The sequence below is a fragment of the Paenibacillus macquariensis genome, assembly GCF_900156375.1.
Lineage (GTDB): Bacteria > Bacillota > Bacilli > Paenibacillales > Paenibacillaceae > Paenibacillus_AQ > Paenibacillus_AQ macquariensis.
Map to the genome: position 1 here is coordinate 173,015 of NZ_FTNK01000009.1, position 100,320 is coordinate 273,334.

The following is a 100,320-nucleotide window of genomic DNA, read 5'->3' on the forward strand; positions in this document are numbered from 1 at the left end:
CATCCACTTGCCATTATTTATTGAACTTTACTTGAGCGCGATCAATCAAATTTATGATCCATTGTCCAATTTGAAAGATGATATGACGATGAGGGATATTCTTCAATCGGTGGTAGATATTCTGTTATACGGTATTACCACACAACAACACATTAGAGGGTGAGGATTCGTATGCATTGGTTATATTTATGTTTGGCGATTGTATTTGAGGTGGGTGGAACGCTGAGTATGAAGTTGTCGGAAGGATTCACCAAATGGCAACCTAGCGTCCTACTTGTGGTCTTCTATATTTGTAGTTTTGTATTTCTAACATTGACGTTGAAGGAGCTTGAAGTGTCTACTGTATATGCGATTTGGTCCGGTGTGGGGATTGTAGCTATTACAATCATTGGATTTGTATATTTTGGAGAGCGTGTTAATGTGACTAAGGTAATTTCTATTGCACTGATCGTCATAGGGGTCATCACATTGAATCTTAGTTCAGAGAAGACTTCTGATCCGGTTCCAACGGTAAGCAAGTCCATCGAGTAGGAATTTGAAGATAAGCGACACTATCATTTTTATATACGTTGGAGGTTAAGGATGAGATGATTAAAGCCGCCCTTTTTCCTCATGACAGACATCGGATTTATTGTGTATTGGATTGTCACTTATTTTCACATCATTCCGACAAGTTGGGCATTTAAAGATTATGATAATCCGATCATCATAGCTTGGAACTGGTCGTTCTTTCCATTAGATATTATGATCTCGTTCACGGGTCTCTACAGCTTGTATTTATATCGTAAACAGCGCTCACCATGGCAGGGATTTGCGTTCATATCGCTCGTATTGACATTCTGCTCGGGATTGGTATCTCAGGGATATTATATAGCTCGTCGTTTAAAATAACACAAAGCGACTCGCTATCACTCTTCTCATTGGAATAAATAGAAAAAGAGGTTAGCTCGGGATACATCACGGGCTAGCCTCTTTTTGGTAATTTACTATTTAGCGATTTCTTTTGTTGATGCTACTTCATACGTAATAATTTCATTACTAATAATAGGTGATTCTTTGGGAGCAGCATCTGGACTTGGTTCTGGACGTTTGTGAGATGCTTTGAAAGCATCACTGTTTCTCCATGCCGTAAAGTCATCCTGCGTATCCCAATACGTATTTACGCTCAATTCATCATAATCAGGCAGGTTTTGTGTAAGCAAGACCTCTACCTTTATCATACCTTTTGTAGAATCCAAGGGACCTGGTGCTGTAAATCTTGGCGCCATGGCTGCACCCATACCTTTTTTTACTTTCATTCTGTTCGTTACAATAATCACGATACATCGCTCCCTTTATCAAATTTCAACGGGTTTAACCCGTTGTGTAATATTGGAACTATCTTCTTAATTTTAATCCTTTAAATAGCAAAAGCAAATGGAGCCACTTTTAAGTAATCCCTTAACGAATGAAATAAGTTAATAAGTGCACAATAAAGCAAGATGTAGCTTTGAGTTAATTTATGTTAAGGGAGCAGGTACATATATGAAAAGCAAGTTTTTGAAATTAACGATGTTATGTGTGATCTTTATTACGAGTGTAGCACCATTAAGTGTCCAAGCTATGGAATATGAGCAAACCCATGCTGCGCATAAAGATTGTCTGAGCCCTGCCAAGGTGAAGCTTAAAGAGGACTTGAGGAGGTCATGGATCGACCATGTCGTATGGACCAGAAGCTACATCGTAAGTGCCCTCGAAGGGTTGGCGGATCAACAGAAAGTACTTGAAAGACTTCTACGAAATCAGCAGGATATTGGGAATCTGATTAAGCCATATTATGGCGAAGAAGTTGGGAATAAGTTCGCTGAACTACTGCGAGAGCATATTCTACTTGCGGGAAAAGTATTAGATGCAGCTAAAGCTGGAAATCAGGCGAATCTAGAAAAGTACAATAAAGAATGGCACAGAAATGCAGATGATATCGCTAAATTTCTTAGTAGTGTGAATCCGTATTGGTCGGAAAAAGTGATCAAGGACATGATGTATGAACACTTGCAACTAATCATAGACGATGTCACAGCAAGACTTAAGAAGGATTGGGATGCTGAGACGATTGCTTTTGATAAAGGCGTGGATCATATGGTCGAATTTGCAGATATTCTTACAGAAGGGATTGTTAAGCAATTCCCTGATCGGTTTAAATGAAAGATATGAGGCCTGACTTTTAGTTCAATCTATTTAACGGTTCTCTTTGGAGTGTGGAATTTCCGCTAAGCAATCGAACGAGAAAGTATGCGTTTATGGATATAGAATACAGAATCCTGAGCACTCAGAATGGAATGGAACAACACTGAATATTTATTAAAAAAGCAATAAGCGCAGTTACGCTTATTGCTTTTTTAGCTATATATCTATGAAGTATTCGTAGAAAAGTTTGAAAAAGCTACATCCTCCAATGAGCGACCATTTTTCTGGGTTTCATTTAAAGTGAACTGTTGTAAGCATGCTCTATGGTACGCAAAAACGCAGCATTCCCGAAGGGGTTGCTGCGTTTTTTAAGTTCTATCACACGCTTGTTGTGAAGCGTTAGTTACACGATTTGTCGTCCTTGTACCCACACATTACGAAGGCTCAACTCAGCATCTAACAGAAGAATATCAGCGTGTTTACCAGCTTCAAGTGATCCGATGTATTGGTCTAATCCAAGCGAAATCGCAGGATTTAGACTGGCAGCTTCGGAAGCTTCTTCAAGAGTAAGACCTACGTCTGCGATTAGATTACGGAAACCACGGATCATCGTTAATGTACTTCCAGCAAGCGCGCCATCGTTATTCTTAAGTGTCGCAATGCCTCCAGATACATTTACGGGTTGATCACCTAATGTGTACTCGCCGTCGCCAAGTCCAGCTGCAGACATCGCATCGGTGATGAGTATTAGATTAGATTCTGTTTTCATACGTGCCAGGATAGACATCACAGCAGGATGGACATGGATACCATCAGCGATTAGTTCTGCGGCAATCCGTTGATCGCCGAGTACAGCTCCCGCAGTACCAGGTTTACGATGATGTAAAGGAGTCATAGCATTAAATGCATGAACCGCCTGAGAGAGTCCTGCCTCAACTGCGGCAATGACTTGATCATACGTGGCATCGGTATGTCCAAGTGCTGGTGTAATACCCTTATCACGCAACCATGAGATGACCTCAAGAGCACCATCACGCTCAGGTGCAAGTGTAACTTGGCGAATAAGATTAGGGTATTGTTGTTCCCATGCTTCCAACCAGCTAACATTCGGAAGCACGATATGTTCAGGGTTCTGAGCACCAGGCCATTGCGGACTGATGAACGGTCCTTCGAGATGTACCCCCGCTAATTGAGCGAATGGCATATCTTCTGAACGGTAAGCATTCACTTCGCGTAGCACATTATCAATGTCTGCTTTGGGTGCAGTCATGGTCGTTGCAAGCATCGTAGTTGTTCCTTGGGAACTATGGAAGCGAGTAATCGCATCCAAGGTTTCACGATCGCTGTCCATGAAATCATGTCCATCCCCACCGTGTACGTGAACATCTACGAACCCGGGGATAAGTAGGCCATTCTCTTCTGTAGGAACGGTTAACCACTCTGCATAATCGCTCGGGAGATCTTTACGCTCGCCAACATATGAAATGGTCGTTCCTGATACGGCGATTACGCCATTTTCAATAAGACCAAGGGGTGTCAGCACTTTTCCGTAAAAAAGTTGTCCTGTTGTGCTACTCATTATAGTAAACTTCCTGCTTCTTCATCTAGAAGAACGATGACATTTGGGTGACACTGTAGTAAGGAAGCAGGGCATTGTGTCGTAATTGGCCCTTGAAGAGCAGCTTTTACAGCCTCAGCTTTCCCAGCACCACGTGCAAGTAGGATAATCTGGCGGGCTTTCATAATGCTAGCTACACCCATTGTGATTGCTTGCTTAGGTACTTCATCAAGTGAAGCGAAGAAGCGAGCATTAGCTTCTAGTGTTTCTTCCATTAGATCAATCACATGCGTACCGCCGTAAAGATGATCATCAGGTTCATTGAAGCCGATATGGCCATTGGAACCAATACCTAGAATTTGAATATCAACAGGTCCATTTTGCTCAAGCGCAAGGTCATAAGCTTTACATTCAGCTTCAAGATCTTCTGCATTGGCGTTCGGGATATGTGTGTTTTGTAGATCGATATCGATATGGTTAAAGAGGTTTTCCTTCATAAAAGTTTTGTAACTTTGTGAGTGATCGCCAGATATCCCAACATACTCATCAAGGTTATATGCAGATACTTGGGAGAAGCTTACAAGTCCCTTTTTATTCATTTCAGCTAGACGTGTATAGATACCAATTGGAGAGCTACCTGTAGCAAGTCCAAGAATGGCATTTGGTTTGCTTTGTACTAGACTAGCGATTAGATTGGCTCCGGTTTGCACGAAATCTTCTTCTGTTTTAAAAGTGAATATATTCATATGGCTCAATGGCCTCCTCGTTTATTACGATATTGTTGAACATTAATATAGGATTGCTCTAGCTTGGGAACAAAGTCCCCAAATTGCTTGCTAACCATCCCTGTGAAGAGAATGTCGATAATATGAAGTTGCGCAATACGTGATGCCATATCTCCACGCCGCATGCCTTGTTCTAAAGAAGAAGAGAACAGTGGAAGATCAGCTAGCGACGCCAAAGTATTACTTCCATAAGAAGTCAGGGAAATCGTAGTTGCTCCGTTGTTGCGTGCACAAGTGAGTGCATCGATGGTCTCTGGTGTTTCTCCAGAATAAGATACGGCAAACGCGACATCATCAGGACCTAAAGTCGATGCGGATGTAATTTGCATGTGAGAATCGGCGAACGAAGTACAATTCACACCGATACGAATCAATTTTTGATAAAAGTCTTGGGCTACAATAGAGGAAGTTGCCATCCCGTATAGGTCAATCCTACGTGCACCACACAGCCAATCCACTACTTTTGTTAGTTTGGTTAGATCCAGTAAGGAGGTTGTATCCCTAATCGATGCTAGATGATTAGCTTGTATGGCCTCTACGATGAGAGATAAAGGATTACCTGCGACAATATCTTGGTATGCAGAAGAATAAGATTCTTCTTCTGGTCCCCCTTGTGTTATTTCAGATGCTAGATGTACCTTGAAATCGGGAAATCCTTTGAAATGAAACACTTTGCAAAAACGTGTGATCGTAGCTGGGCTGACAGCAGATTGTTCTGCTAATTCCGTAATGCCCATATGAACAACTTCGCTTGGAGCCGCAAGAATACGTTCCGCTAATTTACGCTCTAAAGGGGATAACTTAGATAATTGACGCTGGATGGTGTGAAGGATAGTCGCTATAAATGCACCTCCAATTTTTAGTATTTGCTAAGAAGTGTTTTAAAATTATTTCAGTAAATATGTACATAAACAAGAAAACTATTTTCACCCTAATCATAATATAACTGCTGTATGGATGCAACTTGTTTTCGATGGAAAAGATGTGTATTTACAACAAGCGCTACATATGAATAGAGCACGTAGACATACACAAATTAAGCCAGTGACAAACCAAGATCGTATACAGGAGATGGCAGTGGGCTTCCTCTTGTTTTAGTAATCAAAATTTGAGACAATCATAGACATATGGTTAGCTTTGGCTACTTAGAAGAATAGGACGAATTTTATCGTTTGAAAAGAGGATATAGTAATGAATAAACCATCCATTTATGGATTAACATTAGAACAATTGACAGCATGGCTGTCGGAATATGGTCATAAGAAATTTCGAGCAACTCAAGTCTGGGACTATCTGTATCGTAAGCGGGTAACAGACTTCTCAGTAATGGATGATGTGAATAAAGATTGTATCCAGTTACTTTCTGATCACTTTGTCATTCAGACCTTGACGGAACACGTGAAGCAAGAATCAACGGATGGAACCGTTAAATTCCTCTTCAAATTATACGATGGCAATCTCATTGAGACAGTTATGATGAGACAAAAATACGGTATAGCCGTGTGTGTTACGACCCAAGTGGGCTGTAATATTGGCTGTAGCTTCTGCGCGAGTGGTCTAATAAAGAAGAGTCGTGACTTAACTGCTGGTGAAATTGTAGAACAGATTATCAAAGTTCAGCAACTTCTAGATCAAGCTCAGTTAGATGAAAAAGTAAGTCATATTGTTGTGATGGGGATTGGCGAACCTTTCGACAACTTCAATAATCTGGTTGATTTCTTACAGGTGGTTAAGGATCACAAAGGGTTAGCTATTGGTGCGAAACGTATCACAGTATCCACTAGTGGTCTGCCGGACAAAATCATTCAATTCACCGATGCTGATCTTCAAGTAAACCTAGCCATCTCTTTACATGCGCCGAATGATGAGCTTCGGACGAAGATTATGGTTATCAATCGTGCCTTCCCGATAGCGAAGTTAATGCACGCCGTGGAGTACTATTTGGAGAAGACCAATCGGAGAATTATGTTCGAATACATTCTGTTAAAAGATGTAAATGATCGTAAGGAGCATGCACTCGAACTTGCGGAACTCATTAAAGACAAGAAGAATCTCGCAAGCGTCAACTTAATTCCATACAATCCAGTGGATGAACATAGTCAATATCAGAGAAGTGATCAAGAAGCCATTCTAGCGTTCTATGATACATTGAAGAAGAACGATATCAACTGTACAGTCCGCCTTGAACATGGCGCAGATATCGATGCCGCGTGCGGACAGTTAAGAAGTAAAAAGATGAAAGAATCGGAAGATGATATATCCGATCAAGATCGATTCGCATTGGGTTGATTGCATAGGCTTCAAGAAATGGCTGTGCCGTTCCTTAACAAGGACAGCACAGCCATTTTTGTTATTCGTACAAGTCGGGAATCGATCTGCAATAATATACTATAAGCATTCAAGCTATGAAGTATATATTGATGGGACTACTTTTACAGGGGGTCACCATGAATATAACGTCCTTTTTAATTTATTGTGTTGTAGCTACATTTACACCTGGGCCTGCTAATATTGTTATTCTATCTACAGTGCAACATTTTGGAGCTAAAAAGGCGATGGAGTATGTATGTGGAGCCACGATGGGTTTTGGACTGCTACTTGTTGTCTCTACCATGTTGAACCGTATTCTTGCTGATGTCTTCCCAAATATTCTGAGCATTATGCAGATCATAGGCAGTCTATATATGCTCTACCTTGCTTATCAAGTCTATAAGATGGGTGCAACGGAAGCCAAGGATATCCAGACTACAAGCTTTGTCTCAGGCTTACTCATGCAATTTGTAAATCCTAAAGTTGTCCTATTTACACTAACCGTTATTCCGACCTTTGTTATGCCTTACTATACGTCATCACTTGCATTGTTCTTGTTTGTTATCATCATAACCCTGATCGGATTTTTAGCATTTACGACATGGGTTGTTTTTGGAAGAATATTCAGAAGATTCTTGCACAATCATCAAAAAGTTCTCAATACCCTGATGGCACTTTTTTTAGTGTACTCTGCAATCATGGTATCAGGGATCCTATAGCGTGTTGGAGGTAAAGGCGTGGAGAAATTTAACTATAAAAGATCGGTAGATATCTTGGCGCTATCAGCAAGCATTACTGAGTTTACCTATAAAAAACATTGCCACGAGGAATACGCACTCGGTGTAACCCTACGTGGCATCCAGCAATATAACCTAGACGGCAGTTTGCAATCATCCCATAAGAATGGCGTCATGCTGTTTAATCCAGAGCAATCGCATGACGGCAGTTCTTATGATAAAGCAGGCATTGATTATGTCATGCTCTATATCAAGCCGTCTCTAATTTTAGAGATATTGGGAAAGAAAGAACTCCGCTTCACCGCTCCTGTCCTATACGACGATAAGTTGGCGCAATGCATATTAGCGCTTAGCCATGCTATCCAGAATGGTAAAGAAGAATCATTGTGCCATGAGTTGCTGTTAACACTCGTCGAGCTAGTCTCCAATACCCAAATAGATACAGTCGCCAGAATCAATAATGAACTTGTTAATAGAGCGAAGGAACGGATGTACTGCAGTATAGAGAATGTCCTTAAACTGGACGATCTTTCAGAAGAGTTTGAAATGTCAAAATATCAGTTTATCCGGGCGTTTAAGAAACATACAGGAATATCCCCCTATCAATTTTTTTTGAATTGCAAGGTAGAACATGCCAAACAATCGATAGAAAGAACCAAGGATGTATATTCGGCTGTAGCGGAATATGGATTCGCGGATCTGACTCATCTGAATAGGCACTTTAAAGGTGTGTTTGGAATAACCGCATATGAATATATGTCACAGCTCCATTGATCGGGTGTGCTATTTCTATCCAGCGATCTGTTTCGGCAGCGCGATCTTGAACACTTCATGCTCTCAGAGTAAGCAATGAATACGCCAATCCAACGTATGTAGCAAGGTTTAATAATTGCTGTTTATACCCGAGCCGTTGTTAAAGGAGAGGCGTGTTGGTACTTACACCAGACCAAAGGTGAAATTAAAAGTGGCTATGTTGGCTCTTCGCCATATTAGTGTTTGCGCAAACAGAATGATCGAGGCAGACATAGCGAAGGGGACGGAATTGTCTTGTAGAAGCGAAGCGTTCGCCTTTGTCTTCCAATTTCAACCGCTATAGGCGGTATATAATCAAGAAATTGGAGGACAACAGCGATCGAAAGACAATCCGTCACCTTAGCCGCTCACCCACACAGTCCTTTTTAAAACTTCTTCGCAGATAACTTTTAATTTTCACCTTACACCCTTCATATACCCCTGTATCCTCCCCGAAACCATAAACAGCACAACACTAAGCACGATAGCTACTCCCCCAATCACACCAAAGTAAAGCATCTCAGTTGCAGGACTATAGAATTTAACAATCTGTGCGTTAATTGCTTGGGCAGCTGCATTGGATAAGAACCATAGACTCATGGTTTGGGCTGAGAAGGCAGCAGGTGCTAACTTCGTAGTGACGGATAGGCCTACAGGTGACAAGCATAGTTCCCCAAGGACGATAATGAAATAACTAAGAACGAGCCATAGGGGGTTAACCAGTGAATGGCTACCTCCAAAGTAAGCAGGCAATAGAATGACAAGAAAAGATAAGCCTGCAAATAATAAGCCTAGCGAGAATTTCGTAGGGACTGAGGGCTGACGAACGCCGAGTTTTACCCAGATCCATGCGAATACTGGTGCCAAAATAATAATGAACAACGGATTTAACGATTGGAACCAAGCAGGGGAAAGTTCAATTCCTGCAAAATTTAACTGTGTGCGCTTGTCCGCATAATTAGCAAGGATCGTTGATCCCTGTTCTTGAATGGCCCAGAACATCACCGAAGAGATAAATAGCGGAATATACGCAAGGAGTCTGGAGCGTTCTACTGCTTTTGTCTTCGGACTACGGTACATGACAACGAAGTACAGGGTTGGAATAAGAATTCCTAATATCCCTACAAGAGCAATGAACGTATCAAATGTTAGATAACCTAATGGGATGGAGACAGCAATCAAGACAGCCAGAACAACTACGCCGAGCGTTATGTAGGTATAGACTTTTTTCTTTTCTGAAGAAGATAAGGGATTGGCTATAATCGTACCCGCAAGACCTAGATTGTTCTTCTTAGTTAATATAAAGACCAACAATCCGATAAACATACCGATAGCAGCAATGAGGAAGCCTAAGTGAAAATTATTTTGTTTCATACCTATAGTACCGACAATGAGCGGAGCAAGGAAACTTCCAAGATTAATTCCCATATAGAATATGCTAAACCCTGCATCTCGTCGAAGGTCGTCAGGACTGTAGATTTCACCCACGACACTTGAAACGTTAGGTTTCAATAATCCTGTACCCAAGACGATGAGAACCATAGATATATAGAACATCCCTATACTTCCAGGTATGGACAAGATAATATGCCCGAACATGATTAATACGCCACCGTAAAATATAGCCTTTGAAGTTCCGAATATTCTATCGGCTAGCCAGCCTCCAATAATGCCAGACATATATACAAGCGACCCGTAGATTGACATGATCGCAAGAGCTGTTGATTCATCGAGACCTAATCCACCCTCCGAAACCTTATAATACATATAGTAAACAAGGATAGCTCTCATGCCGTAATACGAGAAACGTTCCCAAAACTCCGTGAAGAACAAAGTGAACAATCCTTTGGGGTGTCCAAAAAAACCTTTCTGTGGAACACTCTCTACAATTTTCTGTCTGTTTCTGTCGAGCATAGGATTCCCTCCTTGTTGTATTACGTTCAGTACATATAACATTACTTTACGTCAAAAAAGGAAATCTTAAACACAACGTTACTTTGATGTACACGTTATTAAATAGTAAAGGACTGACGGTACATAGCCTTCAGTCGATAAATCGATAATTCATGACTCATAAATTGTTAGAAGACGTCATTCAGATCTTATACAGCATAATTCCTAGGGGTTTTATGATATATCTAAAATTTGATTACTTATTTTCAATTGGTTACTTTTTGTGATACTGTTGTAATAAACGGTTCAGTAATACTCTAACAACCTTAGGAAATACTATGACAGTTATAGTTCATTGCAGAATTGTCGATATTATTCATTAAATCTTAGGAGGGATAAACATGGGAGTATTAAACGGTAAAGTAGCAATTGTAACAGGTGCAGGTAGTGGTATGGGACGCGAAGAGGCAATTTTGCTTGCTAAAGAAGGCGCTATCGTTGTATTAACGGATATTAACGAAGCAGCTGTTCAAGCGGTTGCGGAAGAAATTGCATCTAATGGTGGAGAAGCAACGGCTTTTGCTCATAATGTCGCTTCAGAAGAGGAATGGATCAAGGTTGTAGACGGAACGATTCAAAAATATAGTAAAATCGACGTGTTGGTCAACAATGCAGGTATCTCCTTAGCAGTTAATATGCTTGATACGACTATGGATCAATGGAATCGTGTCATGAACATTAACGTTGCAAGTGTATTCCTAGGCATGAAACACGTTGTTCCACATATGAAGGACAATAATGGTGGATCTATCGTCAACATTTCCTCTATTGCTGGTCTAACAGGCGGTAGTGGTGCAGGTGCTTATACAGCTTCTAAAGGAGCAGTTCGTATGCTTTCTAAGGCAGCAGCAATTGATTATGGTAAATTTAATGTTCGCGTGAACTCCGTTCATCCAGGATTCATTGAGACTCCGATGTCTCAAGAAATGGTTGATAACGAGAAGATGCTAGCTTGGTTCCTATCCCAAACAGCACTTCCAAGAGTTGGACAAGCTTCTGAAGTAGCTCAAGCGGTATTATTCCTTGCTTCTAGTGCTTCTTCTTATATTACAGGTATTGAACTTCCTGTTGATGGCGGCGTTACAGCTAAATAATAATTTGATGATTATTAATCTGGACGTACAAATTTATTTGTACGCCCAGTTTTTAGTTTGTAAAGTTATGTAATGGAATTGTTAAAGAAGCTGTGGTGCATAATAGCATCAGCGTCAGTGAAGGTTAATAAATAATTTCAGTGAGAAATATAAGAATTAAGTGTAAGATGGTATGTAGACTTTCTTAAATTTTTAAAAAAGATGTTTGATAATATCAGAGGTTAGTCGTATTATTAATAGGGAATTTTAAATTCCCAAATTTATTATACACTCATGAATCATAGTTATAATATAAATTCAAAGCGAATGTTGCTTATCGTAAAGGAGAATTAGATATGTCAGAATCTATCACTCAGACAACGTCTGAACAAGCTTTGTCTACAAGCAAAGACAACAATGATCTATTGGATCAGTTATTAAAACCTGAGGTTCAAGAATCTCTAACTGCTTTAATTCAGCAATTACCGAAATTGAATGAAATCGTTAATGCAATGACGAAGACATATGATTTCGCTCATTCCGTAGCTACGGATGATGTTCTGAAAAGCGACACAGTTGGCGCAATAACAGAAATTGTTGGACCTGTAGTAGGTTCCGTGAAGAATGTTGCAGCAAATGTTATTGAAGCGAAAGATCGTGCTGAGAAAAGCCAAGAAGTAATCGGCCTATTTGGTTTGATGAAAATGCTTAAAGATCCACAAGCACAAAAGATGTTCCGTTTCGTTAATGCTTATCTTCAAGTTAGTGAAGAGCAAAATAAAAAGTAGTTCGTTTACAATAAATGAGTAAGAGCGGAGGATAATACACTTATGTCAAAACATATTGTTATATTAGGTGCAGGTTATGGTGGTCTTTTAACGGCTTTGAGTCTTCGTAAATTTTTGAGTAAGGCTGAAGCACAAGTGACAGTTATCAACCAGACTCCAACACACCAAATCATTACAGAATTGCACCGTCTTGCAGCTGGTAATATTGCTGAAGATGCAATTGCTATGCCACTAGCGAAACTTTTCAAAGGGAAAGACATTGATCTAATGATCAATAAGGTTGAATCTTTCTCCGTAGACAAAAAAGAAGTTAAACTTACAGATGGATCATCTTTAACTTATGATGCACTTGTTGTCGGTTTGGGAAGCCAAACGGCTTTTTTCGGTATTCCAGGGCTAGAGCAAAACAGCATGGTGTTAAAATCTGCTGCTGATGCAAACAACATTCATAAACAAATTGAAGATCGTATTCGTGAATTTGCGAGAACAAATAACCCAGCTGATGGCACGATTGTTATCGGTGGTGGCGGTCTTTCCGGCGTAGAATTAGTTGGCGAAATTGCTGATGGTATGCCTGCACTTGCTAAGAAATATGGTGTAGATCCTAAATCAGTGAAATTGTTACTAGTAGAAGCAGGTCCTAAGATCCTTCCAGTGTTGCCAGATCATTTGATTGAACGTGCAACGAAAAGTTTGGAAGCACGTGGCGTTCAGTTCTTAACAGGTCTAGCTGTAACGAATGTAGAAGGTAATACGATTGACCTTAAAGATGGTTCCAAGATTGTTACGAACACATTTGTATGGACTGGTGGCGTACAAGGAAGCCCGCTAGTTGGAGAATCAGGTCTTGAAGTGAACCGTGGACGTGCAAGCGTTAATGAACATCTTCAATCTATTTCTCACCCAGACGTATTTGTTGTAGGAGATAGTGCAGTATTCTTCGGTCCAGAAGGACGTCCTTATCCTCCAACAGCACAGATCGCTTGGCAGATGGGTGAACTTGTTGGGTACAACCTATTCGCTAAGTTGAATAATAAATCTATGGAAGCATTCTCTCCAATTGACTCTGGAACACTTGCAAGCTTGGGTCGTAAAGACGCAGTTGCAACGATCGGAGCTAACGGAACGCCTCTTAAAGGAATGCCTGCTTCTCTTATGAAAGAAGCAAGTAATATTCGTTACTTGTCTCATATTAAAGCATTGTTCACATTGGCATACTAATAGAATATTCCATTATGAGTTAAATAATTAACAGTAAGCCGAGGGTGATGAATTCATCACCTTTAGGTTTACTGTTTTTTTGTTTATGGTAAAATTTACAATAGTAGGAATGGGGGCTAAATAAATGGTGATTGGCAATTTCGTGAAATTGACGCTTGATGTAGTCAGAAATATTATATATTTAATTATTTCCTTATTCTTTCTTGGGATGATCGAGAAACCTATTTTCGGAAATGAAGGCATTCAGAGCTTACCTACTTTAGGGTTATTGCTTATTGCCAACTTGGCTTTGATCTATGTATTCCATCGTAACTTTTTATCTTCACATACCTTTTATAAACCGCACCAGAAACCTAAATTACCTCGTAATACAAGCATATTAATAGGCATTGCATCCGTTGCAGTTATCGTGAGTGTTCCGTTCTTATAATAAAAGGGGATCAATCAATATATTTGGATGGTCCCCTTTTTACAAATTAATTAACCTGAAAAGAAAACAGAATAGAACAAGGAGCAAGTGTAGAGAATAATGTTGTAGATCGCATGCCCGAAAACAAACATACATACATAGTTCAACAAATTTTTAATATGATTTAGTATAAAATAGCCTCTATTTTACCAATGAAGTCCTTTTAGATCCAACTTTTTCGTTGTAGTTAATAACAATTTAAGTGGATATAGGTTAGAATTGAATAAGAAAGTAAAATAGGAGTTGTAAACATGGCTAAAGAAGAAGTAATTGTAACGAAAGAAGGATTGACCAAGTTAGAGGATGAACTAAGAGATCTTAAGACAGTTAAGCGCAAAGAATTAGCAGAACGTCTTAAGTTAGCTATTAGTTACGGCGATTTGAAGGAAAATAGTGAATACCACTCTGCTAAGGACGACCAGTCCTTTATGGAGACAAGAATAAAGATATTGGAAAAGATGATCACGAAAGCAACGGTTATCGATACTGTGAGTTTAGATCTCTCCGTTGTTAGTGTGGGTTCTATTGTCATTCTGAATGATATTGAATTCTCAGAGCAAATCAATTATCAAATTGTTGGACCTGCTGAGGCAGATGTATTGGATAATAAGATATCGTATGAGAGTCCATTGGGTAAAGAACTTTTAGGCAAAAAAATAGGCAGTGTTATCAATGTAGCCGCACCTATGGGAATCATTAAATATGAGTTACTTGAAATTAAGTCATTATAATAATAGAGAAAATCCGTCACCTTGTAGTAGGGGACGGATTTTTTTGCGTTCACTCATTTAACCATTTAATAATTTCTCAAGCTTAGGGAATACACGAAGTGCATTACTATAGAATACTTGCTCCCAATAGGCTTCGGGAATTAAATTCTTTACGAAGCGGATGTAGGAATCCAAAGGGACAAGTGGCCAATCCGTTCCAAATACTAATCTATCGTATCGTTCAGCGAATACGATAGCACGACGGAAATGATCTGTATAGGTTTGCTCTTGCATCATACGTTCAACCTTAGCATCGTCACCTACAATCCAACCTGATAGATCAGCATACAGATTCGGATTTTTCTCTAATAAGGCTGCTGCATCCATAACCCAAGGATCGCCCAGATGGCACATCATGAAAGTAATGTCTCGATGTTTCAGGAATGTCTCCTCCATAGAGAGTGGGTGGGAGTATTTCAGTAAGCCGCTGTCGGAGTATGTCAATCCTCCATGAATGACGATAGGTAAGTTATAAGTGGATGCTAGTTCATAGATCGGGTCATAAATCGGATCACCCACATAGTAGTGATAATAACCAGCATACAATTTGATACCCACTACATGATCCTGCTGAAGTGTATGTTCTAGCTCCTCTAGTTGATTGCCATCTCTCAGCGTTAACGGATTAATGCCGACACAAGTATATAGATTGGGTGGTAACTTCTCGCTCAGATCAAGCATCATAGGATTAGCTGCTGCATAATCAGGAAAAGCACCGGGTATCGTCTCAGTTACGCCCATGCCTACGCCTGCGATAACACCTGCCCGCTTAAATTCTTCTTGTAAGCCTGCTGCTGAATAATCGATATGTGCCAAAGTGCGGGCGGTATCATGAAAGGATTCTATGTTGGAATAATGGATATGTGCATCGATAATTTTCATGGGTTAACCCCTCTCATGATTGCGTTGTGAAACGGATATCGAACAAATCACTGTAAACATGATCAGGGACAATCTGATCTCCAATGGTATAGAACTGTGGTTTGGCAAATTGAGATTCGCCGACCTTAACAAGTAGTTCTTCAATAACGGTAGAAGACATCGCATGTGTATTCACAAATGCATAACATACCTCTAAATCTGGATGAGTGACAAGTGTCAGTCGCTCTGCATGTTCCGAAGATCCATATTGCACGATACCTGAGGTCTCGATATCATATTGGATTCGGCCAGCCTTATAGACCAGAGGATCACCTTGCATACCGTTCAGGTGAACTCGGCTATTCTTCAGATCCTCACTAGCTTTGAAGAAGCTAGAAGTAATCATTCGAATAGGCGGTAGATGAGCACCAGTGAGTTGTTCTATCATGATAACATGACATACGACGGGCGCTCCAGGCAATAGCATATAATGGTGATGGAGAATGAGTCCCCTATACTTCTCATTATTAGTAATCGTTACACTCATACGAATACCAGACCATTCATTTCCTTTATTATCTGTAAGTTGCGTAAAGGAAGTTGTTCGTGATTCTTCCATCAGACTTAGGAGAGAGCTCCAACGGAAGCTAGTAGCGATGCCCCCTAACCATGGATTCCACCAAGATTTCGGTCCAACCTGTGGGAAGGAAGAATCTAACCATTCTCGTCCTTGATGTGTGATCGAGAAAAGGGAAGGTGCAAATGCTGGACTAGCCTGAATCCGTAGCGTACCATTGTCTGCTGTGAATACCTCTAAGCCTTGTTCGATGGAAGTCTCACATTGAACCTCTGCATGTGATATAGGGAATATAATCTTTCTTCTCTTTGTCTCAAAGGGTTCGAAATTCAATTGTATGTCGACGACATCAACCTTATGATCACCGTTAACATGAAGTGGAAGAGTGACTTGGGATAGTTGCTGTTCACTTGCTACAGTGAGACTATCTGAAACAAAGCTATTCAAGTCTGATGAAACGGTTACTTGCCCATCCAGATAAATCGTTGTTCTCTCCTTCAGAGTGACTTGAAATGAGTCTTTTACAAAAGGATTTCCATCGTTAAGCGAACAAGTAAGATGCTCCGAAGTTCGTAGTTGCTTCGAATTCTGTTCCTGCATAGCGAAGGCACGGAGATCCCGCCAATCTGCGAACGTTCCCACCATAATACAAACGGGTTCCGTCTCTATGACTTGCCCTGCATGAAGCTTGCCAAGTGGATGTTCGATGGCGAAGACCCAACCGTCTTTCATCAATTGTTGGCTTGCAGGCCAACTGATGCCATGATTTGATAATCCACGATAAGCGAAGAACCAATTCTCCATAATCAATTTGAAATCCCAGTAATCCTTACTGGAAGCATCCACACCTTGCCGTAGATCGAGGTAATCTCCATCATAGGGAATCACATTGTTCATGATATCGTGCATTATTCCTTCACGGAGTATCAAATCGCAAGCCATCGATACGTCTGATGTGTTCTGTACGCGATAATGATGTTTGACGATGCCGTTACCATGAAGTTTCGTAATAGCCACCAGGAGAATGGCCTCATAAGCTGGCATAGTATAGTGTGCTTCCATAACCATAAGTTGCTGTTCTGTATATTGGGTTACATGGATGGGGCGATTCTTTACGAACTCATTCGAAAAAGGCAGACCCAATTTAGGAAAGGTCAGTTCAGTATCGTGAATCTCTTTGCCATCCTGAGCAACAGTAGTATTATTGTTCAATTTATTCAAATGGACGGAATAGCCACCATTACAAATGATCCACTCGGTTTCCGTCTCCCCTCCGAACATGGCAGTATGCCCTTGGAAGAGCGCATTTAGCTCTCTATGGACGACGATTTGTTCGTTACCTATAACTGCTAATAGCTCAATAGATTGTTTCAAAACGCCATACTCATTTAGAGTAGCAGTGATTGGAACGGTTCTACGACCTTTAGCAGGAATAGTGGTCTCGATATGACGTTGTTCGAAGGAAATCATAGATGTTGTAGGCATATCGAACGAAAAGACAGTCTCCTCATTAAATCCGTTCTCGATCGTTAAGAATAGCTCCATTTCTTGCCCAACATAAAATGCATGATTAGCAGATTCAAGTGTGAGAGTAGCGGGATATGTAGGGACAATACCGACTTTAAATACGGTCTTAAGACCGTTAATGCTTAGCTCAGCCTCCACAACGGGATGATTCTGCCAAGGGTTCTGCTCTTCTTCAATCGGGTGGACTCTAAATTGTCCTTTAATGACATCGGTTCCAGTAACTACGCGAGATTCGCTTAAATCGAACTCGATCTGCTTATTGCTTACACCATGCACTTCAACGGTTAAAGGAACGTTGTTCTTGCTAATAAGTTCGTAGACAATCTCGTAGTTTTTGCCGAAAGGAAGACTGTGATTTACTACGGTTGCGGAAATAAGATAATCATCGGTCTCAATGAGTCGAAGCCCACGGCCTGTACGTTCATACTCCATTTTCAAATATCGTCCATCTTTATTCCATTCATATGTGAAGTAGTCAAAGCCATTTTCTTTGCGACCATCTGGCTCAACAAGAAGAACACGAGTGCTAGCTGTATACCAGTCAATATCGTTGAAATAGGCTCGGACGGGCTCCGTTTGAAGAACGGATGGAATGAAATTCATGAGATGCGTCATGTCGTCACGCTTTTCCCAGAAGAATCCGGATTTCTTATAGGTAGGAACGGCTTTCGTATTTCCCGGCCACGTATGAAGATCGAGTCTCGACCAACCGAGATTTATCGTCTCCTGCAATGCACGAAGCACAAGTGTCTTACCTACTTTACGACCATGGAAATCAGGACGTACGTTTAATAACGGAATATACAGAGCACCTTCATCATCTTTATAGTGAGAGAAACTGCAATAACCAACAACCTCATCATTTACTACGGCAAGAAACACTTTAATATGGGTACTGTTGTTATGCTCAGAGAGGATGGTTTCTTCTGTTCTGACAGCATTATCTCCACCCCAGCTATCTCTGCTTCGGTTCCACATATCAGCCAGTGATGCAGCATACTTTGGTTCATATTCTACAATGGTCACTTGATCCATATTCGTATGTGTCATTTGGAACCTCCTAATATATTCTAATGAGATTATTCTAACTGAATAGTAAGTCAAAAGGGAAGCGCGTCGATGACGTTAATCATATGAATGATGTTTTATTATCCCATTTAAGTATAAAATAGCATTAATCATTCTTAAGACTATTTGGAGGTTATCATGTCATTCAAGCTCATTGTATTTCAAGGACCGAGTGCCTCGGGGAAAAGCACACTTCAAGCACTACTGGATATCCCTAAGGTCGTTACATGGACTTCTCGCGCATCTAGGGAAGGAGAGGTGAATGGGGTAGATTATCATTTTGTGACAAAGGAAATCATGTGCAAGATGTTTGAAGAAGGTAATATGCTAGAAATGACGGAGTACCAAGGTAATTATTATGGGACGTCGATGTTATCCATTAACCAAATCATGAACGGACAGCAATTGAATTCAGTGGTTATGGATGCCAAGGGAGTAAAGATACTCAAGGAGAGATTCCACGATAGAATTCTAGTGATAGGTGTTACGGCTGATAAAGAGCAATGTAGATTACGATTGTTATCGAGAAATACGGATGACAAGGACGTAACGCGTCGTCTTGCAAGTTATGAGGAAGAAGTGAGTACCCTCTCTCAATGTGATCTCGTGATATACAATACGGAGGAGAACAGGGAAAAGGCGAAACGAATGATAAGTTATATTAAGCGAGGGTTGGTGGAGAACAGTGAGCTTTTATAATCAGGAGACAATGGATTACGTTCAAGAGAGCATTCCTAAGTTGGACAAGTTGAATTTCCGCTTGCACGATATGGGAGATGACGAGCGAGGAAGAGAGGACTATTCACGCGATTATGCACGTGTGTTATATTCAGCATCCTTTCGAAGATTACAAGGGAAGATGCAACTTCTCGGCATAGATAACAATCACTTTTTTCGTAATCGATTAACACACAGTATGGAAGTTGCACAAATTGCAAGAGGACTAGCTATGGATCTTAAGCTTGATACGTTTGTTGTTGAAGCTTGTTCCCTTGCGCATGATTTAGGGAATCCACCGATCGGTCATTATGGAGAAAGAGTATTGGGAGAACTTGTCCAAGATATTGGGAGCTTTGAGGGCAATGCTCAGACCCTTAGGATACTCATGAAATTAGAGAAGAAGCATTATAGCTATCAGGGCCTAAATCTCACATTCAGGTCTCTGCTAGGGGTTGTGAAATATTTCAACCAATATAATAGTGGTGAGAATAAGAAGTTTATATATGACGATAATTATCTAGCTATACAAGAAGTTTTAGATAGGCTTAAATTAACGGCTACAGATGCATGTACTATTGATATGCAAATTATGGACTTAGCGGATGAGATTGCGTATGCTGCCCATGATTTAGAAGATTGCCTGAGTCAGAATTTATTTTCAATTGATGAACTCCTGTATGAATTTAAAGTACATGAAGCTTATCGTAGTGTTTCTAGTGTGCTAGAAGGTATTATTCAGCATTGTACAACATTTGCATCACAAGGCACTCGACTGAAATCTTCCGAGGAATATTCATTTCTGTTTAGAAAAGAATTGACCTCCAAAATCGTAAATACATTAATCAGAGACATTACATATAACGAAACGTTAGGGAGATTAAGCTTTAATCAGTATGGGGCTCTGTCTTCGGGACTAAAAAAAATGGTCTTTCATATGATATTGCGCAAACCTTCTGTCCAAATGTATGAGAAAAAAGGCGAGAAGGTATTGAGAGGTCTTTACACCGTATATAACGATGAGAGCTTTAATAAAGATCTACAACTGCTTCCTCCAGAGTACAGAGTGATTGACGAGAATACGGATAAAAGACGGAACATTATAGATTTTATATCGGGTATGATGGATAGCTTTGCCGTTCAAGAATATTCGAAATATTATGGAGAAAATGTTAGCTTGTACACGATAAAGCATGAATAGAGAAGATAGAGGGACAAAGAAATGCCCCGTCTATTTATAAAGAATGCTCAGTGGTCGATCGTTGGTGGGAACCATATATGCCTTAGATCAACCCACCCTTGACTGTTAAAGGTCACACCACGAACAGAGGGCAGATAGGCGGTCTGAACCGGCCTCTCATATAGAATATGTAGTTGATGTTCCTGAATCAGACGGTCTTCAATCTGAGCGAACCTCTGCGTTCTTACATGGGAGTCAGTCTCACGCATCACGTTGTGAAGGAGCGTATCAATATCCACTCGTGTGTGGGGTTCAACGTGTTCAGACATCGTCAAATAAAGATCTAATAGGCGAAGTTGCTCATCTTGATCGCGGAATAGGGAGAAGACAATAAGGTCAGATTCTAATCGGATGGACCCTTTGAACTCTTCAAGTGATGTGGATACGACATGGCATACATAACCGAACCTAGCCAAACGCTCAGCTATGAAATCCGCATCCAGTCTATATTGTGGGATCGTCGCTATCTGAAGCGTAAGCTTGTTCTCACTTGCGTCAACAGATTCGTGTGAATCCTCATGATTTAGAAAGTCTCCGTCCCCACGCAAACAGGATAGAACATGCGCTCGAACAACTGGATCATTTAATGGTCCGGTTTTTTTGGTGTTACAGGTTACGAATTTCCGGACAGATGCTTCGGAATGGATCTGGCTCCATGATGTTCCTTCTGCCAAGGACGGATTATGGATAATGTGAAAGGGTGATAATGGATCTGACGAGTGCTCCGCATCAGTTTTATTTGAAGGGATATCCCAAGGAACAGAAACAATTTCCACACGGTCCAAGTGTGCTCTTCCTTGAAAATAATGAGTGAATACCTCTAACACGCAAATGCTGTCATTCATCTCGGTTACCTTGAACGGTCCAGTCCCTATGGGTTTCGTACCGAAGCTAGCCTCTCCCACTTGGTCTAATTCTCTGGGGACAATAGCAGCACGACTTGTCGATAAGAAGGACAGGAACAACTCATTGGGTTCTTTCAGTTGAATGATGACCGTCGTTGGATTAAGGGCTCGGACAGATTTAATTTGTTTGAAAATAAAGCTGTATAACGTTTTCTGAGAAGTCTCGATTAATCGTTCAAACGTATATACAACATCTTGGGCCGTCATGAGTGTCCCGTTATGGAATAACACTTCCTTGCGTAGGTAGAATGTCCACTTTGTGCGATTCGAGTCGACATCCCAAGCGTGAGCTATGTTTGGAAGAATCTCATCCGTATTATTCGCTCTTCGAGTGAGGCCATCAAATACATGACTAGAAACAAATGATTCCGCTAAAAGATTCATATAAAGGGGGTCTAAGGTGTGAAGTCTTTGGCGAATAGGCAATCGAAGCGTGTCTATTTGTTTATTACTTTTAATCTCAGAATGATGTCCGAAATACGTAAGGAGCCATTCTTGCAGTCGATCCTGCATCGTAGACGATCTGGCATGGACTCGGATCTGATCAATCGCATGTTTGAGGTCTTGTCGACTGATCGCCTTCATCATGGATTGAGCGGCGATCTCTTCAGGCTGGATCAGGAATCGTAGTGTAGAACGTTTTCCACGTCCACGCTTGGGTTCCCAGTGTATCCATTCGTGTTCCACCATGTTACCTATGATGATAGAGGCATTGCGATGCGTGCAATTTAGCGTCATGGCTAACTCATCTAGTGTGATCTGAACATCTTCCGTGGTTCCATAATGTGAATAAAGACGCAGGAATTGGTTGTGTAGCTTCATATCCTTGATCCACCTCTAAAATAGGAAATTTTAAATTATTTCTTTCTATTTATCTTCTTATTTTATCATCTAGAATTAGGTTTAGAAAGTAAGAAGTGGAGGGATTACCTGTAGTGAATAATATGAAATCGAGAATAGACCGACCTCTTGTTGCTCTAATTGGTGCGTTCTTCTTAGCGATTGTTCACCAGTATTTGTTTTACGGGAACTTGTTTGGTGTTTCATATCCTATCTTTATCGGCCTGCTGTATTGGTATATGCTCTACAATGCTAAGGATCAAATTGTACAATCATCATGGTTAGGGTGGGTGCTATTTGGGTCCATCCTATTACTCTCATTAACATATGCGTTATTTCAGAACCCCTTTTTCTATGTGCTCAACTTTGTGGTGATTCCTTCACTATTCTTTGTGCATATGGCATATGTCCTCAGTGAAAAGAGACCTGTCTGGTATAAACCTCAGGTGATAGGGGTCGCATTAGAACATCTTATCATCCAAAGTTTACGACATGTTCCAACAGCGTTTCGAATCGTGAAGCCAAAAAGTTCGAGTACTGTGGGAGAACGCCATAAGACGGTGATTGGTAAAGTACTGATTGGGCTTGCGATTGCCATGCCATTATTAATGGTTGTTATCTCCTTGTTATCTTCCGCAGATGGGGTATTCGACCAATTTATTTCAAGAATCCCTAATGTGATGAGCAATTTCTCCGTGGACAAGGGAATCTTCCGTTTTGTGTGGGTATGTATTGTTTGTGTATTATTGTTCGGATATTTATGGGGATTCATTGATTCCAAGAAGTACGAGTGGGGGCATGGGAAAGAGCCGGATCGTGTAGATAAGGATGCAGCAGTGGACTCATTTAAGATCGTCCTAGACCCGATTATCACGGCTACGGTATTAATAGCTATAAATATCGTGTATGTCTTGTTTGTTATATTGCAGTTCTCCTATTTGTTTGGCGCATGGGAAGGGACTTTACCACAAGGTGCATCTTATGCGGAGTATGCAAGAAGCGGGTTCTTCGAACTTATGGTTGTAACGGCTATTAACTTTGTCCTGTTAATGGGCACGCTTGTATTTAATGCGAAAGAACAAGGGCTATTGCAACGAATCAATAATGTGATGTTGTACATATTGGTTGTATGCTCTTGTGTAATGTTGTATTCGGCCTATACGAGACTAGTATTGTACGAGGAGGCTTACGGCTATACGTATATTCGATTCCTTGTTCATGCGTTTATGATCTTTCTAGGGATACTGTTGATTGTTGCAGGACTAAGAATACATTTCGCAAGCCTACCCCTAGCTAAATTCTACATTGTTCTGGGACTGTTGTCTTATGTGATCATGAACTATACCAGTATGGATACCATCATCGCAGAGAAGAACATGGAACGTTACAAACAAAGTGGTAGCATAGATGAGTCCTATTTGAATAGTTTGTCTACGGATGCCACGCAGTCACTTATCCGCTATAGCCTTGAGGAACATGGGATCATGGATGAGTATTTGAGAGAACAATGGCAGAACTTATCCATGAGGGATCGTGATTGGCCATCATTTAATCTATCGGAATATCGAGCGGAGAGGGCGCTGGAGAAGTATTTCTTGGGAGAGAATTAATACTGGATTGAGTAGAAATGATTCGGAAGATTTAATTATGATAAAGAAGACTACCACAAGTTACGTATGCGTAGTCTTCTGAGATACCATCAAGATGAATTAGTTACCTTTGTCCATCTTTTTCGTAATAACATCCAGTTGGTCTTCGATATGACGAAGTCTAGCTTCAGAAGCCATTTGGCTTCTTTTTGTTTGGGCAGAATTTGTTAGTAATTTTCTAATAAAACGATACAATGAAACAAAGAATAAAATAATCAATCCTACAACCACGACTAATAAAAACAATCCAGGAAGCCCTACGCCGTTAAACATCATTTCATTCCCTTCAGTTCAGCTCCTCACATCATACCATTATTACCCATTAATCTAAAACAGTTCAATTATGGTTATACCCACAATATAATTCAATGGAGGTCATAGAATAGACAAGCGCCCTGTAAAATAGACCTTGTTAACGTCAAATGTTCTTGACTATCCATATGAACTCCTTCCGGGTATTATTAAATCGAAAGTGAGATGACATGATGAACATAGAACTGCATGACCAGTTCGGCAATATCGATATTTACTTATTTGATCAGTTATTGAAAGGGAATATAACCAAAGATATGAGGATATTGGATGCCGGTTGTGGATCAGGCAGAAATCTCAGATATTTATTGCAGAGTGGCTATAATGTATATGCGTTAGATCGCTCGGAGGAAGCTATACAACAAGTTCAAAGGCTGGGAGAGAAGCTTACGCTTGAATGGTCAACCGAGCATGCACGTGTAGAGTCATTGGAGTACATGAGCTTTGCTGATGCTAGCTTTGACTTTGTTATAAGTAGCGCAGTTCTACATTTTGCTGAAGATGAGAGACATTTTGACCAGATGGTTCAGGAGCTATGGCGTGTGCTGAAACCGGGAGGGAGGCTCTTTGTTCGATTGGCATCTTCCATTGGAATAGAAAACCTCGTGAAGCCATTAGGCAATCAGCGTTATATCTTACCCGACGGGAGTACGCGATTTCTTGTGGATGAAGAGCAATTAAGGGGAGTCACAACCGCATTGCAGGGGGAGCTATTTGAGCCGATCAAGACGACGATTGTAGCAGGTCAGCGCTGTATGACGACTTGGTGTGTAAGAAAACGTACATAGTGGCATATGGTATTCTGGATTTTCGTATTGTAATCCTCAGCAAATATGGTAAGTGGATGATGTGTGGTAATGGCGGTATATGGGTGCAGGGAGGATCATGCTGCGCCACTGCCATAGAAGATCGCTGATGTAGCCGAAGTTAGCTCTTATAAGCTACCTTCGGCTATTTACCATTGAATAACTAAAGTATTTTGTCGATTTCGAGTATAATAGAGAGTATGTGATAGATGATTCGTGGAAACATATGTCCATAGGTACAATAATTTTAGAATAGATGAGGTTACTTACATGAGCGATCAAAGTTTTAAGGACTATACATTAAGTGAAGAAATCGTACGAGCACTGGATAGCTTAGGCTATACCACACCAACTGAAGTGCAACGTGAAGTTATCCCGATGGCGCTAGACAGACAGGATCTTGTCGTGAAATCCCAGACGGGGAGCGGGAAGACGGCATCCTTTGGTATTCCGATTTGTGACCTAATTGATTGGAACGAGAACAAGCCACAGGCATTAGTCTTAACGCCTACACGTGAGCTTGCTGCGCAAGTGACAGAGGATATTATGAACATCGGGCGCTTTAAACGTATTAAAGCAACAGCTCTATATGGCAAGACTCCGTATGCGAAGCAAACGGCTGAGTTGAAGCAAAAGAGCCACGTGGTTGTTGGGACACCCGGACGTGTCTTAGACCACATTGAACGTGGAACATTTGCGCTAGAGCGCTTAGAGTATCTTATCATTGACGAAGCTGATGAAATGTTGAACATGGGATTCATTCAACAAGTGGCATCGATTATTGAGAAACTTCCTAAAGAACGTGTAACGATGGTATTCTCAGCAACGTTACCTCAAGATGTGGAGAAACTTTGCTACAAATATATGAGCAATCCTATGATGATTGAGATTAAAGCTAGCGGACTCACTACAGAGACAATTGAGCATTCTTTGTATGAAGTGAGAGAATCGGAGAAATTCGGCTTGCTTAAAGATATTACAGTGGTTGAGAATCCAGATAGTTGCATTATTTTCTGTCGGACGCAGGAACATGTGAATCAGGTGACTGAGCAATTAACCAATGCCAACTATACATGCTCCAAAATCCACGGGGGTATGCTCCAAGAGGATCGATTCGAAGTGATGAATGACTTCAAACGAGGTCAATTCCGTTATTTAGTTGCTACAGATGTAGCGGCAAGAGGGATTGATATTGATAACATCACACATGTCATTAACTATGATCTTCCGATGGAGAAGGAAAGTTATGTTCACCGTACAGGAAGAACGGGGCGCGCGGGTAAAACTGGGAAAGCAATCACCTTCGTAACACCTTATGAAGATAAGTTCCTAAATGAAATTGAAAGTTATATTGGGTTTGCTATCCCTAGGAAAAATGTTCCTTCTAAAGAACAAGTTGAAAGTAATCGTGATGCTTTCCAAGGGAAAATCGGGATTGAGCCGATACTTAAACAAGATAAGAACGAACAATTAAATAAAGAGATCACGAAGCTGTATTTCAACGGTGGGAAGAAGAAGAAAATTAGAGCTGTTGATTTCGTGGGTACGATTGCGAAGATTGAAGGCGTATCAGCTGATGATATTGGTATTATTACGATTCAAGATAACGTATCTTACGTCGAAATATTGAATGGTAAAGGTCAGCATGTCATTCAAGTGATGAAGACGACTACCGTTAAGGGTAAATTGTTGAAAGTGCATGTCGCGAATAAAAGATAGATACAACTAAAGAGTGTTATTGCTGGAATAAGTGAGGAATTACGATGAAAATCTATCTGTATATCGTCTTACTGGTCTCCCTCTTTATTTCAGGATGTTCTGATCCTGGGAGTCCAGTGGAACAGGATAAGGATGCATTTGTTACCCAATTGGTCAAAGACTATCCTGAGTTAAAAGATAAAGCGTATGAGATCACAACCGTAAAGCGCATCGTTGATGGGGATACGTTCGTGACGGTTTCCGATCAGAAGGTGCGATTGGTCGGAGTAAATACGCCTGAGGTGTATGGTGAAGTGCAATATTATGGTCAGGAAGCTAGTAATTTCAGCAAGGAGCGACTCAAGGGACAGACGGTTTATCTATTTAAAGATGTGAGCGAAACAGATAAGTATGATCGACTGTTACGTTTGGTCTTTATTAAGGATGATCCGATCATGTTTAACGAAATGTTGATTGCTAAGGGTTATGCAAATACGATGTCGCTTCCTCCTGACGTATTATTCACAAAGAAATTTTCACTGCTCAAGCGTGAAGCGCAGTCCAAACAAGTAGGATTATGGGCCAAAGATACGAATAAGGCTACGGCGATTCAATCTTGTAGCAATCCCAAGATCAAAGGTAATATTAATTCTCGGAACGAGATGATGTTCTGTAGCGATCAGGAAGCCGTTGCTTCCGGATTTAGAAAAGCAGCGCGTTAAGTCTAGTTATAATTTCAAGAAGGTGCCATTTCCGTGCAGCGTTTTGCAGAGGAGACGGCACCTTCTTTTATATACTTAGCTACTTACTAAATAATTAATATTTGTCGATAATATATAGTAAAATGTAAAGATTACCAGTAATACGCATTGGAGGGTACAAATGAAGGAGTTCAAGGATCGCTTATTTCACATTCAAAATAGCCAGAACCAATTGTCTAAAGAAGTTCAGACCTTAATTCATGAATATGAGTCATACGATGTCATCCATGAGAATGAGAAGCTTCAGGAGCAACATAAAGAGCAGAAGATTCGTTTAACAACGTTACAGAAGAAAGTATCACTTCTAGAAGAAGAGAACATGAAGTTACGGACTTCATTAACAGAGCAGATTATGAACGAGAAATTGAATATTATCAACGTATCACGAGAGAAATTAAATACATACTTTGCAAGTCATAGAGAAGGACAGACGAATCGACTGAGGGCTTTCGAGCTTCAGACCAAGACAGCGGTTCACCGTCTCTTCGAACGGTCATCCAACCATTTGAAAGAAGAGAAGGAGGAGATGACACTTAAGCTTGCAGAAATCTCTGATGAGTTAAATCAGAAGATCATGCTTCATCGTGATCGACTATTAGAAGATGATAGGAGACTTCATCAACAAGTAACGAGTGGGTTAGACCAATTCGCTACGGAAGAAATAACGGAAGAAGTTATGCAGAAGAGAATCAAGCAGAATCAATTTGAAATGAAAATCGGCTTGAATTGGTTGAATAAGGTTGCGATGTTGCTCATTATTTTAGCCGTAGGTGTTAGCTTTAAGTATATGTATACGGGTTGGTTCAACGGATATATGAAAGGGAGTGCCTTTTTCCTGCTAGGCATAATAATGCTTGTAGGTGGAGAATGGTTGTTTCGTAAGCAAAAGCAGACTTTTGCCTTAGGGTTATTAGGTGGCGGTATTTCGATATTGTATGGTTCGATCTTTTACAGTTATTTTTTACTCGGCATTATAGATATTTATGTGGGTTTAACCTTATCTGTTCTAGTGTCATTAACGGCAGTGCTGTTATCGCTAAGGTACCATTCGCGGAGTATCATTTCACTGGGCCTTGTAGGAGGATATCTTCCACTATTCTCATATATGGGTGCTTTTGGACTGGAAGGGAATGCGGTATATGTGGCAATGGGTTATTTGTTCCTACTGAACGCATCAATTCTACTTGTCTCATTTCAGAAGCGGTGGGTCATTGTAAATTACATCAGCTTCTTATTTAATGTGCCGTCTATGCTAGCTTTAGTGTCGTTATCTGGTAGTGATTCTATCAGTATGGTGTATGTAGGAATTACTTTTATGTTATACCTTGGCATGACGTTGGGCTATCCATTTAAGTATAAGTCTAAGTTATCATGGTGGGATTTCACGTTGCTCGCTTTGAATACGTTCACTAGCTGTGTAACGCTGTATGTCTTGTTTGATCTATCACAATTGGAGGAGTACCAAGGACTGTTGGCATTGGTGTTCTGTCTTGTGTATATTGGCCTGGGCAGATTCCTTGAGAAGTTCATGCGTCAAGAGAGGCAGACAACGCTGTTATTCTATGCCACTTCGCTTACGTTTGCGATACTGATGATTCCATTCCAATTTGGTGCAGCGTGGGTATCGATTGGATGGCTTGCCGAAGGGGTCCTCTTAACGATCTATGGAAGTCTCAATCGGTTTAAGTCGTTAGAGAAAGCGGGTTGGGGCATTCTAGCGTTGTGTTTAGGGGCATTTCTATGGGGAGATCTATTAACTAATGTACTTCTCTTTGGATATGACAATCCATACTATACTTTAAAATATAGCTTTGTCACTGTAGGCATGTTACTGGTGACATTGTATTATGCGGTTCAGCAACAGAAGCGGGTAACAGAACTATTTAGTCGCCCTTATGAAGCTCAATTGGTTACGGTATTTAAATACGCTTCGCTACTGAATGTGTGGTTTTATTTCATGTACGAGTTGGGAGAGGTCTATAGCAGATGGGTGCCAAGTGACTTTAGCCATTTCGATTTTTACAATTCTCTGCTTATGGCTAGTATAACTATTGCGCTAGCTTACGGGCTTTCCAAAGTTAAGGTGTTATATGATCGCGTGGTGAAGTACTACGGTATGTTCCTATATGGAGTCGGGTATCTTTTATGTATCATAGTTACATTAACCGCTCCAGCGCTACAGTCCGATTATACGTACAATACAGCAACTGAATATATTGCATTAGGAATACTAGTTGGATTCAATGTATTGGTATTCTTCAGTATTCGTGAAGTGTTGATTGCAGTTATACGCCAGCAGTATAAGAGTATCGAGATATATCCGGTAGCCTTAGGAGTATATTTACTTGGAATACTAACTTCTTTCCTAGTTGTTCAATTCCAACTGGAAGAGATAGGTCTGATCTTCAGTCTGTTGTATTTACTATTGGCTATCGTGTATATCGCGTTTGGATTCCGATATCGGTACGTGTACATTAGACGTTTCGGATTAGGTCTAACGCTTGCTGCCACGGGGAAATTAATATTGTATGATCTAAGTTTATTGTCAACAGGAAGTACAATTATTGCTTACTTCACTTTCGGAATTGTATTACTTGGCATTTCCTATGGTTATCAGAAAGTATCCAGCAGATTGGGGGAGACCCATGCGAACGAGGAAGTCGAAGCAGATTCGAAGGGCTAGCATGATGCTTGCGGTAATGCTGTTGGTATGTGCATTTGTAGGCAGGGACGTCATTGTCGCAGTAGAGAAAGAGCAGGCGCCAGAATGGCGGTTCTCGAAGGGGATTGATTTGCAAGGTAGCGGTCCCTATCATGCCTTGTTCCTAGATGAAGATGTGTATGCGGGGGCGGACGAAGACTTACGTGACCTGCGGATTGTGAATCAGAAAGGTCAGTATGTTCCTTACTACATCGACAGTGGTTACGGAAAGGCAAAGGAACAGGCGAAGACGTATTCCTCTTCATTGGTTCGTACAGCTTTGAAAGATGGTAATACGATATTGGATTATAAGGTTACTCCTGTGGAGGACAATGTGGATATTCAAGGGAACCTGCTATCTATTGGGCTACCAGAAGAGGCATTTCTGAAGCATATTAAGGTGTATGGGAGTTACGACGGCAATCAATGGGAATTCATCGATCAGAGTGATTTGTACCGAACAGATCAGTTGGTGAAGGATCGTATTGACCTTGGTTCAGCGTACAAATATGAATATTACCGCTTGAGTGTTCTCAACAATGTAGAGAAACTAGCATTTCCAAGCTTACAATTGATTCATAATACGCAGCAGCTACAGTGGTTAGACTACAAGAAGATTGGGAAGCCATCCTTTGAAGTGAAGCAAGAAGATGGGATTACTCGAATTATTGTAAATAATGAGAATCGACTTCAAATTACCGAATTGCAGCTATTTACGGAGAGAAATAATTATACAAGATCGTATAGGTTATATGATGATCAGGGAGTAAGTATCGATACCGTAGGTGAACAAGATATATACCAAATGGACTTCAAAGATGTACAGATTATGAATCGTACGATCACAGCGGTGAACCCGATCAGAAGTCCATTTATCACCATAGAGATAAATAATCGTGATGATCTACCGTTAGACATTGCGGGATTTGGCATAGGATATATCGTGGATAAGCTAGTATTCGAAGATAAGGGAGAGGGACCGTACAAGTTACTTTATGGTAACTCCGCGGCTACCAAGCCCCAATATGATATTGTAAACTTCAAGAGTCATATTGAACAAGAGGATGTTGCGCTTGGAAAGCTAAGTATACAAGTAAAGTCCCCCGTTGCTTCACCTACAAAAGAAGACTCTGTATGGTGGTTACAACAAAAGATATGGTTTAACGGGATCATTATTCTCGTATCGATCCTTTTGATCGGTCTGCTAGTAAAGAAGATGAAACCGAAGTCATAAATCTGGGAATCCACATGTACATTCAAGAAGTTGACCTTTATATGAGGTCAGCTTCTTTTTGTGGTTCATTCTAAACAACTGACCGGTAAGGACCCAAGGGTCTTCCACGACCCATTTGTACTACTTTGTGGGTTAATTTGGAGGTGATATATTCAATTTAGAATAAAATAAAACATTATTGTAAAAAATAATGAAATATTTCGCGTATACGTATAGCTCCATTTTTTAGTATAATACGTGGATTCACCTAGCATTAGGCTTAGGCTACAGACATCATGGGGAGGACATCATGGACAATTTTAATAAACACCAAGAAATTCAATCTTCGGGTAAGGGCGAGAGGTTCTCTTCCTCGGGATTTATATTTGCGGCGATCGGAAGTGCTGTGGGGCTAGGAAACATGTGGAAGTTCCCGTACATAACAGGACAATATGGAGGAGCGGCATTCTTTCTATTATTCGTTGCGTGTTTAGTGATTGTAGGTTTGCCTGTACTGCTAGCAGAACTTGCTATTGGTCGAGGCGGACGAGGAAGTGCATCTTCTTCCTTCGTTAAACTAAGCGGAAAGAAAGTTTGGGGCAGATTGGGTATGGTTTCGGTCATCGCTCCGTTTGTTATCCTGTCGTTTTACGCGATTGTTGCTGGATGGACGCTTCATTATGCGTTGCAAGCGTTTAGTGGCAAGCTCGTGCCAAATACAGATTTCACGCTCATGTACGATGGATTTATGGCTAGTTATACGCCAATACTTTGGCAGGTTGTCGTGTTAGTGCTTATAGGCGCAATCGTGGTAAAGGGGATTTCTGGCGGGATAGAGAAGTTCAATAAGATTCTTATTCCAGGGATGTTTCTACTCCTCGTCGTATTGATGATTCGAGCATTGACGTTACCAGGTTCAGGGGCGGGAGTATCATTCTTTCTAAACCCTGATTTCTCGAAGCTAACACCAGAGTCGACACTTGTAGCATTAGGTCATGCATTCTTTTCTCTATCCCTTGGTATGGGGACGATGATTACATATGGTTCTTATGTTGAGAAACGACAGTCACTCGGAACGGCAACACTGGCGATTGGAACAGGAGACCTTCTCTACGCACTTATCGCAGGATTGATTATTTTCCCGACTACCTTTTCCTTTGGAATCAATCCTGGACAAGGTCCTGGACTCGTATTTATCGCATTACCTGCGGCATTCTCGGCGATGCCTTTCGGTTCTTTCTTTGGAGGCTTGTTCTTCATCTTACTAGCAATAGCAGCGTTAACTTCAGCCGTATCGTTGTTAGAGGTACCTGTAAAATACACTATGGAACGCTTTGGTTGGAGTAGAACTCGGTCTGTGTGGATTATTATTATCGGGTGTTTCATAGTAGGGGTACCTGCTTCCATGTCATTAGGCGTGTCACCGGGATTAACATTAGGTGGGATGGCATTCTTCGATTGGATAGACTTTGTAGCTTCTAATGTATTGTTACCACTAGGGGGACTTATTGTAACGATATTTGCAGGATACTTCTATAAAGGTGTTGCAGATGAAGCAGGTCTGACGGCTGTGTGGTTCCGTGTATGGTTGTTCTTGCTGCGATTTGTAGCGCCGATCCTTGTCGTGTTCGTATTCTTACATTCGTCAGGGATAATTAAATTCTAAAGCTGTATCTACTTATGGTAGTCACCCCTAATTCCTTTGTTAAGGAATTAGGGGTTTTTGTTATTGAGGTTAAACGACACGTATTGTTCTCGGAATATAGGCGTATCACATGAAAAAAAAGAGGAAGGGTGGTGTAGGGTAGCGAAGTGTATATATATAATGTCGAATTTACCAATTACATAAGAGAGAGTGGTTAGTAGATAATGAATTTCATGAAACATTGTTCTCGTTACATCATTGGAATTATGGCTGCGGTACTTATGGTTCAACTGGTTGCCCCATCTATGATAGGACATACCGTAACAGCTAAAGCATCATGTGGTTCGGGTTGCAGTAGCTACGATGTTGTGGTTATCGGTAGTGAGATTCAAGGGTCATTACTTGCCAAAGAAGCACGTCGTCTTGGATTAGATGTCATTATCTTAGATCCGCGCAGTAAACCAGGAGGGCAATTCATGCAAGGCCAAATGCATGTATTAGATGAGCCTAACGATAAGAAGCGTAGAAGCCTCGTTCAAGGAGATATCAAGAAGTTATATGATGGATACAAGGCGGGTTCCATTCGGAAAGAGCCCGCCTTTGATCGATATTATCAAAGTGTCATCAAGGATATCCCCATGCGCAGTGGGATTGTGATTGAATCCGTCAATGAGGTTCCCTTGAAACAAGACAAATCTCTTAAATCCATAACCTATCGTGCTAAAGATGGTGTGAAGTATACGGTTGCGGCCCAATATTTTGTGGAGAATACGGACTTTAATGCATTGACCAGTAAGCTCGATGTTAAACGGATTCCAGGTATGGAAAGCATTTATAAAGGGACGAAGCCAGATTATATGGCAGCTACACTTGTCCTGAAATTCAAAAATGTGAATTGGAATAAGCTTCACCAAGTGGTATTGAACGATTATCCGTTGACCAATGTGGAGAAAAAGTATGGACATAACACGTATGTCGATTGGGATTATGCCACGGGCTTTAGCAATATTACATACAAATATAAACCACTTGATCCGCAATTAATGTTACGAGGCATTAACTCCACGTACCAAAAAGACGGACAGGTTATTATGAATGCACTATTGATCTTCAATGTAGATCCTGCTAATCCTAAATCGATTGAATCAGCGATGAAGAAGGCTAAGGCAGAAGCACCAGAGGTACTGAAATTTCTGCGTAAGAGTATACCTGGTTATGCGAATGCTGAATTAAATGGATTCCCAGATTATTTGTACATTCGAGATTATAATCGATTTGAGACCGAGTATATCTTAGATTATCCAGACTTAATGTCTAACAAGATGTTCTGGGACAATGTCAGCATCGCTAGTTATGCAACAGACTTACAAGGGACGGCTACAATGCGCAAAGGGTTAAGCTTTGGTAAGCCTGACCGTTATGGAATTCCTCTACGCTCCTTTGAGTTAAAGTCCTATGAGAATGTCCTCGTAGTAGGGAGCAATCTCGGAGCGACGATCAAGGCCTATGGTAGCGCACGGATTATGCCCAATACAGCTTTAGCAGGGCAGACTATAGGTATTATTCTGGGTAAAGAATTGAAGCATAAGAGGCTCAGAGAGCTTACGACAACTGATTTTGTCCGGATTGATAAGTATCTTCAGCATGATTACCGAATTAAGCTTCAAGGCTAATGCAGAATACAATGCTCGATTATGTAGGCGTCCATATGAAATGGGCGCCTTTATTATGGTTACTGACTTTCAAATATGAACATAATGATGTATATAATGGATGAAGATATAGAATGAAATTTAACAAAATAACGACGTTGAAATGATGGAATCAGCTATTGCTTTCGTTATACTGTAATCAAATCTGTGCTAAATAATGAATATAGAGGTGGTGAGTGTGGTGACGGTTATAATCATTGTTTGTATCGTTGTTGTGATCATTGGATTTGTCTATTTACTAATGACGTTCTATCCACCCTTTGGCGGGAAGACGCCACGTGAGAAATTAACGAAGCAGATTCATAGATCGAACTACTTCAACGGTAGGTTCTTTAATACCCTCCCAACATCCGTAAGTAACGGTATGGGAGTAACCATCTCTATGTTAGTTAAGTTTATCAAAGGTAACCCACAAGGAAGACCTAGTGTACCGTTACCAGTGGAGTTGGTAGATCCCCATTTTGTAAAAGAAAATCAGCAGGACTATGTCATATGGTTTGGACATTCTGCATTATTGGTAGTCATCAATGGAATAAAGTTACTCATCGATCCGATGCTAGGGAATTCCCCGTCACCATTCCCGTTCCTCGGGGGTAAACGTTACGGTAAGCTACCCATGGAGATCGAAGATATGCCAACGATAGATGCCATTATTTTGTCTCATGATCATTATGATCATCTGGATTATGGTTCTATGTTGAAATTGAAAGAGAAAGTGAAACATTTCTTTGTGCCACTTGGTGTGGGAGCTCATTTAGAGAGATGGGGGATAAGCCAAGCGCGGATTACAGAGATGGATTGGTGGGAAGAGGCCGGATTTGAAGGACTGACATTGGCGTGTACACCTGCAAGACATTTCTCAGGTAGAAAGTTCGTAGATAAAGAAGCAACATTGTGGTGTTCATGGGTTATTTGTGGTGAACAGACGAAGTTATTTTTCAGTGGGGATAGTGGTTATAGCCCTCATTTCAAGGAAATTGGTCAGAAATATGGACCCTTCGATATGACGCTAATGGAATGTGGTCAATATGATGAGCGATGGGCTGGCGTTCATATGTTTCCTGAACAGACGATTCAGGCACAGGTTGATGTACAGGGGAAGTTGATGATCCCAATCCATTGGTGCGGATTCACCTTGGCATTTCACGACTGGACCGACCCAGTAGAACGTGCACTAAAGGCTGCGAAGGAACATGATGTACACATCTCTACCCCAAGAATAGGGGAGATTGTCTGGATGGGATCATCTAACTATCCTGTTTCAACGTGGTGGAGAGAGCTAATTACACACAATAACCTGTCTGGTAAATGATCTCTTCTTAGCCACACAGCGATCAATAATGGTGAATCCGGCTTCTTGAATCATGTCATCTATCGTTTCGATGGTGATAATAACCACCTTGCTTGCGAAACGGCGCGTATGTTTGAGAAGCGAGAGTTGTTCTTCGGGTGTTGTGGAAGAGAATAGATTATAAGGCATATCGAGAATAGCTACATCGTACATCTCAGTAACGTCTGCAATGTCCCCATAAGTGACTTCACCAACGTATCCGAAGTGGGCAATGTTCGCACGTGCACCTTGGACGATTTGTGGGTTGTAGTCTCGGCCTACGATATCAATCCCCATGGACAGAGCTTCCACCAACACGGTTCCAATGCCACAACAAGGGTCGATCGCTTTCACGCCTTGTGGATTTGGGACGGCAATATTAGCGGCAGCTCTTGCGAGACGTGTACCTAGTGCAATCGAATAGTTGCGGGGTTTCTTCATATGGAGGAACCATACCGCTTCATTCAGACGATACTTCCCGAAATACCAGCGCCCGCCTAACGTTACAACGCCAAATACATGATCGGGGTTGTGAACGTCTGCTTCACCCTCGATGTGTATACCTAAGTCGCGTTCGATGATTCGGCGATCACCATAGGATATTTTATCATCTGGAGATAGGTCATTAATCTTGACGAATATGACTTTGAACGTGGAATCGTTGAGAACAATGTCCTCCACTTGTTTCAGAATATCATTCATGGTGTCGCCTTCGTACATGATTTCAATCTGTTCTTTGACAAAGGGACTTCGGCTAGGATCGATAGAAACGTCGCTCTTGATGATAAGAGATTCTGTTTCAACTCCAAATAGGGAGCGCATCTCCAAGCTGCATAAGGAACTTTCATCATCACTGCATGCTAAAGTGTATATAAATTGGCTAGTGTTATTCAATAATTTCCCATCCTTTATAACGTGTAATAGATCTTCTTCATAAACCATATCCGTAAAAGTCTAGAAAAGCAAAAAAAACACGAATTAGGTGGATGTGGCATGGTAAGATAGTTGAAAAGAATCTGTGGGATGAATCCCACATCAATAGATGATCAGAATGGAGAACAAGGATATGAGTCAAATGGATGCAACAAGAGCGGCACAGTTACTAGAGAAATGGATTTCAGTATATGATATGGACGATGCGAAGGCTTGGGAGAAGGATGAATTCCCTTTTATTAAGGAAACCTCTAAAGCCATGAAGCTTTCGATTCAAGTGTTACGAGGTAAATCGGCAGTTAAAGGAGCTCCACTCCAAGCAGCCGCGGCACAATTACTTGAATATGTCGATGAATACGGTATGGATAGCCCATCAGAGTGGGAAGCGGAGAATATTCCTTTTGTAAAAGAGGTTCTAGAAGCGGTTAACTTTACCGTTGCTTTGCTTAAGAAAAAGTAGTCCATGCATGTGAGTGTGTAGTTATACAATATGTGGTATGTAAAAAACCAGCCTTCTCATGAGAAGGCTGGTTTTTGTATGGATACAGCTATTACTTAGGCGATACCGTCTTGTCAGAAGTTACGATAACAATTTCAGCATTCGTGATGCCTGGTAATGATCTAGTCATGATTGAGGAATGGTAAGCGATGATTTTCATGCCTGCTTCCAATTTAATTCCTCCACCAATAGCTGAAATTACTTTTGTATCTTCTGTAATGTTAAGAATCACATCGTTGTTAATTGTTGTGTCAGAACCAACATTGACATACACTTGGCCTTTTGTTGCACGATCTGATGCAACGATGGTGCCTTCAATTTTATTAGTTTCCGTTGCTTTTACAACAATTTTATCAGCATGTGTCTGACCAGGATAGCTCATAGCCATCACGCCGCTGTAGTAAGCATCCACACGAACGTCTGCTTTCAGTGCTTCTAGTGTTAATGGGTTACCGTCTTGATTGACGATCTTAGTATCCTTATCAACCGCTAGGATAACATAATCCGCACCACCATTTTTCATAGGGCTACCCATGACAGTGATCTTGTTATTTGTTACATTCGTGATAATTCCATCTGTACCTGGTGCTTGTTCTTGAACGGATTCTTCAACTGTTGTATCCACTACAACATAGTTAGTTGTCGATTGAGGCGGAAGACTCATCGTAACAGCAGGACCATAGAATGCTTTAACACTCATGCCTTTTTTGATCTCATTTGCCTTGATAGATTTTCCATCTTGACCGATAATCTTAGCGTTTTTTGCAAAGTGTAATACGATCGTATCTTCGAACTGCGTATAGATATTCTTACCTGTTACAACGATGCCGGTGTCAGTAACTTCGGTTACTTTGCCGTCAACTGCAGTGAAGCTTTCATTTTGAACAACAAGTGTTAATGCGGATCCGAGTGCTGGAATACTCTTCGTAATCTTAGGTCCGTAGTATGCTTTAACAACCTTTTGCTCATCGATGATGGTTTTTAGAGCCACTTTTTTACCTTTAGAATCAATAATCTTTGTATGTTTTGTAATTAATAGCTTAATTTCACTTTGATCTGCCGTCGTAAGACCGCGACCTGTTACGGTAACGTATTTACCTGTTTTATCGTTGACGAAGTCTGTTATTTGACCCATTGTGCCAGGAACAAACTTCACTGCGTTTTGAATGATTCCTTGTCCATTATGATTGATCGCCGTTGGAACGTCATGTGCACTTACTGCCATCGGTATAGATACCATTGCTAGAATGGATGCTGTTGTTAACACTTTATACATTTTGTTCTTCATTTGTTATTCCTCCAATAGATTCATTGTTGTGTATATTTCATAGAAACCCTCGTTGCTTACATAGTCTTAGACGGAGGGTTTCATGAAAATGTTGCACAATAGTGGAAATATTGGTCTCTCTCACTTCTATTTAATGAGATTATGACTAACAAGAATATCAGAAATGACCTCTGTAGGAATCACAAATTCTACAAGCCCCATATAACCTGGAGCAACATCGTATTTATCAAAAGTAATCACAAGTTGGCCGCTATTGTTGATATAAAAACTTTGATCTTTTTTGATGTTCTTAAAATCATATAGCGGATCTTTATTTTCTTCAGTTGCTACCCAATAGACTTTATCAGGATCAGCCTTCATTTGTGCGATCATCTGGTTACTGATATTCTCACCTATGACGGTCATATATCGATCATCCTTAAATAACATAGGCAGATTCAATAATATTTGATTCTTCTTATCGATCGTGTCATATTTCATGGTTGTTGAAGATGAACCGACTGTATTCACAACGTATCTACCGATAGAAAGTATACTATCATTGTCTGTTTTGACTTCGAACCCTGTATCAACCCCTAAATGGCCATCTCCTTCTTTCTTCATCGTTTCCATCTCAGCTTGGAACTCATCAAATAGCTTTTTGTTCTCTGCAAGATATTTCTGATTCAGACCTAGCTCTAGTTCTTTATTATCTAAATTAGTAATGACAGGTACCTTAATATCTGCATTATAAGTCGGTTCGTTCACGGCAAATTCTCTAAAAGTCAGCACCTTAACGATACTATCAACCCCCGGTATGACGGAGAACGCATTGGCGACTGTTGCACTGGAGTTAATTCCAATAATGAAGACCATAGCTGCTGCACTAACCCCTGCTAACCACTTCGAACTAACCTTTCGCTTTTTCTTTGCCTTTAATGCTTTGTGTACGACAAAATCCAGTTCATCCGGAATAGGTACATTCCTATATTGTTCTTGTAGCTGTTCTAATTTGTTGTCCATGTTACTTTACCTCCTTAGAATATTCATCATTCATGGTGACTCTTAACAATTGGAGAGCCTGATATAATCGGGTTTTTATCGTATTTACATTTTCATTTAATACTTCTGCGACTTCATCAATCTTTAGATCTTCGAAATATCTCAGTACGATAACACTTCGGTATTTGTCGGGTAGATCATCCAATGTTCTTTCTAAATCAATATCTTGGTATACGTCTTCGGTTCCGGGACTGTTAGATTCGATCGTGTCTTCGTCCATGACTTGGACTTTTTTTTGTTTCCTTAAGAAATCTAACGAGGTATTCACCACGATTCGAAAGTACCAACTCTTTACGGCTTCAGGATCCTTGAGTAGATCGATGGATGAAATGGCTTTGTAGATAGAGTCCTGGACAATATCCAGAGCATCCTCTTTATTCTTCACATAGCTGTAGGATAATCGATATACATTCTCTTTGTTATCGGTTATACAACGTGTAAGTATCTTTTCTATATTCCTATTCGCCATATCGTAATATCCTTTCCAGTGTCTTATATATAAGGAAGACGTATGACCTACACTAAAAAGTTTTAAAATCGCTTAACTAATTTCATCATGAGGTTTACTCATGGTTTCTTGGTCTGAACGGCATTGGCTATAAGTGATGCGTAGAACGCTGCACCTTCACGTGTAAGATGGACACCATCTTCGGAGAAGTATGCCGCTTTACCTTTACTTGAAGAGAACCAATCGACCACGGTGACATTTGGGAAATCTGAAGCTACTTTTCGTAGTGTTGAATTTACGGTGTTTTGCCATTTTCTAGGGACACGGGTATTTATCAATATAATGTGCTGGATATCGTCCATCGACTTAAGTAACGTTCGTAACTGCTTGGCGTTGAATGCTCCATTCGTTCCGAGCTCAATGATAACTTGATTGCCAAGTTCCCCAGTTGACTTGCGTCTATCGATGACTTCCTTAGCTTGTGACATTTGTCTGCCCACCTTACCATCGATAACAATACCAGGTAGCATTTCAGCTAGAAAAGGAGCGGCGTCAAGGATAACGGAATCACCTATTGCGAATACCCCCTTACCCACGCCATTCTTCTTTGTGTGGGGCTTATCGGTCGGTTCTTTGGGTTCAGGTGTCGTGGGTTGATCGGATGGCTTATCCGTTTCTTCGATGGCTATCGAAGGGGATTCCTTTGTAGGTCCTACCCTGTCGACAGGATGCTCAACCTTATCAGTAACCGTGGTTTCTATCGTCGGTTGGACTGAGGCTGATGATTGTGTATTCAAATTGTTGTTGCAGGCTATGCAGAATAGGATAAATGAGCTTGTGATAACAAGGAATACAGCTCGAAATTTAATGCGGGGCTGAATGCTTATTTTTCCCCACAATCTTCCTAATAAACCATGACGTATAGGCTCTTCGATGTACTTAAATGATAGTGCGGCCAGAACGAAGCTAGCTCCTAACTGAAGAATGATACGCAGGCTATTGGGTTCACCGGTATCAATCGTAGGATTAGTTAGAATAATGACCGGGTAATGCCAAATATATAGGCTATAGGATCGTACGCCAATCCACCGTAATGGCCTACATCCCATCAGCTTGGTTAGTCGACTCGCTGGATGGGCAAGTACCGCAATGACCATTGCCGAAAGGACAGACAAAAGAAGCAATCCTCCATAATATAAGAAACTGCCTTGATCATTCGTTCGCCAAATCATAAGAATGATGCTGAGAAGTCCAATCGTTCCAGTCAGATCTAGGATATTACGAGCTCCGCGAGAGATTGCTTTGGTGTTCTTGTGACTTGGCCAAGCTATTGCTAGAGCGGCTCCGATCAATAGGGCAAAGATTCGAGTGTCCGTACCGTAGTACACCCGACTTGGGTCCATGCCTGGTTCGAATAGTAATGCCATGGCAAGTGCTGAGACCGTTGTACCTGAAAGAATAAGCAAAATAAGTTTGCCGCGTTGTGGTGCGATTCTTAATCCGATTAGGAGAGCCAACGGCCATATTAAGTAAAACTGTTCTTCGATAGCTAACGACCAAAGGTGACCAATAGGAGAAGGAGGACCAAAGCTGTCGAAATACGATACGTTGTGAAAAATGAGCCACCAGTTATTGAAGTACAACGCTGAGGAAACAAAATCGCCTTGTAACGATATCAATCGGGAACGATCGAAGATTAGGAGCCACGCAGCAACAAGGGCTATCATGACGAACATGGCTGGTAGTAACCGACGTGCACGTCGTATCCAGAAATTATTGAGATCAAGTCGACCATGTTGTTTCCACTGGGTGATGATCTGATCCGTAATAAGGTAACCGGAGAGAACGAAGAAAATCCCGACACCTAAGAGTCCACCAGGGACCCAAGTAAGATTGAGGTGATAGGCAATAACGGCAAGTACAGATAGTGCCCTAAGGCCATCCAACCCTGGTATGTAACGTTTGTGATGAGACGATTGTTTATGAGTAGAAACTTCTCCTGCTGTTGTTCTTCTGTTATGTTCTGAGATGTCTTTCATATGATGTTCAGTCCTTCGCCTGTTTTGTCTTACGTGGGTAAGACGCGCGAGGCATAATAAAAAGTTCTCAGTAGATACAGATTTAAGACGAGGGATTAGTTGTGCTGGCCAAAAATACAATGAAAACAAATTAAATAAAACTAAAAGCACAACATTTACATTTATTTAATTCTGTGTTTACAATTCGCATCTAACATAGAAGAAAGTAAGGAATTATTCTTACAGGAAATATGATTCGCTATTGCGTTGATAACGACAAATGATATCAAACAAGGAGGCACATCTATGATACAAGCAGTTGTTTTTGATTGGGCCGGTACGATGGTAGATTACGGTTGTTTCGCACCGTTAAATGTGTTCATGGAAGTTTTTCGTAAGAAAGATATAGCGATTACGATAGAAGAGGCGAGAGCGCCGATGGGACTACTTAAGCGGGATCACATTCGTGAGATTCTGCGGATGGAGCGGGTATCCGCATTATGGGAAGAGTGCTACGGTCAGCTTCCTGAGGAATCAGATGTTGATGTGCTTTATGCCGATTTCGAACCGATGATGTTAGCCGTTGTACATGAATATGCTGAACCGATTCCTGGTGCACTTGCCCTAGTAGATCGACTACGCGTAGAAGGAATTCGTATCGGTTCGACGACAGGTTACACCGCTGAGATGATGGCGATTGTAACGGTTGAGGCGAAGAAGCGGGGGTATGAACCAGATCATTTGGTTACGCCAAATGATGTATCAGCAGGCCGACCGTACCCGTGGATGATGTATGAGAATGCGGCAGCGTTGAACGTATATCCTATGTATAACATGATCAAAGTTGGAGACACGGTAAGCGATATCCAAGAAGGCGTGAATTCCGGCGCATGGACAGTAGGTGTCGTAAAGGGTGGAAGTGAACTGGGTATGAGTGAGGATGAAGTGAATACTTGTGATATTGATATGTTGAAGCAACGAATGGAAGCCGTAGCATCTAAATTTAGTTCCGAAGGAGCTCATTACGTTATCGATGCCATAGGAGAGTTAGATACGTTAATTCCATGGATTAATCAACGAATTCAAGAGGGAGATCGCCCATGAATATGAATGTGACTCAATTGCCGGATAACCCGTATCTATTGTTAACACCAGGTCCATTATCGACTAGTAAAAAGGTGAAGGCAGCCATGTTACGCGATTGGTGTACATGGGATCAAGATTACAACCAACTTGTTCAGTCTATTCGTAGCCGTCTTGTGAAGATGGCTTCTAGCCAACCGGATGCTTATACGACGGTTCTGATGCAGGGCAGTGGTACCTTCTCCGTAGAATCCGTCATTGGTTCTGTTATTCCAAGAGACGGTAAACTTCTCGTTCTAACCAACGGTGCCTATGGTAAAAGAATAGCTGAAATGGCTGAAGTACTCGGTATAGACTACGTCGTGATGGATGATGGGGAGACGAATCCAGTCAATGTGAAACAGCTAAAGGAAATCCTACAAGTTGACACTGCCATTACACATGTAGCTGTCGTTCATGTTGAAACAACAACGGGGATGATTAACCCGATTGCGGATGTGGCTCGAGTGGCGAAACAATATGGTAAAACCGTCATCGTGGATGCCATGAGTTCATTCGGTGGGATTCCGATGGATGTGGCTGAACTGGGCATCGATTATCTTATTAGTAGTGCGAATAAATGCATCCAAGGGGTACCTGGATTTGGATTTATTATTGCGCGGATAGAAGCACTGCTCACCTGTACAGGGCAAGCTCGCTCCTTATCCTTAGATCTTTATGATCAGTGGGAAGCGATGGAACTGGGCAATGGGAAGTGGCGCTACACATCGCCTACACATACGGTTCGTGCCTTTGATCAAGCACTGTTGGAGCTTGAAGAAGAGGGCGGCATAGCGCGTAGATATGAGCGATTTGCTCGTAACCAACAGACGTTAGTAGAAGGCATGCAAAGAATGGGCTTCCAGACTTTGCTGTCTAAGGAGCTTCAATCGCCGATCATTACATCATTCTTATACCCAGATTCTTCTGTGTTTTCTTTTGAGGAATTCTATTCACGTATTAAGGAAGTTGGATTTGTTATTTATCCTGGTAAAATAACTGCGGCATCCACTTTCCGTATTGGAAATATTGGAGATGTGCACTTGGCTGATATCGAAAGATTGCTAGAAAACATGGAGAATCAGTTGTTTTGGATCGTAAACACAAACAAATAAAAACAAATAAAACAAAAAAAACAAAAAATAAACAATATTTGACTTGTACTTAATACCCATCTAACAAATCTACTTTATAGTTTCCTTATCAGGAAGAATCACATAGAACTGATGAAAATAGAAGGAGTGGGATTAGAGAAGATGAAAAGATCTTTCGGAAGTGTAGTTACGATGTTGTCCATGGTATTCTTGTTAGCTGCATGTGGTGGTAAGGGAGCAAACAATGATGTCACTAAGGCAGATGCAACGCCGACAGTAAGTACTAACGCAGAAGCAACTGTAGACACGACGTCTAAGGAATTAACGGTTTACACAGCTCTAGAAGATGATCAGATCAAAGCTTATCTAACGACTTTTAATGCGCAATATCCTGATGTTAAAGTAAACATTGTACGTGATTCCACAGGGATTGTAACAGCTAAATTACTCGCAGAGAAAGATAATACACAAGCAGACGTGGTATGGGGTCTAGCGGCAACAAGTCTATTGGTTCTTGATCAAGATAATATGTTAGAGCCTTACTCACCAAAAGGGGTAGAACGTATTCTTCCTGATTTCAAAGACAAAAATGATGTAACACACTGGGTAGGGATTGATGCATGGGAAACAGCGTTTGTCGTGAACAAGACGGAAATGGAGAAACGCAATCTTGAGGTTCCACAATCCTATGAAGATCTACTTAAACCAGAATATAAAGGCCTCATCACGATGCCGAATCCATCTTCTTCTGGTACAGGCTTCCTGACTGTATCTGGTCTTGTGCAATTGAAAGGTAAAGATGCAGCTTGGGATTATATGAGCAAATTGGATGCTAATATCGCAATGTATGTGCATTCAGGTTCCAAACCAGCTAAATTAGCAGGTACAGGTGAATATCCAATTGGTATCTCCTTCGGTTACCGTGGTATTGAAGAGAAGAAAAACGGATCTCCTGTTGAAGTAGTATTTCCTAAAGAAGGTTCCGGTTGGGATTTAGAAGCAAATGCACTTATGAAGAAAACAGTAGTTAAGCAAGTTGCGAAAGACTTCTTGGATTGGGCAATTACAGATGATGCTATGAAAGAATATAACAAGAACTACGCTATTATCTCTCTCAAAACAGATTCAACTAAAATTCCTGAAGGTTATACCGTTGATCCTGTGAAACAGCTGATCAAGAATGACTTGAATGATGCAGCGAAGAACCGTGAAGGTGTCCTTGCTGAGTGGGACAAACGTTTCAACGCGAAGAGTGAACCAAAGAGCTAAAGAGAGACTCACCCATACAACGACTGACTGCAAATTTGCGGTCAGTTTTTTTATTTTGTGGGAGATAGATATACACGAATAGAGGGAGATAGTGACAACTAAAAACAACCAAACAAAACAAATTACACAAGGATTACATTCCCTTAATAGAGCACAAACACTGCCCGATTATACTAAGACTATCAAGACAAAGAAGACGAAGGAGGCTTTCAAAACATGTCACAAGCTTACCTGTCCATTCAAGGCGTAGATAAATCATTTGGCTCTTTCAATGCATTGAAAGAGATTAACATCGACATTCAAAAAAACGAATTCATTTGCTTGCTTGGTCCTAGTGGCTGCGGTAAAACGACGTTATTACGTATTATTGCAGGTCTAGAGAAACCATCGCATGGCCGTATTATCGTTGGAGGTAAAGATATTACCTCGCTACCACCTGCGAAGAGAAACTTCGGTATGGTATTCCAATCCTATGCGCTATTTCCGAATTTAACAGCATATCAGAATGTAGCTTACGGGCTACAAGGTAAGAAGTTCTCGAGAAAAGAAATTGATGAGAAAGTGAAAGAAGTTCTGTCGCTTGTTGACCTGATGCATCTTCATGACCGTTATCCAGCGCAACTATCTGGGGGGCAACAGCAGCGTATCGCGCTTGCTCGTGCGATTGTACTGTCTCCGGACTTCCTATTACTCGATGAGCCACTTTCCGCATTGGATGCAAAGGTTCGGGTTAAACTTCGCGAACAAATTTGTGAACTACAAGAAAAGTTAGGCATCACGACAGTCATGGTTACACATGATCAAGAAGAAGCACTCACAATGGCGGATCGCATCGTTGTAATGAAGAACGCTGAAGTCGTTCAGATCGGGACACCGGAGCAAGTATATGACGAGCCGAACTCACCATTTGTAGCTGATTTCATTGGTTCCATCAACTTTCTGGAAGATGAGGAATACGGGGGAAGCATCATTCAGAGGAATATGGCGGTTCGCCCTGAGCATATTCGCATATCTGGACCAGGTTCCGCCACAGGGATATCGGCTATTGTGAAGCATGTCGAGTTCCGGGGTGCATTCTATCGTTTGCTTCTTCAAACCGTTCTAACGGGTCAACACCTTACTGTAGATGTCTCTTCACAGATCACGCATCATCTTAAGCTTACGAAATACGCGGAGGTTTCTGTTGAATTCCCTCAGGATAAGATGATTAACTTTCCATCTGAAACGATGGTGGTGGGCGCCTAATGGAAAAGTCACCAGTCACCATGAGACCGCCCATTCGCCGCAGATGGAGAGAGTTTATCTCCATGCAAAATATGCTCATCGTCTTGCTCGTACTTACGTTAACCACAAGTACGCTCATTCCACTGATTACCCTGTTTAGCAAAGCTTTTATTAATAAAGAAGAACAATTCATTGGTCTTGCTAATTTCATTAAATACTTCTCTACACCATCGTTAGCCCAATCGTTATCGAATACGATTTGGATTTCCGTGCTATCGACATTAATAGCTGTCAGTCTGGCTTTCGTCTATGCCTACGGGATTAGTCGGACAGGAATTCGTGGTAAAAGTTACTTTCATTACATGGCCCTACTACCGCTCTTTGAGCCTACCATGATGCACGGGATTGCCTTGACGTATTTATTCGGTAACCAAGGTATCGTTACAAATGGCTTCTTCGGGCTATTGCCAGAGTTCCATATTCAAATTTATGGACCCATTGGTATCGTGATTTCCGAAGTGCTCTATTTATTTCCACAGGCGTTCCTCATCTTTATTACGGCGCTCACCATTACGGATCAACGGTTATATGATGCGGCGGAAACACTCGGCGCGGGTAAGATCAAGACGTTCTTTACCGTGACACTGCCATCCGTTAAATACGGATTAATCAGTGCTGTATTCGTCTGCTTCACAGCCAGTTTTACAGATTTCGGTGCACCACAGGCGATCGGTGGAAATTTCAATGTGCTCGCTACCGACATTTATAAGCAGGTCATTGGGCAACAGAACATGTCTATGGGAGCGACGGTCGGTATCCTACTCACGATTCCTGCTATCATTGCTTTTGCCGTAGATAGGTTCGTCGATCGGAAGCAGCGCTCCATGCTTTCCTCCAAATCGACGCCTTACAAGATACCGGATGGACGTCTTCGCGACGGATTATATCATGTATTTTGCTGGGTGATCTCGATTGCGATTCTGATCCCTTTAATTACAACATTATTTGCTTCACTGATTAAGGTGTGGCCATACAATTTACACTTCAGCTTGAAGCATTTCGATTTCTCAAATGTAGCTGGATCGGGACTTGAACCGTTCTATAACTCGCTCAAAGTATCGTTCATAACGGCGATTGTTGGGACGATTGTGACGTTTGTCTTTGCCTATCTCATTGAGAAATCAAGAACCATGAAGGGGCTTAGACAGGTCGGGTATTTTCTTTCGATCCTTCCACTTGCACTTCCAGGTATGGTGATTGGTTTAGCGTATATTTTCTTCTTTAATAACCCGAACAATCCATTGAATTGGATTTATGGCACGATGATTATCATTGTGCTTGCGAACATTACGCATTTCTACGCCGTACCGTTCATGACAGCAACGACGGCACTTAAGAAATTGGATAAAGAGTTCGAGTTGGTGTCGGAGTCCATGCGGGTTCCTTTTTACAAAACATTTCTGAAAGTAACGGTACCAATGTCTTTACCAGCCATTGTTGAGATCGCGATGTACTTCTTCGTTAACTCGATGGTTACGGTATCTGCCGTGGTATTCCTGAGATCTGCGGATTTCAACTTGGCTGCGGTCTCCTTAGTCAATATGGAAGATGCGGGTGACGTAGCTGCGGCGGCTGCGATGTCTACACTAATCGTTGTGACGAATATTATCGTGCGTGTGATATACGAACTTATTTTAAATAAAGTGAAGAAGAGAACAGCTGCTTGGCAGACGTCATCTCAGTAATAACATCTCATTATTCTTGAGTACTACTTACGAACCGGGGGTTGGCACGACATGTCGTTGATTGGTGAAGAACGTAAGGATTATATCTTGAACAAGCTGAATCTGGAAGGCAAAGTGAAGACCAATGAATTGGTAGACAATCTAAATGTTTCCTCGGAGACGATTCGTCGTTATTTGGAGGATTTAGAAGAAGAGAACAAGCTGAAACGGGTCTATGGAGGCGCTGTGAAAATAAACCTCGCCCGTGAAGAACCCTCTCAACTGAAGAGGGAAGTTCTCTATGCGGATGAGAAGCGTAGGATCGGTAGAGCTGCTGCTACGCTCGTCGAAGACAATGATGTTATTTACATTGATGACGGAACAACGACACTTCATATGATTGATTACCTGTTGAACAAGAAGAATATCAAGGTGATTACGAATTCTGTTCCAGCGCTGTACTTATTAATCGATTATATGAACAAAGAGCTATTCTCTGGAGAAATATTCTTTATCGGGGGTAGAGTAAGTTCCGTGCAATCACGAGTTGTCGGTTCACTAGCTGAGCAGATGGTAGAGAATTTCTATGCGGATAAAGCATTTATTTCGATCGACGGCATCATGATGGATAAGGGCATTACCGGATTTGATGAAGAGCGCGGACAATTAGTCAAAAAGATGATAGCTCAATCCAAGCACAATATCGTGGTAACCGACCACTCGAAATTTGGCGAAGTGCAATTTTATAAAGTTGCTGATCTCAAAGAGATTGATATCATCGTCAGTGATGTTCCAGCACCGAAAGAGTGGGAAGATTATTTGGCGAAGAAAGACGTCACTTGGATTGCTTCTAGCTAAGTGAGAGTGTATTAGCGTTGATAAGAGCGAACAGAAGATGACCCGAGGAGGATAAGAGCTTGAATACGAGAGAGCGAACAGAGATTGCTGCGGAAGTCCCAGAGGAACTTTTAGCATTATGGAAACAGTGGATAGAGACATTGGGCATGGTTGATGTTATCCATCCTGCCACTATGGGCTTAGTCATGATGAAAGCAGAGGAATCGGTCGCGAAGGAAGTGTTTCATGTTGGAGAAATTCTGACGACGGATGCCACCGTTACGGTAGATGGGGTTCTTGGTTATGGCATTGTCATGGGCAATCATCCTGATGAAGCTTACACCTTGGCTCTCCTCGATGCGATCTACCACGCTTCTGATCTTAAATGGACGAATACGAAGGAGCAAATTGATGTTGAATTGATGTATCAAGGAGAGAAGCAGAGACAGCAAAGACAGCAGGAATACAAATTCATTCAGCGGACCATGGTGGATTTCGAAGTCATGGATGCGGACTAGGGGATCTTATGAATACGAGTATACTTAACGCTAGAATTCATTATATGCAACGGTTATATCGGTCGTTGTTAGATACGATGGCGAGACCTGGGAGCATTGAGCAGCTTGAACCCTATGTTTATCAAGCTTGTCCAAGCGAGTTCCAGTATGTGATTGGTATCGCGATTACGTTACTGGATCAGGAAGTTTCCTTTTATGAGACGAGTATCTCGAAAGAATTAACGCCACACTTGCAGCTGCTGACACGTTCAACGACAAAGTCGCTTCACGAGAGTGATTATATATTAGTGCACAAAGGTACCGCTCCCGACTTAATGGAAGCGAAGCGCGGAACGGATCTGTATCCTGATCAAAGTGCGACGATCATTATTCAAGTAAGTAGAATCTCAGATGATCAAGAAGGCGAAGTTAGGTTGAAGCTTCGGGGTCCTGGGATTAAGAGTGAACAGATGCTGAGTCTGGATGGACTAAATAGGGAGTTGCTCTCGGAGTTATTGTTGAATAGCGGGCGGTTCCCCCTTGGACTCGATTGGATTCTCGTAGATGATGAGGGGCGTGTGTGTTGCCTACCAAGAAGTACGAAGATTGTGGAGGAGGCCTAGGGGATGGCATATGTAGCAGTACGAGGCGGTCAGCAAGCGATTAAAGAAGCGGAGAAATTGCTTCATTATTATCGCTTGAAAGACGGGGAACAACCCATCACCATCAATCAAATTCGCACACAGATGCGGCTTGCCGTAGATAAAGCGATGAGCGAAGGTTCACTATACGATCCTGATCTTGCTGCGCTTGCGTTGAAACAAGCTGAAGGGGATGCGATTGAAGCATCGTTCTTACTTCGGGCCTTTCGCTCGACGCTTCCACGCCAAGCGTATACGGATGCCATCGATACATCGAAGATGGAGATTGTTCGCCGTATCTCAGCGACTTTCAAAGAGGTGCCTGGAGGTCAATATCTGGGGCCGACACGTGATTATACGAAACGTTTGCTGCGCATGGAACTGATGGAGGAAACCGAGGCTGAGGCGAAAGCTACGATTAGTGAGTTCTTAGAGAATTTAAATCTGAACGCGGAAGAGGTTGAATCGGGACAAGTTCCAACATTCCCTCGCGTCATTAATTTGTTGAAAGAAGAAGGTTTGATTCATGTTCCTACTCAAGGTGAGCGTAACACAGATGGATCTGTAGATGATATCACCCGGGATGCACTTTCCTTCCCGACGTCGCGTGCCGTTCGCTTACAGGCGATGACGCGTGGTGAAACCGGGGCATTATTGGCTTTCGCTTACTCTAGCGTTAGAGGTTATGGCGACGTACATCCGACGATAGGCGAACTTCGTGTAGGTTACGTACCAGTGTATATGCCTCATCCGATTTACCCAGAGGAGACTATTGCCCTCGGCAGAATACTCGTCACCGAGGCGGAGATTGTTGTTCGACAACAAGATGAGAATGTGAGTGGAGCGGCGCAATTCGCGGTGGGATACGGGTTATGCTTCGGGCATAACGAGGATAAAGCCATCTCGATGGGCATTCTGGATCAAACGATGGTTGCCGAGAATCCTGCTTCGCCAGCACAAGATGAAGAATTCGTTCTTTATCATATTGATGGTATTGAATCTTCCGGATTTATCTCTCATTTTAAACTGCCACATTATGTGGATTTCCAAGCGGAATTGCAGCGTGTTCGCTCGATCAACCGGAAGGAGGAGAACGAAGTATGAGCATGTACAACTATGGCTTCCTCGATGAGAATACGAAACGTGAGCTTCGCCGTAAAACGCTTAAAGCTGTGGCTATTCCCGGCTACCAAGTGCCTTTCGGCTCTCGCGAAATGCCTGTAGCCCGTGGATGGGGAACAGGTGGACTACAAGTTACCTTGTCGCTTATTGGGCTTGGCGATGTCCTGAAAGTGATCGACCAAGGTAGTGATGATAGCGTGAATGCTTGTAATCTGCGCGATCTCATAAGTGAGACGAGTGAAGTGGATACAACGACGGACACGCTGGAAGCGACTGTGATCCAGACGCGTCACCGTATCCCCGAAGAGAAGATGACGGACGAACAAATTCTTGTCTTTCAGGTGCCAACACCCGAGATTCTGCGCACCGTAGAGCCCAGTGAACAGGAATCCAGACGGATGCATGCCGAGCGTGATTACAGTCGTCTGTGGGTTCACCTCTATGAGGATATCGTGGAGTGGAAAGAGATTCGTATTTCATACGATTACCCCGTTCTCGTGAACGGTCACTATATTTGCGATCCATCCCCGATTCCGCGCTTTGATGTGCCGAAGTTGCATCAGGCAGAGACGTTGTTCTTATTCGGAGCAGGTCGAGAGAAGCGTATTTATGCCATTCCCCCTCATACGGATGTCATTCCGCTTCAATTCGAGGACTATCCTTTCAATGTGGAAAGTTATGAGTCGGGTTGTGAGAAATGCGGCAGTACACATACGTACTTAGAAGAATCCTTCGATTCGAATACAGGGGAGCGGTATTTATATTGCTCAGATACGAGTTATTGCGGGAAACAACAGCTTAAAGGGCAGCATCAGCCAGTCGAAATAGGAGTGGGTTGGAATGGATAATCGCGTAAGTATTCGGAATGTCAGTAAGATCTATGGGAAAGGCTGCGACAGCTGTATCGAGCTAACGGGTCCAGAGCATGGACGTAATCGTTGTCCGAAGTGTGGAACCATCGTGGCTTGTGCAGATATTGGCTTCGACGTATATCCCGGTGAAGTGTTAGGTATTGTGGGTGAGAGTGGCTCAGGCAAAAGTACGTTGGTCAAAACACTATATTTCGACGAAGCGCCGACGACCGGTGAATTTTATTTACAAGACTTCGAAGAGGGCTTAAGCAATGTGTATGGGCTTAGTTCTCTGCAAAAGCGATACATCCGTAATCACCTGATGGGCATGGTCTATCAGAACCCACATCTGGGCTTACGCCTTGATTATTCAGCTGGGGGTAACATTGCCGAGAAGTTGTTAATGGCTGATTGGAACCATGTGGGTGACATTCGCGAACGTGCGAAGGAACTACTAACGAAGACTGAAATTCCGATTGAACGGATGGACGATAAACCGAAATACTTCAGCGGAGGTATGCAGCAACGTGTTCAAATCTCTAAGGCATTAGCGAACAATCCACCACTTCTTCTACTAGATGAAGTGACAACAGGACTCGATGTCTCTGTTCAAGCGTCCGTGCTCGATTTGATTCGCCAGATTGGACGCGAGCTTGGTATCAGCATGATCGTGGTATCTCATGATTTCTCCGTTATTCGGATGCTGACCAATCGTACGATCGTCATGAAGAACGGCCGTATCGTCGAACAAGGTTTGACTGACCAAATCATGGAGGATCCACAGCATGCCTACACACAACTGTTGATCAACTCGTTGATCTAGCGAAAGTAAAGGAGAGAAGCGATAATGACACCCCATTTGCATATCGAGAACTTAACAAAGACATTCACACTACATCAATTCGATGGTAAGCAGATTGTTGGCTGCACCGACATTAACTTAGATCTTGAACATGGTGAATTTATTGGCATTACTGGTAAAAGCGGTGCTGGAAAGTCTACCATTCTGAAATGCATCTACCGCACATATATCCCTACATCGGGCAGCATGATGTATCACTCGGATACACATGGTCTAATTGATTTGGCTAAGGCAGAAGAGCGTGACATCCTTGAGATTCGACAGAAAGAGATTGGATACGTCTCGCAATTCTTGAGAGTACTTCCGCGGGTGACAGCCCTCGACTGTGTCGTTGAAGTGCTTGTTGAGATCGGTACGGAAAAAGCCGCTGCAGTTGCAGAGGCTCGCGCGATACTAAGTCATTTTCAATTATCTGAATCACTCTGGGAGTCGTATCCCAACACGTTTAGTGGTGGGGAGAAGCTACGCCTTAATCTGGCTCGTGCGATGGTGAAACGCCCGAAATTTCTCTTGTTGGATGAACCAACGGCTTCACTAGATCAAGGTTCGAAGGCTTCCGTTCGCGATATGATTATTGAATTAAAAAGGGGCGGCACCAGCATGATCGGTATCTTTCATGATTTAGAATTTATGGAGAGCGTTGTGGACAAAGAATTTAATATGAGAAATGGCATTATGGTTGGAGGATACGCGTGATGAGATCCCGTGAGTTATTGATAACGAATGCTCATATTATTTTGCCGGATAAAGTTATAGAGGGGCATGTACACATTAAGGATGATAAGATTGCGGCTATTCTGACCGGCGAAGTGACGAGGGCTAGATTAACATCTGAAGTTCAAGTGATTGATGCAAAGGGGCTTCATTTAATGCCGGGTATCATTGAGACGCATAGTGATGCGATTGAGAAAGAGATCCAGCCCCGCCCGAACTCCATATTCCCACTAGAGATGGCGATGTATGAGTTAGAGAAGAAGATGGCTGGTGTGGGTATTACTACGCTGTATCATTCGATCAGCTCTTCGGATGGGACGTCTGTGCGTAACGATGAGGTCGTTGCTAACATCATTGCGTATGCAGCACGAAGACGCAAGGAGCCTTCTATGTTGAGACACCGCGTGCACCTACGGTATGAAATTACGAATATCGAAGGCATACCTATGGTAAGGAACATGTTGGAACAGGGTCAGATTGACCTGCTGTCTCTGATGGATCATACACCAGGACAGGGCCAATACAAGACAAAAGAATCATTACGTGATTACCTTATGGGAACGGAACATCTGAGCTTTGAGGAAGCGGGAGCTACTGTCGATGAATTGATCCAATATCAAGAGCAGGTGGATTGGGAAGAGATCAGAGAATTGATTCAACTAGCTCATTCGAAGCAAGTGCAGTTGGCTTCACATGATGACGATACATCAGAGAAAGTTCAGTTCATGCGAGGATTGGGTATCTTGATTAGTGAATTTCCAGTAAGTATGGAAGCCGCTAAAGCTGCTAAATCTTCAGGCATGTATGTAAGTGTAGGGGCGCCGAATATCGTACGAGGTTCTTCACATAATCGGAACTTGCGCGCTATGGATGCGATTGAAGCTGGTGTAGTTGATATTCTTTGTTCGGATTATCATCCGCCTTCTCTTTTGCCTGCTGTAAGTATCATTGGGAATACGGATGTTGGTCTGGCCCATGCTGTACGTATGGTGACACTGAACCCTGCCTTGGCACTCGGGATTGATCAAGATTATGGCTCCATTGAAGTTGGAAAAGTGGCAGATTTAGTTCTGCTAGAAATGAAGAATGGGTATCCGTTAGCTCGCAAAACGATGATTGGGGGACATTTCGTCTATCAATCCGACTATTATTTCCAAGGAGTTGAAGCGAGATGATCGATCTTCATTGTCACACTAATATCTCTGACAATTCGTATAGCATCGAAGAAGTTATTCAATTGGCTAAGGAGCACGGTGTCGAACATTTGGCTATTACGGATCACGATACAACGAAAGGATTACCTAGCGCAATTATGCTTGGCGCGGAGTACGGTGTAAATATTATTCCTGGCATTGAAATCTCGGCATTTGATTTCAGTCGGGGCACCCGCGCTCATATTTTGGGATATGATGTGACACCGGGACATGCGGCGATCTCTCAATTGTGTGATCCTCTCATTAAGCAGAGACATGAAGCATCTTATCATATGGTGGAACGGATTATTGAGGCAGGATATGACATTAGCTGGTATGGAGTCAGTCAGTATGCCGTTGGAGGGACGGGTGTTTACAAACAGCATATTATGCACGCTTTGTTGGATGCGGGTTATACATCAACCATTTATGGCGAGTTATACAAAAAGCTGTTTGCTCGTGGCGATGAAGATAAAGGCATTCCAAAAGGTCTTGCGTATACATCGATTACTTACATTGATATGTTCGATGCGGTGAAAGCCATCACGGAAGCAGGCGGCGTGCCTGTGCTGGCTCATCCAGGGCAAATGCATAATTTCCCGGCCATTTCCGAACTTGTCGATGCTGGACTTCAAGGGATTGAAGTATGGCATCCTTCACACGATACAGCAACAGAAGAGCGAGCTAAGGCTGCCGCTGCCGAGTTCAACCTGCTTCAAACCGGTGGTTCGGACTTTCATGGATTTTACACTGATTCCCAAAGGTTCCATTTAGGGAGCAAAAGTCCGGGACTTGAGAATCTAGAAACACTGCGTAGCCGAGCTGGTAGAAAGGTTTGACCGTACGGAATTAAAGTATTCATTAACAAAGAAGACTGCCGCGATATTATATAAGGCAGTCTTCTTTGTTGTTCCATCTATAAGAATGGAATGAGTGTCCATTTACTATTCACAAGTAAATATTCCTATATTTTTCTATTTGTAGGCCAATCAATCCAAAAAACAACATAAATAAAGAAACATTAACATAAAACAAGAAAGTTTAACCTTTATTTAATACAGCGTTAACAAAAGGGGGGTAAAGTGAAAGGAGCAATTAAACGTACATATGAGAGGGAGAATGAAATGAAAAAGTGGGTTAGTTTACTGTTGGTATCTATGATGGCGATGTCCATCACTGCAGGTTGTGGGAATAATTCAAAGGATGCGCTTAACGGTAAGGCAACAAATAGCGGAGAAAAGCAATCAGTAGAAACAAAGAATAATAAAGAAATTACGGTGTACACGGCATTGGAAGATGATCAGATACAAGCGTATCTTACATCGTATAATACGCAACACCCTGAAACGAAGGTCAATATTGTTCGTGACTCAACAGGAATTATTACAGCTAAACTGCTTGCGGAGAAAGACAACCCAGTTGCTGATGCAGTATGGGGATTGGCAGCAACATCCTTACTTGCTTTAGATAAAGAAGGTTTGCTTGAGCCATATGCTCCAGTGGGATTAGATCGCATTCAGGATAAATTCAGAGATAACGCTGAAACACCAAAATGGGTCGGAATTGACGCATGGGAAACAGCGCTTATTGTGAACACAGTCGAGTTAGAAAAGAAAAATCTACCTATTCCAACATCTTATGAGGATCTGACAAAGCCCGAATATAAAGGCATGATCGTAATGCCTAACCCTGCTTCCTCAGGCACTGGATTCTTGGATGTAGCGGGTTGGCTGCAATTGATGGGTGAAGATAAGGGTTGGGCGTTTATGGACAAGCTTCATGAGAATGTCCAAGCCTATACGCATTCCGGTTCAAAACCAGCCAAAATGGCTGCTTCAGGTGAAGCGGTAATCGGAATTTCATTCGGGTATCGTGGAATTACAGAGAAGAAAAAAGGGGCTCCAGTTGAAGTTGTGTTCCCGTCCGAAGGCTCTGGCTGGGATGTTGAAGCGAATGGCCTGATTAAGAAACCTGAAATGAAAGCAGAAGCAAAACAATTTCTAGATTGGGCAATCTCTGATGAGCCAATGAAAGAATATAACAAGAACTATGCCATTATTGCTGTTAAAGGTGAAGGTACGGTAATTCCTGAGGGCTACTCAAAGAACCCAATCGAACAATTGATTAAGTATGATTTGGTTAAATCCGCAGACAGTCGTGATGCGGTACTAGCAGAGTGGTCCAAGCGTTATGACGGGAAAAGTGAACCGAAGTCGTAATTCACACTTATTCAAAAGTAGATTCTAAATTAACGAGGAGTTTTGAAATGACATCATTGCCTTATCTATCTATACAACATGTCACGAAAACCTTCGGCTCGTTCACCGCGCTAAATGATATTACTGTTGATGTCTCCAAGGGGCAGTTCACCTGCCTCTTGGGTCCTAGTGGTTGCGGGAAAACGACGCTGATGCGTATTATTGCCGGTCTTGAACAGCCGGATCAAGGGTGCGTTAAAGTCAATGGCAACGATATTACATCGCTACCAGCGGGGGAACGAAATGTCGGCATGGTATTTCAATCCTATGCCTTATTTCCTAACATGAGTGCGTCGCAGAACATCGCTTTTGCACTGAAAGGTAAATTGTCGAAATCAGAAATTACTGAAAAGACAACCGAGATGCTAGATCTTGTCGGATTAGCTCATTTAAAGGATCGTTATCCGGTTCAACTGTCGGGAGGACAACAGCAGCGCGTTGCATTGGCAAGAGCCATTGCTTTATCTCCCGATTTTTTGTTGCTTGATGAACCGCTGTCCGCGCTGGATGCCAAAGTTCGCCATAAGCTTCGGAAGGAGCTGCGCGAATTGCAGGAAAAGTTGGGTATTACGACGATTATGGTCACGCACGACCAAGAAGAAGCCTTGACGATGGCGGACCAAATTGTAGTCATGAATGATGCAGAAATCGAACAGATCGGCTCGCCACGCGATGTGTATCAAGTTCCTGCGTCCCCTTTTGTCGCTGATTTTATCGGTTCAGTCAATCTAATTCCTCTTCAGGATGATCGGGTAATGGCCATCCGACCGGAATATATTCAGATTCAACCGTCACAAGTAGAGGGGTCCGTCCCTGCCATTGTGCAACAAGTAGAATTTCGTGGGATATACAGCAGAGTCTATTTGAAGCTTAGCAACCAAGCTTGGGTGGACAAAGAAGTGTCCGTAGATGTATTGGATCATGACGTGAGTCACCTTAATCTTGCGCGACAATCCGTTGTCCATTTATTAATGCCGGAACGTCGTCTCATTCACTTTACATAAGGATTCAGCAACTCACTGCAATACGAAAGGTTGACATTCATGATGCACAGTCGAAAAAAAACGCAATCCTACGGAGTGAACGAACGCCATCAAGTCGTATGGCTCATTGTGTTGGCGTTTCTGATGTTCGTATCCATCGTTTTCCCTTTATTCCAATTGTTTCGTAAAGCATTTATCGACAGTAAAACCCTTGAAGTGGGTTTTTCCAATTTCATCACCTATTTTCAAACCCCTTCATTATCGCATTCCATTATCAATACGTTGAACATTTCGTTGTGGACGACGGTTATTTCGGTCATTTTGGCCTTTATTTTTGCCTATGCGATGGCTAGGACAGGAATTGCAGCCAAACCATTATTTCGATATATTGCGATGCTCCCTTTATTTACGCCAACGATGATGCACGGAATCGGACTGACCTATTTATTCGGCAATCAGGGGTTATTTACGACAGGCTTCTTCGGTTGGTTACCCTTCTCATTCGATATTCACCTGTACGGTCCCGTAGGGATCATCATTTCCGAGGTAATCTACACCTTTCCTCAAGCATTTCTCATTCTATCGATTTCATTAGCCGTGACAGATTACCGTATGTATGAAGCTGCGGAAACGATGGGCGTCGGGAAAATAAGTCAGTTTTTCAACATCACGCTACCTAGTGTGAAATTCGGGATCATTAGTACCTGTTTTGTATGTTTTACACTCAGCTTTACAGATTTCGGAGCTCCGAAGGTCGTCGGAGGTCAATACAATGTGTTAGCTACAGATATTTTTAAGCAAGTGATTGGGCAACAGAATATGTCGATGGGTGCGGTAGTAGGCATGATTCTTATTGTACCGTCCATTTGCTCATTTATCGTTGATCGCATCATTTCTAGGAAACAACAAGGTACATTTACAGCGAAATCAACCGTATATGTGATTAGGAAAAGCCGGATGAGAGACTTTTGGCTTACGTTGTACTGTTCTCTCATTTCCGGTTGTATTGTGCTGTTATTTGTGGCAGTGGGCTTTGCCTCAATGGTTACAATATGGCCGTACAACTTAACACTGTCATTCGATCATTATCGTTTTTACAACGCTGCTGGGGCGGGCCTAAGTCCGTTCTTCAACAGTGTAACCATGTCATTCTATACAGCTATTATTGGCACAGCGGTCATCTTCTTTATCGCCTATATGACGGAGAAAATCAGATTGTTTGCGCCTTTACGGCAGCTACTCTACTTCTTGGCCATGATTCCGCTGGCATTACCCGGCATTGTCATCGGTTTGGCTTTCATCTTCTTCTTTAATTTGCCGAATAATCCGCTCCACTTCATGTATAACACGATGACCATTCTGGTGTTAGCTAATATCGTCCATTTCTTCTCCGTTAACTTTCTGTCGGCAACGACAGCACTTAAGCAGTTAGACAAAGAGATGGAACAAGCAGCAGATTCAATGAACGTCTCTTTTTACAGAACGTTCTTTCGCGTTACCGTTCCGATGTGTATGCCTGCGATTACAGGGATGATGGTGTATTTGTTTGTTAACTCCATGGTCACTGTATCGGCGCTGGTATTTCTGTACGGTGCGGACTTGAAACCGGCTTCCGTTGCTATTGTCAATATGGAAGATGCCGGGGATGTGGCTGAAGCAGCGGCAATGTCGATGTTGATCTTACTGGTTAATTTGGGCGTGAAGGGTGGCTATGAGGGACTGGTTGCCCTTATCACCAAACATCGTTCCAAGAGAAGTGACAAGTTGAGAATCAAGGCGAGTAGCCTGAATTCGATAAAAAAATCGGTAGGAGTGGATGCGCATGTTTAATCGAAATGTCAAAAAAGTCTTATCCTCTGTCATGGTCTTAACAATTGCGATGCAGCTTGCGATATGGCCTGCGCCGGTTTCACACGCGGCAAGCGGATGTAGTGCGCCGGTTGCCGATCTGGTCGATTTCGACTTTAACGATTCAATGACAGATGACAAGTCGCCACGAAATGTAGACGGTACAGCATTCGGAAATCCGTCAATCGTCTATGAGCCTGCGCTAGGGAAAAAAGTGCTGAGCTTAAACGGCAACGGCCAATTTATTATGATTCCAGACTCTGCTGCTTTAGATATTACAGGTCCATTTACAATGCTCATACAATTTAGCACCAGCTCGTTGACAGGTGAGAAGGGCCTATTCGGTAAAACGCAAGCCGGAGGTTACGGGCTAGAAGTTAATCCTAATAAAATTGAATCTTGGAATTATATTGGCGGTGCTTATCGTAAACTGGCTAGCCCCGCACTCGTAGCCAATAAATATTATGATGCAGCCATTGTCTATACGGGAACACAACACACTTTGTATGTCGACGGTAAAGTAGTCGCAACTGAAGCACGTACGGGTGCAGTATCAACAAATGATGTGCCATTAGCTATCGGCACAGATCCGCAGACAGCAACAACAGGGCAGCTCCATTTCACAGGGAAAATTGGTTATGCCAAGATGTTCAATAAAGGGCTGACAGCTGACGAACTGCAATGCTATTACGACACAACAGGCATAATGGCTGATCATCAAATTCCTACATGGGGGACAGGCAGTCAAGTGACAGGGGTACAAATAGACCCGACGAACTATATTCTGAACTGGACTGCTGCAGCAGACGATAAAGGGATAACCCAATATCGTGTTTATCGAAACGGATCACTAATTTCAACCGTTGCAGGAAACTTAACCAGTTATAGCTTTCGTGAAATGCTTCCCGGAGAGAAGGGGTCCTTCAAGATAGAAGCGGGTGATGCTGCTGGTAACTGGACAACGGACGGACCTTCTTTCCAGTATGACATACCAGGCACATTGTGGCCTACAAGCCAATCATTAACGCTAACACCGATGGGGCTTACGAGCCTTAAGATCGAATGGCCAGCAGCCTTCGATGAACAAGTTATCACCCAATATCGCGTGTATTTGGACGGTACGTTGTTATCTACGCATCCTTCTTCTGAACATCAGACCACGCTTCAAGCGATTCCTCCCGGAACTACGCATACGATTGAAGTTGAAGCGGGAACGGCTTCCGGCATCTGGGCGACCGGTAGGTTAACGAATACCTTGACGATGCCGGGATTCGATATTGTGGCGCCTGTGGGAATGAATCCGGATTTGCTAGATCTTTCTTTTGAACAGGCAGTCATTGAAGACAAGAGCATCCTGCACAATGATGTTTTAACGGACCAAGATCCTAATTTGTACTTTCACCCTGCTTTTAATAAAAGGGTACTGGATGTAGATGGATCCTACTATGCTCGCATTCCTCATCAGGAAGCGCTAAGTCCAATGTATTTAACATTGGCAACGTCCTTTATGCTTGATGATCTTTATCGAAATCAGACCCTTATCGGAAAAACAAATCACTCTGATTACACATTAGAATTTAATCCGATTACGAAGAAACTGGAAGCTTGGTTTTTGATTCGTAAAATCAATGGGCAAGAATCCTATGTGATCGTGGAGAGCAAAGATACAATCACGACGCAACAAGTGTATTATGCAACGGCAACATACGACGGCGCGACAGCAAAGCTATATTTAAACGGTACCCTTGTGGGTAGTAAGCCCATTACTGGTGTTGTAGCGGGTGCAAGAAAAGTTGATTTACTCATCGGTGCTAATGCAGCAGGTGACGGAGCTAAGAATTACATGGACGGAAAAATAGGTTTCGTTCACCTGTACAGCAAGGTGCTTGAGGCAGCTAGCGTTAAGGACTTATATGACCGAATGACGAGCGTAGCACCAGTTACGATTTCAGCATTACGATGGGAAGTTCCGCAAGAAATATATGTGGGCACGACAGAGCAAGCCAAGATCATTCTTGTCGCATCTGACGGATCGGAAAGGGTTGCTGAGAGCGGAATAAGCTATAAGAGTCTTACGCCGAATATCGCGACTGTAACGGAAAATGGTTTGATCACACCTCTTCAGGCAGGTTCAGCTGTGCTGAAAGCGACTTTTGAAGGGGTTAGCGCGAACGTCTCAATTACGGTAAAGAATAAAATTCCGCAATCCTTGACGATCGTAGGTCCTTCCGTGGTCCGCACAGGTGAACAAGCGGATCTCAGCTTATATGTTAACTATGATAATGGAGAATCGGAGATGCTGACTTCGGGTAATGTATACAGCTCGAATCAGCCAAGTATTGCAACCATTTCCCCTGAAGGCAAACTTACTGCTCTAAAAGAAGGTAAGGCGATCATTCATGCTGAGTCTTTGGGTATGAATGCAGACTTGAGGGTTCAAGTCGTGGGTGGTGCATCCGAGATTAAATCATTGAAATTCACGGGCCCTTTGATGTTGTACGTAGGTCAAAAGGGATCCACCGTTCTAAATGCCGTTTACTCGGACAATTCCGAAATAACGATAACGCAGGATGTGCGATATGAGAGTGATAACCCTTCAGTGGCATCCATTGATGCTGTAACGGGTGTAATCGAAGCAGTGCAAGCAGGATCAGCCTATATTTCAGCGATTTATCAAGGGTACGAAGTCGGGTACGGCGTGACCGTGCAGCAACCTAAGCTTCGTTCAGTGAGAATTACAGGAACGTTAACTACGATTCGAACTGGTGATTCCTTCGACCTCAAAGCGGAAGCGTTGTACAGTGACGATTCGGTAGTTGATATCACGAAGGCAGCAAATTGGTCGATTGCGAACGAAAGCTTAATAAAGATGAAAGAACCGGGTTCCTTTACGGCATTAATTCCAGGAAAGACGATGATTACAGCGGTTTATAACGACATGATAAGTAATTACGAAATGACGATAGAGCCTTCTTCATCGAACAACGATAACAACAATGGTAATGGCGGTAACAACAATAATGGTAGCGGTGGCAACAATAGCAATAATAGTAGTAATGGAGCTGGTTCAAGTGTTGGAGTAACCAACCCGACTACATCCAATAGGATAGTCATCACCGACGCTGATCTTAAGAATAAGAACCTATATCCAATATCAACGGATACAGCTGAGTTGGTGTTCCCGGTAAATGCCAGCAATCTCCTCGGCGATAATAGCTTTAAGCTACAGGGTAATGGTATGCAATTAAACTTACCTTCAAGCCTATTCAAAGCTGCTATGAAAGAGGGATCCAACGGAGGGTTAACTTTCTCTTGGTCTAATGCTGATGTTCCGAATGTTGAATTGAAACAATGGATGAGTCAAGCGAATATGCCAGATTCCGTAAACATGAATGTAGCATCTAAAGCCCACATCATCACGGTTAGCGTGAAAGATGGAAGCTCGCAAAGTACACCAGTCCAGTTGATGGACCCCGTACATGCAGTATTCTCATATAAGTCGGATGCTAAGAAATCATTGCTAGGTGTGTATCAAAGACTGAGCGACGGAACGATCAAGTACATCGGTGGCCAAGTAACATCCAATGGAATCGAGGCGGATGTAACGCTAAACGGGCAATATATCGTGATGACCTATGAAAAGAATTACAAGGATGTTAATGGAACACATTGGGCTTTAGATGCTATTCAAGCATTAACCGCCAAACATATTGCTGAAGGTACGAGCGAGGATTATTTCGAACCATCCCGTAGCATCACGCGAGCAGAGTTCGTTGCTTTATTGGTTAGATCTCTGAATATTCCGTTGCAAGGTTCGCAAAATTTCTCGGATGTCTCTAAAGATACATGGTATGCAACCTATGTAGGGGCAGCGGTGAAAGCAGGCTGGGTAAATGGACAACAAGGCGACAAATTCGCTCCAGAAGCACCCATTTCAAGAGAAGAAATGACGGTTCTGCTTGCCCGGGCCTATAGTTTTCTGAAGGGGAATGATGCAACGGTGAGTATGCCTAAGTATACGGATGCAACGAAATTGTCTGCTTGGTCTGTCTCCGCCGTTCAACAGATGTCTTCTATCGGCATCATAAAAGGAGCAAGTAACGGTAAGTTTGAGCCACAGCGCTCAGCTACTCGTGCAGAGTCCGTTCAAGTGATTGTGAATTTGTTGAATACATTGGGAGGTGTGACTGAGTAATGACAACTTTTCCTCGAGCAAAAAAATATGTAGGCATGTTCATGGCTCTACTGATGGCCTGTCAATTAACATTAAACGTCCAAAGTCCACAGGCTTATGCAAGCAGTTCATCGAAGATTTCAGACTGGGCGGATTCTAATCGCAACTATAGAATGAAGCTTTCTTTTGACAACATCGCATCTAATGAAAACTTACTGAATTTCTCGGTTCCCGTACGATTGGATACCTCCAAGATTGATTATGCCGTGACGGGACCTACGGACCTACAATTTTATGATGAAGATCAGTTAACAGTACTACCCTATGAGGTTGAGAAATGGGACGCGCAAGGTGAAAGCATTGTCTGGGTAAAAGTACCCCAAATTGATGGCAAATCAAGCACGGATCATATGTGGTTGTATTATGGTGGAAGTTCAAAGGCAGTCAACAATGCCAAGCAAGTATGGGATCCGAGTTATTTACTCGTCTATCATTTCGGAGAGAGAATCGAAGATTACTACACCAAGCCATCCGCAGTGAAACAATTTCAGGACTCCACCGCAAACAATAATATAGGCTTAAGACAAAGTGTAGGGGCGACTGAAAGTGGTACTTCTTACAGTTTGGAAGGGCAAGATCCCAAATATAATCGCATTGGCAAATACTACGAAAGTCATCGTGGTGGGATTCGGTCGACGAACGGGAATGTCGGAGATGGAGAGAAACAAATGACCATTGGAGGTTGGGTTCGTGCAAATGAGTACGAGTTGAAGCAAAACTACTATGTGATATCCCGGGCACGCGACGGTGACAATGCCAATGAAGCCTTCTCGATCAGGATAAACGGTGGGAAATGGAAGGCGAACGTGTATACCAATAGTGTTGACTCTGCTGTGAACGGATATGCACCCACGGGAGAGATGGATGCTGGAACGGTCGATGCGAATTGGACTTATTTATCTCTTACCTATGATAGCACCAAAGCAAGCAATAACTTAAAGTTATACAGAGATGGGGTTGAGGTAGCTTCCACAACAAGGGAGGGAGCTATTATTAAAACCTCGGGGGCGGCCTCACCTTTGACGATAGGAAAGGCCTCTGATGCAGGAATGACGGGTGGCGCATTCCATGGTGGCGTGGATGAAGTCAGAGTATCGCGTGCAGCCAGAAGTGCAGACTGGATCCAAGCTGAGTATGCGAGTATGACGGATTCGTTCCTCCTCTATGGAACGAAAGAGTCGCAAAATTCAGAATTAATTATGACCTTGTTGCAACCGAAAGACGGTGAGGTCTACTATTCCCCTGAATTAAGCTTTACGGGCATCCTCAACAAGCCTTCTAAAGTGACGTATACGTTAAACGGAGGACAGCCTGTTGAGACGGACACGGATGCATCAGGTCTGATCCAGGTTAATTTGACTGGGCTCAAGAGTGGTGTTCAACAGTTGAATGTAAAGGCTGTATCTCTTTCGGATACCAACGAGACGACAGAGAAGACGGTTAACTTCAGCATTGACGGTTCAGCGTTAAGCCCAATGGTGACGCCATCTGGACAGTCAGGTACACTCACACAGCAATCGAATGCTGTTCCGCTACAAGTGCAGGTAAACGACCCAACGGGTGACCCGGTAGACGTCGAATTTTATGAGAAGGACATTAAATTAACGAAGGATTTCTCATCCAAGATCAGCACTGATGTGGCGTATGATCGTACGAATAGTATGACAGCGCCAGCGAATACGACCATTACGAGTGAGACGCAATTGTCCTCAAAGGGTTACGATCAAATTGCCGCTGAGGATAACGAATATTTTAACAGTCGTTCTTTGAGCAACTACCCTTATCAGCGTTTTGATCTGAGCGTATCGGAAGATCTGAAGGGTATCAATAAGCTGGAGGTCGTTTGGAAAGGGCATACCAACGAGAAGATGATGATGTATGCATGGAATAACACCAACAGTCGCTGGGAGTTAATCGGATCAGGAAACGGCTCTGAAGATCAGAAAGATTTTAAGATAAAAGGAACGCTAAATACGGCAACGATGATTAACAGCACAACCAAAGTAGGTAAATTATATGTTGCCTCGACACAGCGTGATATATCTAAGCCAGCGAAAATTCCGAATCGCTCAGACTATGACTTTTCATTCGTATGGATGACGGATACGCAGTATCAGTCGGAATCTTTTCCACATATTTTCGATAAAGAAACGCAATGGATAGCTGATCATAAAGATGAGTTAGGTATTAAATATGTGGCCCATACGGGGGACATCGTTAATACGGCAACAGCACAATCCCAATGGATTAATGCAGACCACAGTATGAAAATACTTGACGATGCTAATGTGCCATATGGCGTCATTCAAGGAAATCATGATGTTAATGCCTACTACTTTGATTATTTCGGTCAATCGAGGTTTGCTAACAAGCCTTACTATGCAGGAAATACGAACAATAACAAAAACCATTATGACTTGATTTCGGCGAACGGAACCGACTTCATCATTATGTATCTGGGTTGGGGTTACACCCAGTCGGATATGGATTGGGCGAACGGAATTTTACAGCAATATAAAGATAGAAAAGCGATCTTAGCTGTCCACGAATATCTCTATTATGATTCAGGTAACTATGGAACCGACGATGTTGTGGATGCCGTGGATTTGATGAACAAAGTGGTAGCACCCAATAGCAATGTATTCATGGTGCTTTGCGGCCATCATCAAGCTGCCATATACAATGTGAAGCGCATCGGAGGAAAAGTCGTCTATGAAAATTTACACGATTATCAAGATGTAGCGCTCGGAGGTGCGGCTTCATTCCGAATGATGTATTTCAATATGAAGGATCAAGAGTTATATATGGTTCCGTATTCGGCAGTGACCAATGAGAACACGGGGTACTTTCAGTCTAAGTTCGAAGCATATACGATTCCATTAAACCCACGCCAAGGGAATATTGAGTTGGCTACGGATTATATAGGAGTTCAGGGAAGCCAGATCAACTCACTTGGCAAGGTACCGGCGGTTGATGGGAGAGCAGAGTTTGTGTGGAATAACAGACAAGCTGGACAACCCTATACTTGGTATGCGCAAGCTTCCGATTCCGTTAATACAACGAAATCGGAAGAACGCAGCTTTACAATTCAAGCATCGGTTATTGAATCTCTTCGTCTTAAAGGGCTTGCTCCTATGAGTGTGGGCGAGCAGTTGCATTCGGTCGTGGAAGCTGTATATTCGGATGGGAGCATAACATTAGACGTACCGAATATGGTATTTACAAGCAGTCAACCGGAGATCGCAGAGGTTGATACTGATGGTGTTGTGACTGCCAAACAAGATGGAGAAACGTTAATTACCGTAAATTCAGGGCGTTTATCCGCATCCTATAAACTATTAGTAACATCGGATGTGATTGCTCAACCAGATATGCAGTCCATTCGCTTGGACAACCTGAACAATGTGAAGGTAGGAGAGACGCTTCAAGCTGTAGTCACAGCGCAATATACCGATCAAACGGAGCAAACGTTGTTGGGTCCAGGGATTCCAGCGGTTGAAGGAATAACATTGTTATCGGCAGACCCTACCGTTGTTTCCGTTGATGTAGGATCTGGTGTGTTAACGGCGCTGAAAGAGGGGTCTACAGTAGTCTCCGCAACATATGGCGTATTTCAGAGTACAGTTCAGTTGATGGTGACGGCTGATGCAGGGACGGAGCAGCCTAAGCCAGTGCTTCAATCCCTACAAATTTATGGTGCCAATAAACTAAATGTAAACGATGGAACACAATTGAAATTGTCCGCACAATACAGTGACGGAAGTCAACAAATGGTTTCCGAAGATGTTCAGTATAGTAGTAGTAATGCAGCTGTAGTGACTGTCGACGCAACAGGAGTAGTTAAAGCGTTAAGTAAAGGAAAAGCGAGCATCACCGCATATTTCGGAACCTTAATGGCATCGTTTGACATTGAAGTCATCAACAGAGAAGGTAATGGTTCAAATAGCGGAGGCGGAGGGAACGGTGGGAATGGTGGGAACGGAAATTCAGGTGCTGTTGTGACACCTAATGTACCTAGCCAGAATCAAGAATCAATTCAAGTGGTTAAACCTAAGGATCTCAAACCAGGCAGTAGTCTTAAATCAGTGAGTGTTACGATTCCCGATTCTAAGACAGAAGTTCAGATCCCTTATTCGTTAGCTGATATTAGTGCAGAGCTAATTGATGTTGTGTTTCCATGGGGGACGGTTCAAGTTGCAAGGTCCGAGCTTGAAGAAGTCGGAAAGGGAATGTCCAAGGAACAACAAGCGAAGGCGCAATTAACCATATCCTATCATCCGATTACCGATGATTTAGATGCAACATTGAAATCGCAAGGTGCAGCAGCTATTCGTTTAATGTCACCTATGGTTAGCATTCTCTGGGCATCTTCTGAAGGCTCGAATCAAATCGTACAAGATCGTAAGATTCAAATTTCTGCACCCGTTAAGGAAAATATGAATGGGAAACGTATAGGACTGTATAACATTTTTGACGAGAGTAATATGAGACTTACGGATTTTGATACGATTTTAAAGGACAAACAAGGATCCTATAAGATTGTGGGCAATGGTCAATATATGATCTTGGAGTATGAAGCGAAATATGCCGATCTCAATAAGCACTGGGCCGAAACTGCTGTTGTTGATCTAAGTGCGCGAGACTTATTCCGAGATTTCATTGAAGGGTCTACGTTTAGCGAAAGTCCGCTCCAGTTCAAACCCAATGTAACCATGACACGTGCGGAGACCGCCGCTCTTCTTGCTCGTGCATCAGGATTATCGGGTAGCGCAGAGCCTTCGTTTACGGATGTGAAAAAAGGAATGTGGTACAACAACGACCTTTCTGCAGCAGCTACATCCGGGCTAGTACAAGGGGTTAACCAGAATACATTCATGCCGGATGGAAACGTCACACGGGAACAATTTGCGGTGATGCTTGTACGTGCTTGGAAGTTAACCCATAAGGAAAGCCCTGTGCTTGGTACAACGAAATATAAGGATAACAAATCGATAAGTTCTTGGGCGCAAGCTTCAATAGATCAGGCAACAGCACTTCATTTACTGAAGGGACAAACAAACGGGAATTTTGCTCCAAAAGGTTTAGTAACCCGAGCGGAAGCCGCTCAAGCGATCCACAACCTACTTGAATCTTTGTAGTAACCAGATATACTTAGTTGTATTATGTTTATTATTTACGAAGACAGGTGGTAAACGGATGTCTCTATTGGCAAAAGAACGACAAGATCTGATCATGCAATACTTAATTCAAGACGGCAAAGTCAAAGTAATTCCGCTTGCCGATGAACTTGGCGTTACGACAGAGACGATTCGACGTGATTTAGACTTTTTGGAATCCGAAGGCCATTTACGCAGAGTTCACGGCGGCGCCGTACGCTCTGCATATGAGTATGGAGAGCCTACCTTTGAGCAACGTGAGACGATTAATGTTGAAGGTAAGCAGAGAATCGGCGAGATTGCCGCTTCCTTAATTCAAGATGGTGATATGATCGCATTGGACGTAGGAACGACAATGATCGAAATGGTGAAGTCGATTCGAGGGAAAAAGAACATTACCGTGTTAACGAATTCCTTGGCTGTTGGCGTTCATTTGTCGGAAGCTTTGAGCAGAGGGCGGTTTACCGGGAAAGTTATCTTTCTAGGTGGTGAGTTGAATCCCGAACAGAACTCAATTACAGGACCGCTGTGCGAGAATATGTTGCAGGATTTCCATCTGGACAAAGCATTTCTGTCGGTAGGCGGCGTTTCGTTGAAGACAGGGATTACGGACTACGATATTAACGAATCCCATATTTCAAAAATGTTCTCAAATGCTGCAAGTCAGACGATTGTTCTAGCCGATCATTCCAAAATCGGGGTTCAGGCTTTCTCTAAAATTATGCCGTTCCATGCAGTAGATATTATCGTGTCAGATGTAAGCTGCCCAGAAGATTGGGAAGATGAGCTAATGAAAATTGACCTTCGTTGGATCAACTAATCTATATTGTGTATGGTACATGAAATGCCGCTCTTTCATCCAAGATGAAGGAGCGGCATTTTTTATTACTTTAATGTCTCAATCTTTGTTTTTGTTGTATTTCGTGTTCATCATTACAATGAAAGCAACAGGGGATGAAGCTCACTTAGCGACAATGCTTCACGTGTGGGATGTATATGGTCGGGTCTAGAGGCATTGGAACGGTTTATCCAAATACTTTGGATACCCGAACGATTAGCCCCGAGTATATCTGTGTACAGGTTATCTCCGACCATCACGGCTTCATCCGGGTTTATTTCGAGTAAATCGATGGCATGACGGAATATGGATTCTGAAGGTTTGCCTTCTCCGAAATTGCCGGAAATTACGATATGTTCAAAGAAAGAAGCCAGTTCTGGAACGCTGTCCACTTTCTCTTGCTGTAGATCGGGGGTTCCGTTGGTCAATAGGAGAAGGCGGTACTTGGAACGAAGCAGAGTAAGCGTTTCGAACATGTCATCATAAATAAATGATCTTTTTCTGCGCTCTCGGGGATAGCGTACAGCAAGAACGGAAGCTAAGTCTGGATTATATTGACCTGAGCTTTGAAGTGCCGCATTCCATGCGTTAAATCGATAGATCGGGGCTTCAATCCTCATCTTCTCTAACATCGGATGGGATCCTAAGTCGAATCGAGCCCAAAGTGCCTCTAGTGCCGTGACTTCAATCGAACTAGCGAAATCAAAGAAATTGGAAGTGGCGAATTGTAGCTCGGCTTCTCGGATGACGTCATGTTTAAGTTGATCGGGAGAAATCGCTGAAATATCACTCGATGCAAAGAGACAAGTCGCGTCTAAAGCTTCATCATTCGAGCGTTCGTCCCAATAAAGTGTATTATCCAAATCAAAAATGATTGCTTTTATCATATGGTTTTGTATCGCCTTTCTTGTTGTTTATTCTTTATTATTAATAAAAATATCTTTGTTGTCAATGGAAAAACAACATTAAAATGCATGTATTTTAAATATAGAAATATAAATCTAACCTTCTTCTAACCTTGGTGAATAATCCTCCCTGCGCCGCTGATTTATGAATACCAAAGACAATGCGATTACCGTGAGAATAATCCCAAGCACTCGAAATCCCCTGAAGCTGAACTCGCCTCCCATGACGATGCTTATCAACAAGGAAGAGAGAATAGTTCCCAAGTATCTTGATGTATTAAATAATCCGGATGCTACACCGATTATTTCTTTTGGAGAACTTTGGAACAAGGCCGCTTGCATACCTACATTGTTCAACCCGTTGCTAATACCGAATGCAGCCAACGCCAAGCACACGCTGATAACCGGTGAAGTTTGATTCAATGTCACGAGCCACACCGACCCTAATGTCATTAGGATTGCGGACACCAGCAATGCCGGCCTGGGTCCTGATTTATCGATCCATCGTCCTGCAATTGGAGAAGTGATTAGCGAGCAAAAGCCTAAGCTTAGCATGAGAATTCCTGTTTGGAACTCGCTCACATGACGTACCATTTGCAAGTAGGATGGAAGCCCGAAAAAGAGCGAGTAATAAAGTACGTTAACGAGCATGAATTCGACATTAACCCAAGTCATCGCAGGATTTTTGGCGAATGTGCGTAAAGGGATAAAGGGTGACGTCGCTTTTAACTCATGTCGTACGAAAGCCGCAAGTAGCACGAGGGCTACCAGCACGATAATGACATTACCTAATGAGAAATACCCAGATGATTTTGCTGAGAGTAATCCAAGGAGCAGGGCAACCAGCCCCACCGTGAAGAGTAGGATCCCTGACGCATCAATCAAATCAAACCATTTACGAAAGGACATGCCCAGAGCAACGGAAGTTGACGGTTCATCCTTAGGAATATGCCTCCAAGATAATAGAAAGCTCACCACCACGAATGGAATATTGACGAAAAAGATAGCAGGCCAGCCCCACCAGTGAATGATGATCCCGCCAATAAAGGGTCCAATTGCTGCTGCTCCGGATAGGAATATGGACAATACAGACAGCGCAGTCGCTTGTTTCTCTGTAATATGAATCCGCACAATGGCCATTCCAACTGCAACCATCATGCTTGTTCCGATGGCTTGCACAATGCGGAACACGATGAGCCACCCGAAGGTTGGTGATAATGGAGCTAATAATGATGCAATGAAGGCTACAATAAGCCCGGTGAGAAATATCTTCCTGCGACCGAATAAATCACTGGCCTTTCCCATGACAGGTTGAGCGATGCTACTTGCAATGTAGAAAGAAAAAATAATCCAAGAAACATCTGTAAAGTTAAGTTGGAACACATGTTGCAGCCTTGGAATAGCAACAGAAATCATCGAAGAATTTAATGGATTCAATAGTATTCCTAGACCAACTGAAATCATTAACCACCTGCTACGAACACTCATTTTTGGTCCCCCTCAATCGTATTAATGTCATTGTACTTGAAATTGATTATTCGTTCCAACGCATTAAATGTTATAATATCATTGACTTGAGGGAATGAATGGAGGCGCGAAATGGAACTTCTTCAACTGCAATATTTTCTCGCAGTAGCACGTTTGGAACATGTGACCGAAGCTGCACGAAATCTGCACGTTACACAATCGTCACTTAGTAAAACGATTCAACGCTTGGAGGAGGATCTAGGGGTCCCTCTATTCGATCGAATAGGGAGGAATCTGCGATTGAATGAGTTCGGAAGCAGCTTCCTTCGCCGTGCAGAAAGGGCCTTGTTTGAATTGGAACAGGGGAAGCGAGAGCTTAGCGATTTATCCAGTCCGGAACATAACACACTCGAATTAGCGGTGACCACCGCAAGCATGCTGCCAAATATTCTTCGAGAGTTTCGGAAAAAGCAGCCCTATATCCAATTTCATGTGCAAATGCTGACCACGCAGGAAATGGTTACGCTTCTTCATAGAGGAGAGGTCGATTTCTGCTTGTCCTCTCCTCCTATTCAAGGGGATGACATTGAATGCCAAATTGTATTCATAGACCCAATCCTTGTAGCTGTTCCGGAGGGGCATCGGTTGGCAGACCGAAGCAGCGTATCCTTGGCAGAACTAAGGGATGAATGGTTTGTAGGTGTAAAGAGAGGCTACGGTACTCGCGATTTAGTGGACTCTGTATGCAAATCGGTTGGATTTGAACCTAAATATGTGTATGAGGGAAATGAACCTGCAAGGTTAAGTACTCTTGTAGAAGCCGAAATTGGCATAGCCTTCATACCAAGCACGGCAAAGAATTCACGGGAACGTATCAAATATCTCCAAGTGGAGAATCAAGAATTGGTACGGGAGATAGCTTTATTATGGCACAGGAGTCGGTACATTTCGCGGGCTGCGCTGGAATTACGTGAGGTCGTTGTAGATTATTTTGGGGCGATATCCAAACAGACTATTTAATTTAATTACTGCAAAATAAAAGGATGTTCCTTAGCCTAATTCAAGGCTTGCAGGAACATCCTTTTATATTTTACTAACAACTAAATTCAATTAATGCGAAATCATCGTTTTTACGTCTGGCATTTCGTCATCTGCAAGCTCATCTCCTGGGTTAACACGAGGTTTGCGTAAGAATATGGTTAGCACAAGTCCTGCAACAGCGACACATGCTGTAATGAAGAATGTATCAGCAAATGCCGCAGTCGAGCTGGCTTGCATATTCCCTGCTGTCTCGGGAGCGGACATGTAATGGACGATCTGTGAAGTTAAGTACCCAGTTAATCCAGCGATAGCAAATGATGTAACGACTTGTTGTGTAGCTGAAGTGAGCGGCGTTACCCGATTTACGAGTTTACGTGGAGCTGAATTTAGGATGTGTGTATTGAGTGGCATCATCGTAAGCCCCATGCCTGCACCCATAAATACAAGTGGAAGTATAATCATAGACATAGCTGTATCAACAGTAATCTGAGAGAATAGGAATAGGGCCGTCGATACTAGTGTTAGACCTGCCAGTAGAAGTGGACGGGCGCCCCACTTATCGAACATTTTACCTCCAAATGGCATCAAGACCATGGATGCAAGAGCTTGAGCGAGCGTGGTAAACCCACTTTCAAGCGGCGTAAATCCTCTAACATTTTGTAAATATAGAGGAATCATAAGAATGGCACCGAACATAGCGACCTGTGTGATCCAAGACAAGATTACACCTCTTGTGAAGTCAGAAGAAGCAAAGACACGAAGTTCTAGTAAAGGTTCCTTCTGCTTAAGCTCTACGATAATGAATAGGATGAGGGCAACCCCACCAACGATCAATCCTGTTAATGTACTTCTGGATGTCCAGCTAGTTCCGGCTTCACTTACACCATAAGCTAACATGGCGAATGCGATCGGAGCGAGGATGATTCCAAAAATATCGAGTGAAGGTACCTTTTTACTCTCAAATGAAGGTAAGAACTTAATCCCTACAATAACAGCAACAATCCCGATCGGTACGTTAATAATGAAGATCCAATGCCATGATGCGATATCGATCAGCCAACCTGACAATATGGGTCCTGAGGCAGGAGCTAGTAACATGGGAATACCAAGCATACCCATAACGGAACCTCTCTTGTCAGGAGGAGCAAGTTTGAAGACCATAGCCATTCCGATGGGAGCGACCATACCGCCACCAAGCCCTTGAATGACTCGGAAAATGATGAGTTGTTCTGAGGTTTGAGCCAGAGAGCAAAGAATGGATCCGAATGTAAATAAGGCTATCGTGATGACGAAGATCTTCTTAGCCCCGAACTTATCTGTCATCCAGCCAGCCAGTGGGATAACGGCCGATAATGCTAGCATATATCCGGTAATCGTCCATTGAATTGTCTTTAATTCTGTCCCGAAATACGCTTGTAAGTTCGGAATAGCCACATTGATAACGGTACTATCAAGGATGACCATAATCATGCCTAGGATAACAGCCATGAGGGGTGCGATAATTGTCTTTATAGAAAACTCAGTGTTTACAGGTGCACTTGCTGCGGTTTGTAATGCCATTCAGTTATCTCTCTCCCATTCTCCATTGAATTACTTTGTGATATATATAGAATGGAATCGATGTAATCTCATCAACTCCATAGGTTTGATATCTTGACGTTAAATCACTTAGTATGTACTATTGACCGTATAGTTTTCTATAAAACTCATGGGTCAAAACATATACTAAATTTTACTCAAATTTTAAATAAAGTCAATTTATTTCTTGAAAAGAGGATGCGAATTGAGCGTAATAAAGCAGAAAATATTAGATTCAGCCATGCGATTTTTTTTGGAAAAAGGGTATCTTGCTACATCCATACAGAATATTGCAGATGACTGTGGCGTCGCCAAAGGTTCTTTGTATAACATCTTTAGCTCTAAGGAAGATTTACTAATTGAAGTCTTGATGATGCAACAACAGAAATTGACTGAACAAATTAGAAATATTCGAATAGATCAGACACTCTCCCTAGAGGAAGTGTTTATTCTTGAGACGGAATGTCAGATTGGGTTCTTTCTAGACAACAGTTTTATTATGCAGGAACTGAAGAAATTAACGTTGCCTGATGGGAAGATTGCACCTTTTTTATTTCGACTAAGGGCTAATCTTCTGAATTATAATCGAGAGAGTCTCTTGCGTGTATTTGGCGAGGGGATAGAACCTAATATATGGGATCTCGTGATGATTTATAATGGAATTATGCGAGAGTTTATTTTCTTATTCATTTTTGAGAAAAAGTCTCTTAATGCTCGGAATATGGCGGAATTTGTCGTTCAGTGTATGGAGGATATGACGACGAATATGCAAGTAAGAATAAGACCAGCCTTATTACAAGATTCAGACATGAGTGAATATATACATTATGGGCTGAAAGGGGAACAAGTTCCTGATGTTACACAAATAAGTGATCTAATTCAGCAGGTAATGTCTACGATTAAGGAACTTGCTATAACGAACTCTGAGAAGACAGAACTTCAGGAAGCTACCCAACTTCTGCAAGAGGAACTGGCATGTGAACAACCGAAAGTCGTATTGATTCGTGCGCTCATTGGATTGTTGGAGAAACAGGATGGACTTAGAGATATGATTCGGCAATTGGACAAACTCGTAATGAATAATATGAAGAAAGAAATGAAATGTAGGATGTTTGAATGCCATCCGAAGGAATAGACTTGATTGGTAACAAAAAAAGGGCGTCTCACTTACACGTAATGTATTACGATGTAACGAGTGCCCTTTTAATATTGGATGATCCATGATTATTCTACATCAATCTCCGGATATGCCCAGACAGATACGCTACCGCCATTAGATGGAAATGTTGCAAATCCGTCCTCTTCAATGGTAATACGTTCTTTTCTAGTATTGGTTAGATCGACCCAGACTTCCTCGGCATGATGTTCCCCAACACACATTCGTTTCTCACCGTTATCACCATTACAAATAACAACCGCGCAACCCGAACGCTCAATTTCTTGCACCCCTTGGCGCACCCATCCAATCGTATTCGGATGATCGAAATAGTCTTGTTGCTTACCGTAAGCCTTATGGTAACGAGCATATAACAGTGGATCAATGGCTGCTTGTTTGCCTGCTTGGGGTTCTGAGCCACCAATGCCATAATAGTCTCCGTAGAACACCACGGGATAACCGTCTTGTCTAAGCAGTATAAGGGCATACGCACTTTGTTTGAACCAATCTTTCACCCAGGATTCTAGTGCTTCATGTGGTTGGGAATCATGGTTATCGACGAATGTGACAGAATTCTGTGGGTGAGAGCCGACTAGCGTATCTTTAAAAATAGTTCTGAGATCAAAGGATTTACCAGCTTCTGAAGCCGCACGTAAGTTGTAATGAAGCGATACGTCGAACAGATCAATTTTGTAATCAATCGTATCTAGAAACTGCTGGCATTTAGATAGCTCGGGATTCCAGAACTCGCCTACGATATAGAAATCCTCTCCACGTTCTTTCATCATTTCAGTAGCGAATTCTTTAATGAAATCATGATTAATATGTTTGATAGCATCCAGGCGATAACCATTACAAGATATAGTGTTCGCAAGCCATTTGCCCCATGAGATCATTTCTTTTCTCACTTGTGGATGATTGTAGTCAATATTAGCGAACATTAAATAATCGTAGTTGCCGAATTCATTGGCTACATGCTCGTTCCAATGTTTATTCTCACCTAGAATTCGAAAAATCCCATTTCGTGAATTTCGAGCGTCAAAGTCTGTCCCATTAAAATGCTCAGCATTCCACTTGAATGAAGAGTACTTATCTCCACGTCCTGGAAATGTGAATTTCGTCCAGGCTTCAATATCAAAGGACTTTGATATCTCTTTCGTCCGGTTCTTACCATCTACCTCAATGACCTTAATCTTCTCTGTTTCATCTGCTCCAGCTTTATGGTTCATGACCAGATCTACATATACGGCAAGACCATGCTCATGGCATGCTGTGAGCGCATCGACGAGTTCCTGTTTGGTACCATACTTCGTTCGAACGGTTCCCTTTTGGTCAAATTCGCCCAGATCGTATAAATCGTAAGTACCATATCCTGTATCATTATTCGATTGACCTTTGGTGACCGGTGGAATCCACACGGTACTAATACCCTTTTGTTTCAATTCAGATGCGGAGTCTCTTAGACGATTCCAATGTGTTCCATCTGATTCAACATGCCATTCGAAAAATTGCATCATCGTATCATTGCGCTTCATGTTAGTGTAATCCCCCTAGGCATAATAGTATGAATAATATAATCTCTCATAAGAGGAATATGTCTGCTCTGTTATACAGATTACCCAAAGTGCTATAGTTGTTAAACTTACCGGTGGAGAGATCGTGTGAATTTACGAATGAAATCAGTTGTTTGAGAGTAGTAGGTTATCCTATGATGGATATAACACGGAGGTTGTCATTGTAAAAGCTTCGAGTAGAAGCTTAAAGAAAGGGGAGAACTACCTAAATGAATGGGGTAAAGGTATTACAGGTTGTGGGTTATAAAGATAGTGGGAAAACAACACTCATTGAATATTGGATTCAATTATTAGTAGCTCAACACCTTCGTGTGGCGGTCATCAAACACCATGGACATGGCGGACCACTCGACATGCCATCTTCTGAAACCGATAGTATGAAGTTCTTGGAGAGTGGGGCCGTTAGTTCTATAGTTGTCGGTGGTGGCGTGGTTCAGATGCATATGCAGTATGAAACTGAGTATGCAGGATTATTGAATATGGCTATTGTTTCTGACCCCAATCTCATATTAATAGAGGGATTTAAGCAAGCAAATGAACCGAAAGTTGTGATCGTACGAACGAAGGAAGAATGGGCAAGCTTACATACACTAACGAATATTATATTGGTAATGGCATATGAAGGGGTGGAGATGGACGAAGATTATGACGTCATCGACATCTCAGATAAGATAAAGATCAAGGACTGGATGGTACTGTTCATGAATGGCGTAAAGGATACTCGTGATTTTAGTTGAGATGTTGGTGAAAGATACAATGATCTATGACGTAGGTCAGATAGGAGGTGGGGAATGAACACGATAGGTGTTGTGCTTGCAGGTGGATTGTCGCGACGGTATGGATCTCCGAAGGCTTTTGCATCGCGGAATGGCAAGCCTTATTATGAGATTGCACATGAAGCTGTATCAACCGTAAGCGATGAAGTTATATTGGTAGCTCGCCCTGAGTTTCTAGGGGATTTCAATCAAGATATGAACGTAATCGTTGATGAGAAAGAGTTCGTGGGATGTGGGCCCCTTGTGGGCATATATTCCGTCATGGCACACTTTCCAGCAGAGCGATATGTTATTGTACCGTGTGACATGCCATACATAAATAGTGATGTAATACATTCTTTGGTTGCGTCCTATGAGGATGAAGATGTGCTGGCGGTGGAAGTAGAAGGCATATACCATCCAATTGTGGCAATCTATCACCATCGAATGAAGGACTCCATACATCAGGCTTTGGAACATGGGCAATACAGTGTAATGAAATGGTTGAACGGGGTTGGTGTACGCTGGATAGAGGGGAATGAGCTGACAATGAATGCTCAGGATGTATTCCGGAATATGAATACACCAGGAGAACATTAGAGAGGAGCGGGATACTTAACTCCGCTTGAACAGTCTTTTTATGTCCTCATCAGATGAAGTATAATAACTTTCAGCGTGTATTCAGCAGGCACTCAGGTAGGAGGCAGTTATTCCGCGTATACTTAGGTTGTTCACCATTATCATTCATAGGGGGATTATCAATGAGTATTTCATCCATATCGGGGACAAGTAGTACATCTTACACATCATCGACAAACGATACATCGAGTCTTGAGAAACAACTAGCCAAACTTCAGGCTGAACTTAAGACAGAGAATGCAAGTAAAGACGATGCAAACACTAAAGAAAAGAAAGTGGCTCAACTAGAACAACAGATTCAGCTTATTTCAGCTCAGATTACCCAAAAGAGTTCGAATACAAGCCAAAGTAGTGCAGTGGATACGACTAAGAAGGATAACAACAATACGCAAAGGGCTAGGGGCACAATCAGTGCGAGTGGTGGCATTGATATCTTGGTATAAGGTCAGTAAAGAGTTGCGAGTTACATAGATCTGAATAAGGTAGTGGTCACTTGATATTAACGGGGACTGCTATTTTTTATTTATATAAGACAGAAGTCGATATGAAATAAAGATTGACTAATACAATTAAATAAAATATCTTTAATTCAAGAGATAACAAATGAAGATAAAGAGGCGAAGAGATGAGTTGGGAATATAAGAGATAGAATTACGATTTTTTTTGAATATATATCTTAATATTAAGACAGTTTGTTATGGGTAAAGGAATAAACAAATACGATAACTGGAGGAATTAGAAATGAGTATTGCATTAGGATTGTTAATTATACGATTGGTTGTTGGGTTAAGTTTTATGGCGCATGGTGCACAGAAATTGTTCGGGTGGTTTGGTGGATATGGTCCGAAGGGAACCGGTGGTTGGATGGAATCCATGGGGATGAAACCAGGAGTTCTAATGGCTGTCATGGCCGGACTTATGGAGCTTATTGGAGGGGTATTGTTTGCATCAGGGCTATTCACTGTGATCGGTGCGGTCCTCATTGTTGCGACGATGCTTGGAGCTATCGTGAAAGTACACGGTCCAAATGGATATTGGGCTACAGCTAACGGATATGAATACAACTTATTGTTGATTGCTGTTGCTGTTGCTGTAGGGTTGGCACTCATAGGTGCTGGAGATTACTCATTAGATGCCATTCTACTGAAATAATATTTAGGGGGAACCATACATGAGCGAATTCATACCACTATTGCAGTCACGAAGATCAGCTAATAAATTCATAACAGGCGTGGAAATACCGAATAATGAATTGGATGATATCTTTAATCTTGTGAAATATAGCCCATCTGCGTTTAATTTGCAGCATGCGCATTACGTGGTCGTTAAAGAGCCTGAGTTGTTGAACAAGGTTTACTTAGCTGCGAATAAGCAATATAAAGTACAGACAGCTTCCGCTATCGTTATGGTTCTAGGCAATAAGAATGCGTACAAGGACATTGGGCGAATGAACGAGGGGTTACTTCATCTGGGCGTGATTAATCAACAGGAATATGATATGACTGTAGAATCGGTGGAATCTTTTTATGAGAGTAGAGGAGAAGCTTTCAAGATAGAAGAAGCTATTCGTAATGCGAGTCTAAGCGCTATGAATTTCATGTTAATAGCTAAAGAAAAGGGTTGGGACACCTGTCCAATGATTGGTTTCGACCCGGAGACTATACGTACAGACTTAAATATTCCTGAAGCATATGTACCAGCTCTAATGATCGCCATTGGGAAAGAGGATACCAGTAGTGGAAGACCACGTGGATATCGTAAGCCAGTAGGGGAGTTCGTGAGTTATAATCAGTTCTGATTCTTTTGTGAGAAAGGGGAATGTCCGTGATATCGATTGATCCGTCTGATCAAAGTGATCGCGACAACTATAAATTGCTCATAGGGAGCATTATTCCACGACCGGTAGCCTTCGTAACAACGCTTTCGAATATGGGAGTGCTGAACGGCGCACCGTTCAGTTATTTTAATATTGTTACGTCAGATCCTCCGTTGATTTCTATATCTGTACAGCGAAAGAATGGTGTTCAGAAGGATACGGCTAGGAATGCTATTGAAGCGGGTGCATTTGTTGTTCATATCTCTGATGAATCGTATATTCAGCAGATTAACGAGACAGCAGCAAGCTTGCCACCTGATCAGAGTGAGGTTCTTCTAGCAGGGCTTACACCTGTAGCAAGTGACAAGATAGCTGTCCCCGGCATTGCAGAAGCAAGAATCCGGATGGAGTGCTTACTTGAACATTGTATTCCACTCGGAGGAACGAAGGAATCTCTAGCTACGGATTTATTAATCGGACGAGTGGTTTGCTTTCATATAGATGAATCCGTGTATCAAGATGGATATATTGATCCCGAAGAACTGAAACCAGTAAGTCGATTAGCAGGTAATTCCTATGCGAAGTTGGGTGGAATATTTACGATAGAGCGCCCTGAGTAAATCGTATTCATGTGTTATGTACAATAACAAAAATGCCGTAAGCTATAGTGAATCATAGCTTACGGCATTTCACATATATAAGAAGGTGTTGCCTGTTATTCGGGCTCTTCTTTGGGAATCCAATCAAAAATTTGCCCGGTTTCTAATGCATCAATAAAGCGTCCTAACCATCTATAATATTGGATTGCATGGTTCATTCTGACGATATCCATGTCAACCAGGGCCACCAAGGGCTCATGATCAATGTTCTCTTCTCGAAGTTTTTTAAGCTCTGTTAACGATTTATGTAAAGAATTAATATTCATTTCCATAGATTTTCGCCATTTAATAGAGAAGTATTCGACAAAATTTTGGTGCCAATCGTCTTCTACTTCGTATAGATCTTTCCGCGAGCCTTTCCCCCATACCTTATTGATCATTTTTAGATCCACTAATGCACGCATACCCGTACTCATACTTGTTTTGCTCATACCCATTTCCTGACCCATCTCGTCGAGCGTGACGGGACCATCGTGGAAATACATATTTCCGTACAAATGACCAATGGACATCGTGACCCCATAAAGATCCATATTCTTACCAATAGAATCCATGACGCGTTGACGCGCCTTTTCGATCACTTTAGTGTGTTCTTCATTTAATCCATCAAATGTTGTCATATCGTACACTCCCTTGAATAACGCTTGCGATGAGCGGAAACAATATCCACAGCATCCATTGTAAAAAAAAGCGTTTGAAAAGTAAAGAATACGGTTATGTAGGATATGTATGTTAAACAGAGTATACAGTTAGTATAGTACGTAAAGTTAAAACTGTACGTACTATACGGACGTTTTTACATTTTGACCCTTTTTTTGGGGGAGTCTACACTATAATAAGTGCCATAAATGAGATACAGATGATTGAAAGGGGCATAAAGATGCCAATTATAGAGGTTAAATCGTTGAGTAAGGTGTTTGGTAATGATCCGAAAAGGGCATTTCCTCTACTTACGCAAGGTTGGTCTAAGGAACGTATTTTGAAAGAAACGAAATTGACAGTTGGGGTTAATCAGGTCAGTTTTTCAATTGAACCTGGTGAAATATTCGTAATTATGGGTTTGTCAGGTAGTGGGAAATCAACGGTAGTCAGACTGTTGAACCGTCTCATTGAACCAACGGCTGGACAAGTCCTTATTAATGGCAAGGACATTGTTCGAATGAATAAGGAAGAATTACGACAGGTTAGACGGAAGACCATGAGTATGATCTTTCAGAAATTTGCTTTATTTCCGCATCGTACGGTATTAGAGAATGTTGAATATGGCTTAGAGGTACAAGGAATAGGCAAAGAAGAGCGTGTAAAGAAAGCTAAGGAATCCTTGGCATTAGTTGGTTTGGCGGGGTTTGAGAATCAGAAGCCCGATCAATTAAGTGGAGGTATGCAGCAACGCGTGGGACTCGCTCGGGGTTTGGCGAACGATCCTGACATTCTGTTAATGGATGAATCCTTTAGTGCACTTGACCCGCTTATTCGTAAAGATATGCAAGATGAATTACTTGAACTACAAGAGAACATGAAGAAAACCATTATCTTCATTACACATGATCTCGATGAAGCATTACGTATCGGTGATCGCATTGCGTTGATGAAGGACGGTGCTGTAGTTCAGATTGGAACACCAGAAGAAATTCTAATGAACCCTGCCAATGATTATGTTGAGCGATTTGTCGAGAATGTAGATTTATCCAAAGTACTCACGGCAGCGCATGTCATGATTCGTGCGGAGACGATTGGAATGGATCGTGGACCAAGAGTAGCGTTACAACTGATGCGTGATCGAAGAATTTCGAATCTCTATGTTGTGGACAAATCTCGTCAGCTCTTAGGTGTCGTTACAGCTGAAGATGCATTAAATGCTATCAAGTCAGGGCAGACCCTTGGGGAGATTATTATTCGAGATACACCTATTGTTTCTCCTGATGTTCTTCTGGTTGAGTTATTTGATGTTGTGAGTAGTGCAAAAATTCCAGTTGCCGTTATTGATGAACGCAAACGCCTAGTTGGTATTGTAATCAGAGGCGCTGTTCTTGCGGCATTGACTGGCAATAATGAGGCGGAAGCAGGTGAACCTCAATGAGTGTACCTAAGATTCCAATTGGAGAATGGGTAGAGTCGCTAGAAGGTTGGTTAGAGACGAACTTTGAACCTTTTTTTGATGGGGTTAAGTTAGTTGTTGGTAGTGTCGTAGATGGGTTGGCAGATGGCTTTAATTTCTTCCCACCACTTGTAATGATTGCTATATTTACGGTCATTGCCTTCTGGCTTGGAAGATATAGATTAGGAGCGTTCACACTCCTTGGATTGTTGCTAGTACACAATTTAGGGTATTGGGAACATACGATGGATACGCTTGCGTTGGTATTAACAGCATCCTTTATTTCTATTGTAGTAGGTGTGCCAGTAGGTATTCTGTGTGCGGGAAACAAGAAAGTCCAGAGCGTGGTAACACCGCTATTGGATTTGATGCAAACGATGCCGGCATTTGTCTACTTATTGCCAGCGGTAGCTTTCTTCTCATTAGGTGTCGTACCTGGTGTCATAGCTTCGGTTATATTCTCGATTCCGCCTACGATTCGGTTAACTAGCTTGGGTATTCGTCAGGTTCCCGAGGATTTAGTAGAAGCAGCGGATGCGTTTGGTTCAACAAGAATGCAGAAGTTAATTAAGGTACAGTTACCGATTGCGATTCCTACGATTATGGCTGGTATCAATCAGACGATAATGCTGTCATTATCGATGGTTGTTATTGCTTCGATGATTGGAGCGCAAGGGGTCGGAGCTGATGTCTATAGAGCAGTGACGCAAGCGAAGACGGGTATGGGTACGGAAGCAGGTTTAGCAGTTGTCGTTCTTGCGATCATGTTGGATCGAATGACACAGAAGTTGGCTAAGAAGAATAAGAAGGTGTGATTGTACAATATGATGAACAAGAAAATGAGTGTACTATTAATAGTCGTTATGGCGATAATGTTAGGACTTACAGGTTGTTCTAGTAACAAGAACGGTACCGGAAAAATAAAGCTCGCATATGTTGCTTGGGATTCTGAAATTGCTAGCACGAATGTTGTGAAGGAAGTATTGGAGAGTAAACTAAACTACAGGGTCGAAATGATACAGGTTGATGCTGGACCCATGTACGTGGGTGTTGCAGATGGTGCTGCTGATGCTATGGTAGCGGCATGGTTACCAAGCACACATGGCGAGATCTACTATGAACCGAACAAGGATAAACTTGAAGATCTTGGAGCTAATTTAAAAGGTACGAAGCTAGGGTTGGTCGTTCCAGCCTATATGGATATAAAGTCGATAGAGGACCTGAAGAAGGAAGACGTAGGGAAATTGGTGGATTATACGATTACCGGAATTGAACCCGGTGCGGGTATCATGACTCAGGCTGAGTTAGCAGTCAAAGAATATGATCTGAATAAGTGGAATGTTCTTGCAAGCTCTTCTGCTGCGATGGTAAAAGTACTTCAAGATGCTTACGCTAAACAAGAACCTATCATTATTACAGGATGGACGCCGCATTGGATGTTCGCTGATATGGATCTGAAATATCTTGAAGATCCAAAGAAAGCATTTGGTGAAAGTGAAGAGATTCATACACTTGTGCGCTTAGGACTGAAAGAAGATCATCCTAAGGCTTATCGTTTTCTAGATCAATTCGAATGGACACCAGCAGATATGGAATCTGTAATGGGTGATATAACGGAAGGTATGCCCGAAGAGGAAGCTGCGAAGAAGTGGGTAGCAGCCAACGAAGCGAAGGTTAACAAGTGGATTGCTGGAATAGAATAATTTCGTAAACTGAAGAATGAAGAAGCAGACCCGAATTGAAAGTGGGTCTGCTTTTTGTCTCATATGATCTGCACCAGCAAGAATAAACGGATCGAATATTTATTCCCTTTCCTACCACTTTGATGGATACCTTGGTTTATTTGCATATCAATTTAATTGTAACTATAATAATTACAGTAAGTCATAATATAAATCAGACGGAGGAATTGTCATGGAAGCTAAGTATAAACCGCTTTTTGAATCGTTTGCTTTTCGTAGTGGAGTTGAAGTAGAGAATCGTGTTGTCATGGCCCCAATGACAAATTGGTCTTCAAATATAGATGGTACGGTTTCTGATGCTGAGCTTGATTACTATAGCCGTAGAGCTGGTGGCGTGGGGATGGTTATTACAGCATGCACGAACGTCTCTGTGAATGGACAAGGATTTCATGGAGAATTCGCAGCTTACAGTGATGATATGATCCCGAGCTTGGCAAGATTAGCAACAACGATTAAGGAAAAAGGGTCCAAAGCTGTACTTCAAATATTCCATGGTGGACGTTTGTGTCCGCCTGAACTCGTTAATGGTGATGTTGTCAGTGCAAGTGCAGTGCCAACAGATGACGGTACAGTAACGCCACGTGCCCTTTCAGATGAAGAAATTGTAGCGATTATTCATGATTTCGGAGAAGCGACGCGTAGAGCGATCGAAGCTGGATATGATGGTATAGAGGTTCATGGTGCCAACAATTATTTACTTCATCAATTCTTCTCTGGTCATACGAATCGCCGTGAAGACCGATGGGGTGGAAGTCTGGAGAAGCGATTGTCTTTTCCATTGGCTGTTGTTGATGCGATCAAACAAGCTGTAGCTGAGTATGCTGATCGACCTTTCTTAGTAGGATACCGGTTGTCTCCTGAAGAACCAGAGGAATTAGGTTTTACCATGGAAGACACACTTGTATTGCTTGACGCATTAGCAGAGAAGGACCTAGACTACATCCACATTTCTCTTATGGATTTCTGGTCAGAGCCAAGACGTGGTGTAGAGGATACCGGTCTTATACGGATGGAATTAATTAGAGACCGTGTTGGCGTACGAGTTCCGATCATGGGTGTAGGTTCTATTCATTCAGCGGATGATGCCTTGAAAGCACTTGAGTTAGGGATTCCACTTGTTGCATTGGGAAGAGAACTTATTATTGAACCTGATTGGGTGGAGAAGATAGAAGCGGGTAGAGAAGCGGATATAAGAACTACTTTAAGTAAAGATGAACAGGAACTGCTTGTCGTTCCGGGTCCATTATGGCATGCCATCGTAAGTAGACCTGGTTGGTTCCCTGTCGTTTAATAGATGTATTTCCCATGTATTCTTGTTATTATCAGAATAAGAACACTTGCCTGATCTAGGCGAATTGGGGAGAAGGATATGAATAAGTGGCTGAAGACAATTCTATTTCTGGTAGGTTCGGCAATCCTAACGAGATTCATACCCTTTAGTTATGTGTTTCGTACAGTAGACACCATGATTCATGAGTTCGCGCATGCGATAGTCACGTTACTGACATCGGGGCGTGTGCTGGCTATTCAATTGAATGCAGACCATAGCGGGGTTACGTATTCTACGACGACATCAACGTGGTCGTCCATGCTTGTTTCACTTGCTGGCTATACCTTGGCGTCAGTATGTGCGGCACTATTGTTCTATTGGATGAGTAAACGCCGAGAAAAGTGGGGACTGATACTACTTACTGCGATTGCAGTCGTGATGCTCATTATGTATGTGCATCAAGGGTATGGGGTGTTTTGGCTAGTAGGATTTATCGTACTGAACATCGTCATGATGTATTTACCTCCTACAATACACAATATGTATTATGGATTGCTAGCCTTCCTAACATTAGAGGAATCTGTACTAGGACCGATATATCTCGTTACGCTTTCCCTCTCAGGTAGGGGAAGGGCAGGGGACGCTTCTAATCTTGCCTCATGGACATCGATTCCTGCGGTATTCTGGGCATTATTATTTGTAGCATTTTCGCTAGTTTGTGCAAAGTTTGCTTTCTCATGGTTCTTTAACAAACGACAATCTCCGCGAGGACAAGAATCTAATCAGAAGTTTTCTTTGTAATTGAATTACAAGATTTCGCGAACTCAGTATGTTCATGCTGAGTTCGCTTTTTGGTATGAGGCGGTATATTGTGATGAGATCCAAATTTTACATTTTTATTGACAATGTTTGGATTGGGTTATAACTTGAATTCATCAATCCTACTTGAATGCTATGAATTAAATTGTGTTACCGACTGTATAGACAGAGGTATTGCGGATGTTAAGCGCAATATCTCTGTTTTTTTGAAATGACGGATTATCAAGCCAAGTTCGGCTGTTCTTGATAATCCATCAAATACAAGAAAGTACAGGTAGTTTACACATTTACATGCGTTCTCTTATATAAGACTAGTATTGCTGCTGCTATAAGGATCATACCCATAAAAGCGGGTGCGCTAGACCCGAGTGATACATAGATTTGACCTCCAATGATAGGCCCAATCATTCTTGCTAAAGCCTGAATAGATTGGCTACCCCCTTGAATCCTTCCTTGTTCACTAGAATCGACAGAATTGGAGAGCATCCCATTGAATGAAGGCCCAAAGATCGAATCACCAAAACCAAATATAAACATTCCGGCGATAAGAAGAGGATAGAATGAGAACAAAGCAGATAGCGCAATAAGACTGTAGCCTATAATCTCCGATACCATTCCAAGAATGGCTATCTGTTTATCCTTAAGTTTTTTCAGAAGCTTTGGCATGATGAAACCTTGTGAAATGATATCTTGGACGCCCATAATTGAAAACATAAGTCCGATTAGTGCAGGCTTCCAACTGAATGTATGCATTGTAAATTGTGAGAAAACGGCCTGTAAAGATCCGTTGGGTATCCAAAGTAAGAATGCTGAGACAAGTAGCCTTCTTAAGATTTTCATGGAAAGTAGGTTTGCAAGCTGCGTAAATGGATTCAGTCTTACAAAGGTAATCTCTTTCAGTCTATTATTCTTCTTAAGGCTCTCAGGCATAAAAAAGAATCCATAAACAACATTCAATAAAGTTATGATTGCACCAAAATACATGGGTACAGAATAGCCAAACTTGGCTAGCAATCCGCCTAGAGTTGGACCAATGACGGTGCCTACACCTACAACCGCACTCACCCATCCAAAGTATTTGGTTCTCTGTTCTGGAGGAATGATGTCTGCAAAATATGCGAAGATCGTGCCTATGCTCCCGCCTGTTATCCCTTCTATTATGCGCCCAGCAAATAGTACCCATAGAGCTCCTCCTATGCCAAAAACGAAGTACCCTATTGCGGAACCCAAAAGGCATACTAAGAGCAATGGACGACGGCCATATTTGTCGCTCAAAGTTCCAAGTACGGGGGCCGCAAAAAACACGCAGAATGCATAAACAGAGGTCAGCAGCGTAACAACGATAGCTTGTTCTCCCGGATTGCTTATATAAGGCTGCACTAAGAATGGGACGACAGGTGCTATGATACTGAAGCCTATTCCGCAAAGAAACACAGAAATAAGACCGAATAGTAAAGCGTGTTTATCTATGGTTTGTTCTGTGTTCTGTTCATTGTGTGATCTAAATATGGACATTTAAATATTCTCCTCAAAAGTTATAGTATTGATTCCTAGGAAACAAAACTATCGTATCGTTATTTTGTTTCCTTGTCAACAAAATAATAGAAATAAAAATGCAGCCAGTTCTCAATAGAGCCCGGCTGCATGTGGTTTCATTTTCATTATTCAAATTTATTCCGACTTAATATCTACACCCAGTTTCTTAATTTCTGCATCCAAATGCCGACTATACTTTTCCACGAAGCTAAGCACACTGTCAAATTGTTCCTCGGTTACCTGCTCAAATACGGCTTTATCCCGCTCTTGAAACTCTTTGTGCAAGTCATCATGGATTTTATAAATTACTTTCCCTTGCTCAGTAAGTCGGAAATAGATTTCTTTCTTGTTATCCGACTTTTGGTAGCTTTCGATAAGGTCTTTTTCTATGAGCTTTTTAGTTAATTTACTTATGGCACCGCGAGTCATATAAAAGGACTCCGCAAGTTTTGTCACGTTGGAATCTACATTTCTTTCAATGTATTCGATGCAATGTACTTCAGAAGACGTATAACCCTTAAGACTGTCTTCCATCTTATCTTTATTAAGCCAAACCAACTTATTATATAAGTCCCTGAAACCAATTATGACCTGTTCTTCTTTGTTCATGGCCTGTCCTCCCACCCGTGGGTACATTAACAATATTATATTAAATTTTGTTTCCATTCCAACAATATTAAATTAATTATTTTAGCTTTCAATTCCATAATGATGGATTTGAAAGTCTTTTTGCGTGGTTACAGTTGGTATGTATTGATCATAAAGTGTGATTAGGTACTTATTTATTAGGGTTAGGATCTACATATACCCGCACATTTTCGTTGTCATCAATGGTGGCTAATACACAATCGTGGATATCTATATAGGTAGGTACTATCTTTTTCTTGAGCCAGTCGGAGTCCTTTCCGATTTCTTTAAGAAGGAATAAGTCGGGTACACCTTCAACGATGATCGGCCTTGTGAGGGAGAACGGTGTAGTCTTTACCTTCATATCTGCGGGGGTAAGTGGCTGATATTGTGTATCTATGAATATGGAGATGGTTCCTCCCGGTTCCCATACTGCGAGAGATACCCTTTCAATATTCGATACCTTTTCTTTTCGAAGCTCACTGAATAAGAAATCAATAGATATTCTTGCTTTGGATAGGTTTTTGAACAAGATTTGACCATTTCTAATAAGCGTAATCGGTGCTGGATCGAGATACCTCTTAAATAACGACCATTTCAGGCTCAACCCTGTTGCAGCAACATATAAAATAATGAGAACAATGGTCGTGGTGACAGATCCTTTTAACCCCAATCTCTCATCCGAAAGTGGGTGTGCGATAATATTGCCAAGGGTTAGCGCAATAATGAAATCGAGGAGTCTTAATTGAGAGATTGATCGTTGTCCCATTAGTTTGGTTGCAAGTAACAAAAAAATAAAGCTAATGATAGCTCTGAAGATCCATTCAAGTGTTGTCAACGAATCTTGACTATTGAGAAAATCCAAGCTATTCACTCCCCAGAAATTTCATTTCGTTAGCATTTCCCTATATTTTGTGAATATTCAGGTGAACCTTCCAATTAAATCACCTAATATTTCCTTGTATACTTTAATTTACTAAAGAACAAACTGAAGTATATTCAATATGAAATGGGTTAAAAAGACTGGGAAAAAAGGTTGTGATACTATTGCGTATCATCAGTTGGTTGATTTGGATCGTAGTGCTATTAATGATTTGTTCGGGATGTTATGGGAGTGAAGTGAAGCCCAAGGAAGATGATCTTCTCCATGTAAAGTCTAAAACGGGTCATCCATCGAAAAAAGTCATTCTTATCTTGGTAGACTCTGTCATGTATCAAGCCATTGATAAAGGTATACAGCAACAAAAGCTTCCCACATTGAAATATCTGATTGATCATGGTCAGTACTATAAGGACCTCGTGAGTTCTTTCCCAACGATGTCCGTCACAATCGATAGTTCTTTAATGACGGGGACGTACCCTAACGAACATCGTGTTCCTGGGCTGATCTGGTATTCAAAGAAAGAAAACAAAGTCATTAATTATGGAACCGGCCCTATGGAGATCCTTAAACATGGTGTAGACCCCGTTCTGAGTAACGCTATGATTCATTTGAATGGGGATCATCTGAATGCACAAACCTTAACCATTTATGAGCAATTGAAAAAAGAGGGACTAAAAGCAGGCTCTATCAACGGATTGATTTATAGGGGAACTGTGGAACATACCTTATCCATCCCTGAATGGATGAGAGGACCGACTTCATTACCGGCAGAAGTAATAGTAAAAGGTCCTGATTTTTTATCATTGGGTTCGCTTTCGAACCCGCTGGAAGGTTTAAAGAAAATGCCTGACACGCTAATGAGACGGATGGGATTCAACAATGAATTTGCTGTGGAATCAGTTAAGTACTTAGTGCATAACAATAAGTTACCTGATTTTCTGTATGTATATTTACCTGATTTAGACCAAGAGCTACATAAGAAAGGCCCTTCAGTGATTGATGGTGTTATCAAAATAGATAGCCAGCTTCAATCTATATTGAATGCATTTGGATCTCCCGAAAAAGCGCTGGACGAAGCAATCATCATGATTGTTGGAGATAGTGGACAGAGTGGAATTTTACCTGATGGCAAACACCCGGTCGTTGATTTGCCGCATATATTGCATAACTATTCGATTTTACGGCCAGGTGCAGAAGCTACGAAAGCAACAGACATTGTTCTTGCCGTGAATGAAACTATGGCATATGTGTATAAGCTCAATACCAAAGATTCACTTAAGCATATTGCTAACATTTTGAAAAAAGAAACACGTATCGATTTGATTTCTTGGAAAGAAAACGGATGGATTCATGTGGTACAGTCAGGCACATCAAAGGAGTTTAAATATAAACCAAATGGAAAAATAACGGATGCTTATGGACAATCATGGACTTTAGGAAATAATCCAGAGGTACTTGATCTACACATAAATAAACATCAAAACACGCTTCAGTACAGAGAATACCCTGATGCATTAAAGAGACTCTATGGAGCCTTAAATTCACATGAGGGAAATTTCTTGGTGGTCTCTGCGAAGCAGGGATATGAACTGAGTGGTCAAAGTTCACCTACTCATAAAGGTGGGGGAGGCCACGGTTCGCTCCATCGAATGGAGTCGCTAGTTCCATTGATCATTAGCGGAACGAATGAAAAGCCTGATCATGCTCGTATCGTTGATTTGAAATCGTATATACTACGACTGCTAACGAAATCTTTGGGGAAATAGAAACAAAAAACTGAAATTGAGGAAACAGAAGAAGGACACACGTGAAAGTTTATCAAGGAACAATTTTGAGACCAGGATTAGTGAGAAGTCAATTACCTATGCTGATGAATTCAAGCGGTTGTTCATAGATCAATACATGATGGGTAAACCCCCAAGAGAGATCTTTGAATGGATTTGATGTTAACATAATCGGGATGAAGCGAGAATCAGTCTCCTCGAATCACAGGTAGAATTGTTAAAAAAGCTAGACATGAAAGAAAGGTTGCTGGTAGCCAAACCGTGAACTACTGAAGAAAAATGGACTAGGTCAGTCCATGTCCATACGTGGAAATTCCTGGGATGATGCCCTCGGGAATCGTTTTTCGGTCACACGTAGATCACCGTAGATGCAAATCCTTCAGTGAGTTACAAAGTGAAATCGACCGTTACATACATTACTACAATAACCACAGATACCAATGGGGATTAAAAAAAGATGACTCCCATTCAATACGAGGAATCATCTTTTATCGTCTGCGTAAATTTTAGTACAACTCTTTTTTTTAAAGTCTCCTTGACCTAGGATCCAGATCTCTAAATCTAGGCTCTTTTTGTTTGTTATTATTTAATTTGTTTTAAAGTATCATTAAGCTTTGTAATCTGATCTTTTAAAAGCGCTTGGTCAAGTGTATCTTGCTTTGCACCAGCTTGAATAATGCCAAGTGGACCTTCGACTTTTTCATACATATCGGGTTGGTTCTCTTTAATTCCATCTTCAAACTTCTTCCATGACTCTTCTAACTTTTCTGCGTCTTCTTTCACTTTGACGGTATCGTTTGTATCCATGTTTTTGTTCATTTCCACCAGTGTGTCCTGCATGCTCTTCACGCCGTCAACTGTGGCATTAGAATTGGAAGAACAAGCAGCAAGAATGAATACCAAAATAATAATGGATAACAGTGTTTTTGGAACTTTCATAAAATAACCTCCAAAAATTTTATTGTTGTATATTCATCTGAACTTGCAATTTTTGATCTCGGATTCTGTTCCGAATCACAACAGCAATAGCAACAAGCAGAAGAATCGATTGAGGGATAATATTTTCCCAGGTTGAATAAAAACCAAAGAAATCAATGGACGGTAATAAATCAGTATGGGTTGCACGAAGTAGGCCTGCTAGCTGTAAGCCGTGAATACCCGTGCCAAGAAACTTAAAGCATAAATAAAAGACGAGAACACTGGATACCAAGAAAAACGGTCGCATTGGAATTTTCAAACCGATTTTGAGAATTAAAAAGGCAAGTATCGCTAAAATCAATATACCAAGAACTATTCCTAACAACAGCGTTGTAAGGCTTATGGAAGATGCCATTCCAATGAAGAAAAGAACAGTTTCCGTTCCTTCCCTAAATACAGCCAGGAACGCAAGGATGGAGATGGACCATAAGTTTCCAGTAGCTAGTGCTTTTGTGCTTTGATTATTGATGTATTGCTTCCAGTTGACGACACTGGATTTACTGTGGAGCCAGTAACTCATATAAATCAACATAACTGCTGCAAAAAGTCCTGTACATCCTATAATCAAGAAGTTGTTGTTTCCAAACGTCCCAGAGGAAAATAACAGCTGGACTGCAATTCCAAGGATGATACTAACTAAAACGCCTGCACCAAGTCCATACCAAAGCCAATTCTTTTTTTCACCGTGTCCTGATTTATTTAAAAATCCAAGAAGAGCAACAATGACTAAGAGGGCTTCAAGACCTTCCCGCAGAAGAATTGTGATTACGTCTACGATGGTATAGCTAGTTTTAGAGGCAAGAGGAATTAAATAATCACGCATGTTCTTTACCGTTTGTTTAGCATCCGCTACGTTTGGCGGATTGGAGGTAAGCAGTGCAAAAGATGAAACCATGTCTCTTTCAGCATCTGCGTATACCTTTGACGATTGAGTGAGCACAAGCCCTTCGATATCTAGCCATGAATTACGGAAACTTTGTATTTGTTGTTTAGCTGCCTGAACATTATTTTGATCAAGCGCGGCTTTTGCTTCGTCTAACAATTTGACGAGATCATCAATTGTTGTGCTGCCGGTTGGGGATGGATCCTTGAAAGCGGACATATCCCCTGAAATAAATGTTTGATTGATTTCGATTAGTGCTTTCAAACTGGTGATTATGTTAACCTTCTTTGCCGGACTTTGGGCAAATGCGAATTGAACTTCTCCCATTCTTTCTTCAATAGAGCGGTATGCCCCTTTCGATTTATCTTTTATACCGCTTTCGTTTTTGTACCAGAGCGTGTTGTACTTCTCGTACTCTTCCTTAGATTGAATCAAGTTATTCTGCTCCGCCAATTGAAAAGCGTTTATAACATGATCATTTGCTTTTTGTAAATCAACAGAGGCTTGATCCGCAAAAACCCCAGCAGGAAACAAGAGGATAAAAAGCATAATTAGAGTGGTGATTTTATAACGCATGAAACACCTCATCATTAATATTGATAATCATTATCATTTCGGGATATGTGTAATCTTAAGTTGATTCAATAGTTTTGTCAAATGGAATTTTTACGTGTCATATTCTAAAAGGATATACATAAAAGAGTTTCCAATTGATAGCAACTTACCTGTTTCAACTATGCGGTAGTTGAGTGATTGAAGGGGTAGGAATGGAAAGATTAACTGGAAGCTTCGAGCAGAAGGTATTGAACCAGTTAACACTGATTTTATTATATTTGTAAGACAGTAAAACCACAAAGACCAGATGATGAAACGTTCCATCAGGTCTTTGTGGCTTTAGATAGAGGCTCAAACTTTCTTTAGTTAGTGCCTTGTTCTTCATAGAGTTTAATGATTTCAATGACAACCTGTGTCGCTTTAATCATATTATCTACAGAAATGTACTCGAATTTCCCATGGAAGTTCTCGCCCCCAGTAAATATATTTGGAGTCGGTAGTCCCATGTAAGATAATTGAGAACCATCTGTACCTCCACGAATAGGTCTAACAACCGGTTCAATATCTAGACTCTTCATGGCTTCATAAGCGATATCGACAATGTATTTGACAGGTTCAATCATTTCTTTCATGTTGTAGTACTGATCTTTCATCTCTAGAACAATACGCTCATGGCCGTATTCTTCTCTAAGTTCAGCAACAATACGTTCCATATTCGATTTTCTCGATTGAAAATTCTCTTTATCGAAGTCTCTAATAATGTAATTGAGTTTTGTCTGCTCAACATCGCCTTGAATCTCTAATAAATGATAGAAACCGTCATATCCGTCAGTGAATTCAGGAGATTCCTCTGCTGGAAGCATGCTTTGAAGTTTCATCGCTATTTTGGCAGAGTTCACCATCTTTCCTTTGGCTGTTCCAGGGTGAATATTGCTTCCTTTACAAGTAATCTTAGCGGATGCAGCATTGAAACTTTCATACTCTAGCTCACCAAGTGGACCACCATCGACTGTGTAGGCATACTTTGCGTTGAATGCAGCAACATCAAATTTCTCAGGTCCTCTACCAATTTCCTCATCAGGGGTGAAGGCTACTCTTATTGTTCCGTGTTTGATTTCGGGATGTTGAATCAAGTAGGCCATAGCCGTTATAATCTCAGTAATACCCGCTTTATTGTCTGCTCCAAGAAGAGTTGTTCCATCGGTCGTAATTAACGTATGCCCCTTATATTCTTCTAGACTAGGGAAATCGTTAAGTGACATTACGATATGTAAGGATTCATTTAATGTAATATCCCGTCCATCATAATTCTCAATTACTTGAGGATTAACGTTCGTACCTGTGAAATCTGTTGCTGTATCTAAATGGGCAAGGAATCCGATCGTATCGACTTGTTTTTCTGTATTAGAAGGGAGAGTAGCCATCACATATCCGTTGTCATCGATCGTAACATCATTCATACCAATACTCTTAAGTTCATCAACCAACATATGCGCGAGATTCAGTTGTCCGGGCGTTGTAGGACAGGTATCCTTGTCTTCATTAGATTGCGTATCAACTTTGGCATAGGAAATAAATCGTTCAATGAGTTCTTGTTTCATGTATTCAATCGCTCCTTTGATTTGTATGGTTATATTTTATCATGCATTGCGATGTGGATCGTTATTCTTTAAAGTATTTCATATAGGTGACGTTTGAGAGGAGGATGAGCGTAATGGAACAATTGAAGCAACGTTGTGGATGGGTGAATCAAGATCCCTTATATATGGCTTATCATGATCATGAATGGGGACAGCCACTTACGAATGATCAGAAGTTATTTGAATTGTTAATGTTAGAGGGAATGCAGGCTGGGTTGAGTTGGTATACGGTGTTGAAGAAGAGAGAGCATTATCGCAAAGTATTTGATGATTTCAACCCTGCAATAATAGCGACATATAATGAAGAGAAAGTTGAACAGTTACTTCAAGACCCAGGTATTATTCGCAATAAGCTGAAGGTTCGAGCGATTATCCATAATGCAAGTCTCTATCAACAAATCGAGCAGGAAGAAGGTTCATTTGCAAGTTATATGTGGCGTTTTGTAGATGGTGAGCCTATCGTCAATCAATGGACAAGCCTATCGGAGGTTCCTGCAAACACACCAATATCAGATCATATGAGTAAGATTTTGAAAAAAAGAGGCTTTAAATTCGTCGGTACTACAATCTGTTACGCATTCATGCAAGCCTCTGGTATGGTGAACGACCACACTTTAGATTGTTTCTGTCGAACACAAGCTATCTAAAGTGGAATATGAACCGAGTAGGGGAATAGCTAGCTCTTGGTATTCGGCAATAGGACCCTTACAAGAATATCAATATATGAAAAGGACACGACCTATAGATCATATGAAGAGGTCAGTGTCCTTTCCTATAGTAACTCGCGCTATTTAGACTTGAATGATGATAGGTAGGATAATGGGTCTTCTTTTCGTATGACTAAACAAGTAATTTCCAACCGCTTCTTTGATCATTTGTTTAAAAAAGTCCCATTGCGTAATATTTTTCTCCTGTAATTTCTGGATGGTTTGTACGGTGATCTGGCGAACTTCATTTAATAAGGCCTCTGACTCACGAACATACACGAATCCACGAGAAATAACATCAGGGCCGGATAAGATTTTGCCTTCCATTTTACTGAGTGTAACTACTACGATAAGAATACCGTCTTCGGATAAAAGCTTACGGTCTCGTAGAACGATCGTTCCGACATCACCTATTCCGAGTCCATCAACAAGGGTATTCCCAGTCGTTATTTTTCGCCTTTGAATCGCTTGATGATCGATAATATCGACGACATCACCATTGTTAACAATGAAGATGTTATCCTGATCGACGCCCACAGATTCAGCTAATAACCGATGCTGATGAAGCATTCTAAATTCACCATGAATCGGTATGAAATATTTCGGCTTCATTAAAGACAACATTAACTTGAGTTCTTCTTGACTGGCATGACCGGATACATGCATACCCGTAACCGATGCTGATCCATAAATGACCTTGGCCTTCAGTTGAAATAGATTATCAACGATTCGTGCTACGTTTCGTTCATTTCCGGGGATAGGTGTAGAAGCGAGAATGACAGTATCCCCAGCCAGAATTTCTAATTGTCTGTGGTCGGAACTAGCTAGACGGGATAAGGCAGCCATGGGTTCTCCTTGACTACCCGTACAAAGGACAACAATACGGTGAGGTTCATAGGCTTTAACTTCATTCGCCTCAATTAACATGTTATCAGGAATATTCAAATAACCTAGATCATGAGCAATGCCGACAACATTGACCATGCTTCTTCCCAACAATGCGAGTTTCCTATTTGTTTTCTGCGCAGCATCGATCACTTGCTGTAGACGATGCACATTGGATGCAAAAGTGGATATGAATATTTTTTTCTTTGCCCTAACGAATGCTTCTTCAATATTCTCACCTACGAGTTGTTCAGAGGGGGTAAATCCAGGGCGTTCCGCATTGGTACTCTCGGATAGTAGTGCCAGCACACCATGTTTACCGATATCAGCCATGCGATGTAGATCAGGGTACTCATCATTTACAGGAGTAAGATCGAATTTGAAATCTCCTGTATGCACGACAGCCCCTTCTGGGGTATTGAATACAACACCAACACAATCAGGGATACTGTGATTTGTTCTGAAAAAGCTTACTTCGATCGTTCCTAGTTCTAATATTGACTCGGCATTGATGGTGAACATCTCAGTGCTTCCTAGAAGATTATGCTCTTGTAGCTTAACTTCGATTAACCCTAACGTTAATCGCGTTCCATATATGGGGATATTCAATTGTTTCAGAATATATGGAATGCCCCCAATATGATCTTCGTGTCCATGGGTGACAATTAAAGCTCTGATCTTATCGCGATTCTCTAATAGATATGAAATGTCAGGAATGATTAGGTCAATTCCCAATAAGCTCTCATCTGGAAACTTTGAACCACAATCAATGACGATAATATCATCAGCATATCGGAGAACGTACATATTTTTGCCGATTTCATTTACACCGCCTAAGGCGACAATCGATAGTGTTGATTCATTAGTATTCACACTGACTACCTCCAATTAAAAATATGAAAGTAGTCTCCCCTTATTAACATTTATTATGAGGGGTTTATAACAAGGTAAATGATAATGCATGTGACTGTAAATTTTTACAACTTGTCAACCTAGTGATAGACATGATATATTCTTATTCCGGCCAGTAAATAACACTTTATTGAATCGGCAAGCCAATATCGATTGAAACTTAAATCGAAAAAAAAGCTTGCATAAACGAACCGGACATGATAAGATATAGAAGTTTTCGCCGAGAAGAACTGGTAACAACAAAACGAAATAATTGGTCTTTGAAAACTGAACAACGAGTGAGTAGATTTCACGAAAGTGAAATCAAAACAAATGAGAAATCATTTGATAGAGAATGGAAATTCTCGCCAGTTTGTTTCAAAATGAGCATTTCGCTCTTTCTAAATACCAATTTGGAGAGTTTGATCCTGGCTCAGGACGAACGCTGGCGGCATGCCTAATACATGCAAGTCGAGCGGAGTTGTTTTGAAAGCTTGCTTTCAAAACAACTTAGCGGCGGACGGGTGAGTAACACGTAGGTAACCTGCCTGTAA

General features: G+C 41.8%; 85 protein-coding genes, 1 rRNA gene and 2 pseudogenes (1 of these 88 running past the window's edge). 62 read left to right on the forward strand and 26 right to left on the reverse strand.

Features of this window, described 5'->3' with window-relative positions; translation table 11 throughout:
- The 3 genes and pseudogenes from BW961_RS17070 to BW961_RS17080 form a co-directional block, all read left to right on the forward strand.
- Nucleotides 1-163, forward strand: the 3' portion of a protein-coding gene (locus BW961_RS17070) for a TetR/AcrR family transcriptional regulator (RefSeq protein WP_068589044.1). The gene continues 407 nt to the left of window position 1, outside the view; the window shows 163 of its 570 coding nt (coding positions 408-570); its start codon lies beyond the left edge, outside the window; it ends in the stop codon at nucleotides 161-163.
- Nucleotides 164-171: 8 nt separating this feature from the next.
- Complete coding sequence (locus tag BW961_RS17075) at nucleotides 172-531, forward strand: DMT family transporter (protein ID WP_068588651.1); 360 nt, start codon at nucleotides 172-174, stop codon at nucleotides 529-531.
- An 81-nt stretch (nucleotides 532-612) separates the two neighbouring features.
- A pseudogene (locus BW961_RS17080) lies at nucleotides 613-873 on the forward strand (DUF5360 family protein); the annotation flags it as partial.
- 113 nt (nucleotides 874-986) lie between these two features.
- On the opposite strand, the gene BW961_RS17085 reads toward BW961_RS17080, so the two are convergent.
- Nucleotides 987-1,319, reverse strand: coding sequence for a heme oxygenase (locus BW961_RS17085; protein WP_068588648.1), 333 nt, complete (start codon nucleotides 1,317-1,319; stop codon nucleotides 987-989).
- Between the two features lie 205 nt (nucleotides 1,320-1,524).
- On the opposite strand from BW961_RS17085, the gene BW961_RS17090 reads away from it, so the two are divergent.
- Nucleotides 1,525-2,184: a glycosyltransferase gene (locus BW961_RS17090; RefSeq protein ID WP_068588645.1), complete on the forward strand. Its 660-nt coding sequence runs from the start codon at nucleotides 1,525-1,527 to the stop codon at nucleotides 2,182-2,184.
- Nucleotides 2,185-2,569: 385 nt separating this feature from the next.
- On the opposite strand, the gene nagA is transcribed toward BW961_RS17090, so the two are convergent.
- The 3 genes from nagA to BW961_RS17105 are packed head-to-tail and all read right to left on the reverse strand — an operon-like array spanning nucleotide 2,570 to nucleotide 5,351.
- A complete protein-coding gene (gene nagA, locus BW961_RS17095; protein ID WP_068588642.1) occupies nucleotides 2,570-3,745 on the reverse strand; it encodes an N-acetylglucosamine-6-phosphate deacetylase in 1,176 nt (391 codons plus the stop codon).
- Nucleotides 3,745-4,470, reverse strand: a complete 726-nt coding sequence (gene nagB, locus BW961_RS17100) for a glucosamine-6-phosphate deaminase (protein ID WP_068588638.1) — start codon at nucleotides 4,468-4,470, stop codon at nucleotides 3,745-3,747. The genes nagA and nagB overlap by 1 nt, the downstream gene beginning before the upstream one ends.
- Nucleotides 4,471-4,475: 5 nt before the next feature.
- Nucleotides 4,476-5,351 carry a MurR/RpiR family transcriptional regulator gene (locus tag BW961_RS17105; protein ID WP_068588635.1) on the reverse strand — a complete coding sequence of 292 codons (876 nt, stop codon included), beginning with the start codon at nucleotides 5,349-5,351 and terminating at the stop codon, nucleotides 4,476-4,478.
- A gap of 349 nt (nucleotides 5,352-5,700) precedes the next feature.
- Between BW961_RS17105 and rlmN the strand changes: the two genes are divergently transcribed.
- The 3 genes from rlmN to BW961_RS17120 all read left to right on the forward strand — a co-directional run bounded on the left by rlmN (nucleotide 5,701) and on the right by BW961_RS17120 (nucleotide 8,330).
- Nucleotides 5,701-6,798: a dual-specificity RNA methyltransferase RlmN gene (rlmN, locus tag BW961_RS17110; RefSeq protein WP_068588632.1), complete on the forward strand. Its 1,098-nt coding sequence runs from the start codon at nucleotides 5,701-5,703 to the stop codon at nucleotides 6,796-6,798.
- Nucleotides 6,799-6,956: 158 nt separating this feature from the next.
- Complete coding sequence (locus BW961_RS17115; protein ID WP_068588628.1) at nucleotides 6,957-7,538, forward strand: LysE family translocator; 582 nt, start codon at nucleotides 6,957-6,959, stop codon at nucleotides 7,536-7,538.
- An 18-nt stretch (nucleotides 7,539-7,556) separates the two neighbouring features.
- Nucleotides 7,557-8,330, forward strand: a complete 774-nt coding sequence (locus BW961_RS17120) for an AraC family transcriptional regulator (RefSeq protein ID WP_068588625.1) — start codon at nucleotides 7,557-7,559, stop codon at nucleotides 8,328-8,330.
- A gap of 435 nt (nucleotides 8,331-8,765) precedes the next feature.
- Here the strand turns inward: BW961_RS17120 and BW961_RS17125 are convergent, their stop codons facing one another.
- The gene (locus BW961_RS17125) at nucleotides 8,766-10,262 is read right to left on the reverse strand and encodes a peptide MFS transporter (RefSeq protein WP_068588623.1); all 1,497 of its coding nucleotides are present in this window, start codon (nucleotides 10,260-10,262) and stop codon (nucleotides 8,766-8,768) included.
- A 380-nt stretch (nucleotides 10,263-10,642) separates the two neighbouring features.
- Here BW961_RS17125 and BW961_RS17130 point away from each other — a divergent pair, with 380 nt between their 5' ends.
- From BW961_RS17130 to greA, 5 genes are all read left to right on the forward strand, one after another.
- Complete coding sequence (locus tag BW961_RS17130) at nucleotides 10,643-11,395, forward strand: SDR family NAD(P)-dependent oxidoreductase (protein WP_068588619.1); 753 nt, start codon at nucleotides 10,643-10,645, stop codon at nucleotides 11,393-11,395.
- A gap of 335 nt (nucleotides 11,396-11,730) precedes the next feature.
- Nucleotides 11,731-12,162, forward strand: a complete 432-nt coding sequence (locus BW961_RS17135) for a helical membrane plugin domain-containing protein (RefSeq protein WP_068588615.1) — start codon at nucleotides 11,731-11,733, stop codon at nucleotides 12,160-12,162.
- A 42-nt stretch (nucleotides 12,163-12,204) separates the two neighbouring features.
- Nucleotides 12,205-13,383: an NAD(P)/FAD-dependent oxidoreductase gene (locus tag BW961_RS17140; RefSeq protein WP_068588612.1), complete on the forward strand. Its 1,179-nt coding sequence runs from the start codon at nucleotides 12,205-12,207 to the stop codon at nucleotides 13,381-13,383.
- A gap of 124 nt (nucleotides 13,384-13,507) precedes the next feature.
- Nucleotides 13,508-13,813 carry a hypothetical protein gene (locus BW961_RS17145; RefSeq protein WP_068588610.1) on the forward strand — a complete coding sequence of 102 codons (306 nt, stop codon included), beginning with the start codon at nucleotides 13,508-13,510 and terminating at the stop codon, nucleotides 13,811-13,813.
- Between the two features lie 290 nt (nucleotides 13,814-14,103).
- Nucleotides 14,104-14,583, forward strand: a complete 480-nt coding sequence (gene greA / locus BW961_RS17150) for a transcription elongation factor GreA (protein ID WP_068588607.1) — start codon at nucleotides 14,104-14,106, stop codon at nucleotides 14,581-14,583.
- Nucleotides 14,584-14,640: 57 nt separating this feature from the next.
- Here the strand turns inward: greA and BW961_RS17155 are convergent, their stop codons facing one another.
- Together BW961_RS17155 and BW961_RS17160 are read right to left on the reverse strand one after the other, a co-directional pair.
- Entirely contained in the window at nucleotides 14,641-15,504 is an 864-nt protein-coding gene (locus BW961_RS17155) for an amidohydrolase family protein (RefSeq protein ID WP_068588604.1), read from the reverse strand.
- A gap of 13 nt (nucleotides 15,505-15,517) precedes the next feature.
- Entirely contained in the window at nucleotides 15,518-18,637 is a 3,120-nt protein-coding gene (locus BW961_RS17160; RefSeq protein ID WP_082867585.1) for a GNAT family N-acetyltransferase, read from the reverse strand.
- A 156-nt stretch (nucleotides 18,638-18,793) separates the two neighbouring features.
- On the opposite strand from BW961_RS17160, the gene BW961_RS17165 reads away from it, so the two are divergent.
- On the forward strand, nucleotides 18,794-19,354 hold the full coding sequence (locus BW961_RS17165; protein ID WP_068588601.1) for a guanylate kinase: 561 nt from the start codon (nucleotides 18,794-18,796) through the stop codon (nucleotides 19,352-19,354).
- A complete protein-coding gene (locus BW961_RS17170; protein ID WP_211269776.1) occupies nucleotides 19,341-20,573 on the forward strand; it encodes a deoxyguanosinetriphosphate triphosphohydrolase family protein in 1,233 nt (410 codons plus the stop codon). Before BW961_RS17165 ends, BW961_RS17170 begins: the two co-directional genes overlap by 14 nt.
- A 47-nt stretch (nucleotides 20,574-20,620) precedes the next feature.
- On the opposite strand, the gene BW961_RS17175 is transcribed toward BW961_RS17170, so the two are convergent.
- The gene (locus BW961_RS17175; RefSeq protein ID WP_068588598.1) at nucleotides 20,621-22,339 is read right to left on the reverse strand and encodes an ABC transporter substrate-binding protein; all 1,719 of its coding nucleotides are present in this window, start codon (nucleotides 22,337-22,339) and stop codon (nucleotides 20,621-20,623) included.
- 122 nt (nucleotides 22,340-22,461) lie between these two features.
- Here BW961_RS17175 and BW961_RS17180 point away from each other — a divergent pair, with 122 nt between their 5' ends.
- A complete protein-coding gene (locus tag BW961_RS17180) occupies nucleotides 22,462-23,967 on the forward strand; it encodes a DUF4153 domain-containing protein (RefSeq protein ID WP_068589035.1) in 1,506 nt (501 codons plus the stop codon).
- Nucleotides 23,968-24,066: 99 nt separating this feature from the next.
- On the opposite strand, the gene BW961_RS17185 is transcribed toward BW961_RS17180, so the two are convergent.
- On the reverse strand, nucleotides 24,067-24,282 hold the full coding sequence (locus BW961_RS17185; protein WP_068588595.1) for a DUF4083 family protein: 216 nt from the start codon (nucleotides 24,280-24,282) through the stop codon (nucleotides 24,067-24,069).
- 206 nt (nucleotides 24,283-24,488) lie between these two features.
- On the opposite strand from BW961_RS17185, the gene BW961_RS17190 reads away from it, so the two are divergent.
- The 8 genes from BW961_RS17190 (at nucleotide 24,489) to BW961_RS17225 (ending at nucleotide 36,166) form a co-directional block, all read left to right on the forward strand.
- Nucleotides 24,489-25,106 (forward strand): class I SAM-dependent methyltransferase, encoded by a 618-nt coding sequence (locus BW961_RS17190; RefSeq protein ID WP_211269775.1) that lies wholly within the window; start codon nucleotides 24,489-24,491, stop codon nucleotides 25,104-25,106.
- 288 nt (nucleotides 25,107-25,394) lie between these two features.
- Nucleotides 25,395-26,843, forward strand: coding sequence for a DEAD/DEAH box helicase (locus BW961_RS17195; RefSeq protein ID WP_068588592.1), 1,449 nt, complete (start codon nucleotides 25,395-25,397; stop codon nucleotides 26,841-26,843).
- Between the two features lie 44 nt (nucleotides 26,844-26,887).
- Nucleotides 26,888-27,544, forward strand: coding sequence for a thermonuclease family protein (locus BW961_RS17200; RefSeq protein ID WP_068588583.1), 657 nt, complete (start codon nucleotides 26,888-26,890; stop codon nucleotides 27,542-27,544).
- Between the two features lie 160 nt (nucleotides 27,545-27,704).
- Nucleotides 27,705-30,266, forward strand: a complete 2,562-nt coding sequence (locus BW961_RS17205; protein WP_068588579.1) for a DUF2339 domain-containing protein — start codon at nucleotides 27,705-27,707, stop codon at nucleotides 30,264-30,266.
- A complete protein-coding gene (locus BW961_RS17210) occupies nucleotides 30,229-31,518 on the forward strand; it encodes a DUF3999 family protein (protein WP_169810327.1) in 1,290 nt (429 codons plus the stop codon). The genes BW961_RS17205 and BW961_RS17210 overlap by 38 nt, the downstream gene beginning before the upstream one ends.
- 289 nt (nucleotides 31,519-31,807) lie before the next feature.
- Nucleotides 31,808-33,163, forward strand: a complete 1,356-nt coding sequence (locus BW961_RS17215; protein ID WP_068588573.1) for a sodium-dependent transporter — start codon at nucleotides 31,808-31,810, stop codon at nucleotides 33,161-33,163.
- Between the two features lie 203 nt (nucleotides 33,164-33,366).
- Nucleotides 33,367-34,815 (forward strand): FAD-dependent oxidoreductase, encoded by a 1,449-nt coding sequence (locus tag BW961_RS17220; protein ID WP_068588572.1) that lies wholly within the window; start codon nucleotides 33,367-33,369, stop codon nucleotides 34,813-34,815.
- A gap of 220 nt (nucleotides 34,816-35,035) precedes the next feature.
- Nucleotides 35,036-36,166 (forward strand): MBL fold metallo-hydrolase, encoded by a 1,131-nt coding sequence (locus tag BW961_RS17225; protein ID WP_326110640.1) that lies wholly within the window; start codon nucleotides 35,036-35,038, stop codon nucleotides 36,164-36,166.
- Here the strand turns inward: BW961_RS17225 and BW961_RS17230 are convergent.
- Entirely contained in the window at nucleotides 36,134-37,006 is an 873-nt protein-coding gene (locus BW961_RS17230) for a TRM11 family SAM-dependent methyltransferase (RefSeq protein WP_394327637.1), read from the reverse strand. The genes BW961_RS17225 and BW961_RS17230 overlap by 33 nt on opposite strands.
- Before the next feature lie 244 nt (nucleotides 37,007-37,250).
- Between BW961_RS17230 and BW961_RS17235 the strand changes: the two genes are divergently transcribed.
- Nucleotides 37,251-37,577: a hypothetical protein gene (locus BW961_RS17235; RefSeq protein ID WP_068588564.1), complete on the forward strand. Its 327-nt coding sequence runs from the start codon at nucleotides 37,251-37,253 to the stop codon at nucleotides 37,575-37,577.
- A 91-nt stretch (nucleotides 37,578-37,668) separates the two neighbouring features.
- On the opposite strand, the gene BW961_RS17240 is transcribed toward BW961_RS17235, so the two are convergent.
- From BW961_RS17240 to BW961_RS17255, 4 genes are all read right to left on the reverse strand, one after another.
- Complete coding sequence (locus tag BW961_RS17240; RefSeq protein ID WP_068588563.1) at nucleotides 37,669-38,904, reverse strand: peptidase; 1,236 nt, start codon at nucleotides 38,902-38,904, stop codon at nucleotides 37,669-37,671.
- A gap of 126 nt (nucleotides 38,905-39,030) precedes the next feature.
- A complete protein-coding gene (gene rsiV / locus BW961_RS17245) occupies nucleotides 39,031-39,906 on the reverse strand; it encodes an anti-sigma-V factor RsiV (protein WP_068588560.1) in 876 nt (291 codons plus the stop codon).
- A gap of 1 nt (nucleotide 39,907) precedes the next feature.
- Complete coding sequence (locus tag BW961_RS17250) at nucleotides 39,908-40,414, reverse strand: RNA polymerase sigma factor SigV (protein WP_068588558.1); 507 nt, start codon at nucleotides 40,412-40,414, stop codon at nucleotides 39,908-39,910.
- A 98-nt stretch (nucleotides 40,415-40,512) separates the two neighbouring features.
- Complete coding sequence (locus tag BW961_RS17255; protein WP_082867583.1) at nucleotides 40,513-42,432, reverse strand: acyltransferase family protein; 1,920 nt, start codon at nucleotides 42,430-42,432, stop codon at nucleotides 40,513-40,515.
- A gap of 285 nt (nucleotides 42,433-42,717) precedes the next feature.
- On the opposite strand from BW961_RS17255, the gene phnX reads away from it, so the two are divergent.
- From phnX to BW961_RS17355, 20 genes are all read left to right on the forward strand, one after another.
- Nucleotides 42,718-43,515 carry a phosphonoacetaldehyde hydrolase gene (gene phnX / locus BW961_RS17260; protein WP_082867582.1) on the forward strand — a complete coding sequence of 266 codons (798 nt, stop codon included), beginning with the start codon at nucleotides 42,718-42,720 and terminating at the stop codon, nucleotides 43,513-43,515.
- Between the two features lie 17 nt (nucleotides 43,516-43,532).
- Complete coding sequence (gene phnW, locus BW961_RS17265) at nucleotides 43,533-44,648, forward strand: 2-aminoethylphosphonate--pyruvate transaminase (protein ID WP_139331680.1); 1,116 nt, start codon at nucleotides 43,533-43,535, stop codon at nucleotides 44,646-44,648.
- Between the two features lie 141 nt (nucleotides 44,649-44,789).
- Entirely contained in the window at nucleotides 44,790-45,896 is a 1,107-nt protein-coding gene (locus BW961_RS17270; protein WP_068589021.1) for a putative 2-aminoethylphosphonate ABC transporter substrate-binding protein, read from the forward strand.
- A 216-nt stretch (nucleotides 45,897-46,112) separates the two neighbouring features.
- Nucleotides 46,113-47,141, forward strand: a complete 1,029-nt coding sequence (locus tag BW961_RS17275; protein WP_068588553.1) for a putative 2-aminoethylphosphonate ABC transporter ATP-binding protein — start codon at nucleotides 46,113-46,115, stop codon at nucleotides 47,139-47,141.
- On the forward strand, nucleotides 47,141-48,865 hold the full coding sequence (locus tag BW961_RS17280) for a putative 2-aminoethylphosphonate ABC transporter permease subunit (protein WP_082867581.1): 1,725 nt from the start codon (nucleotides 47,141-47,143) through the stop codon (nucleotides 48,863-48,865). The genes BW961_RS17275 and BW961_RS17280 overlap by 1 nt, the downstream gene beginning before the upstream one ends.
- Before the next feature lie 51 nt (nucleotides 48,866-48,916).
- Nucleotides 48,917-49,702: a DeoR/GlpR family DNA-binding transcription regulator gene (locus tag BW961_RS17285; protein ID WP_068588551.1), complete on the forward strand. Its 786-nt coding sequence runs from the start codon at nucleotides 48,917-48,919 to the stop codon at nucleotides 49,700-49,702.
- Between the two features lie 59 nt (nucleotides 49,703-49,761).
- Entirely contained in the window at nucleotides 49,762-50,199 is a 438-nt protein-coding gene (phnG, locus tag BW961_RS17290; protein ID WP_068588549.1) for a phosphonate C-P lyase system protein PhnG, read from the forward strand.
- 8 nt (nucleotides 50,200-50,207) lie between these two features.
- On the forward strand, nucleotides 50,208-50,801 hold the full coding sequence (phnH, locus tag BW961_RS17295; RefSeq protein WP_068588546.1) for a phosphonate C-P lyase system protein PhnH: 594 nt from the start codon (nucleotides 50,208-50,210) through the stop codon (nucleotides 50,799-50,801).
- Nucleotides 50,802-50,804: 3 nt separating this feature from the next.
- Nucleotides 50,805-51,923: a carbon-phosphorus lyase complex subunit PhnI gene (locus tag BW961_RS17300; protein WP_068588543.1), complete on the forward strand. Its 1,119-nt coding sequence runs from the start codon at nucleotides 50,805-50,807 to the stop codon at nucleotides 51,921-51,923.
- Entirely contained in the window at nucleotides 51,920-52,789 is an 870-nt protein-coding gene (locus BW961_RS17305; RefSeq protein WP_068588539.1) for an alpha-D-ribose 1-methylphosphonate 5-phosphate C-P-lyase PhnJ, read from the forward strand. The genes BW961_RS17300 and BW961_RS17305 overlap by 4 nt, the downstream gene beginning before the upstream one ends.
- On the forward strand, nucleotides 52,782-53,615 hold the full coding sequence (locus BW961_RS17310; RefSeq protein ID WP_068588536.1) for an ATP-binding cassette domain-containing protein: 834 nt from the start codon (nucleotides 52,782-52,784) through the stop codon (nucleotides 53,613-53,615). Before BW961_RS17305 ends, BW961_RS17310 begins: the two co-directional genes overlap by 8 nt.
- A 24-nt stretch (nucleotides 53,616-53,639) precedes the next feature.
- Nucleotides 53,640-54,350 carry a phosphonate C-P lyase system protein PhnL gene (gene phnL / locus BW961_RS17315; protein ID WP_068588534.1) on the forward strand — a complete coding sequence of 237 codons (711 nt, stop codon included), beginning with the start codon at nucleotides 53,640-53,642 and terminating at the stop codon, nucleotides 54,348-54,350.
- Entirely contained in the window at nucleotides 54,350-55,543 is a 1,194-nt protein-coding gene (gene phnM, locus BW961_RS17320; protein ID WP_068588530.1) for a phosphonate metabolism protein PhnM, read from the forward strand. Before phnL ends, phnM begins: the two co-directional genes overlap by 1 nt.
- Nucleotides 55,540-56,400, forward strand: a complete 861-nt coding sequence (locus BW961_RS17325; RefSeq protein WP_068588526.1) for a PHP domain-containing protein — start codon at nucleotides 55,540-55,542, stop codon at nucleotides 56,398-56,400. Before phnM ends, BW961_RS17325 begins: the two co-directional genes overlap by 4 nt.
- A 285-nt stretch (nucleotides 56,401-56,685) precedes the next feature.
- Nucleotides 56,686-57,780 (forward strand): putative 2-aminoethylphosphonate ABC transporter substrate-binding protein, encoded by a 1,095-nt coding sequence (locus tag BW961_RS17330; protein WP_068589015.1) that lies wholly within the window; start codon nucleotides 56,686-56,688, stop codon nucleotides 57,778-57,780.
- A gap of 47 nt (nucleotides 57,781-57,827) precedes the next feature.
- Nucleotides 57,828-58,823, forward strand: coding sequence for an ABC transporter ATP-binding protein (locus BW961_RS17335; protein ID WP_068588524.1), 996 nt, complete (start codon nucleotides 57,828-57,830; stop codon nucleotides 58,821-58,823).
- 42 nt (nucleotides 58,824-58,865) lie between these two features.
- Complete coding sequence (locus tag BW961_RS17340; protein ID WP_068589012.1) at nucleotides 58,866-60,632, forward strand: putative 2-aminoethylphosphonate ABC transporter permease subunit; 1,767 nt, start codon at nucleotides 58,866-58,868, stop codon at nucleotides 60,630-60,632.
- Nucleotides 60,625-64,845: a LamG-like jellyroll fold domain-containing protein gene (locus tag BW961_RS17345; RefSeq protein ID WP_068588521.1), complete on the forward strand. Its 4,221-nt coding sequence runs from the start codon at nucleotides 60,625-60,627 to the stop codon at nucleotides 64,843-64,845. The genes BW961_RS17340 and BW961_RS17345 overlap by 8 nt, the downstream gene beginning before the upstream one ends.
- A complete protein-coding gene (locus BW961_RS17350; protein ID WP_068588519.1) occupies nucleotides 64,845-70,022 on the forward strand; it encodes a DUF2341 domain-containing protein in 5,178 nt (1,725 codons plus the stop codon). Before BW961_RS17345 ends, BW961_RS17350 begins: the two co-directional genes overlap by 1 nt.
- A gap of 58 nt (nucleotides 70,023-70,080) precedes the next feature.
- Complete coding sequence (locus tag BW961_RS17355; RefSeq protein WP_068588514.1) at nucleotides 70,081-70,860, forward strand: DeoR/GlpR family DNA-binding transcription regulator; 780 nt, start codon at nucleotides 70,081-70,083, stop codon at nucleotides 70,858-70,860.
- Nucleotides 70,861-70,973: 113 nt separating this feature from the next.
- Here the strand turns inward: BW961_RS17355 and BW961_RS17360 are convergent, their stop codons facing one another.
- Both BW961_RS17360 and BW961_RS17365 read right to left on the reverse strand, forming a co-directional pair.
- The gene (locus BW961_RS17360) at nucleotides 70,974-71,765 is read right to left on the reverse strand and encodes an HAD family hydrolase (protein ID WP_068588511.1); all 792 of its coding nucleotides are present in this window, start codon (nucleotides 71,763-71,765) and stop codon (nucleotides 70,974-70,976) included.
- A 114-nt stretch (nucleotides 71,766-71,879) separates the two neighbouring features.
- Complete coding sequence (locus tag BW961_RS17365) at nucleotides 71,880-73,271, reverse strand: MFS transporter (RefSeq protein WP_068588507.1); 1,392 nt, start codon at nucleotides 73,269-73,271, stop codon at nucleotides 71,880-71,882.
- Between the two features lie 111 nt (nucleotides 73,272-73,382).
- On the opposite strand from BW961_RS17365, the gene BW961_RS17370 reads away from it, so the two are divergent.
- Complete coding sequence (locus BW961_RS17370) at nucleotides 73,383-74,270, forward strand: LysR family transcriptional regulator (RefSeq protein ID WP_068588505.1); 888 nt, start codon at nucleotides 73,383-73,385, stop codon at nucleotides 74,268-74,270.
- Nucleotides 74,271-74,360: 90 nt separating this feature from the next.
- Here the strand turns inward: BW961_RS17370 and BW961_RS17375 are convergent, their stop codons facing one another.
- On the reverse strand, nucleotides 74,361-75,851 hold the full coding sequence (locus BW961_RS17375; protein WP_068588502.1) for an MDR family MFS transporter: 1,491 nt from the start codon (nucleotides 75,849-75,851) through the stop codon (nucleotides 74,361-74,363).
- 223 nt (nucleotides 75,852-76,074) lie between these two features.
- Here BW961_RS17375 and BW961_RS17380 point away from each other — a divergent pair, with 223 nt between their 5' ends.
- Nucleotides 76,075-77,004: a TetR/AcrR family transcriptional regulator gene (locus BW961_RS17380; RefSeq protein ID WP_068588499.1), complete on the forward strand. Its 930-nt coding sequence runs from the start codon at nucleotides 76,075-76,077 to the stop codon at nucleotides 77,002-77,004.
- 89 nt (nucleotides 77,005-77,093) lie between these two features.
- Here the strand turns inward: BW961_RS17380 and BW961_RS17385 are convergent, their stop codons facing one another.
- The gene (locus tag BW961_RS17385; protein WP_068588496.1) at nucleotides 77,094-78,560 is read right to left on the reverse strand and encodes an alpha-amylase; all 1,467 of its coding nucleotides are present in this window, start codon (nucleotides 78,558-78,560) and stop codon (nucleotides 77,094-77,096) included.
- A 248-nt stretch (nucleotides 78,561-78,808) separates the two neighbouring features.
- On the opposite strand from BW961_RS17385, the gene mobB reads away from it, so the two are divergent.
- The 6 genes from mobB (at nucleotide 78,809) to BW961_RS17415 (ending at nucleotide 82,429) form a co-directional block, all read left to right on the forward strand.
- Complete coding sequence (gene mobB, locus BW961_RS17390) at nucleotides 78,809-79,336, forward strand: molybdopterin-guanine dinucleotide biosynthesis protein B (RefSeq protein WP_068588494.1); 528 nt, start codon at nucleotides 78,809-78,811, stop codon at nucleotides 79,334-79,336.
- A 54-nt stretch (nucleotides 79,337-79,390) separates the two neighbouring features.
- Nucleotides 79,391-79,954 carry a molybdenum cofactor guanylyltransferase gene (mobA, locus tag BW961_RS17395; RefSeq protein WP_068588491.1) on the forward strand — a complete coding sequence of 188 codons (564 nt, stop codon included), beginning with the start codon at nucleotides 79,391-79,393 and terminating at the stop codon, nucleotides 79,952-79,954.
- Nucleotides 79,955-80,115: 161 nt separating this feature from the next.
- A complete protein-coding gene (locus BW961_RS17400) occupies nucleotides 80,116-80,436 on the forward strand; it encodes a FlxA-like family protein (RefSeq protein ID WP_068588488.1) in 321 nt (106 codons plus the stop codon).
- A gap of 298 nt (nucleotides 80,437-80,734) precedes the next feature.
- A complete protein-coding gene (locus BW961_RS17405; protein ID WP_068588486.1) occupies nucleotides 80,735-81,145 on the forward strand; it encodes a DoxX family protein in 411 nt (136 codons plus the stop codon).
- Between the two features lie 19 nt (nucleotides 81,146-81,164).
- Complete coding sequence (locus BW961_RS17410) at nucleotides 81,165-81,791, forward strand: nitroreductase family protein (protein ID WP_068588484.1); 627 nt, start codon at nucleotides 81,165-81,167, stop codon at nucleotides 81,789-81,791.
- Between the two features lie 26 nt (nucleotides 81,792-81,817).
- Nucleotides 81,818-82,429 (forward strand): flavin reductase family protein, encoded by a 612-nt coding sequence (locus tag BW961_RS17415; RefSeq protein ID WP_068588482.1) that lies wholly within the window; start codon nucleotides 81,818-81,820, stop codon nucleotides 82,427-82,429.
- A 95-nt stretch (nucleotides 82,430-82,524) separates the two neighbouring features.
- On the opposite strand, the gene BW961_RS17420 is transcribed toward BW961_RS17415, so the two are convergent.
- Entirely contained in the window at nucleotides 82,525-83,088 is a 564-nt protein-coding gene (locus tag BW961_RS17420) for a GbsR/MarR family transcriptional regulator (protein ID WP_068588478.1), read from the reverse strand.
- 260 nt (nucleotides 83,089-83,348) lie between these two features.
- Here BW961_RS17420 and BW961_RS17425 point away from each other — a divergent pair, with 260 nt between their 5' ends.
- From BW961_RS17425 to BW961_RS17445, 5 genes are all read left to right on the forward strand, one after another.
- Nucleotides 83,349-84,548 carry a quaternary amine ABC transporter ATP-binding protein gene (locus BW961_RS17425; RefSeq protein ID WP_068588472.1) on the forward strand — a complete coding sequence of 400 codons (1,200 nt, stop codon included), beginning with the start codon at nucleotides 83,349-83,351 and terminating at the stop codon, nucleotides 84,546-84,548.
- Nucleotides 84,545-85,381, forward strand: a complete 837-nt coding sequence (locus BW961_RS17430) for an ABC transporter permease (RefSeq protein WP_068588470.1) — start codon at nucleotides 84,545-84,547, stop codon at nucleotides 85,379-85,381. The genes BW961_RS17425 and BW961_RS17430 overlap by 4 nt, the downstream gene beginning before the upstream one ends.
- 9 nt (nucleotides 85,382-85,390) lie before the next feature.
- The gene (locus tag BW961_RS17435; RefSeq protein WP_326110647.1) at nucleotides 85,391-86,269 is read left to right on the forward strand and encodes a glycine betaine ABC transporter substrate-binding protein; all 879 of its coding nucleotides are present in this window, start codon (nucleotides 85,391-85,393) and stop codon (nucleotides 86,267-86,269) included.
- Nucleotides 86,270-86,480: 211 nt separating this feature from the next.
- Entirely contained in the window at nucleotides 86,481-87,599 is a 1,119-nt protein-coding gene (locus BW961_RS17440) for an NADH-dependent flavin oxidoreductase (protein WP_068588467.1), read from the forward strand.
- Between the two features lie 78 nt (nucleotides 87,600-87,677).
- Nucleotides 87,678-88,379, forward strand: coding sequence for a M50 family metallopeptidase (locus BW961_RS17445; RefSeq protein ID WP_068588465.1), 702 nt, complete (start codon nucleotides 87,678-87,680; stop codon nucleotides 88,377-88,379).
- Between the two features lie 297 nt (nucleotides 88,380-88,676).
- Here the strand turns inward: BW961_RS17445 and BW961_RS17450 are convergent, their stop codons facing one another.
- From BW961_RS17450 to BW961_RS17460, 3 genes are all read right to left on the reverse strand, one after another.
- Nucleotides 88,677-89,912 (reverse strand): MFS transporter, encoded by a 1,236-nt coding sequence (locus BW961_RS17450; protein ID WP_068588462.1) that lies wholly within the window; start codon nucleotides 89,910-89,912, stop codon nucleotides 88,677-88,679.
- A gap of 156 nt (nucleotides 89,913-90,068) precedes the next feature.
- Entirely contained in the window at nucleotides 90,069-90,542 is a 474-nt protein-coding gene (locus BW961_RS17455; RefSeq protein WP_068588459.1) for a MarR family transcriptional regulator, read from the reverse strand.
- 169 nt (nucleotides 90,543-90,711) lie between these two features.
- Nucleotides 90,712-91,425: a DUF421 domain-containing protein gene (locus BW961_RS17460; RefSeq protein WP_068588456.1), complete on the reverse strand. Its 714-nt coding sequence runs from the start codon at nucleotides 91,423-91,425 to the stop codon at nucleotides 90,712-90,714.
- A gap of 173 nt (nucleotides 91,426-91,598) precedes the next feature.
- On the opposite strand from BW961_RS17460, the gene BW961_RS17465 reads away from it, so the two are divergent.
- The 3 genes and pseudogenes from BW961_RS17465 to BW961_RS17470 all read left to right on the forward strand — a co-directional run bounded on the left by BW961_RS17465 (nucleotide 91,599) and on the right by BW961_RS17470 (nucleotide 93,737).
- Complete coding sequence (locus BW961_RS17465; RefSeq protein ID WP_244555985.1) at nucleotides 91,599-93,209, forward strand: alkaline phosphatase family protein; 1,611 nt, start codon at nucleotides 91,599-91,601, stop codon at nucleotides 93,207-93,209.
- A 10-nt stretch (nucleotides 93,210-93,219) separates the two neighbouring features.
- Nucleotides 93,220-93,412 (forward strand): annotated as a pseudogene (locus BW961_RS31265) (IS3 family transposase); the annotation flags it as partial.
- 139 nt (nucleotides 93,413-93,551) lie between these two features.
- On the forward strand, nucleotides 93,552-93,737 hold the full coding sequence (locus BW961_RS17470) for an IS3 family transposase (protein ID WP_411830640.1): 186 nt from the start codon (nucleotides 93,552-93,554) through the stop codon (nucleotides 93,735-93,737).
- A 72-nt stretch (nucleotides 93,738-93,809) separates the two neighbouring features.
- On the opposite strand, the gene BW961_RS17475 is transcribed toward BW961_RS17470, so the two are convergent.
- The 3 genes from BW961_RS17475 to pepT all read right to left on the reverse strand — a co-directional run bounded on the left by BW961_RS17475 (nucleotide 93,810) and on the right by pepT (nucleotide 97,244).
- Nucleotides 93,810-94,166: a DUF4363 family protein gene (locus tag BW961_RS17475; RefSeq protein ID WP_068588450.1), complete on the reverse strand. Its 357-nt coding sequence runs from the start codon at nucleotides 94,164-94,166 to the stop codon at nucleotides 93,810-93,812.
- A 19-nt stretch (nucleotides 94,167-94,185) separates the two neighbouring features.
- Entirely contained in the window at nucleotides 94,186-95,664 is a 1,479-nt protein-coding gene (locus tag BW961_RS17480; RefSeq protein WP_068588447.1) for an FTR1 family protein, read from the reverse strand.
- Between the two features lie 341 nt (nucleotides 95,665-96,005).
- A complete protein-coding gene (gene pepT / locus BW961_RS17485) occupies nucleotides 96,006-97,244 on the reverse strand; it encodes a peptidase T (protein ID WP_068588444.1) in 1,239 nt (412 codons plus the stop codon).
- A gap of 113 nt (nucleotides 97,245-97,357) precedes the next feature.
- Between pepT and BW961_RS17490 the strand changes: the two genes are divergently transcribed.
- The gene (locus BW961_RS17490; protein WP_068588441.1) at nucleotides 97,358-97,930 is read left to right on the forward strand and encodes a DNA-3-methyladenine glycosylase I; all 573 of its coding nucleotides are present in this window, start codon (nucleotides 97,358-97,360) and stop codon (nucleotides 97,928-97,930) included.
- Nucleotides 97,931-98,074: 144 nt separating this feature from the next.
- Here BW961_RS17490 and BW961_RS17495 read toward each other — a convergent pair whose 3' ends face one another.
- The gene (locus tag BW961_RS17495) at nucleotides 98,075-99,748 is read right to left on the reverse strand and encodes a ribonuclease J (RefSeq protein ID WP_068588438.1); all 1,674 of its coding nucleotides are present in this window, start codon (nucleotides 99,746-99,748) and stop codon (nucleotides 98,075-98,077) included.
- A 428-nt stretch (nucleotides 99,749-100,176) separates the two neighbouring features.
- Between BW961_RS17495 and BW961_RS17500 the strand changes: the two genes are divergently transcribed.
- A 16S ribosomal RNA gene (locus tag BW961_RS17500) occupies nucleotides 100,177-100,320 on the forward strand; the annotation flags it as partial.

Coding starts and splice junctions, on each gene's coding strand:
- BW961_RS17075 (WP_068588651.1), top strand. CDS start 172: ATGCATTGGTTATATTTATGTTTGGCGATTGTATTTGAGGTGGGTGGA.
- BW961_RS17090 (WP_068588645.1), top strand. CDS start 1,525: ATGAAAAGCAAGTTTTTGAAATTAACGATGTTATGTGTGATCTTTATT.
- nagA (WP_068588642.1), bottom strand. CDS start 3,745: ATGAGTAGCACAACAGGACAACTTTTTTACGGAAAAGTGCTGACACCC.
- nagB (WP_068588638.1), bottom strand. CDS start 4,470: ATGAATATATTCACTTTTAAAACAGAAGAAGATTTCGTGCAAACCGGA.
- rlmN (WP_068588632.1), top strand. CDS start 5,701: ATGAATAAACCATCCATTTATGGATTAACATTAGAACAATTGACAGCA.
- BW961_RS17115 (WP_068588628.1), top strand. CDS start 6,957: ATGAATATAACGTCCTTTTTAATTTATTGTGTTGTAGCTACATTTACA.
- BW961_RS17125 (WP_068588623.1), bottom strand. CDS start 10,262: ATGCTCGACAGAAACAGACAGAAAATTGTAGAGAGTGTTCCACAGAAA.
- BW961_RS17130 (WP_068588619.1), top strand. CDS start 10,643: ATGGGAGTATTAAACGGTAAAGTAGCAATTGTAACAGGTGCAGGTAGT.
- BW961_RS17135 (WP_068588615.1), top strand. CDS start 11,731: ATGTCAGAATCTATCACTCAGACAACGTCTGAACAAGCTTTGTCTACA.
- BW961_RS17140 (WP_068588612.1), top strand. CDS start 12,205: ATGTCAAAACATATTGTTATATTAGGTGCAGGTTATGGTGGTCTTTTA.
- BW961_RS17145 (WP_068588610.1), top strand. CDS start 13,508: ATGGTGATTGGCAATTTCGTGAAATTGACGCTTGATGTAGTCAGAAAT.
- greA (WP_068588607.1), top strand. CDS start 14,104: ATGGCTAAAGAAGAAGTAATTGTAACGAAAGAAGGATTGACCAAGTTA.
- BW961_RS17155 (WP_068588604.1), bottom strand. CDS start 15,504: ATGAAAATTATCGATGCACATATCCATTATTCCAACATAGAATCCTTT.
- BW961_RS17160 (WP_082867585.1), bottom strand. CDS start 18,637: ATGACACATACGAATATGGATCAAGTGACCATTGTAGAATATGAACCA.
- BW961_RS17165 (WP_068588601.1), top strand. CDS start 18,794: ATGTCATTCAAGCTCATTGTATTTCAAGGACCGAGTGCCTCGGGGAAA.
- BW961_RS17175 (WP_068588598.1), bottom strand. CDS start 22,339: ATGAAGCTACACAACCAATTCCTGCGTCTTTATTCACATTATGGAACC.
- BW961_RS17180 (WP_068589035.1), top strand. CDS start 22,462: ATGAAATCGAGAATAGACCGACCTCTTGTTGCTCTAATTGGTGCGTTC.
- BW961_RS17185 (WP_068588595.1), bottom strand. CDS start 24,282: ATGATGTTTAACGGCGTAGGGCTTCCTGGATTGTTTTTATTAGTCGTG.
- BW961_RS17190 (WP_211269775.1), top strand. CDS start 24,489: ATGATGAACATAGAACTGCATGACCAGTTCGGCAATATCGATATTTAC.
- BW961_RS17195 (WP_068588592.1), top strand. CDS start 25,395: ATGAGCGATCAAAGTTTTAAGGACTATACATTAAGTGAAGAAATCGTA.
- BW961_RS17200 (WP_068588583.1), top strand. CDS start 26,888: ATGAAAATCTATCTGTATATCGTCTTACTGGTCTCCCTCTTTATTTCA.
- BW961_RS17205 (WP_068588579.1), top strand. CDS start 27,705: ATGAAGGAGTTCAAGGATCGCTTATTTCACATTCAAAATAGCCAGAAC.
- BW961_RS17210 (WP_169810327.1), top strand. CDS start 30,229: ATGCGAACGAGGAAGTCGAAGCAGATTCGAAGGGCTAGCATGATGCTT.
- BW961_RS17215 (WP_068588573.1), top strand. CDS start 31,808: ATGGACAATTTTAATAAACACCAAGAAATTCAATCTTCGGGTAAGGGC.
- BW961_RS17220 (WP_068588572.1), top strand. CDS start 33,367: ATGAATTTCATGAAACATTGTTCTCGTTACATCATTGGAATTATGGCT.
- BW961_RS17230 (WP_394327637.1), bottom strand. CDS start 37,006: ATGCGCTCCCTATTTGGAGTTGAAACAGAATCTCTTATCATCAAGAGC.
- BW961_RS17235 (WP_068588564.1), top strand. CDS start 37,251: ATGAGTCAAATGGATGCAACAAGAGCGGCACAGTTACTAGAGAAATGG.
- BW961_RS17240 (WP_068588563.1), bottom strand. CDS start 38,904: ATGAAGAACAAAATGTATAAAGTGTTAACAACAGCATCCATTCTAGCA.
- rsiV (WP_068588560.1), bottom strand. CDS start 39,906: ATGGACAACAAATTAGAACAGCTACAAGAACAATATAGGAATGTACCT.
- BW961_RS17250 (WP_068588558.1), bottom strand. CDS start 40,414: ATGGCGAATAGGAATATAGAAAAGATACTTACACGTTGTATAACCGAT.
- BW961_RS17255 (WP_082867583.1), bottom strand. CDS start 42,432: ATGAAAGACATCTCAGAACATAACAGAAGAACAACAGCAGGAGAAGTT.
- phnX (WP_082867582.1), top strand. CDS start 42,718: ATGATACAAGCAGTTGTTTTTGATTGGGCCGGTACGATGGTAGATTAC.
- BW961_RS17270 (WP_068589021.1), top strand. CDS start 44,790: ATGAAAAGATCTTTCGGAAGTGTAGTTACGATGTTGTCCATGGTATTC.
- BW961_RS17275 (WP_068588553.1), top strand. CDS start 46,113: ATGTCACAAGCTTACCTGTCCATTCAAGGCGTAGATAAATCATTTGGC.
- BW961_RS17280 (WP_082867581.1), top strand. CDS start 47,141: ATGGAAAAGTCACCAGTCACCATGAGACCGCCCATTCGCCGCAGATGG.
- BW961_RS17285 (WP_068588551.1), top strand. CDS start 48,917: ATGTCGTTGATTGGTGAAGAACGTAAGGATTATATCTTGAACAAGCTG.
- phnH (WP_068588546.1), top strand. CDS start 50,208: ATGAATACGAGTATACTTAACGCTAGAATTCATTATATGCAACGGTTA.
- BW961_RS17300 (WP_068588543.1), top strand. CDS start 50,805: ATGGCATATGTAGCAGTACGAGGCGGTCAGCAAGCGATTAAAGAAGCG.
- BW961_RS17305 (WP_068588539.1), top strand. CDS start 51,920: ATGAGCATGTACAACTATGGCTTCCTCGATGAGAATACGAAACGTGAG.
- BW961_RS17310 (WP_068588536.1), top strand. CDS start 52,782: ATGGATAATCGCGTAAGTATTCGGAATGTCAGTAAGATCTATGGGAAA.
- phnL (WP_068588534.1), top strand. CDS start 53,640: ATGACACCCCATTTGCATATCGAGAACTTAACAAAGACATTCACACTA.
- phnM (WP_068588530.1), top strand. CDS start 54,350: ATGAGATCCCGTGAGTTATTGATAACGAATGCTCATATTATTTTGCCG.
- BW961_RS17325 (WP_068588526.1), top strand. CDS start 55,540: ATGATCGATCTTCATTGTCACACTAATATCTCTGACAATTCGTATAGC.
- BW961_RS17330 (WP_068589015.1), top strand. CDS start 56,686: ATGAAAAAGTGGGTTAGTTTACTGTTGGTATCTATGATGGCGATGTCC.
- BW961_RS17335 (WP_068588524.1), top strand. CDS start 57,828: ATGACATCATTGCCTTATCTATCTATACAACATGTCACGAAAACCTTC.
- BW961_RS17340 (WP_068589012.1), top strand. CDS start 58,866: ATGCACAGTCGAAAAAAAACGCAATCCTACGGAGTGAACGAACGCCAT.
- BW961_RS17345 (WP_068588521.1), top strand. CDS start 60,625: ATGTTTAATCGAAATGTCAAAAAAGTCTTATCCTCTGTCATGGTCTTA.
- BW961_RS17350 (WP_068588519.1), top strand. CDS start 64,845: ATGACAACTTTTCCTCGAGCAAAAAAATATGTAGGCATGTTCATGGCT.
- BW961_RS17355 (WP_068588514.1), top strand. CDS start 70,081: ATGTCTCTATTGGCAAAAGAACGACAAGATCTGATCATGCAATACTTA.
- BW961_RS17360 (WP_068588511.1), bottom strand. CDS start 71,765: ATGATAAAAGCAATCATTTTTGATTTGGATAATACACTTTATTGGGAC.
- BW961_RS17365 (WP_068588507.1), bottom strand. CDS start 73,271: ATGAGTGTTCGTAGCAGGTGGTTAATGATTTCAGTTGGTCTAGGAATA.
- BW961_RS17370 (WP_068588505.1), top strand. CDS start 73,383: ATGGAACTTCTTCAACTGCAATATTTTCTCGCAGTAGCACGTTTGGAA.
- BW961_RS17375 (WP_068588502.1), bottom strand. CDS start 75,851: ATGGCATTACAAACCGCAGCAAGTGCACCTGTAAACACTGAGTTTTCT.
- BW961_RS17385 (WP_068588496.1), bottom strand. CDS start 78,560: ATGAAGCGCAATGATACGATGATGCAATTTTTCGAATGGCATGTTGAA.
- mobB (WP_068588494.1), top strand. CDS start 78,809: ATGAATGGGGTAAAGGTATTACAGGTTGTGGGTTATAAAGATAGTGGG.
- mobA (WP_068588491.1), top strand. CDS start 79,391: ATGAACACGATAGGTGTTGTGCTTGCAGGTGGATTGTCGCGACGGTAT.
- BW961_RS17400 (WP_068588488.1), top strand. CDS start 80,116: ATGAGTATTTCATCCATATCGGGGACAAGTAGTACATCTTACACATCA.
- BW961_RS17405 (WP_068588486.1), top strand. CDS start 80,735: ATGAGTATTGCATTAGGATTGTTAATTATACGATTGGTTGTTGGGTTA.
- BW961_RS17410 (WP_068588484.1), top strand. CDS start 81,165: ATGAGCGAATTCATACCACTATTGCAGTCACGAAGATCAGCTAATAAA.
- BW961_RS17420 (WP_068588478.1), bottom strand. CDS start 83,088: ATGACAACATTTGATGGATTAAATGAAGAACACACTAAAGTGATCGAA.
- BW961_RS17425 (WP_068588472.1), top strand. CDS start 83,349: ATGCCAATTATAGAGGTTAAATCGTTGAGTAAGGTGTTTGGTAATGAT.
- BW961_RS17430 (WP_068588470.1), top strand. CDS start 84,545: ATGAGTGTACCTAAGATTCCAATTGGAGAATGGGTAGAGTCGCTAGAA.
- BW961_RS17435 (WP_326110647.1), top strand. CDS start 85,391: ATGATGAACAAGAAAATGAGTGTACTATTAATAGTCGTTATGGCGATA.
- BW961_RS17440 (WP_068588467.1), top strand. CDS start 86,481: ATGGAAGCTAAGTATAAACCGCTTTTTGAATCGTTTGCTTTTCGTAGT.
- BW961_RS17445 (WP_068588465.1), top strand. CDS start 87,678: ATGAATAAGTGGCTGAAGACAATTCTATTTCTGGTAGGTTCGGCAATC.
- BW961_RS17450 (WP_068588462.1), bottom strand. CDS start 89,912: ATGTCCATATTTAGATCACACAATGAACAGAACACAGAACAAACCATA.
- BW961_RS17455 (WP_068588459.1), bottom strand. CDS start 90,542: ATGAACAAAGAAGAACAGGTCATAATTGGTTTCAGGGACTTATATAAT.
- BW961_RS17470 (WP_411830640.1), top strand. CDS start 93,552: ATGCCCTCGGGAATCGTTTTTCGGTCACACGTAGATCACCGTAGATGC.
- BW961_RS17475 (WP_068588450.1), bottom strand. CDS start 94,166: ATGAAAGTTCCAAAAACACTGTTATCCATTATTATTTTGGTATTCATT.
- BW961_RS17480 (WP_068588447.1), bottom strand. CDS start 95,664: ATGCGTTATAAAATCACCACTCTAATTATGCTTTTTATCCTCTTGTTT.
- pepT (WP_068588444.1), bottom strand. CDS start 97,244: ATGAAACAAGAACTCATTGAACGATTTATTTCCTATGCCAAAGTTGAT.
- BW961_RS17490 (WP_068588441.1), top strand. CDS start 97,358: ATGGAACAATTGAAGCAACGTTGTGGATGGGTGAATCAAGATCCCTTA.